Raw genomic sequence first — 96,511 nt, forward strand, 5'->3', positions numbered from 1 at the left:
ATCCGCGACGACATCCACGAAGCCCTGCTCAAACTCGGCTGCGCCCTCATCTGCTGGCGCCGCCTCCGAACCACAAAAAGTTAGGAGTTCTTAGTGGCTTGGCTCACATGCCGATTAACTGTGTGTGATGCGTTTGAACCGCTTGAGTATCAAACTCCGGCTGATCATGTGTGTGGTACTGATCGCTGGGATCTCGCTCTTGCTCGTCGCCACCGTCATCACCCGGCGTAACCTTTCTGAGGCTCGGGACTCCGGCTTCGCGTACGCCCAGGAGATCGGTGTCCGTAACGCGGCGCAGGTCCAGGCGCAGATGATGACGGCGATGGGCACCGCCCGGGATCTGGCCGCCGCGATGGCGTCCGAGTCGGCGTCCGGCGGGTCCGGTGGCCGGGCTCGGGCCAACACGCTGCTACGTACGCTCATGGATCGCCATCCCGCCTATTTCGGCGTGTGGACGGCCTGGGAACCGAACGCCTTCGACGGCCGGGACGCCCGGTTCCGTGGCAGCGACGAGCGGCACGACGCCTCGGGCCGGTTCGTGCCGTACTGGTACCGCGACGGGGGCTCGGTCAAGTCGACGGTGCTCACGTCGTACACGGAGGCCGGTGACGGCGACTACTACCTGATCACGCAGAAGTCCGGCAAGGAGAAGGTCCTGGAGCCCTACTCCTACCAGGTGGGCAGTGCCAGCGTGCTGATGACCTCGCTGGTGGCACCGATCGTGGTCGGCGGCCGTACGGTCGGGGCCACCGGCGTCGACCTGACCCTCGACGCCGTCTCCGCCGAACTGGCGCAGATCAGACCGTTCGGTACCGGTGACGCGATGCTGGTCAGCGCGACCGGTCTGCTTGTCGCCGGCGGCGACCCGGAACAGGCCGGCAAGCCGGCGGACGCCGCGGTGGCGGAACTGGCGGGGAACGCTGTCAGCAACGGGGCGCCGGCCCGCCGGGTGATCGACGGCGACGACGAGATGGTTCAGATCGCCGCACCGCTGGCGCTCGGCGAGACGGACACCTGGTCACTGATCGTGACCGTGCCGACCGCGACGATCCTCGAGTCGGCGAACGAGTCGCTGCGCATCAGTATGTGGATCACCGGCGCGGCGCTGCTGGTCGCGGCGTTGATCGCGCTGGCGGTCGCACGGTCGGTGGTCCGGCCGATCGAGCGGCTGCGGGACCGGATGGCGGAGATCGCCGACGGCGACGGGGATCTCACGCAGCGGGCCACGGTGCGCGGGAACGACGAGGTCGCGCAGCTGGCAACGGCGTTCAACCGGTTCGTGGAGAAGGTGGCGGCCACGGTACGCGGGATCGCCGGATCAGCCGCCGACGTGCAGGCCGCCGCGGACCGGCTCGCCGACGGCACGAACCGGCTCAGTGCGGACGTCGTGCACGTGTCCGACAACCTGGGTGCCGCGGCCGAGGCGACTCAGACGGTCAACAGCAGCGTGCAGTCGGTGGCGGCCGGTGCCGAAGAGATGAACGCGGCGATCGCGGAGATCGCCGGCAGCGCGGCACAGGCGGCGCGGGTCGCCGGCGACGCCCGGTCGGTGGCGGAGGGCACGAACGGGCAGGTCGCGCAACTCGGTACGGCAACCGAGGAGATCGGCGACGTGGTCCGGCTGATCACGTCGATCGCCGAGCAGACGAACCTGCTCGCGCTCAACGCCACCATCGAGGCGGCGCGGGCCGGGGAGACGGGCAAGGGTTTCGCGGTGGTGGCCGGTGAGGTGAAGGAGCTCGCCCAGCAGACCGCGCAGGCGACCGAGGAGATCACCGCGCGGATCACCGCGATCCAGACGATCAGCACCGCGGCGGCTACCGCCATCAACGAGATCGTGCAGGTCATCTCGACGATCGGGGACTACACGACGTCGATCGCGTCGGCCGTGGAGGAGCAGACCGCGACGACGAACGAGATGAGCCGCAGCGTCAACGAGGCGGCCGGCAACACGGGCCGGGTCACCGAGGCGATCTCGGACGTGGCCGATTCGGCGCGCAACGCGACGGCGAACGCCCGCAGCGGTCGGGACGCGGTCGGTGACCTCAACCGGCTGGCCGGCGAGATGACGGCGCTCGTCAACAACTTCCGGTACTGAGCCGGCCTCACCGGTCCCGGCCGGGCATTGCCGTGTCCCGGGCCGGCCGGGCCTGGCGCCGCACCGCGGTCGGGCTCATCCCCCACCAGCGGCGCGCGCAGCGGCTCAGCACGGCCTGTTCGGCGAACCCCAGCAGGCGGCTGATCTGGGTCAGGGGCATGTCGGTGGAGGTCAGATAGGCACGGGCGCGCGTACGGCGTACGTCATCAAGGATCCCGGCGAAGTTCTGATCCTCGGCGCCGAGCTGGCGCTGCAGGGTTCGCGGGTGCACGGCCAGGGCCCGGGCCACGTCGGCGAGCTCGACCGGGCCGGTGCCCAGCGACTGCGCCAGGACGGCGCGGACCCGTGCGGCCGGCCCGGTCCGCGGGTCGGGTGACTGGCGGGACAGGAACGCGAGAGCCAGACCGCGCAGGGTCGCGTCGACACCGGCGAGCGGCCGTTTCAGCAGGCTGGACGGCAACCTCAGCAGCGCCTGCGGGCGGCCGAACCGGACCGCGGCGCCGAACGCCTGCTCGTAACGGCCGGGCGGAGCGAGCGGGCGGTGCGGCAGGTCCACCGACCGCAGGCCGTACCCGTCACCGACCAGGAACCCGACGGCCCGGTGCACGAACAGCATGGTCATGTCGGTGGCCTGCGGCAGCGGCCGCACGCCGGGGCCGAACGAGTAGAGCAGAGCGGTCACGCCGGGAGCGCCGTCCGGGTCGGGCACCAGTGAGACGCTCAGGCCGCGGGCGTGCACGAACATGTAGCGCGACGTGCACTCGAGAGCGTCCGCGACCGACGGCGAGTGCTGGATGGCGACCGCGAGCGGGCCGAGCATGCTGAGTTCCTGGACCGACGCGACCCGCAGGCCGAGGTCCGGGCAGCCCAGCGCGGACGCGGCGATCTCCAGCACAGCGGCGAGGGCGGCGTCCTCCACCAGCAGGTCGTCGGCGTCGAGGGCTCCGTCGGGGAGACCGGCCTGCCGCGCGAAGGCGTCGGCGTCACCGCCCAGCGACTCGACGGTCTGCCGGAACTTCTGCAGGCCGGCCGACCGAACCAGGGACACGACACGAGAGTCACAGACGCCGGACGGCGGGGTCAAATCAGCGGCGGCGCCGGTCCCCGATCGCCCCGGCGGCGACCGTGATCACGACGAGCGCCAGGAACGCGACGAGCCCTTCGACCGGTGTCAGAGCGCCTCCAGGGTCCAGGTCTGGCCGATGACCTCATGGCCGAAGCCGGGATGCGGCTCCTCGCCGGTCAGGACGAACCCGGCGGCCTCGTAGATCTTGCGGGCCGAGGTCAGACCGTCGACGGTCCACAGTGTCACCCGTTCGTAGCCGCTCGCGCGGGCGAAGTCGAGGCACCGATCGACCAGGCGGCGACCGGCGCCGAGTCCCCGGGCGGCCTCGGTGACGACGAGGACCCGGAGTTTCGCGGTGCCGGGCCGGTCCGCGGCGACGAGCATGACGCAGCCGACCCGTTCGCCGTCGGCTTCGGCGATCCAGGCCGCTTCGCGGGCGGGATCGTGGGCGGTGGCGTAGTCGGCGACGATCCGCGCGACCAGGGCCTCGAATCCGGTGTTCCAGCCGAACTCGCGGTGGTAGACCTCGCCGTGCACCTGCACGATCCAGCCCAGGTCGCCCGGCTGGTCCGCCGGCCTGATCTCGAGATTCGCCGGCATGTGTCCCACCCTTCGACCTACTGAAACGACTGTTTCAGTGGCGGGTAGGCTACCGGGGTGCCCGAGAACCCGACAACCGTGTCCCCGCGGCGCCTCGAGCTGCTGGAGGCCGCCTACCGGTATGCGCTGGCACACGGCCTGGCCGGCCTGTCCCTGCGGCCGATGGCAGCTGCCATCGGTTCCAGCCCACGGGTGCTGATCTTCCTGTTCGGCAGCAAGGACGCCCTGGTCCGCGCCCTGCTGGAGCGGGCACGCCGCGACGAGCTGGCACTGCTGGACCGAGCGGGACAGCCCGGTGGGACCATCCCGATCGGGCTGTCGGCGGCGGTCGAGCGGCTGTGGTCGTGGCTGGCCACCGACGAGCACCGGCCGCTGTTGCGGCTCTGGGTCGAGGCGTACGCACGGTCGCTCGTCGAACCGGACGGCGCCTGGGCCGGGTTCGCGCGCGCCACGGTCGACGACTGGCTGAAGGTTCTGGCCGCCTGCCAGCCCGCCGGCGAACGGGACACCGCCGAGGGCGCGGCCCGCCGCACCCTGGCACTGACGGTGCTGCGCGGCGCCCTGCTCGATCTGCTGGCCACCGGCGACGCGGACCGGACCACCGCGGCCGTCCGCCTCGCGTCTGTCTCGTAGGTTCGAGTGCCGTCCCGGTGAACGGCCGCGACCAAAGCGCGGCCGGGCGGTGACCATGCCCGTTCCCGGTGCGAGGCAGGCGACGGTCAGCGCAGCAGCGCGCGCAGCCGGCCGAGGACGGTGTACTGGATGTCGGCGAAGGTGCGCTTCTCCCCGTCGGCGACCCAGACGGCGAACGCGTTCCGGAAGACGGTCACTGCCGACTCGGCGGCCAGGGCCGCACTGGTCGCGTCGATACCGCGGCCGGCAAGCGCCCGGGTCAGGGTGAACGCCAGCGACGACAGTTTGAGCAGCTCGCGCTCCTGCAGGGCGATGTTCGCGGCGATCACCGCCTGACGGGCCCGGGACCACGGCCGGCGCTCCTCCGGGCACAGCGTGGCAGCGCTGTCGAGAACACCGCTGATCAGTGCCATCGGGTCGTCACCGGTCTCCGGCAGGCCACCGAGGAAGATCCGCTCGAACTCGTTCTGGTCGACGAAGAGCACCTCACGCTTGCCGGCGAAGTGGCGGAAGAAGGTGCGTTCGGTGAGACCGGCGGCGGCCGCTATCTCGGCTACGGTCGTTCCGTCGTACCCCTGTGTGATGAAAAGGTCGAGGGCCGCCTCCCGCAGGCGCTCCGATGCCCCGCCCTGCCATCTCCCCATGATCCTCATCATAGTGATGTCAGGGACTGACATCGGCGGCCGCAGTCACGCCAGCCCCGAGATCAGTTCATCACGCCGACCGGCACTAGGCAGCAGCCGCGGGCTCCGTCGCCGGGCCGGGCCGCCGGGTGAGGACCTGCGGACCGCCGGCTGTGATGGCGACCGTGTGCTCGGAGTGGGCGGTACGGGAGCCGTCGGCGGAACGGATCGTCCAGCCGTCCTCGTCGAACCTGATCTTGTCGGTGCTGCGGCAGAACCAGGGCTCGATGGCGACGGTGAGCCCGGGATCGAGCCGCATGCCGCGACGGGGGCGCCCACTGTTGGCGACGTGCGGGTCCTCGTGCATGGTGCGGCCGATGCCGTGGCCGCCGAATTCGCCGTTCACGCCGTACCCGTACTCGCGGGCGACCTCGCCGATCGCCGCGGAGATGTCGCCGAGGCGGCCACCGGGCTGAGCCGCGACGATGGCGGCCTCGAGCGCGACCTCGGTGGCCTCGATCAGCTTCAGGTCCTCCGGGTCGGGCGTCCCGACGACGAAGGAGAGCGCGGAGTCGGCGACCCAGCCGTCGATGCCGACCGCCATGTCGATGCTGAGCAGGTCACCGTCGCGCAGCACGTAGTCGTGCGGCAAGCCGTGCAGCACGGCGTCGTTGACCGACAGGCACAGCACGTTACGGAACGGGCCGCGGCCGAACGACGGCGCGTAGTCCCAGTAGCACGACTCGGCGCCGCGCTCCTTGATCCGGCCACGCGCGTGGCGCTCGATGTCCATCAGGTTGACACCGACCGCGGCGACACCCTTCAGCTCGGCGAGAAGCTCGCCGACGAACTGGCCGGTCACCGCCATCCGGCCGATCTCCTCGGCGGACTTGAGCTCGATCACGACAGCCTCCCCTTCCCGGCTGGTACTTTAATACCGGTATTTTTATACCATGTCGGTTCCGGCCGCTCCGGAGGGATATCCTGCTCGCATGGTTCGCCAACCACTCACCGCCGAACAGATCGCAGCGGGCCAGCGGCTCGGAGCCGCTCTGCGGTCCGCGCGGGGCGGTCGCAGCCTCGTCGAGGTGGCCCTGGCAGCCGGTATCTCCCCCGAGACGCTGCGCAAGATCGAGACAGGCCGGCTACCGGCTCCGGCGTTCGGCATCGTCGTCTGCCTGAGCCAGGCCCTCGACGTCCCCCTCAACGACCTGGCCGATGTCTGGCTGGCGGCCGGCACCACGATCCGCCAGGCCTCCTGAAGCCCGCAGCGGCGCGCACGAACTCCGGCCGCCGGCCCGACCTCCGTCTACTCCCGCCCCAGGCCGGTCGCGCGCTCGAACGCCGCCTTGTCCGCCTCGGTGTACTCCCCGTTGAGCTCGGCGGCGGCCAGCGTCCGCGGATCCCACCCCGAAGCCAGCAACTCCTGCCACTGAGCGCCGTTCAGCGACAGCACCCGCAACGCGGGGAACGCGGCGATCGCGGTGACGTCCTCGACGACAGCTTCGGACAGATCCAGCCGGAGCAGGTGAGGATTCGCCGCCAGCCCGGCGACGCGGACCGGCTCCTCGTTACCGGAGAGGGTGAGAAAGGCCAGATGGGAGGCGTCGGCGAGCTTCTCCGGCTCGAAACGTGCCGCGTTCACGCTGACCAGCTCCACCGGTGCCCCGGCGGGCAGTTCGAGGTCGGCATGCGGTGCTTTCGAACGCACGTCGAACGCGCGGATCGCCCGTAGCGAGCTCAGCCCGGCCAGGTCACGCAGGCGCAACTCGCCCACGGCCCTCATGTGAACCGACTGCACCCGCGCCGGATCGGCCTCGGCGGCAACCAGGTCGGTCAGCAGCCGGTCCTCGAGATCCAGGATCCAGTCGGCGGCCGGTGGGACCCACGCGCCCGGATCGGTGAACCCGTCGAGGGGCCGGGGGTCCGCGAGCCGGGCCCGGATCAGATGGGTGAGCGACGGAGCGACGTACTGCGTGTCGTCCCGCCCGTACGCGAAGATCTGCCCATATCGGCCGCCCGGTGCCGGATCGAGATCGACGGCACCGAAGTTCATGGCGTAGTCACTGGCGAACGGGAGCCAGCGATCGTTGCCGGAGACGCGGCGGACCCGGCCGTACGGATGCAGCTCGTTGACGACCGGATCGTCGGTGAACAGGCCGGTCTCACCGTTGAACGTGAACTCGTCGACCTCGCCGTGCCATTCGACGATCTGCTCCAGCGAGACTGGCTTGAGGCTACCGGCGATCCCGGATTCGTAGTTGTCGTCGTGTACCTGCCGGTAGAAGGCTCGCAGATCCTCGGGCAGCCGGAGCCCGATCCGCGCCTCCGCGGCGGCGATCTCGGCCTCCGAGCAGCCGTCCCCCCACCTGGGCCTCTCGCCGTGCTCGGCCTCGTAGCGGGCGGCGAACGCCGCTACCAGGTCCTGGATCTCGGCCAGCACCCCGGGATCGGTGGGCCGTCCGTCATTGGCCACGGGCAGGGACCGGTGCGGGTCGGGCCACCGATGCCCCGGGTACCGGTACTCCGGATCGAACGTGGCCCGGACCGGGATGACGAAGTGGAGTCTCATGATCGCCGAGCATGTCATCGACAGTGGACCGGCGCTGTCCCTGCGCCCGGCCTACCGCGGTCACCAGTCGAGCGGCAGCGCATCGATGGCGTTGGTCAGCTCCCCGGCGAGCAGGGTGTGGTCGTTGAGGGACGGATGCCAGTCGCAGCCGAGCAGGTCGAGCGCGCTGCTGTAGTGCAGCGATCGGACACGGCTGTCGCCGGCGGCGGTGCGATCGGCGACGACCTGTTCGATCGAGTCGGCCATGGCCGTGGTGTTCCACAGGGTCGGGTAGGTCAGGATCAGGTGCGTGCGCGGACCGTACCGCTCCCGGAGTTTGCCGACGAAGCCCAGGTAGGCGGCCCGGTAGTCGGCGGCCAGCTCGTCGGCGGTCGCCCATTTCTCCCCGGCGTGCAGCGCGGTGGAGAAGTCGTTGATGCCCAGTCCGATCACCACGACCTGCGGTTTCCACGAGGCGGGGCGCGGCAGGGCGGTGCCGTCGACGGCCTGGAGGGTCCGGTCGTACCAGGTGCGGTAGTCGGTGCCGGGGTCCCCGCCGTCGTAGTTGCGCACCATGCCCCGGCCGGACCAGGCGTTGAGCTGGTAGTCGGCGCCGAGGCCGCGGGCGGTCAGCGCGCCGAAGGTCCGGTCGGCGTTGCTGTTGCGGTCGACGCCGCCGATCGCGCCGCAGTCCCGGCTCGTCGACATGTTGCCGTAGCCCGCGGTCCAGGAGTCGCCGATGAACTCGATCTGCCGGTTCCGGGCGGCCGGCGGGGCGAGGATCCGGCCGCCGTCGCCGGCGACGAACCCGCCGAACTGCCCGGCGGTCCAGGGGCTCTCGGTACGTTTGGCGACGCGCACGGTGTGCTCGCCCCGCCCCAGCCCGGTGATCCAGTGGGTGGCCCGCCCGGGGGTGACCAGGTTGACCGGCGGCCGGTCGTCGACGCGGAGCTCGTAGTCGTTGACCGCGTCGTCGAGGACGATTCCCACGCTGCCGCCCCGGAACCGGCCCTCGAAGTAGACGCCCGGCCAGGTGTACCGCACCGCCCCGGCCCGGTCGTCGACGCGCCCGGCGGTGTGTGCCCGCTCCAGGGGCCGGGTCTCCGGAGCGCCGGGGGCCACGGCCCGCCCGGTCGCCGCGGAGATCTTCCCGGTGCAGAGTCCGCGTTCACGCAGTTCGGCGACGACCCGCGGGACGGCCTGCACGGTGGCGGGCGGCCAGTCGTGCATGAGGATGACGTCACCGGCCCGCATGCCACGGGCTGCGGCGACGATCTCGTCCACGGTGGCGTTGTTCCAGTCCTTCGAGTCGGCGTCGGTGTTGATCTCGGTGAGCCGGTATCGCCGCTCGACGGCCCGCAGCGCGTCGTTCGTGTCGAGGTAGGGCGGCCGGAACAGGGTCGGCGTCACACCGGTGACCCGGCGGATGACGTCCTGGGTGCGGGCGATCTGGTCGGCCTGCTGGGCGGCGGTCAGCTGGGTCATGAACGGGTGGTCCCAGCTGTGGTTGCCGATCCACATCCCGGCCCTGACCTGGGCTCGGGCCAGCGCGGGGTGGGCCTCGACGTGTTGACCGGTGTTGAACATGGTGGCGCGGGCCCGGGCGGCGCGCAGCGCGCCCAGCAGGGCCTCGGTGTTGCCGGGGGTCGGCCCATCGTCGAAGGTGAGCGCCACGTATCCGGCACAGCCGCGGTCACCGGCACGGGCGGCCGTCGGCGCGGCGACGAGTCCGGTGAGGATCGAGAGAGCCACGAACCCGTGCAAATACGTACGCCGCATACCGTTCCTCCATACCGGGAGCGCTCCCAAACTCGCCCGAGCATACCGTCGTATCGCTTGTTATCAATGCTTACGAGCCGGCCGTGCCGACCAGACCCCGGCCACCGGACGACTCGACCAGATCCAGCCCGCCGACTACTGGCTGTGGGGGCTGGGTGCCGGCCTGACCGAGGACCCGGTGCGATGCCACCGGCTGATGACGGCCCTCGCCGGTGCCTCACCACGGACCGGCGCCCGACGGTGGAGCGGCTGTCTGATCATGGAGCCGCTGTCTGATCATTGAACAGTGACCGATTCTGATGCGCCGTCGTTCTCGCTGGCCACTCCCCCGCTGTTCGCCGCGCTGGCACCGGCCCGCCGGGTGCTGATCGCCGGCGCGGGCGGTGGCTTCGACGTCTACGCCGGTCTGCCGCTGGCGCTGGCGCTGTGGGACCGGGGCGTGGACGTACACCTGGCCAATCTGTCGTTCTCCGAACTGGAGCTGGTGGACCGTTCGGCGTGGGTGGACCGGCATGTGGTCGAAGTGACGCCGGAGACCGCCACCCCGGACTGGTACTTCCCGGAGGGCACGCTGGCGAAGTGGCTCGCCGCACACGATCTGCCGTCGACGGTGTACGCGTTCCCGCCGCTCGGTGTCCAGACCTTGCGCGACGCCTACCGGTACCTGATCGAGCGCCACGGCATCGACGCGATCGTGCTGGTCGACGGCGGCACCGACATCCTGATGCGCGGCGACGAGAACGGGATCGGCACCCCGGTCGAGGACCTGACCAGCGTCGGTGCGGTCGCCGGGATCGACCTGCCGATCAAACTGGTGACCTGTCTCGGGTTCGGCATCGACGCCTACCACGGTGTCAACCACGTGCAGGTGCTGGAGAACCTGGCGGCGCTCGACCGGCAGGGCGGTTACCTGGGCGCCCTGTCGATCCCCGGTGACAGCCGAGAGGCCCGGTGGTACCGCGAGGCGGTCGCCGACGCGCAGGCCGCCACGCCGCAGCGGCCCAGCATCGTGAACGGCCAGATCGCCGCCGCGATCGCCGGGGAGTTCGGTGACATTCAGTTCACCCGCCGCACCAGTGGCAGCGAACTGTTCGTCAACCCGCTGATGGCCGTCTACTTCACCGTCGACCTGGACAAGCTGGCCGCGCGCTGCCTTTACCTGGACCGGATCGAGCAGACCGTCGGCCGGCGACAGGTGATCACCCGGATCGAGAAGTTCCGCGACGAGGTCGAGACCCGGGTCCCGCGCGTCTACCCGCACTGAGAATGTCGCTGAGCGCGGGGACGATACGGTTTCGGCATGGCACGACGAGAAACCCCCGCGGCCGGGCCCGGCAGCCGCGCCCTGGTCGTGGACGTGATCCGCTCGGCCAGGTCGATCAGCCGGGTGGAGTTGGCCGAGGTGACCGGTCTGACCCAGCCGTCGATCTCCAACATCGTGCGGGTTCTCATCGACGACGGCGTGATCCACGAGACCGGTTCCGCCGACTCCGCCCGCGGCAAGCCCCGCATCCTGCTGTCGATCAACCCGTACAGCCGCTTCGGCATGGGTTTCCATCTCGGCGCCGAAACCCTGACATGCGTGGCCGTCGATCTGACCGGCGGCGTCGTGGGCCGTGAGGTGGTGCCGCTCGACAGCGGCGGTGACCTGACCGACCGGCTCACCACCCGGTTCGCCGACTTCACCGACGGACTCGACCTGCCGGTCAAACGCATCGAGGGCCTGGCCATCGTGGCACCGACCGCCCGTCCCGGACTCGAGTCGGCCGGACCCGACCTCGCCGCGGTCCGGGCCGGACTCGCCGAACGGCTGGGGATCCCGGTTTTGGTGGAGAACGACGCGGCGGCCGCCGCCCTCGGCGAGTTCTGGAGCCGCCGGGTGTCCCGGGAACAGGCGTTCGGCAGCGTGTACCTGTCCACCGGGATCGGAGCGGGCCTGGTGTTCGGGGGCGCGCTGTTCCGGGGCGCGAGCTTCGACGCCGGCGAACTGGGGCACCTGTCGATCCGCTACGACGGCCGGCCCTGCCCGTGCGGCAACCAGGGCTGCGTGGAGCGGTACGCCTCGATGGCGGCCGTGGTCGAGGACGCACGGCAGGATCCCCGGCTCGCCGGGCGGCTGGCGCTCGACGGGAGCGTGTCGTCGGCGTACGACGTCGTCGCCCGTGCCGCCGTCAACGGTGACCCGGATGCCTTCGCCCTGATCGACCGGGCTGCCACGCATCTGGCCGTAGCGGTGGCCTCGATGGTCAACCTGCTCGACCTGGGACGGCTCGTCCTCACCGGCCCGGCCGTAGCGAGCGCCGGTTCCATCTACGCCCGCCGGCTGCGCGCCCACCTGGCCCGGACCGCGCACGCCCGGAACCGCCACCCCATCGCGGTGGAGGTGTCCGCGCAGCCCAGGGATGCCGCGAGCATCGGCGCGGCGGCCCTCATGGTGCAGGCCGCCATCGCGCCGGGGCACACCACGAGCGCCCACTAACGTGATCAGGTCGGCACGATGAGTACGGAGGAATCGGTGGCAGAGGCGCAGCGGCGGGTCGGCCTGGTTCTGGCGCGGGCCTCACGGGTCCTCGGCGAGGAGCCGTTCTACCACGAATTCATCGAAGGGCTGGAGCGGGTGCTCACCCCGACCGGCGTGTCGGTGCTGGTCAAGGTGGTCACCGACCGGCAGGCCGAGAACGAGTCGTACGAACGGTGGGCCGAGCACCAGCGCGTCAGCGGCGTCATCCTGGTCGATCTGGCACCCGACGACGACCGGGTCGAACTGGTGAAACGGCTCGAACTGCCCGCCGTCGTGCTCGGCGCCCCGTCGACCGCGTTCGGGCTGCCGACGGTGTGGACCGACGACACCGACTACGCCCGGGAGGCGATCCGGTTCCTGGCCGATCGCGGGCACCGGGTGATCGGCCAGCTCAGCGGCCCGCTGTCGTTCGTCCACACGCAGCTGCGCCGCGACGGTGCGCGAACCGAGGCGGAGCAACTCGGCGTCACGCTGGTTCAGGCCGAGGGCGATTATTCGTACGAGTCGGGACGCGCCGGGGCCACCGAACTTCTCACCCGCCGGCCGACCGCGATCGTCTGCGACAACGACGTGATGGCGCTGGCCGTGCTCGACACACTGCGCGAGAACGACCTGGCCGTACCGGGCGACGTCTCGGTGGTGGCCTGGGACGACTCGGGGTTGTGCCAGCTCGCCGTCCCGGCCCTGTCGGCGATCAGCCACGACGTCGTGCGGATCGGGGAGATCGCCGCGAAGGCGATGCTCGACGCGATGGCCGGCGAACCGCCCGCTGTCTACCAGGCGCCGCCGGCCCACATCGTGGCCCGGGAGAGCACCAGCTGAAATCCGCCGGCACGCCGGTTGCCGCGTCCGCCCGCCGTGCCACCACCCACCGTGCCCGCCACCCGCCGCGCGCGCCGCCCGCCCGGCGTGTACCCGTACCAGCGGGTCTTTTTCTTAGATTATTAATCTAATGTTGACACGGTAGCAACGGCTGCCGCATGCTGGGCCGCATCGAAGAACCCCGTAGGTCCCCAACGGAGGTGAATGGTGCGAATCCCCCGTCCCGCCATCGCTCTGGCCAGCACACTCGTGCTGTTCGGCGCCGGCATCGTCTACACGGCCTCGACCGCCAACGCGTTCACGGCCACCTCGAAGTCGACGGTCATCAACTACCTGCGATCGATCACCGGCACGTCGATCGTCTCCGGGCAGCACAACAAGGAACCGGCGACCGCGCCGGGCGCGTACACCCAGCAGGTCAATGCGGTGACCGGGCAGTGGCCGGGCCTGTGGGGCGGCGAGATGATGTTCCGCTCCACCGACCAGGCCAACCGCCAGCGCGTCATCGACCAGGCCAAACAGGAGTGGGCCAACGGGTCGCTGGTGGCGCTCACCTGGCACGCCTGCTCGCCCACCGTCGGCGCCACCTGTGAGTTCGAGGGCGGCGTCAAGACCCGGATCACCGACGCCCAGTTCCAGCAGGTCGTCACCGGCGGCACCGCGCTGAACACCACGTGGCGCAGCCGGATGGCCGCGGTCGTGCCGTACCTGCGGCAGCTGCGGGACGCCGGAGTGCCGGTGCTGTGGCGGCCGTTCCACGAGATGAACGAGACGTGGAACTGGTGGGGCGGGCGGCCCGGCGCGAACGGCGGCGCCAAGATCTACCAGCAGATGAAGGACTACTTCGACAGTCAGGGCCTGACCAACCTGATCTGGGTGTGGAATGTCCAGGACAACCCGAACGCGAACTGGTCCCAGTACTACCCGGGCTCGAACTACGTCGACGTGGTGTCGCTTGACGTCTGGTACAAGAACCACCCGTCGTCCGGTGACTACTCGCAGATGCAGTCGATCGCGGCCGGCAAGCCGATCGCAATCGCCGAGATGGGCAAGGTGCCTAACGCGTCGCTGCTCACCTCGCAGCCGCGGTGGGCGTACTTCATGGTCTGGTCCGAGCAGTTGCGCGGTAACAACACCAACGCCGAGATCCAGGCGGCCTACTTCCATCCCCGGGTCCTGAACCAGGGCGAAGTCCGGTTCTGATCACGCTGACGCCCGTCCGGGGTGCCTCCCCGGGCGGGCACACCACATGCTGGGAGAACGTTCTGTCCACCGATAACCGGAAGTCCACCAACGACGGGACGTCCACCAACGACCGGGGGTCCACCGATTGGCTGTCCCGGGAGACCGGGCACCTGCTCGACTTCGGCCTCTGCTTCCCGCACCCTCTCGGCGGCGCCGCCTGGCTGACCGGCGACGGAACGCCCGATCTCGACCGCCCGATCTACACCTGGATCACCGCCCGGATGGCGCACGTCTACAGCCTCGGCGAACTGCTCGGCGTACCAGGATCCGGAGCCCTCGCCGACACGGCCCTGGCGGGGCTGACCGGAATCCTCCACGACCGGGACAACGGCGGCTGGCACCCGAGCATCGCCCCCGACGGCCGGCCCGCCGACGGGAAGTCCTGCTACGACCACGCGTTCGTGGTCCTCGCCGCCGCCTCCGCCACGCTCGCGCGACGACCCGGCGCGCAGGCCCTGCTCACCGAGGCCGCCGATACGCTCGTACACCGCTTCTGGGAACCGGACCACGGCATGTTCGCCGACGAGTGGGACACCGGCTGGCAGCGACTCGACGGGTACCGGGGACTCAACGCCAACATGCACGCGGTCGAGGCCATGCTCGCCGCGTTCGACGCCACCGGGCGGCAGGAGTACCTGCAGCGTGCGCTGGCCGTCACCGGACGTACCGCCGACCTGGCACAGCGACATGGCCGGCGACTGCCGGAACACTTCGACGAGCACTGGAACCCGCGCCTCGAACACCACCTCGACCGGCCGCACGATCCGTTCAAGCCGTACGGCGCCACGGTCGGCCACGCTCTGGAATGGTCACGGCTCATCCTCCACCTCGAGGCGGCCCTGGCCGGTTCGGCACCGGACTGGATGCTTCCCGCCGCGACAGCGCTCTTCGCGCAGGCGGTGCGGGACGGCTGGGCGGCCGACGGCAGGCCCGTTTTCGTCTACACCACCGATTGGGACGGCAAGCCGGTCGTACGCCAGCGCATGCACTGGGTCGTCGCGGAGGCCGTCGCGGCAGCGGGCGCCCTGCACACCCGTACCGGCGACGAACAGTACGCGTCCTGGCTGCGCACCTGGTGCTCGCACGTGCGCGAGCACTTCGTGGACCTCCGGCACGGATCGTGGTGGCACGAGCTGGACCCCGGTAACCGGCCAGCCGCGTCGACCTGGGCGGGCAAGCCCGACCTGTACCACGCCGTGCAGGCCACACTGATCCCCCGCGCCCCGCTGACGGCCGGTCTCGCGGCCGCGTGTGCCTTGATGGGAGCCGCACAGTGAGACCGTTCCTCATCATCGGCGAGTCCATCCTGGACGTCATCGAGGGCTCCGGGACACGCCGCGCACTGCCCGGTGGCAGTCCCGCGAACGTCGCCGCCGGCCTGGGCCGCCTGGGCCACGACGTCGGCCTGTGGACCCATCTCGGTGCCGATCCGGCCGGTGATCTGTTGCGCGACCACCTCACCGCATCCGGTGTGCGCCTGCTCGCGCCGATCACCGGCGTGACCTCGCAGGCACGTGCCGAGATCCAGCCCGACGGCTCCGCACGGTACGCCTTCGCCGTCGAGTGGCCCCGCTGGCCGGACGGTCCGGCGGCCACCGAGACCGCAATCCACCTGCACACCGGCTCGATCGCCGCGCTTCTGGAGCCGGGTGCCGGCGACGTGGGGAAGCTGCTCAGCGAACGCCGCGCCATCACGACGATCAGCTACGACCCCAACATCCGGCCGGCGCTGGCCGGCGAGCCGGACGCCTGCCGTGCCCGGGTCGAAGCCCTCGTCGCGGTCAGTGACGTCGTGAAGGCCAGCGACGAGGACCTGGAGTGGCTCTACCCGGGTATTCCGGCACTCGACGTGGCCCGGCGCTGGCAGGCGTCCGGACCGGCGCTGGTGGGCGTGACCCTCGGCGCGCACGGCGCGTTCGCCGTGACCGGCAACGCCCACGTGGTGGTCCCGCCGGTCAAAGTCACCGTCGCCGACACCGTGGGTGCCGGCGACTCGTTCATGTCCGGCCTGCTCGACGCGCTGCGGGAGCGGCACCTGCTCGGCGCCGGGGCCCGCCCGCGACTGCGTGCCGTCACCGCCGGCGACCTCGGCCGGGTCCTGTCGCACGCGGCCCTCGTCGCCGCGATCACCGTCTCCCGTGCCGGGGCGGCACCGCCCACCCGAGAGGAACTACCGGTATGAAACGGCTCATGGTCTGCGCCGTCACCGCACTGTCGGCGGCCGTACCGGCCGCACCGGCCGCTCAGGCGTCGGCCACCTGCGGTCAGCCTCCTGGCCGGCACACCGTTCCGGTCACCTTTCAGGGCCGGCAGTATCCGGTGGACGTCCACGTCCCGGCCGGGGTCCGGCCCGGCACACGCCTGCCGGCGGTCCTCAACCTGCACGGAACTCAGAGCACCGGCGCCGGCCAACTCGAATACAGCAACATGAGGCCGGCTGACCATCTGGTGCTGGCGCCCACCGGAGTGATCCCCGCCGGCAGCGGCTACGGCTGGAACGTCCCCGGTGCCGGCACCCCACCCGCCGGTGCTCGCGACGACGTGGCCTTCCTCGAGCAGGTCATCGCCACGGCTGTCACCTCGCTGTGTGCGGACCCGGCTACTCCGGCGGCGGCCGCATGATCTCGGCGTTCGCGTGTGCCCGCCCGGAGAGGATCGCGGCGATCGCCCCGGTCGCCGGACTCCGGGCCGGCCGCCCGGCCCCCCGGAACCCCGGAGAGCCGGACCCGTCATCGTGTACGCCCGGACGTCCCGTTCCGGTGCTCGCCTTCCACGGCGAGCAGGACGGGACGAACCCGTTCGCCGGTGGCGGCTCCGTCTACTGGGGATACTCGGTACCCGCGGCTCAGCGACGATGGGCGCGGATCAACGGGTGCGCGCCCGAGCCGCGTACCACCGCGGTCACCGCACAGGTCTCGAAGATCTCGTACCGCTCGTGCCGCCGTGGCGCGGAGGTGACGCTGTACCGGATCGCCGACGGTGGCCACACCTGGCCCGGCACCCCGATCGACAACGGCAACGGCACGGTCAGCCACGACATCGACGCGAACCGGGTGATGTGGCGCTTCTTCCGGCGCCATCACCTCTGACCCGCCGGGGCACGGCCCGCATTGACAGCCGATGTTTTGATCATGCGAGCCGACACACCCCGGGAGCAGACGATCTTTTTCTTCGCAGGCGAACGCGCCGGCCTCAGGAAGCCGCGATCCGCACTGGCCGGATTCCGGGCCCTGCTGGCCGGTGGCGCCCTGCTCACAGCGCTGACCGTGGTGCTCCGGCCGGCCCTGGACGTACGCGGCTGCTCGAACTACGGCGGCAACGGCAACGGCACCGCGTTCCACGACCAGATCTGGGACCTCAACTACCCGCTGCTGCTGCTCGTCTGGATGTCGTCGGTCGTCGTGGAACAGCTGCACCCGGCCACCTGGAACGGCCGCCGGGCGGGGCCGATCATCGCGCGGGCTCTGCTCGCCGTCATGATCGCAGTGATCGTCTCGTGCGGCGCGGCCTTCAAGCTGCTCCTGCTCTGCCGCTAGATTCGGTGCCGGCCCGTCACGTACGGCATGATCGGCGGATGGGCACCGGGGAGGGCATGCGGCGGTTTCTGGGCGACGGCTGGTCGATCGAGCTGCCCGCGACCTGGACGCCGGAGCGAACCACGGACGGTGTCTGCGTGTGGCGCGCGCCCGGCCGCACCGGGCGAGTCTCGCCGGGAGATCTGTGGAGGTGCGCCGACGGCGCGGGCACCGGCGATCCGGGCTGGGCCTTCGACGCCTGGCGTTCGGTGGCTCGATCCGCCGTCGGCGACCAGCCGGATCAGGGGCGTTCGTAGACGACGCGGTGGGACGAGCCGGAGGCTTCGTCCCGGACAGGAGGCTGCCGCCACCGGATCGAGCCCGCGGCGGCAGCCTGTCGATCAGCGGGTGGGCGGGTAGGCCCTCACCTCGTCGACGGTCAGGCGGCCCGCGCCACCACCGAGATAGAGCGACAACTGGGTCACCTTCTGGAGGTCGAGATCCCCGCCCGGGGCCCACGGCGGCGGGGCGAACGCGGTGAACGGCACCCGGATCACGCCCGACGGGGTCGCCGCGGGAAGGGTGTGTTCCCAGTAGACGCCGTCGGCCACGAACTGGACGGTGATCGTCGCCTGCGTGGCGGACCGGTCCAGCCGCAGTTCGATGCCGTCCTGGCCCCACAGATCGATCGGTGCGGCGAAGGTCCGGCTCACCCCGGCGTAACCGGACGATCCGGCTGTCACGTCCAGGGCCATGGCTTTCCCGCTGCCGGACGGTGACGGCACCAATGTGGAGGTGACCGGGTCGCCACCGGTGTTACGGACGTACGCGGCGGTCAGGGCGGCATCGTCGGTGTAGCCCTCGAAGTCGTCGATCGTCACCGGCGCCGTCGGGACGGCCCTGGTGGTGAAGGCGGCTACGGGAGTGCTCGTGCTGCCCGCCGCGTTGGTGGCCCGTACGTTCCAGTACCAGGTCGTCGCCGGGCCGAGTCCCCGTGGCGGCTCGTACGAGCTGTCCGGGAGACCGGTCACGCTGATCTCCGGGTCGGTCAGGTCCGCGTTGCGTGAGACGGTCAAGGTGTAGTAGCCGGCTCCCTCGGCGGGCTTCCAGGAGAAGGAGTCCGGGCCGATGACCTCGGTGGCTCCGGCGGCCGGGCCCACCACCTCGAAGGCGGCGGGCGCAGCAGTGACCGGCGCGGGGTCGGCCGGCCACAGGGTGGCCCGGGTCAGGCCGGCCCGTCCGCCGCCGGTCCAGGCGAGCCGCACGTGGTCGGCGTCCGGCAGTGTCGCGGTCACCGTGTACCGGCCGTTGCCGGCCCGGTCGACCGAGGCCTGGACGGTACGCCAGGTGTTGCCGTCCCCGGACACCTCGACCGCGAGCCCGGCGCGCCGGCCCATCGCCGTCGAACGATGGTCCGTCTCCGGCCGGTCGGATGCCAGGACGTCGAACGTGACGCGCCGGGTCGCCGCCCGGTGCCAGCTGATCCAGGCGGGGCCGGCACCGGCCGGGTGAGCGGTGGTGTCGCCGGCGCCGGGGCGCAACTCGAGTCCGGCGTGCCCGTCGGCCAGGTCGAATGTCTCGAGCGGGTCGACGAGGACCGTGTCGCGCCGCGCGGCGTACACCGGATCCGAAGCCTTTCCGGCCCTGTCGCCCTTGAAGGGGGTGACCCGGTACCAGATGTCACCCGGAGCGGTCAGGTCGGTCCACGGGGTGTCGTTGTCGGTCAGCAGGCCGCGGTGTGCGGGGCGCCACGGGCCGCGTTCCGAGCGGGACCGCTCGACCAGGTAGGCGTCGGCGGCCGCCGCGCCCCGCCACTGCACGACGTTGAGGCCGCCGCGCTTGCCGATCCCGGTGATGAGCGGGGTGCCGACGGGCTCACGGGCGGCCGGCGCGCCGAGGGCCTTCGCGTAGTCGATCTGCGCCCGGTTCGCGGCGGCCATCCGCTCGTCGTCGCCGGGAAGGTGGAAGGTGAAGCCGTCGTCGTGCTGCACGAATCCGTGACGGTCATGGTGGCCGAACAGCGACCACGACAGCATGCCGGTGACGTTCGGGTCGGCCACCAGTGGGGTGAGGAGTTCGCTGCTCGCCGCCGTGGAGGCGTACTCGCCGGCGATGTAGACCTTGCCGGCGGCCGCAACGGTGGCGGCGTCCGACCGTACCTTCGCGGCGGTCGGCGGGTAGTAGTGCACGTCGACGATGTCGATGTCCGGGGCCGACAGCGTGTCCGGGTCGATGTCGAAACGCCGGCCCGCGGCGATCAGCTGGCGCGGCGCGAGGGCGGAGAGGACAGCCGCGTTCGTGTTGATCCACTGGGGGGTCATGCCCTCGAGTTCGTTGCCGAGTTCCCAGGCCATGATGGTCGGGTCGTCGACGAGGCGTTTGCCGGTGAGCGGGTTGACGTGGTGCATGACGTGCTCGGCGTACGCCTGGTAGTCGGCGATGACCCGGGGGTCGGTGTAGAAGGCTTCGCTGGGCAGGCCGTACGGCTCGGTGAAGTCGGCGTGCCCGCCGTGGTAGTAGGCCCAGTTGTCGGTGAGCGGCAGGATGAGCCGGATCCCGGCCCTTCCGGCGTGGGCGACGGCGTAGTCGATGGTGCGGAACGCCTCGTCGTTGAATCCGGCCTCCTTCGACGGAAGCAGCGTCTTCGGGTGGCCGGTGGAGGCGAGCATGTGCGAGCGGACGACGGTCATGCCCATCGCCTTGGCCGTGTCGAGGGCGTCCCGGATACGGAAGTACGTGGGGTAGTCGACGCCGCCGACGTTCTCGTCGAGGCCGAGCCAGTAGAGGTTGGTGCCGGCGAAGCGGAACGGCTTCTTCCCGATCTTGAGCTGGGTGCCGTCCCGGGTGACGAACCGGCGGTGCGCGTGGGCGCCGGCCGGGACGGGGACGGCTGCTGAGGTGGCTATGACGGTCATGGCGATGATGGCGGTTCTACGTCTCATGAAATCCCCGAGAGGGCTGAGGCCAGGTCGGTGACGACCCAGGGGTCCTTGACGGCGGCGGGGTCGAGGTCGATCGGGGCGCGTACGTGCAGGACCGCCGACTCGCCGGGCAGCAGGGTGACGAAGCCCCGGTCGACGACGGCGTCCGGGTGGATGCGGTCGGGCTGCAGCAGGACGTCGCGGGCCAGGCCGGTGGCGTGCAGGCGGACGTCCAGCCCACCGGGGACGGCGTCGGCAGTCACCGTCAGGCCGGCGTCCGGGACGGGATCGCCGATGAAGTGGAACGCGCGTACGTCACCGAGCGTGGCCACGACGAAGGCGGCGTCCCGGTCGTCGACCGGCGTCAGGGTGACGGATCGGGCCGCGACGGTCACCGGCGTGATGGTCGTGGACAGGACGGCGCCGTCGGCGTCGCGGTGCTGGACGCGCAGCTCGCCGCTCCACGCCGACGCGTGGTCGTTGAGTACCGCGACGACCAGGCCGCCGTTGCGCGGCTGGATGGTCAGGCCGCGGTCCGCGTAGACCGTGCGCAACGCGAAGTACAGCGGCTTGAACCGGCCGGCGCCGTCGATCGCCGCCCACGAGGTGACCGGCCACAGGTCGTTGAGCTGCCACACGATCGTGCCGGCGGTGTGCGGCCAGTACGAACGCCAGTGCTCGATGCCGGTACGCACGGCACGAACCTGGTTGAGCTGGGTCAGATAGTGCCAGGCCTCGGTGGAGGCGGGTGCCGGGAAGTGCGGCTCCAGGCCGCGGGCGAGTTTGCCGTTGCCGTCCTCGGCCTTCTGGTGGTGCAGTACGCCCGGCGAGTCCGGAAGCAGCGGCTCGTCGGAGACGGCGTCGCGCAGCGTGGTCCAGGCCGGTGGCGCCTGCCAGCCGAACTCGGCGACGAACCGGGGTGCCGTGTCGCGGTAGCGCAGGTAGTCCTCGCGGTTCCACACCTCCCAGGAGTGCATGGTCTGGTGGTCCGGCGAGTTCGGCTCGTGCTCCCACGATCCCGACCAGGGACTGCCGGCCTGGTAGGGGCGGGTCGGGTCGAGTTCGGCGACGATCCCCGGCAGGACGTCGAGGTAGTAACCCTCGCCCCAGCTCAGGTCACCGCCGGGCTGTTCGTTCCAGCCCGACGCCTCGTACAACCAGAGGTTCTCGTTGTTGCCGTTCCAGGTGATCAGGCTGGGGTGCGGGGACAGGCGGGTCACGTTGTCGCGGGCCTCGGCGATCACCTCCGAGCGGATCGGCTCCTCCTCCGGGTAGCAGGCGCAGGCGAACAGGAAGTCCTGCCAGACCAGCAGGCCGAGTTCGTCGCACAGCTCGTAGAAGGCGCGGTCCTCGTAGATGCCGCCGCCCCACACCCGGATCAGGTTGACGCCGGCGTCGGCGGCCTGACGAAGCCGCAACTCGTAGCGTTCGCGGGTCATCCGGGACGGGAAGATGTCGTCGGGGATCCAGTTGACGCCCTTGACCAGGACGGGCTCACCGTTGACGTGGACGACGAACCGGGTGCCGGCCTCGTCCGGGCTGCGGTCGATGTGCACGGTGCGGAACCCGGTCAGCCGTTGCCAGCGGTCGAGTTCGGTGCCGTCGTCATCGGTCAGCACGACCGTCAGGGTGTGGAGCGCCGGCTTGCCGTAGCCGATCGGGTTCCACGGTGTCACTCCGGGCACGCCGATCTCGGCGCGGACGCCGGTCTCCCCCGCCGGAATGTCCAGGGCGGCGATCTCACGGCCGTCGAGCAGCACCGTCGCGCGCAGGGCACGATCACGCGTTCGCTCGACGCCGGCGGTCAGATCCAGCTTTCCGGCTTTTCCGTCGTACGTGCAGAGTGGACGCACCGTGGCGAGGCGGGCGGTGCTCCAGCCCTCGAGACGGACCGGGCGCCAGATTCCGGCCGTGACCAGGGTCGGCCCCCAGTCCCAGCCGAAGCTGGCGGCCATCTTGCGGATGAACTGGAACGGCTCCGGGTAGGCGTTGGGGCGCTGCCCGAGCAGGTCCCGCACCCGCTCGGCCTCCGTGTAGGCCGACGTGAGGTGCACGTCGAGGCGGCCCGACTCCCCGGTGACGTCGAAGCGGTAGGTGCGGTGCATGTTGCGGGTGGAACCGACCACCGCGCCGTCCAGTTCGACGCGAGCGACCGTGTCCAGGCCCTCGAAGACCAGGTCGACGCGGTCGCAGTCCGGCCCGTCCCAGGTGATGTCCCGCGAGTACGTCCAGTCCTGCCGGCCGACCCAGGCCACCGCGTGCTCGTTGTCGTCGAGGAACGGGTCCGGGATCCGAGATCCGGCGAGCAGGTCGGTGTGCACGCATCCGGGCACGGACGCCGGGAGGTCGACGCCGGTGCCGCGCAGGTTCCACGTACCGCCGAGGTCTTGGGTGTGGATCATTTTGTTGCTCCCGCGGTGATGCCGTTGTAGATGAAGCGCTGCAGCAACAGGAAGATCACCACGGTGGGGATGATGACGATCATGGTGCAGGCGGCGATCGTCTCCCACTGCGCCCCGTAGGGACCTTTGAACTTGAACAGGGCGGTGGAGATGACGTTGAGATCGGGTGATCGCAGGTAGAGGAACGGGATGTAGAACTCGTTGTAGACGGCGATGCCCTTGATGATCACGACGGTGGCGATGGCCGGCTTCATCAGCGGCAGGATGACCCGGCGATAGATGGTGAACCGGGACGCGCCGTCGATCATCGCGGCCTGGTCGAGACTCGGCGGGATCGACTGCATGAACTGGATGAAGATGTAGATCGAGATGATGTCGGTCCCCATGAACAGCACGATCGCCGACCACGGTGTGTTGACCAGGCCCATCGACTTGACGATCTGATAGGTCGCGACCTGGGTGGTAACCCCGGGAACCAGGGCCGCGACCAGGAACAGGCCGAGAATCAAGCGCTTGAACGGGAAGACGAAACGGCTGATCGCGTACGCCGCGAGCGTCCCGACCGCGACGGTGCCGGCCAGCGACACCACCAGGATGAGCGTGGTGTTCAGGAAACCGCGGAACATGTCGCCGGCGATCCAGGCGGTGACGAAGTTGTCGAAGTTGAACCAGTTCTCCGGCGGGGTCAGCGATCCGGTCCTGCTGTACTCCTCGCGCGTCTTGAACGAGGCGAACAGCAGCACCACCAGAGGCAGCAGGACGATGACCGAGGTCAGTACGAGCGAGGCGTACTTGGCGGCACGGGCCACACGACTCATGACAGGTTCACCTCTTCGTCGGGCAGCAGGCGGCGCTGGACCCAGGTGATGAGCAGGACGAGCAGCAGCAGGACGACCGCCATCGCCGAGGCCAGGCCGACCTGCCGGAACTGGAAGGCCGTCTCGTAGGCCTGGATGACGAAGGTGCGGGTGCCGTTCGCGCCGCTCGTCATGATGAACGGGATCTCGAAGACCGAGAGGCTGCCGGAGATCGCCAGGATGAAGGAGAGGCTGATGATCCGCCGGATGCCGGGCGCGATGATGTGCCGGAACTGGTGCCACCGGTTCGCGCCGTCGATCTCGGCGGCCTCGTAGATCTCGCCCGGGATGGACTGGATCGCGCCGAGGAACAGCACGAAGTTGAGCCCGGTGAACCGCCACACCGACGTGCCGGCGAGCGAGAGGTTGGCGATGTCCGGGTCTCCGAGCCAGAGCCTGGTGTGTTCCCCCAGCCCGACCAGCCGCAGCACCGTGTCGAGCGTGCCGTCCGGCTGGAAGAGATAGAGGAAGACGAAACCGACCGCGACCCCGTTCAGCAGGTACGGGAAGAACAGGATCCCCTTGAACAGATTGCGGAAGCGGGTCTGGAACGACAGCACGACCGCGAAGTACAGGGCGATGGCGATCTGCGCGAACGACGCCGCGAAGTAGTAGAGGCTGATCAAGAAGACCCGCCAGTACCGTTCGTCGGTGAAGACCCGCACGTAGTTGTCGAACCCGACCGGGTCCATCGTGACGTCCAGGCCGTCCCACTTGTGGAAGCTGTAGAACAGCATGTTGCCGACCGGCACGTACGTGAAGGTGATCAGCAGGAGGAGCGCGGGTGCGACGTACAGCCAGGGGGTGTAGCGGAATTTCGGCCGGTGCCGGTGCCGGCGCCGGCCCGCCGTGACGGCGGGCCGGGCCTCGACGAGTTGACTCGTCACTTCATCACCGTGGACTGGGCGGCGCTCCAGCGCTTGTTGAGCTCGGCGAAGTACGACTCCTTGTCACCCTTGGCCGCGCCGCGGGCGATGTCGACGAGCTTCTGCCGGTAGATCGGTCCGGCCAGATCGATCTCGGACTCCTTGATGATCTGGTCCTCCTTGCCGCTGTTGGCCGCCGCGGCCGGCAGTTCCAGCAGCTCGACGCCGGTGGCGGTGAAGTCCTCGAGAGCCTTGGGCAGCGGCTGGCCGACGGCGGTGGGGATCGCCTGCTGGTCGGCGGCGAACCCGGACTCGGTGACGAACCACTCCAGCCAGGCCTTGGCGGTGGCCTTGTTCGCCGAGTTCTTGCTGACCGCGCCCTTGTAGTCGCCTTCGATCCGGGCGTGGAACTTCCCACCGGTCTGGTGCGGGAACGGCCAGAACGCGATGTCGTCGGGGTTCGATCCGGCGGCGGTGGCGGCGTCGCGCATCTGCGGGACGGCCCACGAGCCGAGCAGCATGCTGGCGACCTTGCCGGTGCCGAGCATCGGCTTGGAACCCTCCCAGTTGGTGGTCAGCGGGTCCTTCTCGCTGAGCCCCTGCTTCACGATGTCGAAGAGCAGGCCGTCGGTGATGTGCTGGAGCTTGCCGGGCTGCCACGGCTGCGCGTCGGCCGGGAAGTTCTCGTTGACCTTCGGGTCGTTGAGGATCGCGCGCTGGCTGTTGAAGAAGCTCAGCGGCCAGCCGTCCTTGTAGTTGGTGTAGAACGGGGTGGCGCCGGTGGCGGCGACCGCCTTGAGCGCGGCCAGGAACTCCTCCGGCGTCTTCGGCGGCGCGGTGACGCCGGCCTGCGCGAACACCCGCTTGTTGACCACGAAGCCGTTGGCGACGCCGCCCAGCGACAATCCGTAGACCTTGCCGTCGTACGCCTTCTCGTCGATGAACCGGTACTTGCCCTTGAGCTCGTCGACCGTGCCGAGCGGCTCGAAGAACTGTCCGAGCTGGTCGACCGCGACGGTGTTGGGGATCAGCAGCACGTCGCCGTAGTCACCGCCGCTGAGCTGGGTGGTGACGTCCTGCTCGTAGTTGGTCACGCCCTCGAAGGTGACCTTCGTACCGGGGTACTTGACCTCGAACTTCTTGGCGTACTCGGGGAGTTTCGTGGTGACCAGGTCGGTCCGGTTGGTCAGAACCGTGATCTCGCCCTTGACGTCGCCGGAGAAGTCACCGGCCGCGGAGTCGTCGCCGCCCGCACCACCGGTGCAGCCGGCCAGCAGGGCCAGTGCCGTGAGCGCACCGATACCGATGAATCGCCTTCTATTGGTCATCGCTTTACCTGTCCTGGGTCAATTCGATGTCGGCGGATGCGTCACCGCCTCGTTGAGGGCCCAGCATGGTGGCGGCGTTACGAGCCTGTCAAGCTTAGATTACTAATTTATTTTCCTCCGTTGCAGGTTAAAGTGGGTGCGCCCGCTAGGCTCAGGGCCCGTCGCACCAGGCCCCTCGCTTTCCGCACGGAGTGGAGACACATCACCGTCATGGCACGTCGAGAAACACCCGCGGCAGGGCCGGGCAGCCGTGCCCTGATCGTCGATGTGGTCCGCTCCGCGGTGACCATCAGCCGCGGCGAACTGGCCGACCTGACCGGGCTCACCCAGCCGTCCATCTCCAACATCGTGCGGGACCTGATCGCCGAGGGGATCATCCACGAGATCGGCTCCACCGGCGCCGGCCAGGGCCGGCCGCGCAAGCTCATCGCGATCAACCCGGCAAACCGGTTCGGCGTCGGCTTCCACATGGGACCGGACACACTGACCTGCGTCGCCATCGACCTGACCGGCGGCGTCGTCGGACGCGAGGTGGTCCCCCGCCCGCCGGACGGGACCTGGACACCGGACCGCCTCGCCGGGCGGTTCCACGACTTCACCGAATGCCTCGACCTGCCGGCCAGCCGCATCGAGGGACTGGCCGTCGTGGCACCGGCCTCGGTACCGGTCGAAGCCGGGCTGCGCGCCGAACTGGCCGACCGCATCGGCGTGCCGGTCCTGATCGAGAACGACGCGGCCGCGGCGGCCCTCGGCGAGTTCTGGAGCCGCCGGGTGTCCCGCGAACAGGCCTTCGGCTGTGTCTACCTGTCCACCGAGGTCGGTGCCGGGTTCGTCTTCGGGGGCGCGCTGTTCCGGGGCGCCGGCTCCGGAGCCGGCGACCTCGGGCACGTGTCGATCCACTACGACGGCCGGCCCTGCCCGTGCGGCAGCCTCGGATGCGTCGAGCAGTACGCGTCCACGACGGCAAGCGTGAAAGCCGCCCGCGAAGACCCGGAACTGCGGGCCCGGCTCCCGCTGGACCTCAGCACGTCGAGTGCGTACGACGCCATCGCCCGTGCCGCCGTCAACGGTGACCCGGCCGCCTGGACCGTGCTCGACCAGGCCGCCGAATATCTCGGCATGGCCGCCACCTCGATGGCCAACCTGCTCGACCTCGGCCGGCTCGTGCTGACCGGGCCGGGCGTCGCACTCGCCGGCTCGATCTACGCCCGGAGGCTGCGCACCCACCTGGCCCGCACCGCGCACTCCCGCCAGCGCCACACCCTGACGGTCGAACTGTCCGCCCAGCCGCGCGACGCGGCCGGCATCGGCGCCGCCGTCCTCGTCGTGCAGGCCGCCGTCGCACCCGGACACGGAGGAGACCGATGACCACCGAACCCCAGCGGGTCGGCCTCGTGATGGCCCGCTCGTCCGAGGTGATCGGCGAGGAGCCGTTCTATCACGAGTTCATCGAGGGGCTGGAACGCGTCCTCACCCCGGCCGGCTTCTCGCTGCTGGTCAAGATGGTCGGCGACCGGGCCGCCGAGAACGCCGTCTACGAGACGTGGTCGGCCCGGCGGCAGGTGCGCGGCGTCATCCTCGTCGATCTGGTCCCCGACGACGACCGGGTGCCGCTGGTCCGCCGGCTCGGGTTGCCGGCCGTCGTCCTCGGCGACCCGTCGACCGCCGACGGCCTTCCGACTGTGTGGACCGACGACGCCGGGTTCGCCCGTGAAGCGGTCGGTTTCCTCGCCGGACGCGGGCACACCGTCCTCGGCCATGTGAGCGGGCCGCTCGGCTTCGCACACACCCAGCTGCGTCGCGGCGGCGTCGAGGCCGAGGTCGGCGACCGCGGCCTGACCCTGCTCACCGCCGAGGGCGACTACTCCCAGGAGTCCGGGCGCACGGCCACCGCCCGGCTGCTCGGCAGCCGTCCCGCCCGGCCCACCGCCATCGTCTACGACAACGACGTCATGGCCCTCGGCGGCCTGGAGACCATCCGGGCGTACGGGTTACGCGTACCCGCCGATCTGTCCGTCGTCGCTTGGGACGACTCCGCCCAGTGCCAGCTGGCTGTTCCGGCGCTGTCGGCGATGAGCCACGACGTCGCCCGGATGGGCGAACTCGCCGCCGAAGCGGTCCTGGACACCTTCCTGGACCCCTCGGCCCGTACCGTCTACGAGGCGCCGAAGGCCCACATCGTCGAACGCGACAGCACCCGCTGAACCCTCTCGCGGCTCCTGCCGAGCTGCCGACCGCCCGCCTGCGCGGCACCGGCCCCCACAACCGCCGGCCGTATCCCACGCACGTTCTGACCCGCGAATTCCGTATCCCCGATACGGCCGGCGGGCCACGGCGACCGCCGGCCGCACCCACGCAGGCCATCCGTGCCGCATTACCGGCCGGCCGTAAGGCCGGCGGGCTAGAGGTCAGCGGCAGCGGCGGCCCGGCAGACCGATGATCAGGGCCAGGCCGACCGTGAGGTGCATGCCCAGCAGGCCCAGGCGGCTGCCGGTGCCGATGCCGGCCAGCGGTCCCGCCAGGGACAGCAGCAGCACGATCGAGGCGACGATCCGGAAGGTACGGGCCGGGCGGCGGACCGTACGCTCCAGAATCGCGAGCAGGCCCCACGCCGCGGCACCGGCGAGGATCGCGGTGATCGCGACGGCGACCGGCCCGACCCGCGTGACGGTGCCACCCTGGTCGACGGTAAGCGCGATCCCGCCCCAGCGGTCGACCGTCCACAGGAGGAGGGATCCGGCCGCACCCGCGGCGACGGTGACGGCACGACCGGCCCGGCGGCCGGTGGTGGCGCGGTCGGCGGTGTGGTTCTGGCCGGTGCAAGCGATGTTCGTCATGCCGTCAGGGTGGCGGCCGGACAGGGCCGGCCACATCGGGCCGATGACGGGCGACCACCGACTTTGGATGGTGCCGGCCACCGCACGCCGGTCGATACCCTCGGCGGGTGAACGGCCACTCCCCCGGCTACCGCCGTCGCGGTGCCGTCATCGTCATGGTCGCGGCCGGGCTGCTGAGCACGGCGACGATCGTCGGGCGCTGGAGCAACACGCCGGCCGGTCCGCTGCTCGCCCTCGACATCATCGCCGGTGTGCTGGCCTGGCTGCTGACGCCGCTGATGCTGTGGCGGCCGGTCGCCGCCACCGCGGTTCTCACCGTGCTGGCCGCGCTGTCTCCCGCGGTGACGCCGCCGGCGACCATGGGCGCGCTGGAGGTGGCCCGGCGACGGCCCCGGGCGGTCGCGGTGTCGGTGTCGGTGGCCGGCGTGGTGGCGCATGCGGTGCAGGGCGCGTGGCGATCGAACGGCGACATGTCGTACGGCTGGTGGCTGGCCCTGGTCGTGATCGCCTACGGTGCGCTGCTCGGCTGGGGAGCATGGGCGCAGGCCCGGGAGGCGCTGGTCCGTTCGCTCGAGGAACGGGCCCGCCGGGCCGAGGCCGAACAGGGCCGCCGGGTGGCCGAGGCACGTATGTCGGAACGCCGCCGGATCGCCGGGGAGATGCACGACGTGCTCGCACACCGGCTGTCGCTGCTGGCCACGTTCGCGGGCGCGATGGAGTTCCGGCCGGACGCCCCTCCCGAGCAGCTGTCGAAGGCGGCGGGGGTCGTACGCAGCGGGGTGCACCAGGCACTGGAGGAACTGCGGGAGGTGATCTCGCTGCTGCGCGACGACGATCCGGACGGTGAGGGCATGCACCCGCAGCCCGTGCTCGCCGACGTTCCGCGACTGGTCGGCGAGTCCCGCGACGCCGGTGCGGAGGTGCTACTGCACGATGCGGTCGACGAACCGCAGCAGGCGCCTCCGGCGGTCGCGCGTACGGCGTACCGGGTGATCCAGGAAGCTCTGACGAACGCCCGCAAGCACGCCGCCGGCCAGCCGGTACGGGTGACGCTGAGCGGCGGCCCCGGAACGGGCCTCGAGATCGAGGTACGCAATCCGCTGTCCGCCCCCGGCACACTGCCGTCCGGCGGCGCCGGCCTGGCCGGGCTGACCGAGCGGGTCAGCCTGTCCGGCGGCAGACTCGACCATCAGCAGTCCGGGGGCGAGTTCCGGCTGCACGCATCGATACCATGGCCGGCGTGACCAGGCCGGTGCGGGTGCTCGTCGTGGACGACGACGCCCTCGTCCGCGCCGGACTGACCATGATGCTCGACGGTGCTCCCGGTATCGCGGTCGTCGGTGAGGCCGCCGACGGCGACCAGGTGCCGGCCGCCGCCGACGCACACTCACCGGACGTGGTGCTGATGGACGTGCGGATGCCACGCGTCGACGGGATAACCGCCACCCGGCGCCTGCGGGCCCGGCCGCGGCCACCCGAGGTGATCATGCTGACCACCTTCGACACCGACGAGAACATCCTGCACGCGCTACGGGCCGGGGCCAGCGGTTTCCTGCTCAAGGACACCCCACCGGCCAGGATCGCCGAGGCGGTGCGACTGGCCGCGGCCGGCGAGCCGATCCTGTCGCCACGCGTCGCCCGGCGGCTGATGGACCGGGTGACGGTGCAGGCCGGGGCATACGAGCGGGCCCGATCGGCGCTGGCCACGCTCAGCCCCCGCGAACGTGACGTGGCCGTGACGATCGGGCAGGGCCTGGGCAACGCCGAGATCGGCGCGGAACTCGACATGACCCTGGCGACGGTGAAGAGCCACGTGTCGCACATCCTGACCAAGCTGGCCCTCGACAACCGCACCCAGATCGCCCTGCTGGCACACGACGCCGGCCTGGCCTGATCCCCGCCACCCGATCGGTGGTCGTTTTCCGGCAGACGCTCGTGCAGTGTGGACGGCGTGGCCGCACGCATCTTCATCTCGCACACCGGCAGTGACAGCTCATGGGCCGCGTGGGCCCGGTGGCACCTCGAGAACGAGGGCCATCCGACCGAGCTCGACAGCGTCGACTGGGGCGCCGGCACCAACTTCATCGAGTCCATGGACAAGGCGCTCGACAAGGACAATCCACTGCTGGTTCTGCTCTCGCGGGCCTACCTCGACCGCACCAGGTTCACCACCGACGAGTGGACCGCCCGCTTCGCCCAGCGACGGCGGGATCCCTCGGCGAAGATGATCGCGATACGGCTGGAGGACGTCGACCTATCCGGCGGGATCTGGGCGCCGATCATCACGTACGACCTCTTCGGCATGGACCCGGATGCCGCAGCGAAGGTCCTGCTGAAGGCGGTGCTCATGGTGCTGGACCCGGACGCTGCGAGAAGGCTGTCACCCACACCGCCCGCCTTCCCCGGCGGCCCTCCGCAGGGCCGCCCCTGACAGCTGCGACCCGTTCCGCGATCAGCTTGGAACCGCACAAGATCTGCGGAGGGGCCGGTGGTCGCTTCCGACAGCGGTTCGTGCAGTGTGGACGGCGTGTCCGAGCGCATCTTCATCTCCCACACCGGTAAAGATCGTGCTTGGGCGGAGTGGGCGCGCTGGCATCTCGAGAAAGCCGGCTACCCGGCCGAACTCGACAGTGTCGACTGGGCTCCGGGAACCAACTTCATGGAGGCCATGAACAGGGCCCTGCGCCGGGACAAGCCGCTGCTGGTGCTGCTGTCGTCGGCCTACCTGGACCCGGACAAGCCCACCACCGACCAGTGGACCACCCGGCTCGCCCAACGACGCGCGGACCCGGACGCCAAGCTGATCCCCTTGCGTGTGGAGAACGTCGACCTGCACGACGGGCTGTGGGCGCCCATCGTCGTGCCGGACGTCTTCGACCTTGATCCAGATCGGGCGGCGGCACTGTTGCTCAGAGCGGTGCGGCAGGTCGTCGACCCGGCATCGGCCGGGAATCAGTCCACGGTGCCGCCTGCCTATCCGAGCCGGGTGGCCGTGGCTGCCTCGGTCGACGGCCCGCGACCGCCGGGGTCGCTGCCGCCGGTGTGGAACCTGGCCCGCCGCAACCTGGGATTCACCGGCCGGGACGGCATGCTGAACCAGCTTCACGATGCTCTGCAGGGCGGGAGCCGGGTCTCGGTGCAGGCCTTGGAAGGCATGGGCGGGGTCGGCAAGACCCAGCTGGCTCTGGAGTACGCGCACCGGTTCGCCGGTGAGTACGACCTGGTCTGGTGGATCCCGTCGGAACAGCCGGAACTGATCGGCGACCATCTCGCGGCACTCGCCCAGAAGCTGAAGCTGGCCCCGGCCGGTACCGCCACACCGGAAGCGGTCGAGGCATTGCGGGACCACCTGCGGCAGACCACCCGGTGGTTGCTGGTGTTCGACAACGCCGAGGACCGCGACGACCTGGCCCCGTGGCTGCCGGACGGTCCGGGCCACCTGCTGATCACCAGCCGTAACCCGAACTGGATCGGCATTGCGCACGCTGTCGATGTGGACGTGTTCACACGGGCCGAGTCCGTGGCGCTGTTTCGCTCCCACCTGCCGCACCTGAACGACATCGACGCGGGCCGGCTGGCCGATGCCCTCGGCGATCTTCCCCTGGCCGTCGGTCAGGCCGTGGAACTTCTCGCCGAGACCCGGACACCGATCCAGGACTACCTGGATGATCTCGCCGCTCATACGGCTGAGCTGATGAACGAAGGACGCCCACCGGCCGGATACCCGGTGTCGCTGGCCGCCACCGTCACTCTCACCGCCGACCGCCTCCGCACCGCCGACCCGGCGGCCGGGCACCTGCTCCACCTGTGTGCGCGGCTCGGACCCGAGCCGATCCCCACCGACCTGTTCACCGCCCGGCCGGACCTGCTCCCTGAGTCATTGGCGACGGTCACCCGCAAGCCGATGGCGTTCCGCCGGACCATGGCGCAACTCAGCCGGCACGGTCTGGCGCGGTTGACCGAGACCGGCCCCATCCTGCATCGCCTCGTTCAGGCAGTCCTGCGCGACAGCGACCCCGATGCGGGCACTCACCGAGACACCATCGAACGCCTGCTGGTCGCCGCCGCACCCGACGACGGCACAGATCCGCAGTGGTGGCCGCGCTGGAGCGTTCTGCTACCGCACATTCTCGCCGCCGACCCCGCCACCACCGTCAATCGCGGCCTGCGCTACACCACCGGCAACGCGGTCTGGCATCTGATAAATCGAGGCGACAATCGCACCGCCCTGCCCCTCGCACAGCACCTGTGCCACGCCTGGCGCAAGCGGCACGGTCCTGACGAAGACACCAGCCTCGCCATCGCCCACACACTCGCCGTCATCCATCGGCAACTCGGCCATCACCAACAGGCCTACGATCTCGACCGGGAGCTTCTGGACCGACGACGCCGGCGGCAGGGCGACGACCATTACAACACCTTTGCCTCGATCAACAACCTCGCTGCCGACCTTCGGGCCCTGGGGCAGCTCGAACAGGCGCGGAAGCTGGACGCGGAATGCTTGACCCACTGGCGCCGCCTGTTCGGCGACGACCATCCCCATGCCCTCGCATCGGCCAACAACCTCGCCATCGACCTGCGCCATCTGGGCAGATTCGAGGAGGCACGGCAACTGGACGAAGACACCCTCGCCCGCAAGCGGCGAGTACTCGGCGACGACCACCCCGACACGCTGATCTCGGCCAGCTGCCTCGCCATCGGCCTGCGTCACCTGGGCAGATTCGAGGAGGCACGGCAACTGGACGAAGACACCCTCGCCCGCAGGCGGCGAATACTCGGCGACGACCACCCCGAAACCCGGCGGTCGGCCCGGCATCTCGCCAGGGTTCTTGATGCCCTCAGCCGGCATGCGGAAGCTCGTGAACTCCGCACACAATTCTCGCTCGAGTGAAGAGGTGCCTACACCGCGCCGACGTGATCGGTAGCCGTCGCCTGATAGCCGGTGGGTGGCCCCTCGGAGGACCACACGACGGCCGTGATGATCCCAGCCGGGACCCGGGTGCCGGGGGCGTCGCCGCCGAACGTCTCCACCAGGACGGCGTCGAGGGTCTGGCGGGCGCCGTCGATCGAGCCGCGCAAGCTCGTCGACCGCAGCTCATGACCGAGACTGATCGCCGCGTCGCGGATGTGCCGGTCGGCGCTGGTGGATCCGGCGGTGAGGGCCGTGTCGACGCGGGCCCACAGCCGCCAGCGCTCCTGGTCGAGCAGAAGCCGGGCGGCCCGGTCCAGGCCCGAGCACGAGTAGTCGACGGCCGTCTCCTCGCCGAGCTCGGCGGCCCAGGCGAGTTCGTCGCGCGGCGGGAACAGTTGCGGGCTCTCGTGCAGCAGTACCGCGTACAGCATGGAAAGAATGGTTTCCCGGCCCTCGCCGGCGTAGAGGTTCGTGGCCCGCAGGGGTGGGAACCGCCGGACGAGGTGCGCGGCGCGGCCGAGCGGAAGATCCGCCGCCAAACGGGTGTCGCTCACCCGGGAGTGGAACGTGCGCTGTTCGCGCGCAGCGAACATCCAGGCACGGTGTTCGTCGACGAGCGGGCCGGTGGAGATCTGCCCGCGGCTCTCGAGCAGGCGCGCGGCCACGGAATACGCCACGCCGAGCTGGGCGGCGAGGGCTCTGATGGCCCGCTTGCGGGCACGGTCGGGTACGGATCGGCGGCTGCGGGTCACGGTCATCGGGCACCTCCCGGGCTCATCGTAGGCACAAACCGTTGTACGCTCGGGGGGCAGCCGCGCCTGCACGAGCGTAGCGAGGCCACCCACGCGGGCCGCGCGTCAACGCCAAGAGGCTCCGACTCAGCGCACGCGACTTCAGCCTGTCTTCTTCGGCGGAGTGCGTGGGGCTTCGCGTTGGAGACGTGAGTGTCGTGTTCGAACGATTCACCGACCGTGCCCGTCGTGTCGTCGTCCTGGCCCAGGAAGAGGCCCGGATGCTCGATCACCACCACATCGGTACGGAACATCTGCTGCTCGGCCTGATCCACGAGGGTGAGGGTGTGGCCGCGCGGGCTCTGGAGAGTCTCGGCGTCGCGCTCGACGCGGTCCGGCGGCAGATCGAGGAGATCATCGGTCCGGGGCAGCAGGCGCCGGGCGGGCACATCCCGTTCACGCCGCGGGCCAAGAAGGTGCTGGAGCTGTCGCTGCGGGAGGCGTTGCAGCTGGGGCACAACTACATCGGCACCGAGCACCTCCTGCTGGGCCTGATCCGGGAGGGCGAGGGTGTCGCCGCGCAGGTGCTGGTGAAGCTGGGTGCCGAACGTGACCGGGTGCGCCAGCAGGTGATCCAGCTGGTCGCCGGGAGCGCCGAGGCGCCGGCGCCGGCCGAGAGGACGGCCCCGGCACGGGAGACCGTTCTTGATCAGTACGGCGTCAACCTGACCCAGCAGGCGCGGGACGGCAAGCTGGATCCGGTGATCGGCCGGGACCGCGAGATCGAGCAGGTGCTGCAGGTGCTGTCGCGGCGCCGCAAGAACAATCCGGTGCTGATCGGCGAGCCCGGTGTCGGCAAGACCGCCGTGGTGGAGGGTCTGGCGCAGGCGATCGTGAAGGGTGCGGTGCCCGACTCGGTCCGCGGCAAGCAGGTGTACACGCTGGACCTGAGTTCGCTGGTGGCCGGGGCCCGCTATCGCGGGGACTTCGAGGAGCGCCTGAAGAAGGTACTCAAGGAGATCCATTCGCGGGCGGACGTGATCCTGTTCATCGACGAGATCCACACGCTGGTGGGGGCGGGTGCGGCCGAGGGTGCGATCGATGCGGCGTCGATCCTGAAGCCTCCGCTGGCCCGGGGGGAACTGCAGACGATCGGCGCGACGACGGTCGACGAGTACCGGAAGATCTTCACGAAGGACAAGCCGCTGAGCCGGCGGTTCCAGGAGATCCAGGTGGGCGAGCCGTCGCTGGCGCACACGATCGACATCCTGAAGGGACTGCGCGACTTCTACGAGGCCCATCATCGGGTCAGCATCACCGATGCGGCGCTGGTGGCGGCGGCGACGCTTGCCGACCGGTACGTGCCGGACCGGTTCCTGCCGGACAAGGCGATCGACCTGATCGACGAGGCCGGAGCACGGGTGCGGCTTCGCCGGATGACCGCGTCCCCGGAGCTGCGCGAGTTCGACGAGCGGATCGCGCAGGTGCGCCGGGACAAGGAGGCCGCGATCGACGCTCAGCACTTCGAGCGGGCGGCGCGGCTGCGGGACACCGAGAAGGAGCTTGCCGGGCAGCGGGCCCTGGTGGGTGAGCTCGACGTCGTGCTGGAGGTGGACGACGAGCAGATCGCCGAGGTGCTGGCTACCTGGACGGGTGTTCCGGTCTACAAGCTGACCGAGGAGGAGACGTCGCGGCTGCTGCGGATGGAGGAGGAGTTGCACCGGCGCGTCATCGGTCAGGACGATGCCGTTCAGGCCGTCTCGAAGGCGATCCGGCGTACCCGCGCGGGGTTGAAGGATCCGAAACGACCGGCGGGCTCGTTCATCTTCGCCGGGCCGTCCGGGGTCGGGAAGACCGAGTTGTGCCGGACGCTTGCGGAATACCTGTTCGGGTCGGAGGACGCGCTGATTCAACTCGACATGTCCGAGTTCCAGGATCGTCACACGGTGTCCCGGCTGGTGGGCGCGCCGCCCGGATACGTGGGTCATGACGAGGGCGGCCAGCTGACCGAGAAGGTGCGCCGCAAGCCGTTCAGTGTGGTGCTGTTCGACGAGATCGAAAAGGCGCATCCGGACGTGTTCAACACGTTGCTGCAGATCCTGGAGGACGGCCGGCTCACCGACGGGCAGGGCCGGGCCGTGGACTTCAAGAACACGGTCATCATTCTGACCTCCAACCTGGGCACGCGGGACGTCGCGAAGGCGGTCTCGATCGGCTTCCAGGTCTCCGAGGGCGGCGACTCGTCGTACGAGCGGATGAAGTTGAAGGTCAACGACGAGTTGAAGCAGCACTTCCGCCCGGAGTTCCTGAACCGCATCGACGACACCATCGTCTTCCATCAGCTGCGGGAGACGGAGATCCGCCAGATCGTCGACATCTTCACCGCCCGCATCGCCGATCAGCTGCGGCACAAGGACATGGGTCTCGAGCTGACCGGCGACGCGCGGGCACATCTGGCGGCCAAGGGCTTCGATCCGGTGCTGGGCGCCCGGCCGCTGCGCCGGACGATCCAGCGGGAACTGGAGGACACCCTGTCGGAGAAGATCCTGTTCAACGAGCTGCGACCCGGGCAGATCGTCGTGGTGGACTGCGCGGACGGCGGGCTGGTCTACCGGACCGCCGATCGCGAGGAGACGGTGTCCGCCGCCGGATAGGAGTCGCGGAGCGCGCGGGGCAGTGATGGTGGCCGATCGCCCCTATGCTGCCCCGGTGCGTTTCCTCTCCATACTCTCCACGATTGTCCGGGTTCTCGCGGTGCTGCTGGTGATCGCCGGACTCATCGCCTACACGCCGCTGGCCCACAAGTACGCCGACGACCACGTGTTCGTCGTGGAGAACAAGCAGACCATCACGGCCACCACCGGACCCGGTGAGGCACTGAGCCTCGGCGTGAAGATGCCCGACACGGTGAGCGGGCTGTGGGCGTCCCCGGACGGGCTCACCCTCCTGATCAACGACCAGCAGATCATTCTGATGGACCCGGTGCCGCAGACCTGGGGTGACAAGATCACCACGAATCTGCGGGACATCACCGAGGACGAGAACGCGACCGGCCGGTACTACCCGCCGGAGGTGAAGGCACGGACCGTCCTCGAGGGCCGGATCACCGGCACGGTCGTCTACCCGGTCGGTGGCCTGGTCGTCTTCCACGACGAGCGGACCGCCGTGGACGTACCGGTGAAGCTGACCGTGGTGCCCGACGCCGAACGGGGCCGCACCACCGGGGACCTGCTCGCCCTGCTGGTCCACGCCCTGTTCGGCCTCAGCGCCCTGCTGGTGCTGTTCGCACTGGGCAGCATCGTCGTGTCGCTGGCCCGGACGGGGCTGGCCGGGGCCGGCGGGGCGTTCTTCAGCGCCACCCTGATCGCGGGCGTGTTCGCCGGGATCCTGTGGGTCGCCGAGAAGGTGGCCACCCCGGACGTCAGCGACGTCGACGTGCTCGGCGGGCTGCCGGCCACCCCGCTTCAGGTCATCCTCGCGCTGGCCGCCGCGGTGTGGTTCACGCTGTTCAGCATCGCCCTCGGCCCTCAGCCGGCCGGACCGCCGCAGCCGGCCGGGCCACCTCAGCCGGCCGTCTCCTGATCGGCACCCGGCGTTCGGCGGGGCGATTCCGCCGCATGGCGCTCGATCGCCCCGCCTGTATCGTGCGGCGGTGGCTCGACTTCTGCTGATCCGGCACGGTCAGGCGTCCTTCGGCGCCGACGACTACGACGCGCTCTCCCCGCTCGGGCACGAGCAGGCCCGCACCCTGGGAAGGTCTTTCGCCGAACGCGGCATCCGGCCCGCGCTTGTGGTGCGCGGTGACATGCGCCGGCACGCGGAGACCGCCGAGGGCCTGCTCGACGGGCTCAAACTCGACGTCGGCGTGGTGACCGACGCGGGCTGGAACGAGTTCGATTTCCAGCACGTCGTGGAGATTCACCGGCCGGCCTTCCGCGACCGGTCGGCCATGGCAGCCGAGCTGGCGGCCTTCGCCCGGCCGGACCGTGCCTTCCAGGAGATCTTCGATGCGGCCACGTCGCGGTGGGCATCGGGTGACTTCGATCCGGAGTACGCCGAGTCGTTCACCGCCTTCCGCGATCGCGTCGCCGCCGCCCTCGACACGGTCCGCGAGCTGCTGCGCGAGCACCGGGACGTGGTGGTGGCGAGTTCCGGCGGTCCGATCGCGATGGCGGCGAGCCTGCTCACCACCGGGACGGCAGCGGGCTGGGCGGCGTTCAACCGGGTGTCGGTGAACACCGGCGTGACGAAGGTGATCTCCGGCAGTCGCGGGCTCTCGCTGTCGACGTTTAACGAGCACACGCATCTCGAGGGGGACGCGCGGCTTCTCACGTACCGCTGAAAGGCATTGCATCAAATTGGTTTGATGTAGTCTGCGGTCATGGGGACCGACGCACCACCCCCGTTCCTGACCGCCGCCGGGCATCCGATCCGGTGGCGGCTGCTGAGCGAGCTGGCCCGCAGCGACCTCGCGGTGCACGAGCTGACCGCGCTGCTCGGCCAGCCGCAGAACCTTGTCTCCTACCACCTCGGCAAACTCCGCAAGGCCGGGCTCGTCACGGCCCGGCGCAGCAGCGCCGACGGTCGCGACACCTACTACGCACTGCACCTCGACCGGTGCGCGGCCATGATCGCCGGCACCGGCGGCGCCCTCCACCCCGCACTCCGGTTGCGCACCCCCGCACCCCCTCCGGCAGCCCGCACACGTGTCCTCTTCCTGTGCACCGGCAACAGCGCCCGATCCCAGATGGCCGAGGCCATCCTGCGGCGCGAGGCAGGCGAGGCGGCCGAGGTCCGCAGCGCCGGCAGCAACCCCAAACCCGTTCATCCGTACGCCGTAGCGGCGCTCGCCTCCCGCGGCCTCGATCTGAGCACCGCCGAGCCGAAGCATCTCGACCGGTTCACCGGCCGGCGCTTCGACCACGTGATCACCCTCTGCGACCGGGTCAAAGAGGTGTGCCCCGAGTTCGGCGGGAACCGGCGGCCACTGCACTGGAGCATTCCCGACCCGTCCCGCGACCCGGCCGGACAGCCCGCGTTCGAGCGCCTGGCCGACGAGCTGACCGAGCGGATCGGCTTCTTCCTGCACACCCTTACCGAGGAGATGTCGTGACCGACAGCACCGTGCACGTCCGTTACCTGGTGGAGGACGTCCAAGCCTCGATCGATTTCTACACCGCCCACCTGGGCTTCGAGTCGATCACCACCTTCCTGCCCGCGTTCGCCGACGTCCGCCGCGGCAACCTGCGCCTGCTTCTGTCCGGCCCGGCCAGCTCGGCCGGCCGCGCCATGCCCGACGGCCGGGTCCCGCACGCCGGCGGCTGGAACCGTATCCACCTGCTCGTCGACGACATCGACGGCGAGGTGGGCCGGCTGCGCGCCGCCGGGATCCCGTTCCGCAGCGACATCGTGAGCGGTCCCGGCGGACGTCAGATCGTCCTCGACGACCCGTCCGGCAACCCGATCGAACTCTTCCAGCCGGCCGGTACCTGAGTGACCACCACAGTGCCACGGGCGAGCCTCGGCACGGTGCTCGCCCAGTGGGGCCGGATCGGCTGCATCGGATTCGGCGGGCCACCAGCCCACATCGCGCTGCTGCGCAAACTTTGCGTCGACGACCGGCGCTGGCTGGACGACCGGGAGTTCGAGGACGCGGTCGCCGCCTGCAATCTGCTGCCCGGCCCGTCGTCGACCCAGCTGGCCATCTACTGCGCGTGGCGCGTCCGCGGGCGGGCCGGTGCCCTGGCCGGTGGCGCCGCCTTCATCGTGCCCGGCCTGGTGGCCATCCTGGCCCTGGCCGCACTGTTCCTCGGAGACCCGCCGACCTGGGTGAGGGCTGCCGGAGCCGGCGCCGGAGCGGCCGTCGTCGCGATCGCGCTTCAGGCCGGCTGGAGCCTGATGCCACCCGGCTGGCTGCGGGCCCCGCAACAGAGCAGCCGCCTGCGATGGTCCACATATCTGCTGCTCGGCGCGGTAGCGGCCGCCACCGTGGGCCCCTGGCTGGTCCTCGTGCTGATCGCCTGCGGCGTGGCCGAGATCCTCTTCCAGCGTCCGCCCCTACCGACCCGGCGACCCACCGCCGCGTTGCCGGCCCTGGCGCTGGCCGGCGCCGGCACCGGAGTCCTGGCAGCCCTGTCGTGGACGGCGCTGAAGGTCGGCGCCCTCTCCTACGGCGGCGGCTTCGTGATCATCCCCCTGATGCAGGCCGACGCCGTCGAGCACCACCGCTGGATGACCGCCGCCGAGTTCCTCAACGCGGTCGCGCTCGGCCAGATCACGCCCGGGCCGGTCGTACACACGGTGGCCGTGGTCGGTTACGCCGCCGCCGGGCTCGCCGGCGGTCTGCTCGCTGCCGCCGTCGCGTTCAGCCCGTCGTTCGCGTTCATCCTGCTCGGCGCCGATCGTTTCGACCAGCTCCGCGGTAACCGCCGCGTCCGGGCGTTCCTCGACGGCGCCGGTCCGGCGGCCATCGGGGCGATCCTCGGCTCCGCCGTCCCGCTGACACTCGCCCTCACCGAGACCTGGCAGTACGCCGTCCTGGCCGGTGCCGCCGTTCTCACCCTGGTCCTGCGCCGGGGCCCGGTCCTGACCCTGGTCACCGCCGCGGCGGCCGGCGTCGCCCTGACCGTGGCCGGCGCCCCGCTCCCGCACTGACACCACCCGGGCACCCCGCCCAGCGGGCCGGCGCCTCCCCGGCCCGGGCGGAGCGGCGCTCGCCCGACGTCAGTGGCGGGCCAGGCGTAGCGGGAGCTGGGCGTACGAGGGAATCAGGACGTTGCGGCGGTAGCGGCGCTCCCGGATACGCCAGGCCCGGCCGGGAGCCAGCAGCATCTGCAGCAGGCCGGTGATCTCGGCCCGCGCCACCGGTGCACCCAGGCACAGGTGCCGGCCCGCACCGAACCACAGCTGCCGCTGGTCGGGCAGATAACCGCGGTCCAGGTCGAAGACACCGGCGGCGTTGTTGGCGGTCCAGGTCAGCATCAACACCCGCTCCCCCGCGAGCAGGCGCCGCCCTTCGACGGTGACGTCGGCCGCGACGGCCCGCCCGATCACCGGCGCCGGGGAGGTGACCCGCAGCCCCTCCCGGACGGCGTCGGGGAGCAGCGCCGGATCGGCGCGGAGCCGATGCTGCGCACCGGTGTCATGCAGAATCGCCACGGTACGGGCCATCGCGCTCGCCGCCGTCTCGGTCCCCGCAACCATGAGCAGGGTGGACAGCCCTTCGGCCTGACGCTTGTCGAGTCCCAGGTCCCGGCACCGGCCGAGCACCGTCTCGGGGGCCGCACTCCGCCACGCCTCCGCCACGTTGACGGTCAGCCGGGCGACGATGGCCTTGGCGCGGGCGATCGTCTCCGGCGCGAGATGGGTCGAGGCGGTGGTGCCCAGCGCCAGGGCGGCGAGCTCCTCGCCGACCGCGAAGATCTCCCGGTAGGCGTCGTCGCGGTCCGCCACCCGCAACTGCAGCAGGTCGGCCACGATCCGCCCGACCAGCACCCGTCCCAGATCGGCGATGTCGACGGCCCGCCCGGCGGTGAGCTCGGCGCCGGCCTGAGCCAGCCGGGGCCCGATCACCCGGTCGGTGAGCTGCCGGGCGTTGTCGTCGGTGAACAGGTCCCTGGTCCGGGAACGAAGCTGATGATGACCGGGCCCGTCGAAGATCTCGTTCACCCAGTCGCCGAGGACCTGCGCCCACAGGTGTCCGACACCGCCCTCGCCGAGCAGCGTGAAGTGCGCCGGATCGTTGAGGATCCGGCGCGCCACGACCGGGTCGGCGACCACCCAGCCGATCCGCGGCACCCGCCGCAGCCGCCCGGCGAGGCGGCCCGCGGTGAGCAGCACCGGCAGAGTCGGCTTGGCGGCGACGAGAACGCGGAACTCGTGACGGCGAGCGGTGTCGAGCATCCCGTAATCCTCACCTGCCCCCGGCACGCCCGAAGCGGATACCCCCGGGCTGGACGCTCGGGGCAACCATTTCTCAGTCCCGTACGCGCTCCTCGGTCTTGAAGGTGCGCAATCCCCGGCGGTGATAGTTGGGCAGGGCATGGGGATGATCCGCCGACGACGTGTGCAGCCAGATCCGTTCCACCCCCGGAGCCAGCTCCCAGGCCTTCCCGATCGTCAGCGTCAACGCGTAGCCGCCCAGACCCCGCCCGACGAACTCCGGCACCAGCCCGAAGGTCTCGATCTCCACCTGTTTGCCCGGATGGACGTCGTAGGCGACGAAGCCCGCCGGTTCACCCTCAAAGGCCAGCTGCCAGAACAGCCGATCCGGATGCCGCGATCCGAGGATCGTTTCAGCATCCCCGCCGAGATCTCCGTGCGCTCCTCTACTCGCCCAGCCCGTCCCGTCGTCGGGTGAGGTAGGCACGCTCGGCGGGGTTGCCGGCAAGATCGATGGCGCGGTCGTACGCCGAACGCGCCTCACCGCCACGGCCGAGCCGGCGCAGCAGATCGGCGCGGGCGGCGTGGAAGGCGTGGTAGCCGTCGAGGACGCCGTCGAGCCGGTCGATCTCAGTGAGCCCGGCGCCCGGGCCGTCGACCTCGGCGACCGCGACCGCCCGGTTGAGCCGCACGATCGGCGACGGGTCGAGCAGCATCAACCGGCTGTAGAGGGCGACGATCGTGGACCATTCCGTGACCCCCGAGGTGTGTACCGCATTGATCGCGGCCAGCAACTGGAAGCGCCCCGCGGACGCACCGGCCGAGACCGCGGCGATCCGTTCCCGGATCAGGGCGTGCCCCTCGGCGACGAGGTCGTGATCCCAGAGACCGCGATCCTGCTCGCCGAGGGTCACCAGCTCCCCGGTACGGGACACACGCGCGGGCCCGCGCGCCTCGATGAGCAGCATCAGGGCGAGCAGCCCGGCCACCTCCCCGTCGTCCGGGAGCAGAACGCGCAGGAGCCGGCCGAGCCGGATGGCCTGCCCGGTGAGGTCGGCACGGATCGGGTCGTCCCCGTCACCGGCGAGATAGCCCTCGTTGAAGATCAGACAGACGACCGCGAGCACCCCGGCGAGCCGCGCGCGGACGTCGTCGTCCGTGGGCGCCCGGTACGGCACGCCCGCCTCCCTGATCTTCGCCTTGGCGCGGGTGATCCGGCGCGCCATCGCGCTCTCGGGTACCAGGAAGGCACGGGCGATCTCGGCGACGGTGAGGCCACCGAGCAGACGCAGCGTGAGCGCCACCCGGGCCTCCATGCCGAGCACCGGATGGCAGCAGGTGAAGATCAGCCTCAGCCGGTCGTCCTCGACCGGCCCGGCCGGTCCGGCGGGGATGTCGTCGTTCACCAGCCGGGCCGCCCGCTGCCTGGCGTCGCGCTGCGACTCGCGCCGGAGCCGGTCGATCGCCTTGCGGGACGCGGTGGTGGCGAGCCAGCCACCGGGATTCGGCGGTACGCCCTCGCGCGGCCACCGTTCCGCAGCGGCCAGAAATGCCTCAGCCGTGGCATCCTCGGCGACGTCGAGGTCACCGAACCGGCGCGCGAGGCCGGCAACCACCGGTGCCCATTCCTTCCGGTGGGCATGGGTGATCGCCTGTTCAGCGGTGGAACCGGCCACTACCGGCCCCGGCCGGGCCCACGGAACCGGTGCACCTCGTGCGGCCATTCGAGCACGGTCGTGAGCCGGCCGGCCCAGTACCGCGCCGACGCGTCGTCGGGCACGTCCACGACGACGAAGCCGCCGAGGTGCTCCTTGGTCTCGGCGTACGGCCCGTCGGTGAAGACCGGCCCGTCCGCACCCGGCTCCACACCGCACACCGCGGTGGACCGGTCGAGCCCGCCGTTACCGAAGATCAGGACGCCTTCGGCAAGCATCTCGTCGATCAGCGGCCGCACCGCTTCCGCCTTTTGCTGGACCTGCTCCGGGCTGTGCTCGGGCACCCACTCGTCGTTGAAGGTGATCAGGTACTCGGTCATCGTCGTCCCCTCCTGTTACCAGCCGGCTGACACACACCACTTCTACGAACGGCCGCGCCCGGATCGGACAACCGCCGGCGGAAAATGTGTGCCCGGTCTGCTGGTACGCCGGCATCAACTGACCGCGCGGGCGCTCGCGCAGCAGGAAACGTTCGACAAGTGGCACGAGACCGGCGAGCAGCTCGCGGGCCGGCCGGCCGTCCCCGGCGCACGCCCAGACCGTCGACGCGAATCACGAGCTGGGCCCGGGCGGCCGTGTTGATCAGCCGGCGCAGGCCGCCTTCAGCTCGTCGATCGACTTGTTGAGGGCCGCCTCGCTGGGCTTCTTCTTCGGGTTCTTCTGCCACGCCTTGTCGAGGGCGGTCATCTCGTCGCCGACCTTGCCAGCCGCGTCCATGACCTTGGGTTCCGTCGCGTCGAGCGACTTCGCGTACAGGTCGGCGGCACCGGCCAGGTACTGAGCGCCGACGGCCACGTAGCCGACCGGACCGCCGATCTTCTCGGCCTCGGCGACCTTCTTGTCGTTGTCCTTGATGGCAGCGAACAGGGTGGTGCAGGCCTTCTTCGTCGCCGAGTCCAGACCGACGGGAGCCTGGCTCGTCGCGGCGGGAGCCGCAGCCGAGGTGGCGGCCGGAGCGGCGGGCGCGGCGGCCTCGGTGGGCTTCTTCTCAGCCGGGGTGCAGGCGCTGAGAGCAGCGACCGCGATGACCGACGAAACGACGATGGCGTAACGGTTGATATGCACTGTCAATCCTTACTTTTTGCCCCGTGGAGATCGAAATGTACCAGATCGTCGATCTCCCGTCCGACCCCCGTGGGCTCGGACACCCATAGGACGGAGCCGATACCCGCCACGGTTACACCGGGCGGTGCGCCAATACCTTGGCGAGTGCGGCGGCGATCGTACGCGACTCGTCCGCCGTGATGAGATCGGTGAAGTGCCGCTTGATCCCGTCCAGGTAGACCGGCGCCGCAGCCCGGAACCGCTCGACCCCGGCCGCGGTGAGCGTGGCGTAGGCGGACCGCCGGTCGTCGGGGTTGCTCTCCCTCGTGACGAGGCCCGCGTCGGCCAGCGCGTCGACGACCCGGCTGACCCGGGTGCGACTCACCACGGCCCGCTGGCCCAGTTCACCCATGCTCAGCCGCCGATCGGGCGCGGAGTTGAGCTCGAGCATGACGTCGTACCAGGTGAGGGGCAGGGCGCAGGCCGCCTGCAGCTCCCGGTCGAGGGCCGGCACGAGAGCCGCGTGCACGCGCAGCAGGGCCGCCCAGGCGGCCACATCGGTGTCGCTCATCACCGGAGCGTAGCGAATTCTTGTGCGTGCGCACGCACTGGAGTAGAAATGTGCGTGCGCACGCAAACTCAGTCCTGAACGAAGGGCATGCCATGAACCTCCTGCACGTCTCCGCCTCCCCGCGCGGCCCGCAGTCCGAGTCGCTGGCCGTCGCCGCGACGTTCCTCGACACCGTCCGGGAGGTGACCCCGGAGGCCGCGATCGAAGAGTGGGACCTGTGGGACGGGAGCCTGCCCGCGTTCGGGCCCGACGCGGTCACCGGAAAGATGACCGTCTTCGCCGGCGGGCAGCCCACCGGCGCCGCCGCCGTCGCCTGGGACGCCGCGACCACCACGTTCCGCCGCTTCGACGCCGCCGACACGTACCTGTTCACCGTGCCGATGTGGAACGCCGGAATCCCGTACGTCCTGAAGCAGTTCATCGACGTGATCAGCCAGCCGGGACTGATCTTCGGTTTCGACGCCGAGCGGGGCTACTCCGGCCTGCTGCGCGGCAAGCGCGCCGCGGTGATCTACACCAGTGCGGTGTACGGGCCCGGCCGCCCGCCCGCGTTCGGCGCCGACTTCCAGGCACCCTACTTCGAGGACTGGCTGCGCTGGGCCGGCATCACCGACGTCAGCACCGTGCACTTCCGGCCCAACCTGGCGACCGCGGACGCCGCCACCGCCCGGAAGACAGCCCACGACCAGGCCCGCGACCTTGCCAAGGTGCTGGCCGCGGATCCCGGCCATCGCGTCGCCGGGGTGTGAACAACACGATCGGGGAACCGCCAGGCTGATTGAGAAACCGCCGTCCGGGTAGTCTCTGCGACCTGGACGGCGCGTTCGCCGATGCGGTGCAGGCCGGTCACCCGGCCCTTAATCTGGAGATCATCCTGTTCACTGTTCGTCAGGCCGGTGACTCCGCGTGCTGGTGATCATCGGCATCGTGGCCATTGTGCTGCTGACCGCGGCGACCGGCTATTTCGTGGCCCAGGAGTTCGCCTACGTCGCCGTCGACCGGGAGCGTCTGCGGGTGCTCGCCGACGAGGGCGACGCGGCCGCGAAGCGCGCCCTCGGGATCACCCAGCGGCTGTCGTTCGTGCTGTCCGGTTCCCAGGTCGGCATCACCGTCACCGCTCTGCTCGCCGGTTACGTCGCCGAGCCGTACCTGGGCAGGGGCACGGCCCAGCTCCTCGGCGCGACCGGCCTGCCGGCGGCGGTGACCACCTCGATCTCGATGGTGTTCGCCCTGCTGTTCGCGACCGTGGTGCAGATGGTGCTGGGCGAGCTGGCACCGAAGAATCTGGCGATCGCGAAGCCGGAGGCGGTGGCAAGGGCGCTGTCCCGCTCGACGGTGATCTACCTGACCGTGATGGGCCCGGTGATCCGGGTGTTCGACGCGACGGCGACCCGGCTGCTGCGGGCGGTCGGCATCGAACCGGTCGAGGAGTTGCCGCAGGGCGCCACGTCGGAGGATCTGGACCGGATCATCGAGACCTCCAAGTCGCACGGCGTCCTGGACGCGCGGGCGGCCCGCCTGCTGGATCACGGGCTGGACTTCCGCACCCGGACGGCGGCCCAGGTGATGCGCCCGCGGGTGGATGTCACGTCGATCGGCGCGGGCGAGCCGGCGTCACGGGTGGTGGAGCTGCTGGACACCGGGCACTCCCGGTTCCCGGTGATCGGCGACGGGCTCGACGACGTGATCGGCGTCGTCTCGATCAACGACGTGGTGACCCTGGATCCGTCGAAACGGTCCGTCACCCCGGTTCGTGATCTGGCCACCGATCCGGTGGCGCTGCCGGAGTCGTGCACCCTCCCGCAGGTGCTGGACCGGCTGAAGGCAGCACACCGGCAGATGGCGGTGGTGGTCGACGAGTTCGGCAGTTTCGCCGGGGTCATCACTCTGGAGGACGTGGCCGAGGAGCTGGTCGGTGAGATCCGCGACGAGGACGACCTGCCGGAGCCGGTGATCGAGCGCGACGGTGACGGCTGGCTGGTGCCCGGCCGGGCCCGGGTCGACGAGGTGGCCGAGGCGACCGGGGTGCTGCTGCCCGAGGACGAGCTGTACGACACCCTGGCCGGCCTGATGATGGCGAGGCTGGGCCGGCTGCCGGCCGCGAAGGAGGGCATCGACCTCGAGCTTCCGCCCCTGCTGGACGACGACGGCGAGCCGCAGCCGCAGGGTGTGGCCAGGCTTACCGTGCTGACGGTCCGGCGGCGGGTGCCCGAGCGGATCGCCCTGATCGTGAAGGACGAGGCATGAGTACCGTTCCGGCTCTGCTGATCTCGCTGGCGCTGCTGGTGCTCAACGGCTTCTTCGTGGCCGCCGAGTTCGCGCTCGTCGCGGCGAAACGGCACCGCCTCGAGACGGCCGCACAGGAGGGCTCACGCGGCGCCCGGGTGGCGCTGGCCGGCACCCGGCGCCTGTCGCTGATGCTGGCCGGCGCGCAGCTCGGCATCACACTGTGCACCCTCGGGCTGGGCGCGCTGGCCAAGCCGACCGTGGCGCATCTGATGGAGCCGCTGTTCACCGCCGTGGGCGTGCCGGACGAGGTGGCGTACGGCGTCGCGTTCGTGCTCGCCGTGGCCCTGGTCGGCTTCCTGCACGTGGTGGTCGGCGAGATGGCCCCGAAGTCGTGGGCGATCAGCCATCCGGAGTCGTCGGCGCAGCTGCTGGCGATCCCGTTCGTCGGCTTCACCACGGTGCTGCGGCCGGTGCTGATGGCGCTGAACGGACTTGCCAACGCGTGCCTGCGCCTGGTGAAGGTGACCCCGCAGGACGAGCTGGCCCAGGTGCACAGCGCGGAGCAGCTGCGGATGCTGCTGAAGACCTCGAAGGAGCACGGCACCATCCCGGACGCCGAGCACGAGCTGCTGACCGCGATGCTCGCGGTGGAGTCCACGACGGTCCGCGAGGTGATGACCCCGACAGACCGGATCGTGTCGGTGCCGGTCACGGCGACGGCCCGCGAGGTGGAGCTGCGCAGCATCGAGTCGGGCCGGTCCCGGCTCGCGGTGATGTCGGACGGCCGCGGGATCGCCGGGATCGTTCATGTACGGGAGGCGGCCAAGGCGGTCGCCGCCGGGACCGCGGATCCGGCGGGATCGCTCATGTCGGCCCCGCTGCGGCTGCCGGCCGGCGCGAGCGGGCTGGATGCGATCGCGGCCATGCGGCACGCCCGCAACCAGGTGGCGCTGGTCACCGAGGACCGTCAGGTGATCGGTCTGGTCGCCCTGGAGGACCTGCTGGAGCAGGTGATCGGGCAGTTCGACGACGAGACCGACCCGGTGATCGACGCCGCCCGCCGGGCCGGCCGCAGGTCGCGGTCAGGCGCGTAACCACTCACCGTCCGGGGCGCGGACCTCGAATCCGTCGGTGAACCGGACGTCGGGGCATCCGTCGGCAACCGGGCTCCACCCGGCGGCCGGATCGTGGACGGAGTGTTGCCGGCAGTGTTTCTCGTCGACGTATCCCCAGGCCATCAGGACGGGACGGCCGCGGTACGAATAACGCCCGACGGACGCGATGCGGTCGCCGTCGGTCCGCCGGTAGAAGTCGGCCCGCAGACCGGGCACGACCGTACCCTCGAATTCCGCGTCGGGCATCGAGCGATGCGGGGCATATGTGGTCAAATCCGGAATAGACACGCTGATTGGTCGCGCTCAGGACCCGGCTGGTTCCCGGCCATCCTCTTTGAGGTGACTGCGGATCCGCGCCCGCAGCGCCCGCCGGGCCAGCGGCCCCAGGTCGTCGACCACCTCCACCAGCACGGCGAGCTGGTCGAGTGCCGCCAGCGCGCTGGCGGCACCCTCGGCGTCCACCCCTTCGTAGAGCTCCAGCCCGACGAACGCGGCCGCCACCGCGCGGGCCAGCCCCGGCAGGTCGGCGACCTCGGCCACCGGTGAGCCGCGCATGATCCGGGCCAGCGCCACCTCGATCTCGTCGATCCACAGCTGCAGTGAGGCGGCGACCGGCCCGGCGAGCCGGTCCCCGCTCTGTGCCGCGGCGAGCATCTGGGCCAGCACCGACACGTTGCCGGCGGCCAGCTCAGCGGCGTGCAACTCCCGCCCGATCTGCAGCAGCTCCCCCAGCGATCCGACCGCGGCGAACCGGCTCGCGTACAGATTCACGCGCTGGCGGGTCGCGTCCAGACAGGCGGTGCCGAGCAGCTCGTCGACCGAGCCGTAGTGGTAGAAGACGAGAGCCTGGTTCACCCCGGCGGCCGCGGCGATGGTCCGCGCCGACACCCCGGTGACACCGTGCTCCCGCAGCGCGGCGAGGGCTCCGTCGAGCAGGCGCTGCTTGGTGTCACTCATGACGCGACATTCTGCCGCAAGGCGGCATGCGGGGGTGCGATCAGGGCATCGGTCACCACCTGCGCCAGGCCGTTGAGACCCGGAAGGAGCAGGATCCATCCGAGGTACGCCCGGAGCAGTCCGGTGTGCTCCAGGCTCCGGGCTACCGCGCCCACCCCGTCGGCGCGGTAGCCGTCGGCGGCCTCGTACCGGGCCCGCCACAGCGTCCCCGGGTACTCGGCCGCGGGCCGGATCGCCAGGTCGACCGGGGATCGCGCGAGCAGATGGTCGCGTACCACCGAACAGGACCCGCAGTCGTCGTCGAGCCACAACCGCCCCGGCACCGGCCCGAGGTACGGCGTGCGGCGCGGCCACCAGTCACGTACCTCCCGCCGATGATCCCGCCAGGCGTCGCCGTACCGGCCGGCCAGGTCATGCCGCTCGTGCGGCCCCGCCACCGTGATCGAGAACGCGACCGCCGCCAGGGTCGCCGCCGCGAGCCCCGCGCTGCGGGTCGACACGGCCAGCAACAGCAGCAGGAGCACAGTGCTGACCTGCATGGGGTTCGCCAGATAGGCGTAGACGCCGGTGGTGACGAGCCGCCGGGGCGGGTCCCACGGGAACGGCGTGCCGCCACCACGGACCGCGAACTCACCGACCGCGGCAAGCGCCGGCACCGCGATCAGAAATCCGGCCTGCGCGAGCAGGAACAGCACCGGCACGGGCAGGGCCAGCAGCCGGTCCCAGCCGCCGTCGGTGAGCGTGAACGCCGCGGTCGGGACCAGCCACAGCAGCAGGCCGGTGAACAGGATCATCTGCAGCACCACCCGTAGCCGCAACCGGCGCCCACCGGCGGTCCAGCGGCCGAGCAGCTGAGCCGGCAGCGCCACCACGAGCAGGCCGAGAGCCTCGCCGTGCAGCCAGTGCGGGCCCAGCACGACCAGCGGCTCGAGTGCGGGCATGGCGACCACGTCGAGCCAGAGCAGCAGACCGAGCGCGGCTGGCAGCGGCAGGAACCGGCTCAACAGCACCGGGACCGGCCCCCACAGCGCGGCCCAGCCGAGCCACAGGTCGACCGGCATGCCCCGGTACGCGCCGTCGACCGGGGCGAACGCGTACCAGCCGGCAACCGTGGAGATCTCGTGCAGGGCGGCGATCCCGACCAGCGCCGCGGCGAAGGCCAGCCCCGCTCCGGCCCGGCCCCGGCGGGTGTGGTCGGCCCGGGCGGCCGCCAGGAGAGCGGCCACCGGGACGAGCAGGCACAGGTAACGGGCCAGGATCATCGGACGGCCAGCATGTCGAGCATGTGCCCGGCGCCGGCGTGCATGAGCCGGTCCTGCAGCGGGCCGAAGTACCAGGACGGGTCGAGGCCCCGGCGGTAGTCGATGCGCAGCGTGATCTCGGTGCCGCTGCCCGAGGGGCGCCAGCTCAAGGTGGCGTCGTTCATCCGTACCCATCGCCCGGTGATCGAAGTGTCCTCGACGACCGCGAAGGTGACCTCCTGCGGCCCGGCGGTGGTGACCTCGGTGAGGATCTGCCCGCCGGGGCCGTGCGAACTGCCGTGGTATCCGAACATCCAGCGGTCCCCCGGCTGGAGGCCGGCGCCGTGCACATGTGCCGGCACGGGGACACCGAGCAGGCGCAGCGGCAGCGAACGGGGGCCGGCGGGCTGCGGACCGGCCGTGAGCAACGCGGGCACCTCCGCGGGGTCGTTCCGCAGGATCCGGCTGACCTCGACGGACTGGTCGGGGTGCAGGCGCCACCCGGGCTGGACGCCTTCGACGCCGACGAGCAGCATCGGCAGCGGCAGGAGCACCGGGGCGATCTTCCACCTCCGCGCCAGGGTGACCAGCAGGGTGATGCCGTGCGCGACCCCGTAGACCAGCGGCGCGGCGAGGACCACGCAGATCGCGCCCTCGTGCAGTGCCACGGCCGACAGCAGCAGCCCGATGGTCGTCACCCGGAACACCCGGCCGTGGGTGCTCGCGCCGGGGGTGAGAGCCAGGGTGACCGCGAGCGCGGTGGGCAGCACGACGAACAGCAGGGCGCTGTCGGCGCGTCCGGCCCGCACCGTGAGCACGACGAAGACCACACCGAACACCGCGATCAGGCCGGCCAGCGCGGCATTGGCCTTACGGATCTTCCACATCTCGGCCTCCCCCACTATTGAGCGGTCGCTCAAACCTGACGATAGCCGAGAACGGAGCCGTTTTTGAGCATCCGCTCAAGTCAGTGGACGCGAATCCCGGGGCGACGGCAGACGCGGGCCGGAGGCCGAGTTCTAGAGTGGACGTCATGCGTGCCCGGGACGCAGCCCTCGCGGCCGCCGTGTTCGCGCTCGACGCCGCCGTGGCGACGATGAACACCGGCAGCGGAAATCGCCCGCTGATGCCGGCCGGCTGGCTCCTGCTCCTGCTCGCCTCGGCCGCGCTGCTGGTGCGGCGGCGGTTCCCGCTGACCGTCCTGGCCGTCACCGGTGCGGCCGCGGTGGCCTACTATCCGCTCGAGTTCCCGGACGCGCCGATCGTGCTGAACACGGCCATCGCCCTCTACACGGCCGGCCGGCATCGTGGCCCGGCATGGTCGGCCGGTGGCGGCACGATCCTGATCACCCTGTTCGCCGCGACCAGCCGGCAGCCCGTCCCGATCCTGCTGAGCCTGACACCGATCATGGCGCTGCCCGTGACCCTCGGCGAGTTCGCCCGGGTACGCGCCCGCCACCTGGCACACGCCGAGGAACGGGCCCGGCTGGCCGAGGAGACCCGGGAGAGCGAGGCACTGCGCCGGACCGCCGAGGAGCGGCTGCGCATCGCGCGGGAACTGCACGACGCGCTCGGCCATCAGCTGTCGCTGATCAGCGTGCAGGCCGGCGCCGCCCTGCACGCGGGCGAGCCGGAACCGGCGTTCGAGGCGCTGCGCGCCATCCGTACCGCGAGCAAGGAAGCCCTGGGAGAAATGCGGTCGGTGCTCGGCATGCTGCGCGATGCGGAACAGCCGGATCTGACCGCCCTGCCCGGACTGTTCGCACGCACCACGGCCGCCGGCCTGACGGTCCGCTCCACCGTCGACGCGCCCACGGAGCTCGCGCCTCCGGTGCAGCGGGCGGCCTACCGGATCGTGCAGGAGTCACTCACCAACGCGGTCCGGCACGCTCACGCGGCCAGCGCCGACGTGCACATCCAACAATGCGGCGACCGGCTCCGGGTGACCGTGGACAACCCGGGGCCACCGGTCCGGCCCGGATTCACCCCCGGCGGCGGGCTGCGCGGCATGACGGAACGGGCCACCGCTCTCGGCGGCACCGTCGAGGCCGGTCCGGCTCCCGGCGGCGGCTTCCGGGTGGCCGCCTGGCTACCGATCACGCCCCTCCCCCTTCGCGAGAACGGACCCCCATGATCTCCGTCGCCCTTGCCGACGATCAGACTCTGGTACGTGCGGGCTTCCGCTCGATCCTGTCCGGCGAACCGGACATGACCGTCGGTGGTGAGGCGGCCGACGGCGAGCAGGCGGTCCGCCTGGCCCGGCAGCTGCGCCCGGACGTGCTGCTCATGGACATCCGCATGCCGCTGGTCGACGGGCTCGCCGCGACCCGGGAGATCTGCTCCGACGAGACCCTCCAGGGCGTCCGGGTGATCATCCTGACCACGTTCGAGTCCGACGAGTACGTCTACGGCGCGATCCGGGCCGGTGCCAGTGGGTTCCTGCTCAAGGACATCGAACCGGACGAGCTGATTCACGCCGTACGGGTGGTGGCCCGCGGTGACGCCCTGCTCGCCCCGTCGGTGACCCGCCGTCTGATCGCCGAGATGGCCGCCCGCCTGAAGCCGCCGCCCGCTCCGGAGCTGGCCGCCCTCACCGCCCGCGAGCTGGAGATCCTCGACCTGATCGCGACCGGTCTGTCCAACGAGGAGATCGCCGGTCGCCTCACGATCAGCTACCCGACCGTCAAAACGCACGTCAGCCGGATCCTCACGAAGCTCAGCCTGCGTGACCGCGCGCAGCTGGTCGTCTGGGCGTACGAGTCGGGCCGCGCCCTGCCCGGCTGGCTCCCCTGACGGGGCACCGCCGGAGCCCGCCTGCCGCAGGACCTGCCCACGTACGGCCGGCGGGCCTGCGGTACATCCCGGGATGTACGGTCATGCGACCGGAATACATCCCGGGAACCATTTCCGGATGCGGGAAGCAACCGATTCCGGCGGCCTCCGGAAACTGTCACGATCGTATTCGTGAAACGCCGAAGTCTTCTTTCACTGACCGTTCTCGCCGTAGTCGCCGGCTGCTCGAGCAGCTCTGAGCAGCCGCGGAACCGCGACTTCACCCAGCGACTGCGCATTCCGCCGATTCTTGAGCCGACCATCGACATCGACGGCGCGAAACGATTCGCGCTGGAGCTGCGGAGCGGCCGGTCGGCATTTGTTCCGGGCCGGGAGACCGACACCTGGGGCATCAACGGCGCCTACCTGGGACCGGTGGTCCGGGCCACGCGCGGCGACCGGGTCCGGATGTCCGTCACCAACCGGCTGCCGGAGACGACGACCCTGCACTGGCACGGCATGCGGCTCCCGGCGCGGATGGACGGCGGCCCGCATCAGATGATCCCGCCGGGCACGACCTGGACCCCGGAGTGGACGATCGAGCAGCCCGCCGCCACGTCGTGGTTCCATCCGCACCTGCACGGGAGGACCGCCATGCACGTGTACCGCGGCCTGGCCGGACTGTTCCTGATCGACGACCCGGACGGCTCGGCGCTGCCCCACGAGTACGGTGTCGACGACGTGCCGCTGATCGTGCAGGACAAGGTGATCGGCGACGACGGCGAACTGACGACCGGCGGAGTGGACAACGGCACCTTCGGGCTGCTGGGCGACACGATTCTGATCAACGGCACCCGCGACCCGTTCTTCGAGGTGCGCACCGAACTGGTCCGGTTCCGGCTGCTCAACGCGTCGAATGCCCGGGTCTACCGGATCGGGTTCGCCGACGGCCGCACGTTCCGGGTGACCGGCGCGGATGCGGGGCCGCTGGACCGGCCGGTCACCGTCGACCGGGTGAAGATCAGTCCGGGTGAGCGGGTGGAGTTCGTGGCGCGTTTCTCCCCCGGCGAGACGGTCGTGCTGGACAGCCGCGGTGAGCCGGAGAAGTCCGCCAACGACATCGAGGAGGACGACTTCCCGCTGCTCAGGATCGTCGCCACGGCCGGCCTCAAACCCTCACCGGCGGTGCCGGCGTCGCTCGGCGGACCCGGCCCGGACACCGCGCCGCCCGGCGCGCGGATCCGGCGGTTCAGCCTGAGCGGATCGGAGATCAACGACAGGGACATGGACATGACCCGGATCGACGAGGTGGTTCCGGCCGGGGCGGTGGAGATCTGGGAGATCGACAACACGACGTACGCCCACAACTTCCACATCCACGAGGTGGCGTTCCGGATCCTGGAGATCAACGGCGTCGCGCCGCCGCCGTACCAGGCCGGCCCGAAGGACACCGTGTTCCTGCCGAAGAAGGCGAAGGCCCGGCTCCTGGTCCGGTTCGGCACGCACGTCGACCCGGTGACGCCGTACATGTACCACTGTCACATCCTGCGCCACGAGGACAAGGGCATGATGGGCCAGTTCGTGGTGGTCGAGCCCGGCACCGAGCACCTGGTCCCGCGCACCGTCCCGGCCGGGCACCACCACGACTAGAACCGGGGCGGTCCGTCGGCGGGCAGGCCGGCAGCGGCCAGCAGGGAGACCACGTACGGGCCGTCGTCCCAGGCGTCCGCCTCGATCAGCGCACGCACGGCGGCCATCTGAATGTCGGTGAGCAGGGGAAGCCTGGCGCCACGCTGCGGGAACGCGGCGTCGACGAGCGCGCCGATCAGCGTGGCACGGTCCTGGCCGGGCCGGGTCCGGCGCAGCCGGGTGACCAGCTGGTCGACCCGCTCGCCGGCCAGGGAGGGATCGAGCCGGGACAGCGTGAGCGCGGCCAGGGTGGCCATGTCGCCGTCCAGGTACGGCCAGTTCGGCACCGGGTCGGCGGCCTCCAGCAGACACTCGTAGAGCTGTTCGAGCACCGGGCGTGAGGGCCAGCCGGTCATCCGGGTCAACGCGATCGCCGACGCCCACCGCTCGGTCGGCACCGGACCGCCGCGCCGCAACTCCAGGGCCTGGGCCAGTCCCGTGTCGGCGGCGGTGCCACCGGCCAGGACCGCGGCCACCGCCGCGACCGCCGCCACCTCGGCGTGCTCGCCGGGCTCGTAGGCGACCACCCGGGCCAGCGCGGGCACGACCGTGTCACGTTCCTCCGGGAACCAGGCCAGCAGGTGCGCGGTGTGCAGCCGGACGGCCGGGTCGGTGGTGGCCAGTGCCGACAGGAAGGCCGGAACATAGGCGCGGACCGCGGCGTACGCCTCCGGATTCCACTGCTCGCCCGCGGTGCGGTCGGCGCCGTCGGGGTGCTCGACCAGCCAGTAGTCCTCCTCGCCGATCGCGATCATCCGCAGCAGCTGCGCGGCACCGAACCGGTCACCGGCCGCCGGGTCGACGAGCACGTCGATCAGGAACGGCACCGCCGCGACGCTTATCGGGGTGCGTTCGCCCTGGTGGGCGAGGGCGCGAGCGAGGAAGTTGTAGGCGCTGCGCCGCGGGAACTCGTCGTCCGACCAGAGGGCGTGCAGGGCGGCCGGCACGCCACTGGCGACGCGGGGGTCACGCGTCAGGGCCGTCCAGTCGACGCCGTCGACCACGTGCGTGCGCTCGGGCATACCACGAAATCTAGACGATCATCTGTCCCGGCACCGCCCGCCCCCGGTGGTCGCCGGGGTGGGCGGCAGCGTGTCCGGCCGTACCGGACAAGGTCAAAGAATCCTGGCGGCGACCGCCTCGCCCATCCGGATGGCGCCGTCGACGTGCTGGAAGCCGAGGCCGGCGATGTCGCTGCTGGCGAAGGAGAGCGGTCCGACGTCGGACCGCAGGTGAGGACCGTATCGGGTGAGCGAGCCGATGTCGAAACTGGTACCGAAGGCGCCGACGGTCCACTCGTCGGCCACCCACGGGCTCTCGTAGTAGTGCACCGGGTGCAGGGCCTGCTCGCCGTAGTAGGCGGCCAGGGACTCGAGGACTCTCTGCCGGCGGGCGCCGGCGTCGAGCGACAGCAGGCTGTCGGCCTTGACGTCGGAGACGAACCCGACGAGCGTGCCGCGGGTCTCGCCCTCGACGTCCTCGTTGGTGTTGTCGTAGGCCTCGTGGACCAGCGAGTACGGGCTGAACGCGGTCCCGGACAGGCCGAGGTCACGCCAGAACGGCGTCTCGTAGGTGATGTGCAGCTTGATCACGAGCCCGAACGAAATGTGCTGACGCATCTGGGCCTGCACCGGCGGCAGCGCGGGGATGTACTGCACCCGGCTGACAAGCGTCGGCGGCACGGCCATCACCACGTTGCGGCCGCGGTAGGAGCCCTGCCCGGTGAAGACGGTCGCCCCGTCCTCCGACCATTCGACCTTGGTGACCGCCTCGTCCAGGTGAACGGTGCCCTCCGGCAGCCTGGCCGCGAGCGCCAGCGGCACCCGCTGCAGACCGCCGACGACCCGCCGGTCCAGGATGAAGTCGGCGTCGACGAGGTGACTGAAACCGCCCGCGCTGGCCGCCATCAGCACCGCTGACAGCGCCGAGAACGAGTGCGCCGGCTTGGTCAGCATGGCCGGGCCGACGTACAGGCCGACGTTGTCGCGGGCTTCCGGGTCGTCGGTCTGCTCGGCCAGCCACGCGGCGAACGAGATCCGGTCCAGTTCGTCGGCGTCCGGATGGTTCCACGGTTCGAGCGGGTCCATCTGGGCGGCGAGCCGGTCCAGCTCCTTGGTGAGCCGCTCCACCTCGGCGGCGGTCCGGTCGGAGACCGGGAACTTCTCGCCCTCGAACGTACGGCGTACGCCGTCACGGCCGATGTAGATGGAGTCACCGGCCCGGTACCGGGAGTACATCTCCAGCTTCAGTTCGTCGATCAGCGCGAGCAGCGCGGTCTGGTCCGGGGAGACCCACTGGCCGCCGACCTCGAGGCGGACGCCCTCGATGTCCTCGGTGAGCAGCCGGCCGCCGACGCGGTCACGGGCCTCCAGGACGACGACCCTGCGGCCGGCGGCGTGCAAACGGTTCGCGACGGTCAGCCCGGTGACACCGGCACCGACCACCACGACGTCGAAGTCGGTCACGAACGTCCTCCAGGTATCGCTGGTTCCTGCTGGGTGATGCAGTGGATGCCACCACCGAGAGCGAAGATCGCCCGGGCGTCGACGCCGATCACCCGGCGGCCGGGATAGGCGGCGGCCAGGATGTCCAGCGCCGCGGCGTCCCGGGGATCGTCGAACGTGCAGGCGACGACACCGGCGTTGCACACTAGGTGATTCACGTACGAGTGATCAACTGGACCGTTCCGGTCCTCGATGCCCTCCGGAGCAGGCAGGTCGATGATGGTCCATTCCCCGGGCAGGGCTTCACGTAACACCGCGCCGAGGGCGTGGTCCGGATGCCTCGGATCGGGCTGGACGTGCAACAACACCGTTCCGGGGGCGGTCATGGTGGCCACGATGTCAACGTGTCCGCGGGTGCCGTACTCCTGGTAGTCACGGGCCAGGCCGCGCGGCAGCCACACCACCTCGCGGACGCCCAGGGTGCGGCGCAGCTCACCCTCGACCCGCTGTTTCGTCCAGCCCGGGTTGCGGCCGGGGTCGAGCTGCACCGTTTCGGTGACCAGCACCGTCCCGTGCCCGTCGACGTGGATGCCGCCGCCCTCGTTAACCATCTCCGAGCCGATGATCGTGGCGCCGGCCCATGCGGCGACCTGCCGGGCAACGCGCGCGTCCTTCTCCCATCGCGCCCAGCTCTGCCCGCCCCAGCCGTTGAACACCCAGTCGACGGCGCCGAGACCGTCCGGACCGACGACGAAGGTCGGGCCGATGTCGCGCATCCAGGCGTCGTCGAGCGGCGCCGGGAAGTACTCGACGGCACCGCCGAGCCACCTGCGCGCGTCCTTGATCGCCGCTGGGTCGACGACCATCCGCACCGGCTCGAACTCGGCGACGGCCAGCGCGACGGAGGCCCACGCCTCCCGGGCATCGTCACCGTCGGCGTAACCCGAGGACGGCCAGGCCATCCAGGTGCAGGTGTGCGGCTCGGTCTCGGCCGGCATCCGCCATGTCACGTCCGCGTTCACACCAGGCCGCCGTAGGTGTCGGGCCGGCGGGTGCGCAGGAAGGGGAACAGGGTCAGCCAGTCCTTGCGCTGGTCGAGGTCCAGGTCGGCGACGAGCACGGCCTCGGCGTCGCGAGGCGCTTCGACCAGGATCCGGCCGTACGGGTCGGCGATGAACGACGAGCCGTAGAAGGTGATCCGTCCCTCGTCGCCGGTGCGGTTGGGGACCACCATGAACAGGCCGTTGGCGATCGCGTGGCCGACGATGACCTGCCGCCACAGCGGCTGGGTGTCGAAGTGCGGGTGGTCGGGCTCGGAGCCGATCGCGGTGGGGTAGGCGAGGATGTCGGCGCCCTTGAGCGCGTAGGAGCGGGCCACCTCGGGGAACCACTCGTCCCAGCACGTCGGCAGCCCGACGCCGGCGTTCGGTGCGCCCAGCCGGTACACCGGGTAAGCGTCGTCCGCCGGGCCGGGCCGGAAGTACCTGTCCTCGACATAGCCTTCGGTGACCGGAATGTGGGTCTTGCGGGTGCGGCCGACGATGCCGGCCGGGGAGACGAGCACGGCCGTGTTGTAGCCGAGGCCGTCGCCGAGATCGACCTTCTCGTAGAGCGAGGCGTGCACGTGGATGCCGTGCCGGCGGGCGGCCTCCGCGGCGAGTGCCACGGTCGGCCCGGTCTCCAGGTCCTCGGCCGACTCGACCGGCTTGCCGGCCGGTTCCTCGAACGCCGGGTACCTCGACAGCGTCAGCTCGGGCAGGAACACCACCTCGGCACCAGCGCCGGCCGCCTGTGCGATGCCGTCGAGCAGCACCGCGCGCAGCTCGGCCGGGTCGGCGCGCCAGTGGTGCTGAACCAGGCCGACCGGCAGCGGCGGACGGGTCGGCTCGTCGACGCGAGCGGGCGAGTCGAACACCGCGGACCGGATCAGTTCCATGACCTACCTCAACTTAACGAATTACATTCGTTTTACTATGGTGGTCCTCCTCACCCGAGCGCAAGGGGTACGCCGATGGGTCGTCCGGTCACGCCCAAGCTGTCGGTCGACAAGATCGCAGCCGCCGCCCTGGCGCTGGTCGACCAGAAGGGGGAATTCACGCTGGCCGAGGTCGCGGCGGCACTGTCGGTACGCCCGTCGTCGATCTACAACCACCTCAGCGGCAAGACCGAGATCATCGAGGCGATGCGCGCCCTGATCTTCACCGGGGAACCGATGCCGCCTATGCCCGGCGACTGGACCGACGCCCTGCGGGTCCTGCTCCGGCGCTACCGGGACGCGTTCGCCCGCCACCCGCGGCTCATCCCGATGCTCACCGCGTACACCGTCTCCTCCCCCGACGTGGTGCACATGTACGACGACATCGCCACCGTCCTGCACGCGGCCGGCATCCCGACCGCGCGGCTGCTCGACGTGATCACGGTGCTGGACAGCTTCGTCATCGGCTCCGCCCTCGACATCGCCGCACCCGACCAGGTCTGGGACCCCACCCACGCCCGCACACCGATCCTGGTCGCCGCGATCGCCGCGGCCGGGCAGGGCCGTGCCCGCGCCGACCGGGCGTTCGAACTGGGGCTCGGCCTCATTCTCGGCGCCCTGCCCGGCCTGGCGACGTCCGATCAGGGGCGCGGATAGAGCAGGTACGGCTTGCGGCGCCGCTGGAAGCCGGCCAGCTCACCCCGCCAGACGCCGACCACCTCGTCCACAATCGCGCCGGCGTCGATCATGGTGCGCAACCGGGCCGAACCGGCGAGCTTGTCCACGAAGAAGGGCACCCGGCCGCCGTCGTCGCGCCAGGCGAAACCCGGATACCGCTTCGCCTCGATCAGCATGGCGACGGCCGTACGGATCGGATCGAAGACCTTGGGGTCGGTGACGCGGATCTCGGCGCCCACGCAGAGCTCGTCGACGAACTTCCCGATCCGCGGCTCGAAATAGGCCTCCCGCAGCTCGGTGCCGGGCAGGTCGTGCGCCGCCACCCGGTCCCGCCAGTGGTGATCCAGGCCCGGGGCGCCGGCCAGCTCGAACGGCCGGGTGGTGCCGCGACCCTCGGACAGCGACGCCACCCCTTCGAACAGGCAGGTGCCCGGGTACACGAGCGCGGTGTCGGGGGTGGGCATGTTCGGACTCGGCATCACCCACGGCACATCGGTGTCGGCCGCGAAGAGGCCGCCGTGCCAGCCCTGACAGGTGATCACCTCGAGACGTACGCCGGGAAGCCATTCACCTTGGTAGAAACGGGCCAGCTCACCGACGGTCATGCCGTGGCGCAGCACGATCCCGCGCTTGCCGACGCCCGAGGCGAAGGCGGGATCCAGCATCGGCCCGGCAGCGGCGCCGCCGATCGGATTCGGACGGTCCAGCACGACATAGCGCAGTCCGAGGGCAGCGGCCGCGGCCATCGAGTCGTAGAGCGTCCAGATGTACGTGTAGAACCGCGCTCCCACGTCCTGGATGTCGAACACCACGGTCCGCACCCCGGCCTCGGTGAACATCTTCGCCCAGCCGTCGACGGTCGCCAGGTAGCCGTCGTACACGCGCAGGCCGGTGCGCCGGTCCGTACCCATGCCCTCACTGCCACCGGCCGGCGCCGAGCCGCGGAAACCGTGCTCGGGCCCGAAGATGCCGGCGATCGGTACGCCGGAGGCGTGCATCCGGTCCACGAGATGCCGGTACCGGCGGTCGACGGCGGTCAGGTTCGACACCACCCCGACCGGCTCCGCACGGATCGCCGCCCACTCCTCGGCGGCCAGCCGGTCCATGCCGGTCCGGACCGCTGTGACCGCTCCGGCCGCTCGCCGCTCCATGCCGGTCCGGACCGCTGTGACCGCTCCGGCCGACGCCCGTCGCGCCGAACCCGTGGCACCGCCCGCGAGCGCCCCACCAGCCACCATCAGTACATCTCGCCGCCGCATTGCACAAATAGTACAAGTCGCCCATCAGCAAAAGGCGGACACGCCGATCTTGTGAGTCTCCGGCGGCGAGAGGTCACGACATCCAGCGGGTCTAGGTCGCTTCCAGGTAGACCTCGACGTCGTACAGCAGGCGGACCGGCTCGCCGTTGGTGACGCCGACGAAGACCGGCTCACCGGCTGGGGTACGACCGTGCCGCCACACCGCCTCCCGCGCCGCGTCGGCAGAGTCACGGTCGCCACGCCCGGCGAGGTGCAGGTTCATGACTCGGCGGGCGGTCCGCCGATCACTGTCCAACTGGATGCGCATCACCGGCACGACGGCCTCCTTGAACGTCGGTAACCTGACTTACCAACGTTAACCTAAGATAGTCGCGTGACCTCGATCTGGCTACGCCCCGAACCCGATCGCCCCCGCCGATCTCCCCAGCTGACCCGTGGGCGCATCGTGGTGGCGGCCGTCGAACTGCTCGACGCCGACGGCATCGACGCGCTGACCATGCGCCGCCTCGCCCAGCGCCTCGACGTGACGTCGACCGCCCTCTACTGGCACGTCGACACCAAGGACGACGTTCTCGACCTGGCCGTCGACGAGATCTTCGGCGGGGTGCCGCTGCCGGTCGCCGGCTCCGACTGGGCCGCTGACGTGCGCACGCTGATCCACGGGTGGCGAAACGCGATGCTCGCCCACCCGTGGGCGCCGACCCTGATCGGCCGCCCGTGGATCGGGCCGAACGTGCTGACCCGCACCGAGTTCCTGCAGGGCGCCCTGGTCCGCGGCGGCCTGGACGGCGAGCGGCTGGCGGTGATCACCCGCCTGCTGGCGAACTTCGTGATCGGCTCGGCGGCCACCGAGACGGCCTGGCGCCGGACCGCCCCGGACCAGGGCACGGCCCGGCCGCCGATCGCCGCCGACACCTACCCCACCCTCGCGGGGTCAGGCCATCTCGACGAGTCCCGATGGCCTGACGACCTGCTGTTCGGCCGGGGCCTCGACGCGATCCTGGCGCTCGTCCCCGCTCATCGAGTCTGACCACCGATTGCGGGAAGTGGCCCGTCCGGCCGGCTCCCGGCGTCATCGCGTCGCCCGGGTGGCAGTGCGCCGTCGCCCGATCCGGCCACGGCGCGCTCCCGGCGTATCACCGCCGCTACCCAGTTGAGCAACGCGGCGTTGGCGAGCGCACCCGCCACGACGCATCCCAGAAAGACTCCTGTGTTGCCGTTCCACCGCCCGGCGGCCGCCAACAGCGGCCAGGAACCGGGCCCGGTGATCAGCAGGGCGCCGAAGATATGGACGTCGGCTGCCGGCTGGCCATGCCGGGCGAAGGTCACCATGGCCCACACGATCATCACTGTCACGGCGATCAGGTAGATCCGTGCGAGCCGGCTACCTACGAACCAGCCGACTATCCTCACACCCGCATCCTGACCGTATCCGCAGGCCAAGGCAAATGAGCGCGCACGTCACCCGGCACCGGCGCGAAGCTGGAAGCCGCGCCGGGTGGAGCTTGTGGTCAACCTGCGGCGGGGCAGTTCTGGCTCTTGCGGCGCACGGAGTACTCGCGGTCGTCACGGGTGATGCCGGACGGCTGGCCCGCGAAATAGGCCTCCATCTTCTCGCCGCCGGCGCGCTGCTCGAAGTGCAGGTGCGGGGCGCCCGACTTGCCGGTACTGCCGATCTTCCCGATCTGCTCGCCCTGCTCGACCCGGTCGCCCTCCTTCACCGACGGCGGTTCGAGCATGTGCAGGTACTGGGTCTCCCAGCGCCCGCCGTGGTCGATCTTCACCCAGTAGCCGGCGCCGGTGCCGTGCGGCCCCTTCGGGTTGTCGGGGGTGCGGGAGCCAAGGGTGCCGTTGACGCCGGCCTCCGTGACGGTGCCGGGGTACGCGGCGAGCACGGGGCGGCCCCACGCGGAGCCGGACGTCGGGAAGAAGTCGATGTCGAAGTCGTCATGACCGGGATAGGTCCCCATGATCCACATCTCGCCGCAGCTGACGGGCATCTGGAAGGCGGGTCGCGGGCCGGGCGGCTGCAGCCGCGGCCAGTTCACCGCGGTGATCACGGCGATGGCGATCAGGACGACGACGACCGCGGCGATCCCGGGCACGTTCCGGGTGGGGCGGGCTGTCACGCGGTTGATCCTGACAGAGCACGGCAACAGGCACCGGCGGCCGGCTCTGGCGGGGACCGGTCACCATGGGCCCATGCCCGAGACTTCCGCACCACCGAGCCTCCGGCCGCCGCGGCACCGGCTGGACCGCCGGTTCGTTCTCTGGCGTACGTTGCAGGCGATCCTCTGGGCAGCCGGCGTGCTCGGGACGCTCACCGCCATCTATGGCCGGGCCGAGGTCACGCGCCCGTGGCTGGGTCCGGTGCTCCTGATCCTCGGCGTGATCTACGCGGTCAACATCACGGTCATGCCGACCTGGCGCTACCGGGTGCACCGGTGGGAGGCCACCGACGACGCCGTCTACGCGCTCAGTGGCTGGCTCACCCGGGAGTGGCGGATCGTCCCCATCTCCCGTATCCAGAGCATCGACACCGAGGTCGGGCCGCTGCAGCGCCGGCTCGGCCTGGCCACCATCAGCGTCACCACGGCCTCCTCGGAGGGGAAGATCACGATTGAGGGGGTGGCCGTCGCCGTCGCCGAGGCGACCGTCGACCGGCTCCGGGAAATCGCGGCGGCGACCGCCGGGGACGCCACATGAGCACCGCCGACGAGACCGTCTGGCAGCGTCTCGACATCCGGGTCGTCTATCAGGGCCTGGCCCGGGTCGCGCTGTCGCTGCCGGCCGGTGTTCTCGGCGTCACCGTCGGCGACGACCCGATCTGGCCGCTGGTCGCCGGGTCGGTGTTCGGTGTCCTGGGCGCCCTGGGCACGCTCAGCACCTGGCGGACCACCCGGTTCCGGGTCACCGGCCGGCAGGTGGAGATGCACACCGGCTGGCTGGCCCGCAAGCATCGCATCGTGGCACGCGACCGGATCCGGACCGTCGACGTGTCGGCTCGCCTGCTGCAGCGGGTGCTCGGGTTGCGTACCGTGCACGTCGGCTCCGGCGAGGCGGACGCGTCCTTCGACCTCAACGGCCTGGCCCAGCAGCAGGCCGAACGCCTGCGCCGGGAACTGATGCCCGGCACGCGCGCCGAACCGGACGGCTCGCCGGCCCCGGAAGCGGTCCCCGGCGACCAGGCAGATGCCCGCCCGGCCGCGGTCGACCGGCCCGACCCGGAGACGGTCATCGCCCGCCTGCGCCGGCAATGGGTGCCGCTCAACGTGGTCAGCGTGTGGTCGGTGTTCGCGGTGCTGGGGCCGCTGTTCCTGCTGCACTGGTTACTGCGTCCGTTCGGAGTGGACCTGGTCGGCATCGCCCGCGATCTGCTCGACGGCCGATCCCTGATCTGGCTGGTCGTGCTGGGGCTGCTGATCGCCTACCCCGTCGGCATCGCCCTGCAGACCGGCAGGTTCATCACGGAGAACTGGAACTTCACCCTCCTGCGCACCGGCACCGCGCCCGACACGGCCCTGGTCACCCGGCGTGGCCTGCTCACCACCCGGACCGTGCAGCGCGCCGACCGCCGGATCCGGGGCATCGCCTTCGACGAGCCACTGTTGTGGCGGTGGCTGCACCTGGCCCGGACCCGGGTTCTGTCCACCGGCCTGCGTGACGTGGGCGAGGCCGCCGTCAGTGACGTCCTGCCCCGTCTGCGCCTCGACGAGGCCCGCGACCTGGCGGCACGCATTCTACCGGACGGCGCCCGGCCGCTCGAGACGGAGCTACGCCGCCATCCCCGCGGAGCGCTGGTACGCCGGATCGGCTCCGCGCTGTACGGCCCCGCGCTGACGTCCGGCTTCCTGCTGCTCTTCACGCTGAGCGGTGCAATCCCCGGGCGGTGGTGGCTGCTGCCGCTGCTGCTCGTGCCGCTGACGGTCCCGCTCGCGGTGGTGGCGTACCGGTCGCTGGGCCACAACGTCTCCGGCGACTACCTGGTGATCCGCACCGGCATCTTCCACCGCCGGTCGGTCGCCCTCCAGCAGCGGGCCGTGATCGGCTGGACCATCACGCAGTCGATCTTCCAGCTCTGGGTTGGCCGGATGACGGTCGGCATCCCGACGGCGGCCGGCGCCCGCCACTACGCGTCCCCCGACATGAGCGTCGACCAGGCCTTCAGGTTCGTCACCGAGGCCGCACCACACCTGTCCGGCACCGCCTTCGACGGAATCACCGCCGCTACGGCTTCTCAGCCCGTGCCGGCGCACCCGGCGCGGTCCGGCCCGGCGGAAGGGTGAACCAGAAGCGGCTGCCTCCGCCGACGTTTGGAGTCCACCTTGCTCGAACGCCTCCAGCAAGGCCATCACCCGCGTGCCGCTCGGATCGTGGTGCTGGCCGTCGTGCGCCGCGGCCACTTTTCGCCAACGCCGCCCACCCCGATATGGACGGTCCGCGGACGGCCGGGAGGGTGCACCCGGCCGTCCGCGGTTCTGGAATGATCGACGACCATGACAACGGGGAATGTTCGACGGCCGGGCCGGTATTGGGTCTTCACCGCGGTTGTCATACCGCTCAACCCGGTGGCCTGGTATCTCATCCATCGCTGGCAGGCTTGCGTGACTGCGCATCCCGGCGCGGAGCAGCAGGGGTACGACGGCCCGTGCAGCGCGGAATACGGCCTGTTCGGCCTGGCTGTCCTTGCCGTGTGGACGATGATGGCCACCATCGTGGTCGCACTGTTCATCGGCATCACCGAGGGCCGCCGGCGGTACCGGTTCGCCGCCGGACGCCGGGTCTGCGCCGTAGTCGTGGGCGTGTGCTCACCGCCGACGCTGCTGGTGTACGGGCTGGGCTACGGGATCGGGCGCGCCCTGCCCGTACCGCAGATCATGAGGGTGCACCAGGTCGGCTGGGAGACAGCGGTCAACGTGTACACGGCGCTGAGCCGTGGGCTGCCGCCGCAGCAGGTCGTCGCCGGCGGATTCATCAGCCCGGAGCCGGTCTACCTGGACACCGTGATGGGTTATGCCCGCTACTACGGCATGGACGTGACGTTCCAGCCTGGCTTCAGCGTCGCGTTCGGCTCCCCTGCCTTTGTCGCCGGCGCGGCCATCGGCAACCTCGTCGGCAACAGTATCGGGCGATCCCGGGCCGCGGCGATGGCGCGCACGCAGTGGCGCGAGCACCGCACCATCCGGGTGATCGTCACCGCCTCCACCACCTGGTGCTGCGTCGACGGCCGGTGGCTGCGTTTCGACCACACGGTCGTGATGGAGTACTACCTCGAGGACGCCAGCTGCGTGATGACCTTTCCGGACACCGAACCGCTGATGCTGACCGGCCCACCGGCGGCGGTCCACGCCGTCCTGTTCGCCTACCTGCGGGGCGGCCCGTCCTGGCAGCACCAGCCGTTCCTGCACCGCATCGCCGCCGCAGCCGCCACCTCACCCACAGCTGTCTGACCAGCTCTGCGCGCCGCGGGACCCGGCTGTCAGGGGCGGACCGCCCCGCCGATGCATCGGGTCACCAGGCGCAGGACCTCGTGGCGGGAGACGCCGTGCTCGGCCAGGTAGCTCCAGCCGGCGTAGAGCTGGGACCAGAGCAGGCTCTGGATCCACAGTGCGGGCAGCTCCGGGTCGATGCTGCCATCGGTGTGGCCGCGCCGGACCATCGCCTCGAAGTCCTCGTCGCAAACGCTGCCCTGATCGTCGAGGCTCACCTGCTCGTGGAAGAGCAGCGACAGCACGTCGCCGAGGTCGAAATACTCCCGGCAGAGCCGTTGCAGCGCGGTGGCCCCGGGGCCCTCGGCCAGCCGGGCACGGGCGTTGGCCAGGGCGAGCCGCTCGTTCGCGAACGCGTGCAGGGCCATGATCAGATCGCTGCGTTCCGGGAAGTAGCGGTGCAGCGTGGTGCGTCCCACGTCGGCGGCGACGGCGACGTCCCCGAGGGAGGCCGACGGGTTACGGGCCAGCACTTCGACGGCGGCGTCGAGGATCGCCTGCCGGGTACGGGCCCGGCTGCCGGTGGGGACGGTCGTCACGTCGCGCAGAATAACACTTGCCCAATTTGGAACATCGGTGTTCCATTGCGGGTATGCCGGATTCCACACGTCTGAGAACCCTGCTCACCGTGTTCCGCCCGCACCGCCGCACGATGCTGCTCGGCCTGGCCCTCGGCCTCGCCGCCAACGCCGCGGGGCTCGCCACCCCCCTGGTCACCAAGTGGGTGCTCGACAGCTTCGCCGACGGCGTCGACCTGGTGGCGCCGGTCAGTGTCCTGGCGGTGCTCGTCGTCATCGGCGCGGCCATCGGGCTGTGGCAGTGGATCGTGATGGGCACCCTCGCCGAACAGATCGTCCTCGACGCCCGCACCTCGATCATCCGTCGCTACTTCCGGGCCCGTGTCCTCGACCTGCAGCGCCGCCCCACCGGCGAGCTCGTCACCCGGGTCACCTCCGACACCGGGCTGCTGCACGCCGCGTCCGGCAGCCTCGTCGGCCTGATCAACGCCGGCATCGGGTTGGTCGGCACACTCGTACTGATGGGGGTCCTCGATCTGACCCTGCTCGCGTGCACCCTCGGTTCGGTCGTCGTGGTCGGGGCGCTGATGGCCTGGCTGCTGCCGCGGATCGGCGTCGCGCAGACGGCGGCACAGGAGTCGGTCGGGCAGCTCGGGGCCAGCCTCGAGGGATCGTTACGCGCCATCCGTACCGTCAAGGCAAGCCGTGCCGAGCACCGGCAGAGCGAGAAGATCATCGGGAACGCCCGGGACGCCGCCGCGCACAGCGTGCGTGCCGCCCGGGTGTCCGCGACCGTGTGGACCATCTCGTGGTCCGGCGTTCAGCTGTCGGTGATGCTCATCCTCGCGGTCGGCGCCTGGCGTGCCGGCGCCGGGCTGCTGGAGGTGTCGACGCTGGTGGCGTTCCTGCTCTACGTCTTCCAGCTGATGGGCCCGATCCAGGAGCTCACCCAGAATCTGACGGCCCTGCAGTCCGGCATCGCCGCGGCCGGCCGCATCAACGAACTCGACACCATCGGCCTGGAGCCGTCGTCGGCCGTCGCCCAGCCGGGCCCCACGAACGACGACGGGCCGGTGCTGGTGCTGCGGGACGTCACCGCTCGCTACGGCCCCGACCTCGCACCCGCGGTGAACGGGATCGACCTGGAGATCGCGCGACGCGGCCACACCGCCATCGTCGGACCGTCCGGGGCCGGCAAGACCACCCTGTTCTCGCTGCTGCTGCGCTTCCTCGAACCCACCGGCGGGCGGATCCTGCTCGACGGCCGGCCCTACCCGGAGTGGACGCACGACGAGGTCCGGGGGCGGCTCGCCTATGTGGAGCAGGAAACCCCGGTACTGCCCGGCACCATTGCGGACAACCTGCGGTTCACCCATCCCGACGCGACCTCCGACGAGGTGCGCGACGCGCTGGCCGCCGTACGCCTGGAGGCCCTCGACACCGCCCTCAGCGCCACCGACGTGTCCGGCGGTCAGCGGCAGCGGATCGCGCTGGCCCGCGCGCTGCTGCGTACCCCCGACGTGCTGCTGCTGGACGAGGCGACCGCCCAGGTCGACGGTCTGACCGAGGCGGCCGTGCAGGACTGCATCCGTGCGCACGCGGCGAACGGTGCCGTGGTGACGATCGCCCACCGCCTGTCCACGGTCCTCGACGCCGACCGCATCATCGTCCTGGAGGACGGGCGGGTCCGGGCCCAGGGCACCCACACCGAGCTGTACGCCACCGACGACCTGTACCGCCGCCTGGTCGAGGCACTGCGCATCGCCGCCGACCCGGCCCTGGCCTGACACCGCCGGTACATCCGGTCCGGGGCGCTCGCGCGAGCGCCCCGGACCGGCGGCTCAGTAGATCGCGCCGCCCGGCGTCTTGGCGCGGCAGGTGTCCCGTACCGACCAGAAGTTGCTCAGGTAGTCGGTGTGGGTGGGCCGTCCCGTGATCCGGAGCAGCGCCTCATCGGCCTGCCGCAGTGCGGACCAGGACAGGTTGTGGCTGCCGGTGTAGGTCCGCGGAGTGATGTCCCCGGAGTATGCGCCGTCGATCAGCATGTACTTGTGGTGCACCCGGATGTCCAGGCCCTCAGCGAGTTTCCAGTTGCACCGGGTGGTCTGGACCTTCGTGGTGTCGTCGGCCAGAGCACCGATCACCCCATCGCTGAGGTTGGTGGCGACGACGTCGATCCAGCAGCCCGCCTTGCGCAGCTTGAGCAACTGCTCGGCGATCGGTGTGCGGTTGAAGTCCAGCATCATGACCCGCACATCGGTCTGGCGCGTCACCCCCGCCTCGTCCTTGTACGAGCAGGTGACGCCCTTCAGGGTGTTGACGATCGGATCCGTCGTCCCACCGGTGAACGCCTCTCCGCCGGCCTCGCGGCGCGGGAAGAAGAACGCCCGGTGGACGCTGGTGTCACCGCTGTCGGTGTAGTAGTTGGGGTTGCCGGTCGCGCTGTGCCGGGCGCCGACCAGGTCCTTGTGGTACTTGAGGTACACCCCGTACAGCGCCGGGTCGGCAAGCGTCAGCGCGTTGTTGTAGCCCTCGTTGGCGTCCCACAGCGTCATGTTCGCCGACGCCTGGTACACCACGCCGGGGACGACTGTCCCGTTGTTCAGCGTCAGCTTGGAGATCGCGATGAACTTGTTGTGGTTGTAGGCCGGGACGGTGCCGCCGCCGTTCGGCCAGGTGTAGCTGCGTGTGCCGATGCAGCCGCGGGGCACCTTGTAGTAGTCGTCGCACGAGACGATGAACGACTCCTGGGTGTCGTCGGTACCGAGCGCATCCCGCAGGTTCGTGACTGCGGTGAACCCGTTCGACGCCTGGTCGACGACGATCTTCACGGCGACGCCGCGGTCCTTCGCCCGCTTCAGCCGGTCGACGATGTCCGGGTCCTCGGCGGTGTCCGCGGTGTCCGGCGGGGCGAAGTGGAACATCGACATCCGCAGCTCGCCGTCGGCCGGAATGCGGTCGATCAGCCGGGCGACCTGCTGGTAGATCGCGTTCTGCTGGGATTTCGTGCCGGCCGGATCGTTGAACACCGCCTTGTTGAGGACGGGGTCGGGCTCGGCCGCGTGGGCGGCGGCCGGAACGGCGAGTGTCGCGGCGGTGATGAATGCCGTGACGGCGAGCCGCCTGAGGGTGGTGAACCGCAAATCTGCTCCTTCGACGTGCATGGAGCGGTCATCGTAGATGAAAACGGTCATCGATTCTGCCCCGCACCTTGCTCCGGCGACGGTGCGACGACTACTGTGCCGTTTCCCGCAATGAAATGACGAGCGGGATCGTGACGCCGCATCAGAACAATGCTTTCCGGCGGCGTCATCGTCGTCTGTCCACAGTCGATGATGATCATTTCTGGCGCGCCCATGATTGAATTCCGGAATGGAGAAGCTCGACACGCCGGGTGCGGTACGCGATCTCGACGAACGGCGGCTGGCCGGGTGGTCGGCGCTGGTGTCGGCCTGGTTCGACCGGATGATCGAGCGAACCGCGGGGCAGGTGGGCGGTGCCGGTGACGTGCGTTTCGCCAACCCGCTGCGCGTCGCCGGGCCACTGACCGAGCGCCGCATCAGCTGGGACGCCTTCCCCCGCCCGGTCAAGGTCCGGCACCCCGGCGATCCGGCCGCTGCGCGCCGGGCGGCCGACGAGTTCCGCAGCCTCGGCGACTACTACGGGGTGACGTTCTACGCGGTCCGGGACGGTGCGGCCGAAGAGATCGTGCTGCTGTACCGGCCTCAGGACGAATACTGCGAATGGTTCGTCGAACGCGATCCGGCGACCGGGCGGATGGCGCGGATCGTGTTCACCTCCGAGGGGCACGAGTACTGGCGGTTCCTCGCCGACGGCACCGCGGCGTTCGATGTCGCCGAGGTGCCGGAGGAGTTCCGGGTCGACGGGGATCGGGTGCTGCTGCTCCGCCTCTACCGCGAACTCGTCGGACCTCAGGTGCGCAAGAAAGATCTTTTCTTCGGTACGGACATCGCGTACCGTCGCGAACCCGGCGACCCGTTGCAGCCGTTCCGGAAAAAGGGGGCGTACAACCCGTACAACAAATGGAACACCGTGGCCGGGCTCGCACATCTGACCCATCCGGAGAACAGCCTGCACGGGGAGATCTCGCTGGCCGCCGCGGCCAGTGTGCCGCGTGCCGGCGCGGACGGCTCGCCGGTGACCGACGCCGGGCGGCTGGTCTGCTGCGCCGGTCTTGGTGATCCGAACCGGTCAAGTGACCCCACCATCGTCACCGACGTGAACGACCTGGTCCGGACAGGGCTGTCGGTGACGCTGCGTGATCCGATCGGGCTGTACATCGCGTCGTTCGACGACGCGGCCGTGTCCGGGCCGGACGGTGAGGACGTGTCTTCCTGGTGGCGGCCGGTCCGCGGCACCGGCGGCCGGACCGTGCGGGCCGAGTTCGCCCCGCCGCCGGGCGCCGCCTTCGGCCTGGACGACGTCCTGGTCAACGGCCTGCCCCTGGAACACGGCGGGCAGCTGGCCGAGGTGATGACCATGTCGCTGTTCGGCGCGGCCGCCGATCTCGGGCTGGGGGCGCCGCCGCCGATCCCGTGCGATCAGCGGTGCTGCGCCGCCGATGACAACCCGGACGTGCTCCGGCTGGTCCCGATCGGTTTCGAGTGCCCGGACGGCTGGCACAGCGCCTTCGGACAGGCAGCCGTGGTTCCCCCCGCCGGTGTCGCGAATCGTGCGGTGCGCCGGGCGGGATTGACGGCGTGACCGAACCGCTGCTCGATCTCGACGACATCCAGGCGCACGTGCTGCCCGGATTCGGTCACGAACATCAGTGGCTGCTGGGCTGGCGGCTGCCCGGCGACGAGCCTGCGGGCGCGGCCCGGGCACTGCTGGCCGAACTGGCGGGACGGATCACTCCGGCCCGGCGCGGGCTGGCCGACCGCGCGGCCCGCCGGGCGGTGCGCCGGGGCCGTACCGCCCGATCCCGGCTGAGCGGGCGGCCCGCGACGGCGGTGGCCCTGTCGGCGCGGACGCTGCGGATGCTCGGGCACGACGAGCTGGCCACGATCGACGAGGCGTTCACGGCCGGCATGGCCCGGCGCGGCTACCTGCGTGATCCGCCGCCGGGCGACTGGACGGTGGGCGGGCCCGGCCGGGAGATCGACATCCTGGTGATGACGGCCGGGGAGGACCTCGAGCGGCTGGCCGCAGCCGTCGAGGAGATCCGCGCGGCGGCGGTTCGGGCCCGTTGCGAACCGGTCCACGACCAGCAGGGCCGGCGGCTGCCGGGCGACGTCGAGCACTTCGGGTTCCGGGACGGGATCTCCCAGCCGGTGCTGCGCGGGGTTGTCGACGCCGACGGCACGCCGCTGGTGGAACGCCTTCCGATGCCGTCGATGCCCGATCACCGGGCCTATGCCGGGCCGGGGGACGTGCTCGTCTGGCCGGGACAGTTCCTGTTCGGACTGCCCCGGCAGAGCGAGACCGATCCGGTGCGGTCCGCCCCGGCACGGCGGGCGCCCGGCCTGGCACGTAACGGGTCGCTGCTCGTGTACCGCAAACTCGAGCAGGACGTGCCCGGGTTCCGGGCCGACACCGGGCGGATGGCCGCCGGGCTCGGCGTCGACCCGGACCGGCTGCGGGCCGAGATGGTCGGGCGGTGGCCGGACGGGCGCCCGCTGGTTCGCACCGATGATGCGACCGGTGCGGAGCTCAACCATTTCGGGTACGACACGGCCGTACCGGCGATTCCCGGCGGGCCGCGTGGCGCCGACGCCGACCCGGACGGGGCACGGTGCCCGCTCTCCGCCCACATCCGCAAGGTCAACCCCCGTGACCAGGAGACCGACAAGGGGCCGCCGTCAGCGACTCTCACGTTCGCGATCCTGCGGCGGGGCATCACCTACGGCGTAGCCGGGGACGGGGATTGTGGCCTGCTGTTCCTCTGCTATCAGACCGACCTGGTCAGCCAGTTCGAGCTGCTCGCCCAGCGGTGGGCCGGCAGCCCGGACCGGCCCCGGCAAGGCCTCGACAACGGTGTCGACCTGCTGATCGGGCGGGTGCGGGCGGGCACCGCACGACGTGCCCGCCTGCTGCCCGGCGAGGTGTCGACGTTCGCCGACTACGTCATTCCGCGCGGTGGCGCGTACCTGTTCACCCCGTCGCTGTCAGCGCTGCGAGTGCTTGCCGCCTGACGAGCCCCGGCGAGGCGGACGCCGGCCGGGGGCACCGGCGGGTTGTGGCGGAACAACTCGCCGAACGTCCAGGCGAACGGCAGTCCGCCGTCGATCTCGACGACCCGCTCGACGTCGAAATCGATCAGTCGCTGGGCTCCCGGCACGGTGGCGGCCCGCACCGGGTCGTCGTCGATCCGGGCTCGACCCGTCAGGTGCAGCGTGCGGCCGGCCTCCCAGTCGAGGAAGAGCAGCCCGCACCGCGGGTCGAGAAGCAGGTTGCCCAGGGTCATGTACATCGCGTTGCCGACGTACTCCGGCCACGTGAGCCGGCCGCCGTCGACCGTGACGAATCCCGGGCGGCCGCCACGGTGTGACGCGTCGGCTCCCAGGCCGGGCGCTGCCGTACCGATGAAGAAGGTGTCGGCGGTGGAGATCCGGCGCCGCTGCGCGCCGGACAGCCGGTCGGTCGCGGTGGCCGCGCCCCTCACCCGGGCTGATTCCTCTTCGGCGGTACGGGTGGAGATGTACTTGGGACAGTTGGCGTAGACCTGCTCGGTCCGGATGACGAGCCGGGTCCCGTCCTGACGGGCGCGGCCGTTGACCCGCATGCGGCGGCGCTCGGCCGGCTCGATCGCGATCATGCCGATGTCACGCTCGGTGCCGAACAGCCCGTGGAGCGGGTCGCCGTCCTCGGGCAGCCGGTCGATGACGACGGTGTGCTCGTCACGAGCGGTGGCGTAGCCGGGCGGACCGCTGAGCGGCGTGACCCACATGGCGCCGGTGTCGTCAGTCGCCGCGATCACCACGAGCCGTTGCCGCGCGAGGAAGGCCCCGGCGACCGCTGGGATGTCCGGGCCGGTCCCGGCCGAGCCCCAGCCGTCGCGGGTGACCCCGGCGCGGCGCTGCAGGGTGAGTTCCCCCGGATGCGCCATCTCTAGAAGAACCCGCAGGTCGGAGCGCCGGGGACGGGCGCCGGGGCGGTCGCTGCGACGGCCGGTGCGTAGATCTCCAGCCGGATGCCGTCCGGGTCGGTGAAGAACAGGCCACCGGACGAGGCGTCCTCGCCGTGCGGGACGATGCCGTCGTGCGTGAGGTCGGCCCCGAGCGACCGCAGGATCGTCTCGGCGCGCTTGACGGCCTCCGCGTCGGGCACGAGGAAGGCCAGGTGGTGCAGGCCCGGCCGGTCGACCGGGAACCGGCCGTCGCTCTGCTGCCAGAGCGTGACGACCAGGGTGCCGTCGAGCCCGAGGAACGCGTACCGCCGGTCACCGTCGGCCTGTTCCCCGAGCACTTCGAAGCCGAACACCTGTCGGTAGAAACCGATGGAACGGCCGAGATCGGTCACGTTCAGTCCCACGTGTCCGGTTCGCAGTGCGGATGCGGTCATGGTCGCCAACTTTCTAACGGTTGCGGTTCGTCGTTACCGTTAGAACATGCTCCTCATTTCTCACGCTGTCAAGCCAGCTGTACCGTTAGAACATGGCCGAGCCTCTGCCGATCGCGTTCGCGAACACCCTCCACGCGGTTCGCGGCCGCCTCCGCGACGGCCTGTCCACCCGCTCCGCGCTGGCCGCCTGGCTCGACAGCGTCACCGACCAGCTCCCGGAACCGCCGCCCTCCGCGCCCGATCGGCTCCCACCGTCCTCGTCCGGCCTCCCCGGTTCCGGCCCGCCCGACTCCGGCCTCCGCGGCTCCCCGGGAATGACAGACTCCCCGGGCATCACCGACGACGACTTGCGACGCGCCCGCGAGCTGCGGGACGCGATCCGCGCGATCGCCTCCGCGGTGGTGAGCGGCGATCCGCCCGCCCCGGCCGACCTGGGGATCCTCAACGCGGCGGCGCGGGACGCACCGAAATGGCGTGAGCTGCGGTGGACCCCGCAGCCGCACGCCACCGAACACAGCCGCGGCACCCGGGCGACCGCCGCCCTCTCCGCCATCGCCGCCGAGGCGGTCGCGCTGTTCGCCGGCGACCTGCGCTCCGAGCTGCGGGCCTGCCGCGGGCCCGGCTGCGTGCTGCACTTCATCCGCGACAGCCCGCGCCGCGAGTTCTGCTCCCCCGGCTGCGGCAACCGCGCCCGCGCCGCCCGCCACTACGCCAAGACCAAACCGGGCAGCCCGGGCCACCCGGACTAGGCGACCGGGACCGGCTCGACGACCCGCTCGGGCCGCATCTGCACCACGACGACCGAGGCGAGCAGCAGCAGGCCGCCGGCCAGCTGGGCGGGGGCCAGGAACTCACCGAGGGTCAACGCGGCAAGCGCGGCGGTGACGAACGGCTCCACGGTGGACAGGATCGCCGCCGTCGACGGGCCGGTGCGGCGCAGCCCGGCGAAGAACAGCAGGGTCGCCAGCACGGTGGAGACGATCGCGATACCTGCCACCCAGAACCAGCCGGCCGGCCGGAAGGTGAGCTCGACACCCCCGGTGAGCAGCGCCTTCGCGGTCAGGGCCGCCGCGGCACCGGTCATCACCAGCGTCGCCAGCCGCAGCGGCGGCATATCGTGCACGATCCGGTCGGAGACCAGGATGTAGATCGTGTACGTCAGCGCCGATCCGAATCCGAGCGCCACGCCGAGCGGATTCAGCGCCCCACCGCCCGCCCCGGCCAGTACCAGCACGGTTCCCGCCGAGGCGACGGCCAGGGCGATCGCCCGGCCGCGGGTCATCCGGTCGCGGCGCAGCAGGACCGCGCCGGCGGTCACCATCAGCGGGTACGTGTAGAGGATCAACGACAGCAGCGACGCGTCCATGACGCTGAGTGCTTCGAAGTACAGCGTCGCCTGTGTGGCGAAGCCCACCGCCCCGAGCCCGAGCGCGACGGCCACCGCGCGGCCCGGGGGACGCCGTTCCGGCCGCGACGGCCACAGCCGCAACAGGGCGGCCAGTACGACGGCGGCGAGCACGAACCGCACCAGGAGCAGGGCGGACGGTGAGACTCCAGCGTCGTACGCGAACTTGCCGAAGATGCTCATCGCACCGAAGCAGACGGCGGAGAGCAGACAGAGAAGTGGACCCATGACTGCAGCATCAGCAATTTGTTTCATCAGGTCCAGTGATGATTTATCGAGTTGGATGGTTAGTCTTTGTGCATGGTCGTGCTTGATCTGCGTCGCCTGCGGTTTCTCCGGGAGTTCGAGGAACGAGGCACCCTCGGCGCCGTCGCCTCCGCACTCGGCTACAGCCCGTCCGCCGTCTCGCAGCAGCTGACCGTCCTCGAGAAGGAGGTCGGCGCGCCGCTGCTGGAGAAGGCCGGGCGCGGCGTGCGGCTCACGGACGCGGGACGCCTGCTGGCACAGCATGCCCGGGTGCTGCTCACCGCGGCCGAGGCGGCGACCGCCGACCTGGCGGCCCTCAGCGGCGAGGTCCGCGGCACGGTCCGCGCCGGCGGGGTCCAGTCCGCCACCCGCCACCTGCTGGTCCCGTCACTGAGCCGGATGGCCGCCGAACACCCGCTGGTCCGGATGGAGGTGTCCGAACTCGAACTGGAACAGGCGCTGCCCGGCCTCCGCCTCGGCTCGGTCGACCTGGTGATCAGCGACGAGTACGACGGCCATCCCCGCCCGCGCCCGGCCGGCATGCGGTTCGCACCGCTGCTGTCCGAGAAGTTGCTCGTCGTGCTGCCGGCCGCCCATCGCCGGGCGGCCTCCGGAGCGCCGGTCTCCCTGGCCGACCTCCGCGACGAGGTGTGGGTCTCCTCCGATCCGACGACCGGTCACCACGCCATGATCGTCGGGACCTGCCGGTCGATCGGCGGCTACGAGCCCGACGTGCGCCACCATTCCAACGACGCCGATGTCCAGCTGGCCCTGGTCCGCCACGCGGCGGCCGTGGCCCTCCTGCCGCTGTTGAACCTGCCCGCACCCGATCCGGCCCTCGCCTACCGCCGGGTGGCCGAGGCCGACCTGGGCCGCCGCCTGTTCACCGTGACCCGCGACGCCCCGCTCTCCCCCGCGCTGGCCGCCTTCCTGACCGTGGTCACCGACCAGGCCGCCAGCCGTACGTCAGACCGGTAACCACGGCTGACGGGCGTGGGTTGGTCAGGCGATCGCCGGTACGGCCAGTTCGCGGCGGGCCGGCAGCAGTGGCAGGCGCACCGACGGGGTCGGGATGCGGCCCTGTTCGTACAGCGCCGCCTTGATGACCGTCGGGTTCGGGGCGGCGAACAGGGCGCGGGACACCGCCGCCAGCCTGCCCCCGAGGTGGCGGCCCCGTTCGACGTCACCGGCTCGCCAGGCCTCGGCCAGCGCGGCGAAGGATCGCGTCTCCAGGTGGGCCGAGGCGAGGATCCCGCCGTGCGCACCGAGAGCCAGCAGCGGCCAGATCACCGGGTCGTCGCCGCCGAGCAGCGCGAACCCGTCAGGCAGGTCGGCGAGCAGCTCGACGGTCCCGGCATCGACGGCACCGGTGGAGTACTTCATGCCCACCACCCCGGCCAGCCCGGCCAGCCGCCTGATCGCCGCCACCGACAGGTCCTGACCGGTCCGGTACGGCACGTGATAGACGACCACCGGCGTACGCCCGGCGAGCTCCGCGATGTGCGCGACCACCCCGTCCTCACCGGGCCGTACGAACGGTGGCACCAGAGCCAGCGCCGCGGTCACGTCCGGCCCGGCCGCCAGGTCCATCCGTGTGCCGACCAGCAACGGGGTTCCCCGTTCCTGGCTGACACGCGCGATCACGCCGACGACGGTCTCCTGTTCGGCGGCGGTCAGCGACGACGGCTCCCCGGTGGTGCCCAGCGCCACCAGGCCGGCGGCGCCGTCGGAGAGCACGTCGTTCGCCAGTCGTTCCAGCACATCGGCAGCGACGCCACCATCGGCGCCGAAGGGAGTGATCAGTGGTACGAAGATCCCGTCCAGACTCATGCCGACCAGCCTCGTCGCTGCCCAGCATCAGGTCCAGTTCACCATTCTGAAGCCCTACGTAAGCTCTGCTTATGCTCGACGTGCGCCGCCTGCGCCTGCTGTGCGACCTTTCCCGCCTCGGTACGATCGCCGCCGTCGCGACCGCCCACACCTATACCCCGTCGGCCGTCTCGCAGCAGCTGTCCGCCCTGGAACGGGAGGCAGGTGTGCCGCTCCTGGAACGTACCGGCCGCCGGGTCGTTCTCACCGCCGCCGGCCGGCTCCTGGTCCAGCACGGCGAAACGGTCCTGGCCGCACTCGGACGCGCGGACGCCGCACTGGCCGCCGCCCGCGCCGGAGTCTCCGGCGAGCTTCGTATCGGCGCCTTCCCGAGTGCCATCCGTACCCTGCTCGCCCCCGCTCTCGTGACGCTGGGCGAACGACATACCTCCCTGGACCTGCTCCTGACCGAGCTGGATCCGGCCGACGTCCCCGCGGCGCTGCTCGACCGGCGCCTCGACGTCGGCCTCACACAGGACTACGACGTGGTACCCGCCGACATCGATCCCGGCCTGGACAGCGTCCCGCTGCTCGACGAGCCGGTCCATCTGGCTGTTCCGGCACACGTTGCCGCCACCTCGCCATCGGCCGGGTCATCGGCGTCCGAGCTCCGGACCCTGCGGGACTTCAGCGACGCCGGCTGGATCCTGGCCTCTCCCGGGACGCTGTGTCACACCGCTGCCGTACGGCTCTGCGGATCAGCCGGTTTCACTCCGCGGGCCCGGCACCGGGTGGACGACTTCGGCACCGTCCTGGCCCTGGTCGCGGCTGGTCAGGGCGTCGCGCTGGTGCCCCGGCTCGCCGCCGACAACCTCCCGCCGGGTGTTCACCTGCTCCCACTGCCCACCCGGCGCCGCACCAGGGTCGCCTTCCGGCAGGGCTCCGCGGCGCATCCGGCCGTCGCCGCCTTCATCGCCGCGCTTCCGCAGCCCGCCGGCCGCACCGCCGGGGTCCGGTAGACGCAGCGAAACGATGTCGCGGGCTGAATGGCGCCGATCAGGAGGCGGAACTCTCTGATCACACTCGGGCAGCCAGTGTGCGGCCCGCTTCGGCGGCGGCCTCGTGGGCGTTCTTGCGCATGATCGCGGCGGTCTCGGTGAAGGCGTCGAGGGCGGGGTTCACGCCGACCAGGGTGAACTCCCGCTCGATCAGGGTGAGGTCGGCGCCCCAGATGTCGCCCACGACGCGGCGCAGGTAGTCGGTGTTGTGGTCCCAGCCCGCACGGGGCGTGCCGGGGCCGTAGGCGCCACCGCGGGTGGTGAGCACCACAGCGGGCTTGCCGTCGAGGAACTTCTCGCCGTGCTCACCGCCGGCCATGACCAGGTCGATCCAGGCCTTGGCATGCTGCGAGACGCCGTAGTTGTAGAACGGCAGCGGCGAGGATCACCGCGTCCGCGGCGCGTAGTTCGCCGGCGAGTTCCCCGGCCAGCGCGACGGCGCGGTGGTGGGAGTCGCTGCGCTGGTCAGCAGGCAGGTACGCGGCCTGGATCGCGTGGGCCCAGACGTCCGCGGGCAGTGGGTCGGCGGCGAGGTGACGACGGACGATCGGGGCGCCGGAGATTTCCTTCTCCACCAGATCCGCCAGCTCGGTGCTGGCCGAGTTCGGTCCCTGGATGCTGGCGTCGATACGCAGTACGGCCATCGAGATCTCCCCATCAAAGGAAATAATAGAAATGTCGTTCAAGTACGCATGGTGGTGACTTGAACGTTCAAGAAGAAGCATGACACCGCAAGTGTTGAACGTTCAAGGGGATGGTCGCGTATTCTTTCCCGTCGTGAGCGACCCCACAGACGTCCCCTGGCTCTCCGACGACGAACAGCGCGCCTGGATGGCGCTCACGGCGGTGCTGATGAGCCTCCCGGCGGCGATCGACGCCCAGCTCAAGCGGGATGCCGGGATCAACTTCTTCGAGTACGCGATCCTGTCCTCGCTGTCGCAGGCGCCGGGCCGTGCCGTACGGATGGGAAATCTCGCCCACCTCGCGGCGGGATCGCCGTCGCGCCTCTCGCATGCCGTCTCCCGCCTGGAGAAGCACGGCTGGGTGTCGCGCCGCACCACCGTCGACGCCACCGAGACACGCAGCGTCGAGGCAGTCCTGACCGATGCCGGCATGGCAGTGGTCGTCGCCGCCGCGCCCGATCACGTACGCGAGGCCCGCCGCCTCGTCTTCGACGCGATCACCCCCGAGCAGGTCCCGCAGCTCGCCGCGATCGGCCGCCAGGTGCTGGCCGCCACCGCCCCGCACCTGTCCGCGTGCCTCGGCGAGCCCGGGATGCAGAACGCCTGCTGACCCGCCCCTGCCGTCGCACCGCACAGCACCACGCGGACCGGGGAACGGGCCGGGTCAGTGCTGGGTGACCAGATCCTGGAGGGTCCGCACGACCGTCCGGACGGCGGCTCTGTGCAGCGTCTCCGGGCGGGCCAGGATGTCGATGTGCCGGGTGGCCGGCAGGTCGGCGAGCGGCCGCAGCACCAGCCGCGGGTCCGGTACCGAGGTGAGACCGGGCAGCAGTGCCAGCGCCTCGCCCGCGGCGACGACCGACGCCGCGACCGTGAAATCGTTGATCCGGTGCCGGATGTCCAGCGGGTGCCCGGCCGACGCGGCGATGACGGCCAGCACCCCTTCCAGCGGAAACCCTTCGTGGACGCTGATCCACGGCCACGCACCCGCATCGGCGGCCGTCAGCCGTTCGCGGGCCGCGAGTGGGTGGCCGGCCGACATGGCCACGTACAGCGGCTCGGCGATCAGCCCGATGACGGTCAGCCGGTCGGCGGGCCAGAGTGGACTCTGCGCCAGGCGGTGCGCCAGCACCAGGTCGTAGTCGCCGACGAGAGCCGGGAAGTCGGCGTGGGCCACGTCCTCGTCGGCGCAGCGCACGGGCGGGCCGCCGGTCTCGGCGAGCCAGCGGATCAGCGGGGCGAACCAGGTGAGCCCGGCACTGTGGAAGGCGGCCACGCTCACCGGGGCGTCCGGCGCGTCGAGATGATCGCCGACGGCGCGGGCGGCCCGGTCGAGCGCCGCCATCACCTCGACCGCGGCGGCGGCGAGCGCCCGCCCGGCAGGGGTGAGCACGAGCCGCCGGCCGTGACGTTCCGTCAGCGGCACCCGCGCCGAGCGTTGCAGCGTGTTGAGCTGCTGCGAGACCGCTGACGGCGTGATGTGCACCGCACGGGCGACGGCCGCGACGCTTCCGCGCTCGCCGAGTTCGCGCAACAGCCTGAGGTGATGCGGATCCACAAGGCTCCACTACATCGTCGGTTCACCAGTTGGCCTCTTGTCTACCGTATCCGCGGGCCGCAGGCTTCCCGATGTGACCGGAGACCTCCTTCTGCTGGCCGTGGCGATCATCTGGGGCAGCAGCTATCTGGCCGCCAAGACACTGGTCGTCGCGGGTGGCGTGCTGTCCGTACTCGCGCTCCGGTATCTGGTGTCGATGTTCGCGATGCTGCCGCTGATGCTGCGCCGGCGCGTGCAGCGGCGCGAGCTCGGCGTCGGCGTGCTGCTCGGTGTGACGCAGGCGTCGATCCTGGTGCTCGAGACGTACGGGGTGTCGCTCACCAGCGCCACCAACGCGGGCGTGCTGATCAGCCTCACCATCCTGCTCACACCCCTGATGCAGGGCGGCCTGCCACCACGGTTCTTCCTTGCGGCGGCGACGGCCACCGGCGGCGTCGTCCTGCTGGTCGCGGGGCCCGGCCTGCGTACGCCGTCGGCCGGTGACGCCCTGATGCTCGCCGCCGCCGTGGTGCGTGCCGCGCACGTCAACCTGTCGGCGCGGCTCAGCCGGCCGTCGTACGACACGGTCACCCTGACGACCTTGCAGACCGTGGTGGGCGCGGTCGTCTTCACCGTGGCCGCGTGGCCGCTGACAACCGGCGGTTTCGGGACCGGCGAGTGGCTGGGCATCCTCTATCTGGCGCTGGGCTGCAGCGTCTTCGCGTTCGTGGTGCAGTTGTGGGCCGTGCGCAGGACGTCACCGGCCCGGGCGAGCCTGCTGCTCGGCACCGAACCGGTGTGGGCCGTACTGATCGGAGTCGGTTTCGGCGGGGAACACCTGACCGCTATCGCGCTGGCCGGCATCGCCCTGGTCCTGACCGGCGTCTACTGGGGCCAGCGGGTGGAACGCTCCGCCCGGGAACCCGGCACGGCCGGCACGGCGGCACCCGCCGCGGTCAGCGGATAGAACGTTGCGTCCGGGATTCCAGCGCACGCACCACAGCGGCCATGTCCTCGGCACCGTAGCCCGCCGCGTCGGTCTCGGCGAAGAGGGCGCGGCACACGTCCAGCAGCGGCGACACGATACCCGCCTGCCGGGCCGCGTCCACCACGAGCTCACTGTTGTAGAACACGTCGCGGATGGCCGCCTGCACCTCGAAGTCCCGTTCCCGCAGCTTGCGCCCCTTTATCCGGGAGACCGCGCTGGCCATCGGACCGGCGTCGAGGGCAGCGCTCAGCGTCGCGAGATCGAGTCCGTGCCCGCGGGCGAAGTGGAACGACTCGGCCAGCCCGGTGACCATGCTGATCAGGAACGTGTTCACGGCCAGCTTCATCAGCAGTGCCCCCGGCACGTCGCCGCAGCGCACGATCTCCCGGCACATCGGCCGCAATACGTCCTCGACCTCCGGGTTCCCACCGGCGATCATCACCACCAGGTCGGCGGTCTCGGCCGGGCCGCGGGAGCCGGAGACCGGAGCCTCCACGTACGCGCCACCGGCGCCGGCCACGTCAGCGGCGAGACCGGCCGAGTACGCCGGCGCGGTGGTGCCCATATGCACGATCGTCCGCCCGGCGACCAGCTTCGCGAACTCGCCGGTCCCCCGCCGCAGCACGTCGTCGATGACCCGGTCGTCGGCAAGCATGAGGATCACGGTCCGGGCGGCGGCGAAGACACCGGCTGGGTCGGCGGCCACCGACGCCCCGGCCGCCCGTAACGGCTCGGCCCGTTCCGGGCTACGGTTCCACACGATCAGTTCGGTTCCGGCCCGGGCCAGGTTGAGGGCCATCGGCTGACCCATGACGCCGAGCCCCACGAATCCAACGGTCACATCGCCGACGCTACGACCTCGGGGACGCGCCTCCACCGGCCAATTCCGAACCGCTGGACTGCAACGATCCCGCGGCGTCACGCCGGCCGTCGCCCGCCGATCCGCGACGACATCCACGAGGCCCTGCGGCAACGCATACGGTGTCCGGGAACAGGGTCCGGCGCCACGGTAGGTTCGCCGCATGAACGCGGAGCGAGACGAACGGATCATGACGGCGTACGCGGCGGGTGAAGAGACCCCGGGTATAGCGGCCCGGTTCGGCGTCACGACGGATGAGGTTCTTCGGATCGTGGCCACCGGCACCATGCCGCCGACCGCGCCGGCAGCCGGCAGGCCCCTGCCGGCGAAGGCGTCATCGGGGATGGCCGTGGCCGGCTGGGTTCTGCTTGTCCTGGGACTTCTGGGCCCGTGCCTGATCGGCGTCGCCTGGCTGGCGGTGTATTACCTGTCAGCCGCGGCCTGGCCGGTCGAGGCGTGGGGTGTCGGAAACGTCGCCGCCGGCTTGATCATCATCTTGCTGGGGCTTTTCGTCGTGTCGGCGGCAATCACGTTGATCATGCTCTCGCGCCGGAAGCGACGGCAGGCCGGCTCGCGATGATCGATCCGGCGGCGGACCTCACCCTGCCACGGGCGGGACGACTCAGGGAACGGCCCGCTGTTGAGCATCCGGTTGCGCCGGGGTGGTGCGCCGCCTGACGAACCGGACCACCAGCACCACGATCAGGATCGTCATGAGCGGCGCCCCGGGGAACTTCACGAATCTGGGCAGTCCTCCCCCGTCCGGCAGGACCGAGAACGCCGCGACGATGCTGACCAGCATGAACGCGTTTGTCCGCAGGGTCGTCGCGGCGAGCAGGGTGAGCGGCCAGAACACATACCAGGGGTGGAACACCGGCGAGAGCAGAACCACGGCGGCCATGGTGAGGGCGGCTCCCCGCAGTGCGGTCCGCTCCCGGTCCTCGGCGCTCAAGGTTCTGACCAACAGCACGATGAGTACGATGCAGAGCGTTACGAGGGCCAGCGCCCGCACCGCGGGCACGGCGTCGAAGCCGGGATGCACCAGCTGTCCGGCATAGGTGAGTGTCATGCCGACCGCCGTCGGCGGTGACGTGAACTGGATGACCGACGCGCTGCCCCGCATCGCCGGGATCCACCCGAAGCCGAGACCGCCGGCGACCGTGACACCGGCCAGCGCCGCCAGCGACGCCCCGCCGACGAGAAGTGCCGGCCGGGGCAGTGCGCGCAGGCAGGCGGCCAGCCTGGAAGCGGCGCGGGCCGCGGGACGGGCGGCGATCAGCACGGCGAACGGGACGACCACGACGGCGGTCGCCTTCACGGCCACCGCGAGACCGAGCAGGAGGCCGCCGGCGAGCAACGGGAGCGGGCGCGCGTCCGCCCGTACGATCAGGAAGAGGCCGGCCACCAGCAAGCCGATCATGACCGCATCGTTGTGCGGCGCGGCCAGCAGATGCGCCCCGACGAGCGGCCCGGCGAGCGCCACCCAGATCGCCCGTCCCGGCTCGATGCCGCAGCGGCGCGCCAGCGCCGGCAGGCAGGCGGCGACGGCGAGGATCGACGCGAACGTGACCAGCCGGAACACCACGATGATCCCGGTCAGCGAACCGCCCAGCTTCACCGCGGCGCCGGCGATGATCAGGAACAGCGGGCCGTACGGGGTCACGCTGTCCCGCCAGATCTCCGAGACCATCTGCACCCAGGTGCAGGGCAGAGCGTTGATCCCGTGCAGGTACGGGTCGACGCCGTGCACGAACATCTCGCCCTGGCAGGCGTAGGAGTACACGTCGCGGCTGCCCATCGGCGGCACGAACAGGAACGGCAGCAGCCAGAGCAACGCGGTCCCCGCCGCCCACCGCAGTGTCGGCACCCGATCACGGCCGGACCACCAGGCCCAGGCCTGAGCCGCGGTGCCGAGCAGCCAGAACCCGAGGACGACCGGCCCGAAGTCGCTCCGGGCGACCTTGACCGGATCGGTGGCCAGGTCGGCGCCGGGCAGTGCCCCGCCGAGCCAGCCGGCGACGGCGAGCATCAGCGAACCGGCGAACCCGAGCCAGCGGAGGAACGTCAGCGACACCGGGGCCATGCTGGGGTCACCTGATGAACGCCGGCGAACCGATCGGCTGACACTTCGCCAACGCCGCCAGTGCGGTTCTGTCGCCCCCGTACCCGGATCCATAGCCGTCGAGCTTCGCGTATCGAGGCAAGCCGGTGCCTGCCGGGGTGGTACGTGTCACCGCACGACGCGGTATTCGAGGTGCGTGACCAGCGACGCGGAGCGGGATCCGATCTGTTCCAGGTCGAGCGGCGGCACACCGTCGAACAGGCTGCTCGGCCGGGCCGTCACCGAGCGGCTTGCCGGCGCTGAGGTCGTCGCCGGTGACGAAGCCGTCGACCGAGACGGAGAGGGATGCGAAGACGAAAGCCATGGCTCTGCCCTTCCTCGAACCGCTTGCAGATTGCAACCGACGCTAAACTACAATCGGTTCAGGAGGAACGGGGAGACGATGCCGAACACCGAAGAGCACCGGTCCGGGTGCCCGATCAACCTCTCTCTGGAGGTGCTGGGCGACAGATGGTCGCTCCTGGTCATCCGGGACATGATGTTCGGCAACCGGCGGCACTTCCGCGCCCTGCTCACCGGCTCGGACGAGGGCATCGCCACCAACATCCTGGCCGACCGCCTGCACCGGCTCACCGAGGTCGGCATGATCACCTCGGTTCCCGACCCCCGGCACAAGCAGCGCATCCTGCTCAGCCTGACCGAACCGGCGATTCAGCTCGTGCCGGTGCTGGCACATCTCGGCGCCTGGGGCCGCCGGCACCTGCCGGTCACACGGGAGCTGGCCATCCGTGCCGAACTGCTCGAACGCGGCGGACCGGAGCTGTGGGAACGGTTCATGGACGAGTTGCGGGTGCTGCACCTCGGCGCCCCGGGCACTCCGGGGGCGCCCTCGGTCCTCGCCGAGCTGACCGCCGCGTACGAGGCCGAGATGGCGCGGTCGCAGGCCCCGGCGACGTGACACCCTGACGTGGACCGCCGCCATACCGGTAGCTTGCTGGCATGCATCCCCAGGTACAAGCAGCGGTTCCGGTCGTCTACGTGCGCGATCTGGAACTCAGCCGCGCCTTCTACGCACGGTTCGGATACGGCGAACAGCGAGCGGGCGGCGAGAGCGACGCCCGCTGGTGCTATCTGCAGTGCGGCGAACACACGCTACTGCTGGCCTGCGTTCAGCCCTTGCTGATCCAGGTCGAACTCCCCCTGCTGATCTACCTGTACGTCACGGATCTCACCGTCGTGCGCCTGAACTTCGAGCAGGACGGCTACGACTTCGAACTCGTGGGCTACCCGGATCACGCGCCCGGGGGTGAGATGCGTACCCGTGACCCGGACGGCAACGTCGTACTGATCGGCCAGCGCACTGCCGTGCCGGCGAGCTCCAGGCTCGCACCCACCGTCTCACAGGCACGCTCCTCCCTGATCAAGCAGGCGGCCGAGGCCATCCATCGCCGCGGCGGAGCACCGTCCTCCTGCCAGGTTCCCGGCACCGACGGCAGCCACTGCACCCATCCGGCGGAGGTCAAGCTCGCCGATTCGTGGGGCTCGACGGTCTGGAGCTGCCTGTCCCACGCGGACGAGGCGTTGATCAACGCCTCGGGCGCGTTCATCGCCACCGAGGACGCCGGAGGACTCGGCCCCTGGCTGAGCAGGCGCCGCCCTCAGTCGGGCGGCTGACTCCCGCCGATCGCCGCCGCGGCGGACCGGGTCCGGTGTGCATGTCGACCACCGGACCCTGTCCCGGGCTATCGGACGAAACGGATCTCCGGGAATCCGGGATGCGGAGCCCTGAGCAGCCAGCCGTCCCGGCCCCGCAGGTGCCGATCGAAGAAGGCCCGGAGGTACGTGCGCTGGACCGTGACGCAGCGGCGCGGGTCGAGGGTGCCGATCTGCTCGGCCACCTGCTCCGGAGTGAGGCCGAGCACCGGCGCGGCCTGCGGATAGAACACCTCGCCGTCGTTGAACGAACCGTGGGTCGTGCCACTCAGGCTCAGCTCCCGTCGCCACCCCCGCTGATTCGCCCAGAACGCGTCCCAGGTGGGATCCTCCGGCCCGCTGCCGTGGTCACTGCTCAGCAGCAGGAACGGCCGCCCGGAGCCCGCGACGGCCGCAGCGCCGACGAACGTGCCGTCCATGTTGACGCCGGCCCGGACCCGCGGGTCGCTGTGCATGGTGGCCGCGGCGGTGCTCCCGCCGAGGGAGTGACCGAACATGCCGACCCGGGTCAGGTCGAGGGCGCCGCACAGACCGTCCGGGAGCGCGCGGTTCGCGGCGTCGGGGTTGCGGCCGGCGTCGATCGCGGCCAGCTGGTCCAGGACGAACCGGGCGTCTGCCTCGCGGACCGCGGCGGCCTGCGTGATGACCGACTCGTCGATGTCCGGCGGGATCATCGCGACCTCGATCCGTCCGTCGGGGAACTCGACCTCGGACGCGTCATGGGTGTGGTCGATGGTGACCACGATGTAGCCGTGCGAGACCAGCTCCTCGACCAGCACGGTTCCGGTGCCACGGCCGCCACCGAGACCGGGCGAGTAGAGCACCACCGGCCGGCCGCCCCGCAGGCGGTCCACCGGCGCCCCGGCCCGGGCGTGCGTGTCCGTCGCCCGCACCATGTCGGCGGGGAAACCGAACACCTCGGCGAAGTGCGGCACCGCGCCGGGTGACAGCCACGGCGCCACGGGGTGGCTGCGGGTGTCCCGCGCCGGGTACCAGATCTGCACCATGATCTCGCGTACCGGGCGGGACGGCACCCAGGGGTCCGTACGCGTGCGGTCGATCAGATGAAGTGAGACGGTGCCGAGGCGTGCCGGTCCGGTCGGCGGGGGCAGGACGATCCCTCCGGCTCCCGTCCGGCGGAGAGACCGGCCGTAGGCGGCGCCCGGCGCGGCGACCAGGCCGAGCCCGGAGGCAAGCACGGCGGCTGTCAGCAGCTGGCGACGGCGTAGTGGCTGATCGGTGGGCTTCTTCAACATGGCGATCACGCTGCCCGCCACCGATCGCGCTGTCGCCGGGGCCGCCCGCCGGTCCGTGGTGGGGTTATCCTCACCCCGCGCCGGAGCGACCCTCATGGCCGCCGCGCCGCACGATGTCTACCTTGATCACGTGACCTCGACAGATGCGGCCCGTAGCGGCGCGATATTCACCGCCCTGGGCACCCTGTGGCCGGCGGGTGGCGCGCGCGCCACCGCCCACACCATCGCGGGGCTGCCGGCCGGTGCGGTGTCCTTCCTGTTCGCCTGCGGCCTGCCGGCCGGTCTCGTCTACAGCGCGGTGTGGAGCCTGCTGTACGCACCGGCCGCCGACCGGGTCCGGACGATCGTGCTCGTCGTCCTCGCCGTGGTCGTCCCGCCGTTGGTGCTGCTGACCGTGCCGTGGCTCACCGCACTGCAGCGCCGGCGGTTCCGCGGGCTGCTCGGCATCGAGATCCCCGCGGCGCGCCGGGACGGGCGGCGGCTCCGTGACATGGGCGCGGCCGGCACGTGGCGGCAGCTCGCCTACCACGTGCTGTCGCTGTTCACCGGCGTGTTCGGGGCCGCCGTGGTGATCGCCCTCTGGTTGTCCGGTGCCGGAACGGCGGTGGCCCTTCTACTTGGCCTGGCCGGCGCCCGGGACAACGGATGGCCGCCCGGCACCGGCGCGGCGCTGCTCGCCGCCGTACCGGCCGTGCTGGTCGCCGCCCCCTGGGTGGCGCGGTACGTGGCCCGCGCCGACACCTCCCTGGCCCGGGCGCTGCTGGGCCCCAGCCGCAACGAGCGACTGTCCGGCCGGGTGGAGTCGCTGTCGCGCAGCCGGGCCGACATCGTCGCCGCGACCGACGCCGAGCGCCGCCGGATCGAACGCGACCTGCACGACGGCGCCCAGCAGCGGCTGGTCTCCCTGGCGATGAACCTCGGCATGGCCCGCGCCGGTCTCACCGATCTGCCCGGACCGGCCCGGCAGGCCATCGAGGCCGCCCACGACGAAGCCACCCAGGCCCTCACCGAACTGCGCGAGTTCGTCCGCGGCCTGCATCCGGCCGTGCTCGACGACCGGGGCCTCGACGCTGCCCTGTCCGGCATCGCCGCCCGGGCCCCGCTGCCGGTGCGGGTGACCGTGACGATGAGCGAGCGGTGCTCGCCGGTCGTCGAGGCGATCGCCTACTTCGTCGTCTCCGAGGCTCTCACCAACGTCGCCCGGCACGCCGGAGCCACCCGGGCGGAGGTCACCGTCGACCGCACCGGCGACCGGCTCCGCGTCGCCGTCACCGACGACGGCCGTGGCGGTGCCACTCTCGGCGCCGGCGGCACCGGGCTGCGCGGGCTGGCCCAGCGTGCCGCCTCGGTCGACGGGACCCTCACCGTTCTCAGTCCGGCCGGCGGGCCGACGACGATCACCGTGGAGTTGCCATGCGAGTCGTGATCGCGGAGGACTCGGTCCTGCTGCGGGCGGGTCTCACCAAACTGCTCACCGACGGCGGGTTCGATGTCGTCGACGCCGTGCCGGACGCGGCACAACTGCTCGAAGCGGTCGCACGGCACCGCCCCGACCTGGCTCTCGTCGACGTGCGGATGCCACCCACCCACACCGATGAGGGCATCCGGGCCGCCCTGGTCATCCGGCACGAGTATCCCGAGATCGCCGTCCTGGTCCTGTCGCAGTACGTCGAGGAGCGTTACGCCACCGACCTGCTGTCCGTCCGCACCAGCGGGGTCGGGTACCTCCTCAAGGACCGGGTCGCCCACGTGCCGGACTTCCTCGACGCGCTGCGCCGGGTGGCGGCCGGAGGCACCGCGCTCGACCCCGAGGTGGTCGCCCAACTGCTCGTACGGCACCGGACCGACCCGATCGACCGGCTCACCCCGCGCGAGACGGAGGTTCTGCGACTGATGGCCGAGGGCCGCTCCAACAACGGCATCGCCGACGCGCTGAAGGTCAGTCCCAGTGCCGTCGAGAAGTACGTGAGCAGCATTCTCGCCAAACTGGATCTGCCTCCCACCGACGCCGACCACCGCCGGGTCCTCGCCGTCCTGAAGTACCTGCGCGCCTGACCCCTTCATGCCACCGAACCGGCTCGATCGGCGCCGATCACGTCGGCCGGTGGACGACAGTCGAAAGACGGTCAGCAGGAGTGGTCAGAAAGTGGCGGTGATCTGCTCCGGGGACAACCGGGAGTCGGCGATCAGGACGGTGATGTCCCTGGTCAGCGGCGTGCCGGGTTTGATCTTCAGAGGATCCTCGTAGGCCAGGGCAGCGCAGACCCCGTTGTAGTCGCCGGTCCGGGCGAACCAGCGGTCGGCTCCGGACAGGCCGGTGAAGACGAGGGTGTACGCGTCGTCGACGGTCAGTGCCAGCCACGGATCGGTGGAGCCGTGGGGTTCGGCGCCGGACGGGGTGAACGCCACGGCCCGGCCGGAGGTGGCCCGCCAGAAGAAGCCGCCGTAACCCGCTCCCCCGGTCCGGCCGTTGGTGGCGGGGCTGCCGATCGTCACCTCGGCCTCGCCCGGCGTGCTCAGGGCGTACGAGAAGGAGAGCCGCCAGCCGTGCGGTGCGGGACCGGCGGTGACCGACCGCTGTTCGCGCAACAGGAGGCGGCCGTCGGCGTCGCACCACCGCAGGTTCTCGGTGAAGCCGCCGGGGACCGGCGTGCGGCCGTCGGACAGCACCCGCCCGTGGTCGTCGCGCCAGACGTAACCCTCGTCGCGCACGTAGGTGCGGCCGCCCCAGACGTTGACGCCGTCGACGTCCTGCATGGTCACCGAGACGCCGAGGTGCCAGGGGTGATCCTGCGGGAATTCCTCGGTGACGACGGCGCCGCCCAGTGTGCGGACCGGGTGCAGGTAGGGCCGCGGCGCGAGGCGGATGTCGACCTCGGGAGTGGCCGCATAGGTGGCCACCGGCGTGCTGTCCACGTGCAGCTCGGTCATCCGGTCCCCTCATTACAGGAAAGCGCTTTCCAGCAGCCTAGTGGCAGGGGTTTCACGGGTGCAAGTGGGAGGCGCCAGGAGCGGCCGGGTACGGATTTAAGGAAAACCAAAGAAAGCGGTTGCGGAACCGCGGCTACCTTGGTTCCGGAACAGCGAAAGGTTTCCACCGATGGGCAACTCAGAAACGGCGACGGCAATCGACGTCCGTCGTGGCGACCACTACGCCGGCCGGTCCCGTGAGCAGCGTGAAGCCGACCGGCGGGACCGGATCGTCGCCGCGGCCGTGCACCTGTTCGCGACCCGGGACTACGACGGCGTCACGATCGCGGACGTCTGCGCGCACGCGAAGGTGTCGAAGCGCTACTTCTACGATCACTTCGCCGATCGGGAGGACCTGCTGCTGGCCGTCCACCGGGAGCAGAACGACTGGCTGCTCGACGCACTGTTCGCGATGAGCCCGCCGCGTCCGGCAACCGTCGAGGACCTGCTGCAGCCGGTGATGCGGGCGCTCGTCGGGCTGCTGGCCGAGCATCCCGAGCAGGCCCGGGTGATCTATGTGAACGCGCCTCGGATGGAGCTGCGGCGGCGCGGCCTGCTGCGGGCCGAGGCGGCCCTGTTCGGACGGTTGCTGCGGCCGTTGCTGCCCTCGGCGGGTGACGGGACCCGCTTCGACCGGATCATGCTGGCGCTGGTCGCGGGCATCTCCGAGGTCATCATCGAGTGGGTGGGCGACGGGATGTCCGCGCCGGCCGACGAGTTGGCCGACCACCTCAGCGGGCTCGCGGTGGCGATGCTGGAGAGCGCCGCGGCGCCGGGCGGCCGGTGACGACCGCCCGGCACCGAACCGTCGCTGACGGCGCGGCGCCACGCGACGGCGCGGGCCCGCCGGGAGCGGACCTTCTCAATGGATGCGGCGGAGACGGTTGAGGGCGGTCTGAGCCACCACCACGACGGCGAGGAAAGCACCACTGATCACTTGCTGCCAGTTGCTGTTCAGGTTGCCGACCTGGTTGATCATGTTCTGGATGACACCGAGCAGAAGCACCCCGGCGACGGTTCCGCCGATGCTGCCCGCGCCCCCGGTGAGCAGCGTGCCGCCGATGACGACGGCGGCGATCGCGTCCAGCTCCATGCCGGCGCCCAGGACCGTGACGCCCGAGCCGAGCTTTGCCGCGTTGATGGCTCCGGCAAGGCCGGCCAACAGCCCGGACAGGACATAGACCCCGAGTTTGGTACGCCGGACCGCGACACCCATGAGTCCGGCGGCGTCCTCGCTGCCCCCGACGGCGAACACCGACTGCCCGAACCCGGTACGGGACAGCGCCACCATACCGATCAGTACCAGGAACGCGGCCAGCCACACCTGATGGCCGACGCCGAGCAGCGATCCGGTGCCGAGCGAGCCGAACGCGTCGTTCCCGACGACGTAGGTGGTGGAGCCCTCGTCACTGATCGCCCGCATCAGTCCGCGGGCGCCGAGGAGCGCGGCGAGGGTGACGATGAAGGGCGCCATCCGGGTGTACGCGATGAGCAGCCCGTTGAACAGCCCGATGCCCCCGCACACGGCAAGCGGCACGAGCACCGCCTGGACCACGCCGTAGGAGGAGGCCCAGGCCGCGAGCACCCCGCCGAGCACGTAGAGCGACCCGACCGACAGGTCGATGCCGCCGGTCAGGATCACGAACGTCATGCCGAGCGCGATCAGCATCGGCGGCGCGGCCGCGACCAGGATCGTGCCGGCGTTGTCGAGGCTGCGGAAGTCGGGGAACACGGCCAGCGCCACGAGCGTGACCGTGACCAGTACGGCGAGCGCGCCCTGACGCTGGACGAGCCCGACGATCCGGTCGGTGCGATCGGCCCGGCCGGCACCGCGTGGCCCGGTGGAGGCGGTGGCCGGGACCCCGGCGTTCAGGGTCTTCATCGGGTCTTCCTCTCACGGGCCACGTAGACGGCGACCAGGATGATGACGGCCTGCGCCATCTCGGCCGTCGACGGGCCCAGATCGTGCTTGATCATGGTGGCGATCACAAGCTGCATCAGAATCGCGCCGGCGACGGTGCCGACGACCTTGACCTTGCCGCCGGTGAGCGGGGTGCCGCCGACGACCACCGCGGTGATCGCGGACAGTTCGATGAGCAGTCCGACCGCGGACGCGTCGCTCGACTGGATGCGGGCCACCGACAGCAGGCCGGCGATCGAGGCGAGTACGGCGCACGCCACGTAGACCGTGATGAGCACCCGCTTGACCGGGAGGCCGGCAAGTTCGGCGGCCGGCCGGTTACCGCCGACGGCGAGCAGGCGGCGGCCGAACACGGTGCGGCGGACCACGAACGCGACGACCAGCACCAGCGCCGCGGCGATCCACACGAGAACCGGCAGCCCGAACAGGTCACCGGCACCCAGGTGAAGCATGTCCGGGTTGCGGATGTCCTTCAGTTTCCCGTCGGAGATCACCACGGCGAGGCCACGGCCGCCGACGAACAGGGCGAGGGTGGCGACGATCGGCTGCAACCCGACGCGGGCCACCAGCAGTCCGTTGATCAGGCCGACGGCCAGGCCGGCGACCAGCGAGGCGAGGATCGCCGCGACCACGCCGTAGCCGAGATAGAGCGGGATGAGAGCGGCGGCCAGCGCCATCACCGAACCGACCGACAGGTCGATGCCCTCGGTGCCGATGACCAGGGCCATGCCGAGAGCGACGATGACGATCGGCACGACCTGGATCAGCTGGATCCGCAGGTTGCTCATGGTCAGGAAGTAGGGGGTGAACACTACGTTGTACGCGATCAGCAGGGCGATCGCGAGGTATACGCCGTAGTCGGGCAGCCATCTCCGTACCCGCGAGAGGTTTGCGGGTTTGCTCGTGATGGTCGAAGTGGTCATGCGGGACTCTCCGGTGCGGCCGCGGCGATGCTCGCCATGAGGTCTTCGGTGGTGACCCGGTCGCCGGTGAGATGGCCGACGACCGCTCCGTCGCGCAGCACGACCACCCGGTCGGAGCCCTCGACGAGTTCCTCGGCGTCGGAGGAGACCAGGACGACGCCGAGTCCTTCGGCGGCCAGTTCCTCGATCAGGCTCTGCACCTCGGCCTTGGCGCCGACGTCGATACCGCGGGTCGGCTCGTCCAGGAGCAGGACCTTCGGCCCGGTGGCGAGCAGCCGGGCGAGCAGGACCTTCTGCTGGTTGCCGCCGGACAGGTCACCGACGCGCTGGTCCGGGCCGGACGCCTTGATCCGCAGCCGGGTCATGTACCGCTCGACGATCTCGTCGATCCTCGCGTCCGAGACGATGCCGAACCGGCTGGTCCTCGAGAGGACGGCGAGAGCGATGTTGTCGCGTACGGAGAGACCGGGGACGATGCCCTCGGCCTTGCGGTCCTCGGGCTGGACCGCGATCCCGGCCTTGACCGCGCGTTCGGTGGTGGGCCGCTTCAGCGTGACGCCGCCGACCTCCACGGTCCCGCTGTCCAGCGGGTAGGCACCGCCGATCGCCTTGATCGTCTCGCTGCGGCCGGCGCCGAGCAGGCCGCCGAGTCCGACCACCTCACCGGGCCGCACGTCGAAGGTGACGTCGTGGAGCTTGGTGCGGCTGGTCAGCCCCCGGGCACGCAGGACCGGCCCGGCGCCTTCCGGGGTGTCGTGGTCGCCGCCGAACTCGGTGAAGCCCTGCCGGCGTACCTCGGACATCTCCCGGCCGAGCATGAGCGACACCAGTTCGATGCGTTCCAGGTCGGCCAGCCGGCCGGTGTGCACCAGTTTGCCGTCACGCAGGATGGTGACCGCTTCACAGATCTCGTAGAGCTCGTCCATCCGGTGCGAGACGTAGACGATGCCGATGCCCTGGCCGTGCAGGCGGCGGATGACCGAGAAGAGGGTCTGCACCTCACGCGGCTCGAGCGACGAGGTGGGTTCGTCCATGATGACCACGCGCGCGTCGATCATGACGGCGCGGGCCAGAGCGACCATCTGCTGGACACCGAGCGGCAGGGTGCCGAGGCGGCGGCGGACGTCGGCGGTGACACCGTACTCGGTGAGGATGTCGCGGGCCTGGCGTTCCATCCGGCCGCGGTCGATCATGCCGAGGGCGTTGCGGGGCTCGCGGCCGAGGAACAGGTTCTGGGCCACACTCATCAGCGGGATGAGGTTGACCTCCTGGTAGATGGTGGAGATCCCGGCGCGCTGGGCGTCCGTCGGAGCGGCGAACGAGCGGGGTTGTCCCTGGTAGCGGATCTCTCCGCGGTCCGGCCGGTAAACGCCCGTCAGGACCTTGATCAGCGTCGACTTGCCCGCCCCGTTCTCCCCGACGAGGGCGTGCACCTCCCCCGGCTGCAGGGTGAACGAGACCCCGTCCAGCGCCTTGACGCCGGGGAATGTCTTGGAGACGTCGACGACCTCGAGCAGCGCCATCCGGCGACCGCCTTCCTTGCTGCGGGCCCGGGGGGCGGGCCCCCCCCCCCCCCCCCCCGGGGGGGGGGGGGAGGCCGCGCGCAGGGGGGGGGTGGGGTTGCGGGGGGCTGTTGCCCCGAGGGGGTTTATTTATTGAAGGGCCCCCCCCGC

At 70.9% G+C, this 96,511-nt stretch carries 97 protein-coding genes and 1 pseudogene; 50 read left to right on the forward strand and 48 right to left on the reverse strand.

The window, feature by feature from the left end; genetic code table 11:
- Positions 1–142: 142 nt before the first annotated feature.
- Entirely contained in the window at positions 143–2,098 is a 1,956-nt protein-coding gene (locus AB0G04_RS37765) for a methyl-accepting chemotaxis protein (RefSeq protein WP_360993334.1), read from the forward strand.
- Between the two features lie 7 nt (positions 2,099–2,105).
- Here the strand turns inward: AB0G04_RS37765 and AB0G04_RS37770 are convergent, their stop codons facing one another.
- Together AB0G04_RS37770 and AB0G04_RS37775 are read right to left on the reverse strand one after the other, a co-directional pair.
- Positions 2,106–3,146, reverse strand: a complete 1,041-nt coding sequence (locus AB0G04_RS37770; RefSeq protein WP_360993337.1) for an AraC family transcriptional regulator — start codon at positions 3,144–3,146, stop codon at positions 2,106–2,108.
- A gap of 123 nt (positions 3,147–3,269) precedes the next feature.
- Positions 3,270–3,764 (reverse strand): GNAT family N-acetyltransferase, encoded by a 495-nt coding sequence (locus AB0G04_RS37775; protein WP_360993340.1) that lies wholly within the window; start codon positions 3,762–3,764, stop codon positions 3,270–3,272.
- Between the two features lie 57 nt (positions 3,765–3,821).
- On the opposite strand from AB0G04_RS37775, the gene AB0G04_RS37780 reads away from it, so the two are divergent.
- The gene (locus AB0G04_RS37780; RefSeq protein ID WP_360993343.1) at positions 3,822–4,397 is read left to right on the forward strand and encodes a TetR/AcrR family transcriptional regulator; all 576 of its coding nucleotides are present in this window, start codon (positions 3,822–3,824) and stop codon (positions 4,395–4,397) included.
- 86 nt (positions 4,398–4,483) lie between these two features.
- Here the strand turns inward: AB0G04_RS37780 and AB0G04_RS37785 are convergent, their stop codons facing one another.
- Positions 4,484–5,041 carry a helix-turn-helix domain-containing protein gene (locus AB0G04_RS37785; protein ID WP_360993345.1) on the reverse strand — a complete coding sequence of 186 codons (558 nt, stop codon included), beginning with the start codon at positions 5,039–5,041 and terminating at the stop codon, positions 4,484–4,486.
- 85 nt (positions 5,042–5,126) lie between these two features.
- Entirely contained in the window at positions 5,127–5,924 is a 798-nt protein-coding gene (map, locus tag AB0G04_RS37790) for a type I methionyl aminopeptidase (protein ID WP_360993348.1), read from the reverse strand.
- Between the two features lie 88 nt (positions 5,925–6,012).
- Here map and AB0G04_RS37795 point away from each other — a divergent pair, with 88 nt between their 5' ends.
- Entirely contained in the window at positions 6,013–6,282 is a 270-nt protein-coding gene (locus AB0G04_RS37795; protein WP_360993351.1) for a helix-turn-helix transcriptional regulator, read from the forward strand.
- Between the two features lie 47 nt (positions 6,283–6,329).
- Here the strand turns inward: AB0G04_RS37795 and AB0G04_RS37800 are convergent, their stop codons facing one another.
- Both AB0G04_RS37800 and AB0G04_RS37805 read right to left on the reverse strand, forming a co-directional pair.
- The gene (locus AB0G04_RS37800; protein ID WP_360993354.1) at positions 6,330–7,592 is read right to left on the reverse strand and encodes an SMI1/KNR4 family protein; all 1,263 of its coding nucleotides are present in this window, start codon (positions 7,590–7,592) and stop codon (positions 6,330–6,332) included.
- A gap of 60 nt (positions 7,593–7,652) precedes the next feature.
- Complete coding sequence (locus tag AB0G04_RS37805) at positions 7,653–9,350, reverse strand: polysaccharide deacetylase family protein (RefSeq protein ID WP_360993356.1); 1,698 nt, start codon at positions 9,348–9,350, stop codon at positions 7,653–7,655.
- Positions 9,351–9,636: 286 nt separating this feature from the next.
- Here AB0G04_RS37805 and AB0G04_RS37810 point away from each other — a divergent pair, with 286 nt between their 5' ends.
- The 10 genes from AB0G04_RS37810 (at position 9,637) to AB0G04_RS37855 (ending at position 17,770) form a co-directional block, all read left to right on the forward strand.
- Complete coding sequence (locus tag AB0G04_RS37810; RefSeq protein ID WP_360993359.1) at positions 9,637–10,614, forward strand: DUF1152 domain-containing protein; 978 nt, start codon at positions 9,637–9,639, stop codon at positions 10,612–10,614.
- A gap of 36 nt (positions 10,615–10,650) precedes the next feature.
- A complete protein-coding gene (locus AB0G04_RS37815) occupies positions 10,651–11,829 on the forward strand; it encodes an ROK family transcriptional regulator (protein WP_360993360.1) in 1,179 nt (392 codons plus the stop codon).
- 18 nt (positions 11,830–11,847) lie between these two features.
- Positions 11,848–12,693, forward strand: a complete 846-nt coding sequence (locus tag AB0G04_RS37820; RefSeq protein WP_360993363.1) for a substrate-binding domain-containing protein — start codon at positions 11,848–11,850, stop codon at positions 12,691–12,693.
- Positions 12,694–12,897: 204 nt separating this feature from the next.
- Positions 12,898–13,896, forward strand: a complete 999-nt coding sequence (locus tag AB0G04_RS37825; RefSeq protein WP_360993365.1) for a glycosyl hydrolase — start codon at positions 12,898–12,900, stop codon at positions 13,894–13,896.
- Between the two features lie 152 nt (positions 13,897–14,048).
- Positions 14,049–15,215, forward strand: coding sequence for an AGE family epimerase/isomerase (locus AB0G04_RS37830; protein WP_360993590.1), 1,167 nt, complete (start codon positions 14,049–14,051; stop codon positions 15,213–15,215).
- Positions 15,212–16,120, forward strand: coding sequence for a PfkB family carbohydrate kinase (locus AB0G04_RS37835; protein WP_360993368.1), 909 nt, complete (start codon positions 15,212–15,214; stop codon positions 16,118–16,120). Before AB0G04_RS37830 ends, AB0G04_RS37835 begins: the two co-directional genes overlap by 4 nt.
- Positions 16,117–16,560 (forward strand): hypothetical protein, encoded by a 444-nt coding sequence (locus tag AB0G04_RS37840; RefSeq protein ID WP_360993371.1) that lies wholly within the window; start codon positions 16,117–16,119, stop codon positions 16,558–16,560. Before AB0G04_RS37835 ends, AB0G04_RS37840 begins: the two co-directional genes overlap by 4 nt.
- Positions 16,557–17,027: a hypothetical protein gene (locus AB0G04_RS37845; RefSeq protein WP_360993374.1), complete on the forward strand. Its 471-nt coding sequence runs from the start codon at positions 16,557–16,559 to the stop codon at positions 17,025–17,027. Before AB0G04_RS37840 ends, AB0G04_RS37845 begins: the two co-directional genes overlap by 4 nt.
- A 42-nt stretch (positions 17,028–17,069) precedes the next feature.
- Complete coding sequence (locus AB0G04_RS37850; protein WP_360993377.1) at positions 17,070–17,474, forward strand: hypothetical protein; 405 nt, start codon at positions 17,070–17,072, stop codon at positions 17,472–17,474.
- A 38-nt stretch (positions 17,475–17,512) separates the two neighbouring features.
- Positions 17,513–17,770: a hypothetical protein gene (locus tag AB0G04_RS37855; RefSeq protein WP_360993380.1), complete on the forward strand. Its 258-nt coding sequence runs from the start codon at positions 17,513–17,515 to the stop codon at positions 17,768–17,770.
- A gap of 84 nt (positions 17,771–17,854) precedes the next feature.
- Here AB0G04_RS37855 and AB0G04_RS37860 read toward each other — a convergent pair whose 3' ends face one another.
- Genes AB0G04_RS37860 through AB0G04_RS37880 form a run of 5 tightly spaced genes read right to left on the reverse strand, consistent with a single transcriptional unit; the run spans position 17,855 to position 25,827 of the window.
- A complete protein-coding gene (locus AB0G04_RS37860) occupies positions 17,855–20,395 on the reverse strand; it encodes a carbohydrate binding domain-containing protein (RefSeq protein WP_360993383.1) in 2,541 nt (846 codons plus the stop codon).
- Complete coding sequence (locus AB0G04_RS37865; RefSeq protein WP_360993386.1) at positions 20,392–22,776, reverse strand: glycoside hydrolase family 2 protein; 2,385 nt, start codon at positions 22,774–22,776, stop codon at positions 20,392–20,394. Before AB0G04_RS37865 ends, AB0G04_RS37860 begins: the two co-directional genes overlap by 4 nt.
- Entirely contained in the window at positions 22,773–23,594 is an 822-nt protein-coding gene (locus tag AB0G04_RS37870) for a carbohydrate ABC transporter permease (protein WP_360993389.1), read from the reverse strand. Before AB0G04_RS37870 ends, AB0G04_RS37865 begins: the two co-directional genes overlap by 4 nt.
- On the reverse strand, positions 23,591–24,520 hold the full coding sequence (locus AB0G04_RS37875) for a sugar ABC transporter permease (protein ID WP_360993392.1): 930 nt from the start codon (positions 24,518–24,520) through the stop codon (positions 23,591–23,593). Before AB0G04_RS37875 ends, AB0G04_RS37870 begins: the two co-directional genes overlap by 4 nt.
- Entirely contained in the window at positions 24,517–25,827 is a 1,311-nt protein-coding gene (locus AB0G04_RS37880) for an extracellular solute-binding protein (protein WP_360993394.1), read from the reverse strand. Before AB0G04_RS37880 ends, AB0G04_RS37875 begins: the two co-directional genes overlap by 4 nt.
- A gap of 210 nt (positions 25,828–26,037) precedes the next feature.
- Here AB0G04_RS37880 and AB0G04_RS37885 point away from each other — a divergent pair, with 210 nt between their 5' ends.
- The gene (locus tag AB0G04_RS37885; protein WP_360993397.1) at positions 26,038–27,195 is read left to right on the forward strand and encodes an ROK family transcriptional regulator; all 1,158 of its coding nucleotides are present in this window, start codon (positions 26,038–26,040) and stop codon (positions 27,193–27,195) included.
- Positions 27,192–28,031, forward strand: coding sequence for a substrate-binding domain-containing protein (locus AB0G04_RS37890; RefSeq protein ID WP_360993400.1), 840 nt, complete (start codon positions 27,192–27,194; stop codon positions 28,029–28,031). Before AB0G04_RS37885 ends, AB0G04_RS37890 begins: the two co-directional genes overlap by 4 nt.
- 204 nt (positions 28,032–28,235) lie before the next feature.
- On the opposite strand, the gene AB0G04_RS37895 is transcribed toward AB0G04_RS37890, so the two are convergent.
- Positions 28,236–28,664, reverse strand: coding sequence for a DUF6069 family protein (locus AB0G04_RS37895; protein WP_360993403.1), 429 nt, complete (start codon positions 28,662–28,664; stop codon positions 28,236–28,238).
- 107 nt (positions 28,665–28,771) lie between these two features.
- Here AB0G04_RS37895 and AB0G04_RS37900 point away from each other — a divergent pair, with 107 nt between their 5' ends.
- From AB0G04_RS37900 to fxsT, 4 genes are all read left to right on the forward strand, one after another.
- Positions 28,772–29,908 carry a histidine kinase gene (locus AB0G04_RS37900; RefSeq protein ID WP_360993405.1) on the forward strand — a complete coding sequence of 379 codons (1,137 nt, stop codon included), beginning with the start codon at positions 28,772–28,774 and terminating at the stop codon, positions 29,906–29,908.
- Entirely contained in the window at positions 29,896–30,558 is a 663-nt protein-coding gene (locus AB0G04_RS37905; protein WP_360993408.1) for a response regulator transcription factor, read from the forward strand. The genes AB0G04_RS37900 and AB0G04_RS37905 overlap by 13 nt, the downstream gene beginning before the upstream one ends.
- A 57-nt stretch (positions 30,559–30,615) precedes the next feature.
- Entirely contained in the window at positions 30,616–31,095 is a 480-nt protein-coding gene (locus AB0G04_RS37910; RefSeq protein ID WP_360993411.1) for a toll/interleukin-1 receptor domain-containing protein, read from the forward strand.
- Between the two features lie 96 nt (positions 31,096–31,191).
- Complete coding sequence (gene fxsT / locus AB0G04_RS37915; RefSeq protein WP_360993414.1) at positions 31,192–33,555, forward strand: FxSxx-COOH system tetratricopeptide repeat protein; 2,364 nt, start codon at positions 31,192–31,194, stop codon at positions 33,553–33,555.
- A gap of 8 nt (positions 33,556–33,563) precedes the next feature.
- Here the strand turns inward: fxsT and AB0G04_RS37920 are convergent, their stop codons facing one another.
- Positions 33,564–34,334, reverse strand: coding sequence for a hypothetical protein (locus tag AB0G04_RS37920; RefSeq protein ID WP_360993417.1), 771 nt, complete (start codon positions 34,332–34,334; stop codon positions 33,564–33,566).
- A 191-nt stretch (positions 34,335–34,525) separates the two neighbouring features.
- On the opposite strand from AB0G04_RS37920, the gene AB0G04_RS37925 reads away from it, so the two are divergent.
- The 6 genes from AB0G04_RS37925 to chrA all read left to right on the forward strand — a co-directional run bounded on the left by AB0G04_RS37925 (position 34,526) and on the right by chrA (position 40,961).
- Entirely contained in the window at positions 34,526–36,961 is a 2,436-nt protein-coding gene (locus AB0G04_RS37925) for an ATP-dependent Clp protease ATP-binding subunit (protein ID WP_360993593.1), read from the forward strand.
- A gap of 55 nt (positions 36,962–37,016) precedes the next feature.
- Positions 37,017–37,889 carry a hypothetical protein gene (locus tag AB0G04_RS37930; protein ID WP_360993419.1) on the forward strand — a complete coding sequence of 291 codons (873 nt, stop codon included), beginning with the start codon at positions 37,017–37,019 and terminating at the stop codon, positions 37,887–37,889.
- Positions 37,890–37,959: 70 nt separating this feature from the next.
- Positions 37,960–38,649 carry a histidine phosphatase family protein gene (locus AB0G04_RS37935; RefSeq protein WP_360993421.1) on the forward strand — a complete coding sequence of 230 codons (690 nt, stop codon included), beginning with the start codon at positions 37,960–37,962 and terminating at the stop codon, positions 38,647–38,649.
- Between the two features lie 39 nt (positions 38,650–38,688).
- Positions 38,689–39,420 (forward strand): metalloregulator ArsR/SmtB family transcription factor, encoded by a 732-nt coding sequence (locus AB0G04_RS37940; protein ID WP_360993424.1) that lies wholly within the window; start codon positions 38,689–38,691, stop codon positions 39,418–39,420.
- On the forward strand, positions 39,417–39,800 hold the full coding sequence (locus tag AB0G04_RS37945) for a VOC family protein (RefSeq protein ID WP_360993426.1): 384 nt from the start codon (positions 39,417–39,419) through the stop codon (positions 39,798–39,800). The genes AB0G04_RS37940 and AB0G04_RS37945 overlap by 4 nt, the downstream gene beginning before the upstream one ends.
- Positions 39,801–40,961: a chromate efflux transporter gene (gene chrA / locus AB0G04_RS37950; protein WP_360993429.1), complete on the forward strand. Its 1,161-nt coding sequence runs from the start codon at positions 39,801–39,803 to the stop codon at positions 40,959–40,961.
- A 69-nt stretch (positions 40,962–41,030) separates the two neighbouring features.
- Here chrA and AB0G04_RS37955 read toward each other — a convergent pair whose 3' ends face one another.
- The 6 genes from AB0G04_RS37955 to AB0G04_RS37980 form a co-directional block, all read right to left on the reverse strand.
- Positions 41,031–42,209 carry a cytochrome P450 gene (locus AB0G04_RS37955; protein WP_360993432.1) on the reverse strand — a complete coding sequence of 393 codons (1,179 nt, stop codon included), beginning with the start codon at positions 42,207–42,209 and terminating at the stop codon, positions 41,031–41,033.
- 73 nt (positions 42,210–42,282) lie between these two features.
- Positions 42,283–42,675 carry a GNAT family N-acetyltransferase gene (locus AB0G04_RS37960; protein WP_360993435.1) on the reverse strand — a complete coding sequence of 131 codons (393 nt, stop codon included), beginning with the start codon at positions 42,673–42,675 and terminating at the stop codon, positions 42,283–42,285.
- On the reverse strand, positions 42,635–43,804 hold the full coding sequence (locus AB0G04_RS37965) for a sigma-70 family RNA polymerase sigma factor (protein WP_360993437.1): 1,170 nt from the start codon (positions 43,802–43,804) through the stop codon (positions 42,635–42,637). The genes AB0G04_RS37960 and AB0G04_RS37965 overlap by 41 nt, the downstream gene beginning before the upstream one ends.
- 59 nt (positions 43,805–43,863) lie before the next feature.
- A complete protein-coding gene (locus tag AB0G04_RS37970; protein ID WP_360993440.1) occupies positions 43,864–44,223 on the reverse strand; it encodes a YciI family protein in 360 nt (119 codons plus the stop codon).
- A gap of 262 nt (positions 44,224–44,485) precedes the next feature.
- Positions 44,486–44,968, reverse strand: coding sequence for a hypothetical protein (locus AB0G04_RS37975; protein WP_360993443.1), 483 nt, complete (start codon positions 44,966–44,968; stop codon positions 44,486–44,488).
- A 112-nt stretch (positions 44,969–45,080) separates the two neighbouring features.
- Entirely contained in the window at positions 45,081–45,518 is a 438-nt protein-coding gene (locus AB0G04_RS37980) for a MarR family transcriptional regulator (RefSeq protein ID WP_360993445.1), read from the reverse strand.
- A gap of 92 nt (positions 45,519–45,610) precedes the next feature.
- On the opposite strand from AB0G04_RS37980, the gene AB0G04_RS37985 reads away from it, so the two are divergent.
- The 3 genes from AB0G04_RS37985 (at position 45,611) to AB0G04_RS37995 (ending at position 48,841) form a co-directional block, all read left to right on the forward strand.
- Complete coding sequence (locus AB0G04_RS37985) at positions 45,611–46,267, forward strand: NAD(P)H-dependent oxidoreductase (RefSeq protein WP_360993448.1); 657 nt, start codon at positions 45,611–45,613, stop codon at positions 46,265–46,267.
- Positions 46,268–46,424: 157 nt separating this feature from the next.
- Positions 46,425–47,765 (forward strand): hemolysin family protein, encoded by a 1,341-nt coding sequence (locus AB0G04_RS37990; protein ID WP_360993451.1) that lies wholly within the window; start codon positions 46,425–46,427, stop codon positions 47,763–47,765.
- Complete coding sequence (locus tag AB0G04_RS37995; RefSeq protein WP_360993454.1) at positions 47,762–48,841, forward strand: hemolysin family protein; 1,080 nt, start codon at positions 47,762–47,764, stop codon at positions 48,839–48,841. The genes AB0G04_RS37990 and AB0G04_RS37995 overlap by 4 nt, the downstream gene beginning before the upstream one ends.
- Here AB0G04_RS37995 and AB0G04_RS38000 read toward each other — a convergent pair.
- From AB0G04_RS38000 to AB0G04_RS38015, 4 genes and pseudogenes are all read right to left on the reverse strand, one after another.
- Positions 48,830–49,108, reverse strand: coding sequence for a hypothetical protein (locus AB0G04_RS38000; protein WP_360993456.1), 279 nt, complete (start codon positions 49,106–49,108; stop codon positions 48,830–48,832). The genes AB0G04_RS37995 and AB0G04_RS38000 overlap by 12 nt on opposite strands.
- 57 nt (positions 49,109–49,165) lie before the next feature.
- On the reverse strand, positions 49,166–49,798 hold the full coding sequence (locus AB0G04_RS38005; RefSeq protein WP_360993596.1) for a TetR/AcrR family transcriptional regulator: 633 nt from the start codon (positions 49,796–49,798) through the stop codon (positions 49,166–49,168).
- A pseudogene (locus tag AB0G04_RS38010) lies at positions 49,714–51,081 on the reverse strand (methyltransferase). Before AB0G04_RS38010 ends, AB0G04_RS38005 begins: the two are co-directional and overlap by 85 nt.
- Positions 51,078–51,947, reverse strand: a complete 870-nt coding sequence (locus tag AB0G04_RS38015; RefSeq protein WP_360993459.1) for a hypothetical protein — start codon at positions 51,945–51,947, stop codon at positions 51,078–51,080. The pseudogene AB0G04_RS38010 and the gene AB0G04_RS38015 overlap by 4 nt, the downstream one beginning before the upstream one ends.
- A gap of 146 nt (positions 51,948–52,093) precedes the next feature.
- Between AB0G04_RS38015 and AB0G04_RS38020 the strand changes: the two genes are divergently transcribed.
- From AB0G04_RS38020 to AB0G04_RS38030, 3 genes are all read left to right on the forward strand, one after another.
- Positions 52,094–53,194 (forward strand): sensor histidine kinase, encoded by a 1,101-nt coding sequence (locus AB0G04_RS38020; protein WP_360993462.1) that lies wholly within the window; start codon positions 52,094–52,096, stop codon positions 53,192–53,194.
- On the forward strand, positions 53,191–53,853 hold the full coding sequence (locus AB0G04_RS38025) for a response regulator transcription factor (RefSeq protein ID WP_360993465.1): 663 nt from the start codon (positions 53,191–53,193) through the stop codon (positions 53,851–53,853). The genes AB0G04_RS38020 and AB0G04_RS38025 overlap by 4 nt, the downstream gene beginning before the upstream one ends.
- A gap of 171 nt (positions 53,854–54,024) precedes the next feature.
- Positions 54,025–55,482, forward strand: a complete 1,458-nt coding sequence (locus AB0G04_RS38030; protein ID WP_360993468.1) for a multicopper oxidase domain-containing protein — start codon at positions 54,025–54,027, stop codon at positions 55,480–55,482.
- On the opposite strand, the gene AB0G04_RS38035 is transcribed toward AB0G04_RS38030, so the two are convergent.
- The 4 genes from AB0G04_RS38035 to AB0G04_RS38050 all read right to left on the reverse strand — a co-directional run bounded on the left by AB0G04_RS38035 (position 55,479) and on the right by AB0G04_RS38050 (position 59,901).
- Positions 55,479–56,543, reverse strand: a complete 1,065-nt coding sequence (locus AB0G04_RS38035) for a hypothetical protein (protein ID WP_360993471.1) — start codon at positions 56,541–56,543, stop codon at positions 55,479–55,481. The genes AB0G04_RS38030 and AB0G04_RS38035 overlap by 4 nt on opposite strands.
- A 93-nt stretch (positions 56,544–56,636) precedes the next feature.
- Positions 56,637–57,986 carry an NAD(P)/FAD-dependent oxidoreductase gene (locus AB0G04_RS38040; RefSeq protein WP_360993474.1) on the reverse strand — a complete coding sequence of 450 codons (1,350 nt, stop codon included), beginning with the start codon at positions 57,984–57,986 and terminating at the stop codon, positions 56,637–56,639.
- Positions 57,983–58,987 (reverse strand): agmatine deiminase family protein, encoded by a 1,005-nt coding sequence (locus AB0G04_RS38045; protein WP_360993476.1) that lies wholly within the window; start codon positions 58,985–58,987, stop codon positions 57,983–57,985. Before AB0G04_RS38045 ends, AB0G04_RS38040 begins: the two co-directional genes overlap by 4 nt.
- Positions 58,984–59,901 carry a nitrilase-related carbon-nitrogen hydrolase gene (locus AB0G04_RS38050; protein WP_360993479.1) on the reverse strand — a complete coding sequence of 306 codons (918 nt, stop codon included), beginning with the start codon at positions 59,899–59,901 and terminating at the stop codon, positions 58,984–58,986. The genes AB0G04_RS38045 and AB0G04_RS38050 overlap by 4 nt, the downstream gene beginning before the upstream one ends.
- Positions 59,902–59,976: 75 nt before the next feature.
- Here AB0G04_RS38050 and AB0G04_RS38055 point away from each other — a divergent pair, with 75 nt between their 5' ends.
- On the forward strand, positions 59,977–60,597 hold the full coding sequence (locus AB0G04_RS38055) for a TetR/AcrR family transcriptional regulator C-terminal domain-containing protein (protein ID WP_360993482.1): 621 nt from the start codon (positions 59,977–59,979) through the stop codon (positions 60,595–60,597).
- Here the strand turns inward: AB0G04_RS38055 and AB0G04_RS38060 are convergent.
- Together AB0G04_RS38060 and AB0G04_RS38065 are read right to left on the reverse strand one after the other, a co-directional pair.
- Entirely contained in the window at positions 60,582–61,877 is a 1,296-nt protein-coding gene (locus AB0G04_RS38060) for a DUF1343 domain-containing protein (RefSeq protein ID WP_360993484.1), read from the reverse strand. The genes AB0G04_RS38055 and AB0G04_RS38060 overlap by 16 nt on opposite strands.
- 91 nt (positions 61,878–61,968) lie before the next feature.
- Positions 61,969–62,184 carry a hypothetical protein gene (locus AB0G04_RS38065; RefSeq protein ID WP_360993599.1) on the reverse strand — a complete coding sequence of 72 codons (216 nt, stop codon included), beginning with the start codon at positions 62,182–62,184 and terminating at the stop codon, positions 61,969–61,971.
- Between the two features lie 66 nt (positions 62,185–62,250).
- Between AB0G04_RS38065 and AB0G04_RS38070 the strand changes: the two genes are divergently transcribed.
- Positions 62,251–62,907 (forward strand): TetR/AcrR family transcriptional regulator C-terminal domain-containing protein, encoded by a 657-nt coding sequence (locus tag AB0G04_RS38070; protein ID WP_360993487.1) that lies wholly within the window; start codon positions 62,251–62,253, stop codon positions 62,905–62,907.
- Here AB0G04_RS38070 and AB0G04_RS38075 read toward each other — a convergent pair.
- Together AB0G04_RS38075 and AB0G04_RS38080 are read right to left on the reverse strand one after the other, a co-directional pair.
- Complete coding sequence (locus AB0G04_RS38075) at positions 62,895–63,290, reverse strand: hypothetical protein (protein ID WP_360993490.1); 396 nt, start codon at positions 63,288–63,290, stop codon at positions 62,895–62,897. The two genes, AB0G04_RS38070 and AB0G04_RS38075, sit on opposite strands and share 13 nt — an antisense overlap.
- Before the next feature lie 98 nt (positions 63,291–63,388).
- Positions 63,389–64,006 (reverse strand): M23 family metallopeptidase, encoded by a 618-nt coding sequence (locus AB0G04_RS38080; RefSeq protein ID WP_360993492.1) that lies wholly within the window; start codon positions 64,004–64,006, stop codon positions 63,389–63,391.
- 73 nt (positions 64,007–64,079) lie between these two features.
- Between AB0G04_RS38080 and AB0G04_RS38085 the strand changes: the two genes are divergently transcribed.
- The 3 genes from AB0G04_RS38085 (at position 64,080) to AB0G04_RS38095 (ending at position 67,327) form a co-directional block, all read left to right on the forward strand.
- Positions 64,080–64,583: a PH domain-containing protein gene (locus AB0G04_RS38085; protein ID WP_360993494.1), complete on the forward strand. Its 504-nt coding sequence runs from the start codon at positions 64,080–64,082 to the stop codon at positions 64,581–64,583.
- Complete coding sequence (locus AB0G04_RS38090; protein ID WP_360993497.1) at positions 64,580–66,163, forward strand: PH domain-containing protein; 1,584 nt, start codon at positions 64,580–64,582, stop codon at positions 66,161–66,163. The genes AB0G04_RS38085 and AB0G04_RS38090 overlap by 4 nt, the downstream gene beginning before the upstream one ends.
- A gap of 318 nt (positions 66,164–66,481) precedes the next feature.
- Positions 66,482–67,327, forward strand: coding sequence for a hypothetical protein (locus AB0G04_RS38095; protein WP_360993500.1), 846 nt, complete (start codon positions 66,482–66,484; stop codon positions 67,325–67,327).
- A gap of 29 nt (positions 67,328–67,356) precedes the next feature.
- On the opposite strand, the gene AB0G04_RS38100 is transcribed toward AB0G04_RS38095, so the two are convergent.
- Positions 67,357–67,905, reverse strand: a complete 549-nt coding sequence (locus AB0G04_RS38100; RefSeq protein WP_360993503.1) for a helix-turn-helix domain-containing protein — start codon at positions 67,903–67,905, stop codon at positions 67,357–67,359.
- Positions 67,906–67,958: 53 nt separating this feature from the next.
- Between AB0G04_RS38100 and AB0G04_RS38105 the strand changes: the two genes are divergently transcribed.
- Positions 67,959–69,671, forward strand: coding sequence for an ABC transporter ATP-binding protein (locus AB0G04_RS38105; RefSeq protein WP_360993506.1), 1,713 nt, complete (start codon positions 67,959–67,961; stop codon positions 69,669–69,671).
- A 54-nt stretch (positions 69,672–69,725) separates the two neighbouring features.
- On the opposite strand, the gene AB0G04_RS38110 is transcribed toward AB0G04_RS38105, so the two are convergent.
- Positions 69,726–71,078 carry a phospholipase D-like domain-containing protein gene (locus tag AB0G04_RS38110; RefSeq protein WP_360993509.1) on the reverse strand — a complete coding sequence of 451 codons (1,353 nt, stop codon included), beginning with the start codon at positions 71,076–71,078 and terminating at the stop codon, positions 69,726–69,728.
- Entirely contained in the window at positions 71,075–71,227 is a 153-nt protein-coding gene (locus AB0G04_RS38115; protein ID WP_360993512.1) for a hypothetical protein, read from the reverse strand. The genes AB0G04_RS38110 and AB0G04_RS38115 overlap by 4 nt, the downstream gene beginning before the upstream one ends.
- A 29-nt stretch (positions 71,228–71,256) precedes the next feature.
- On the opposite strand from AB0G04_RS38115, the gene AB0G04_RS38120 reads away from it, so the two are divergent.
- Together AB0G04_RS38120 and AB0G04_RS38125 are read left to right on the forward strand one after the other, a co-directional pair.
- On the forward strand, positions 71,257–72,609 hold the full coding sequence (locus tag AB0G04_RS38120; protein ID WP_360993515.1) for a hypothetical protein: 1,353 nt from the start codon (positions 71,257–71,259) through the stop codon (positions 72,607–72,609).
- Positions 72,606–74,039, forward strand: coding sequence for a Dyp-type peroxidase (locus AB0G04_RS38125; protein WP_360993518.1), 1,434 nt, complete (start codon positions 72,606–72,608; stop codon positions 74,037–74,039). Before AB0G04_RS38120 ends, AB0G04_RS38125 begins: the two co-directional genes overlap by 4 nt.
- Here the strand turns inward: AB0G04_RS38125 and AB0G04_RS38130 are convergent.
- Together AB0G04_RS38130 and AB0G04_RS38135 are read right to left on the reverse strand one after the other, a co-directional pair.
- Positions 73,967–74,953, reverse strand: a complete 987-nt coding sequence (locus AB0G04_RS38130) for a pyridoxamine 5'-phosphate oxidase family protein (RefSeq protein WP_360993521.1) — start codon at positions 74,951–74,953, stop codon at positions 73,967–73,969. The genes AB0G04_RS38125 and AB0G04_RS38130 overlap by 73 nt on opposite strands.
- Before the next feature lie 2 nt (positions 74,954–74,955).
- Positions 74,956–75,408, reverse strand: a complete 453-nt coding sequence (locus AB0G04_RS38135) for a VOC family protein (protein ID WP_360993524.1) — start codon at positions 75,406–75,408, stop codon at positions 74,956–74,958.
- A 92-nt stretch (positions 75,409–75,500) separates the two neighbouring features.
- On the opposite strand from AB0G04_RS38135, the gene AB0G04_RS38140 reads away from it, so the two are divergent.
- Positions 75,501–76,157 (forward strand): CGNR zinc finger domain-containing protein, encoded by a 657-nt coding sequence (locus AB0G04_RS38140; protein WP_360993527.1) that lies wholly within the window; start codon positions 75,501–75,503, stop codon positions 76,155–76,157.
- Here the strand turns inward: AB0G04_RS38140 and AB0G04_RS38145 are convergent.
- Positions 76,154–77,041 (reverse strand): DMT family transporter, encoded by an 888-nt coding sequence (locus tag AB0G04_RS38145; RefSeq protein WP_360993529.1) that lies wholly within the window; start codon positions 77,039–77,041, stop codon positions 76,154–76,156. The genes AB0G04_RS38140 and AB0G04_RS38145 overlap by 4 nt on opposite strands.
- 72 nt (positions 77,042–77,113) lie before the next feature.
- Between AB0G04_RS38145 and AB0G04_RS38150 the strand changes: the two genes are divergently transcribed.
- Complete coding sequence (locus AB0G04_RS38150) at positions 77,114–78,037, forward strand: LysR family transcriptional regulator (RefSeq protein ID WP_360993532.1); 924 nt, start codon at positions 77,114–77,116, stop codon at positions 78,035–78,037.
- Positions 78,038–78,061: 24 nt separating this feature from the next.
- Here AB0G04_RS38150 and AB0G04_RS38155 read toward each other — a convergent pair whose 3' ends face one another.
- On the reverse strand, positions 78,062–78,889 hold the full coding sequence (locus tag AB0G04_RS38155; protein ID WP_360993534.1) for a dihydrodipicolinate synthase family protein: 828 nt from the start codon (positions 78,887–78,889) through the stop codon (positions 78,062–78,064).
- A 71-nt stretch (positions 78,890–78,960) separates the two neighbouring features.
- On the opposite strand from AB0G04_RS38155, the gene AB0G04_RS38160 reads away from it, so the two are divergent.
- Positions 78,961–79,887 (forward strand): LysR family transcriptional regulator, encoded by a 927-nt coding sequence (locus AB0G04_RS38160; protein ID WP_360993537.1) that lies wholly within the window; start codon positions 78,961–78,963, stop codon positions 79,885–79,887.
- 58 nt (positions 79,888–79,945) lie between these two features.
- On the opposite strand, the gene AB0G04_RS38165 is transcribed toward AB0G04_RS38160, so the two are convergent.
- Both AB0G04_RS38165 and AB0G04_RS38170 read right to left on the reverse strand, forming a co-directional pair.
- On the reverse strand, positions 79,946–80,245 hold the full coding sequence (locus AB0G04_RS38165) for a hypothetical protein (RefSeq protein ID WP_360993540.1): 300 nt from the start codon (positions 80,243–80,245) through the stop codon (positions 79,946–79,948).
- Entirely contained in the window at positions 80,232–80,570 is a 339-nt protein-coding gene (locus AB0G04_RS38170; protein ID WP_360993543.1) for a hypothetical protein, read from the reverse strand. Before AB0G04_RS38170 ends, AB0G04_RS38165 begins: the two co-directional genes overlap by 14 nt.
- Before the next feature lie 133 nt (positions 80,571–80,703).
- Between AB0G04_RS38170 and AB0G04_RS38175 the strand changes: the two genes are divergently transcribed.
- Positions 80,704–81,219 carry a MarR family transcriptional regulator gene (locus AB0G04_RS38175; protein WP_360993546.1) on the forward strand — a complete coding sequence of 172 codons (516 nt, stop codon included), beginning with the start codon at positions 80,704–80,706 and terminating at the stop codon, positions 81,217–81,219.
- Between the two features lie 54 nt (positions 81,220–81,273).
- Here the strand turns inward: AB0G04_RS38175 and AB0G04_RS38180 are convergent, their stop codons facing one another.
- Positions 81,274–82,167 (reverse strand): LysR family transcriptional regulator, encoded by an 894-nt coding sequence (locus AB0G04_RS38180; RefSeq protein ID WP_360993548.1) that lies wholly within the window; start codon positions 82,165–82,167, stop codon positions 81,274–81,276.
- A gap of 73 nt (positions 82,168–82,240) precedes the next feature.
- On the opposite strand from AB0G04_RS38180, the gene AB0G04_RS38185 reads away from it, so the two are divergent.
- A complete protein-coding gene (locus AB0G04_RS38185) occupies positions 82,241–83,113 on the forward strand; it encodes an EamA family transporter (protein WP_360993550.1) in 873 nt (290 codons plus the stop codon).
- Here the strand turns inward: AB0G04_RS38185 and AB0G04_RS38190 are convergent.
- Positions 83,103–84,281, reverse strand: coding sequence for an NAD(P)-dependent oxidoreductase (locus tag AB0G04_RS38190; protein ID WP_360993553.1), 1,179 nt, complete (start codon positions 84,279–84,281; stop codon positions 83,103–83,105). The two genes, AB0G04_RS38185 and AB0G04_RS38190, sit on opposite strands and share 11 nt — an antisense overlap.
- On the opposite strand from AB0G04_RS38190, the gene AB0G04_RS38195 reads away from it, so the two are divergent.
- Positions 84,184–84,573, forward strand: a complete 390-nt coding sequence (locus AB0G04_RS38195) for a cell division protein CrgA (protein WP_360993556.1) — start codon at positions 84,184–84,186, stop codon at positions 84,571–84,573. The two genes, AB0G04_RS38190 and AB0G04_RS38195, sit on opposite strands and share 98 nt — an antisense overlap.
- Before the next feature lie 42 nt (positions 84,574–84,615).
- Here the strand turns inward: AB0G04_RS38195 and mptB are convergent, their stop codons facing one another.
- On the reverse strand, positions 84,616–86,067 hold the full coding sequence (gene mptB / locus AB0G04_RS38200) for a polyprenol phosphomannose-dependent alpha 1,6 mannosyltransferase MptB (protein ID WP_360993558.1): 1,452 nt from the start codon (positions 86,065–86,067) through the stop codon (positions 84,616–84,618).
- 430 nt (positions 86,068–86,497) lie between these two features.
- Between mptB and AB0G04_RS38205 the strand changes: the two genes are divergently transcribed.
- Both AB0G04_RS38205 and AB0G04_RS38210 read left to right on the forward strand, forming a co-directional pair.
- Positions 86,498–87,013 (forward strand): helix-turn-helix domain-containing protein, encoded by a 516-nt coding sequence (locus AB0G04_RS38205; protein ID WP_360993561.1) that lies wholly within the window; start codon positions 86,498–86,500, stop codon positions 87,011–87,013.
- 41 nt (positions 87,014–87,054) lie between these two features.
- The gene (locus AB0G04_RS38210) at positions 87,055–87,729 is read left to right on the forward strand and encodes a VOC family protein (RefSeq protein WP_360993564.1); all 675 of its coding nucleotides are present in this window, start codon (positions 87,055–87,057) and stop codon (positions 87,727–87,729) included.
- Between the two features lie 68 nt (positions 87,730–87,797).
- On the opposite strand, the gene AB0G04_RS38215 is transcribed toward AB0G04_RS38210, so the two are convergent.
- A complete protein-coding gene (locus AB0G04_RS38215) occupies positions 87,798–89,024 on the reverse strand; it encodes a hydrolase (protein ID WP_360993567.1) in 1,227 nt (408 codons plus the stop codon).
- A gap of 130 nt (positions 89,025–89,154) precedes the next feature.
- On the opposite strand from AB0G04_RS38215, the gene AB0G04_RS38220 reads away from it, so the two are divergent.
- Both AB0G04_RS38220 and AB0G04_RS38225 read left to right on the forward strand, forming a co-directional pair.
- The gene (locus tag AB0G04_RS38220; protein WP_360993570.1) at positions 89,155–90,450 is read left to right on the forward strand and encodes a histidine kinase; all 1,296 of its coding nucleotides are present in this window, start codon (positions 89,155–89,157) and stop codon (positions 90,448–90,450) included.
- On the forward strand, positions 90,438–91,079 hold the full coding sequence (locus AB0G04_RS38225) for a response regulator transcription factor (protein WP_360993573.1): 642 nt from the start codon (positions 90,438–90,440) through the stop codon (positions 91,077–91,079). The genes AB0G04_RS38220 and AB0G04_RS38225 overlap by 13 nt, the downstream gene beginning before the upstream one ends.
- An 84-nt stretch (positions 91,080–91,163) precedes the next feature.
- Here AB0G04_RS38225 and AB0G04_RS38230 read toward each other — a convergent pair whose 3' ends face one another.
- On the reverse strand, positions 91,164–91,955 hold the full coding sequence (locus AB0G04_RS38230; RefSeq protein WP_360993576.1) for a PmoA family protein: 792 nt from the start codon (positions 91,953–91,955) through the stop codon (positions 91,164–91,166).
- Between the two features lie 169 nt (positions 91,956–92,124).
- On the opposite strand from AB0G04_RS38230, the gene AB0G04_RS38235 reads away from it, so the two are divergent.
- Positions 92,125–92,781, forward strand: coding sequence for a TetR/AcrR family transcriptional regulator (locus AB0G04_RS38235; RefSeq protein WP_360993578.1), 657 nt, complete (start codon positions 92,125–92,127; stop codon positions 92,779–92,781).
- A 75-nt stretch (positions 92,782–92,856) separates the two neighbouring features.
- Here AB0G04_RS38235 and AB0G04_RS38240 read toward each other — a convergent pair whose 3' ends face one another.
- Genes AB0G04_RS38240 through AB0G04_RS38250 form a run of 3 tightly spaced genes read right to left on the reverse strand, consistent with a single transcriptional unit; the run spans position 92,857 to position 96,361 of the window.
- On the reverse strand, positions 92,857–93,876 hold the full coding sequence (locus AB0G04_RS38240; RefSeq protein ID WP_360993581.1) for an ABC transporter permease: 1,020 nt from the start codon (positions 93,874–93,876) through the stop codon (positions 92,857–92,859).
- On the reverse strand, positions 93,873–94,838 hold the full coding sequence (locus AB0G04_RS38245) for an ABC transporter permease (protein ID WP_360993584.1): 966 nt from the start codon (positions 94,836–94,838) through the stop codon (positions 93,873–93,875). Before AB0G04_RS38245 ends, AB0G04_RS38240 begins: the two co-directional genes overlap by 4 nt.
- Positions 94,835–96,361, reverse strand: a complete 1,527-nt coding sequence (locus AB0G04_RS38250; protein WP_360993587.1) for a sugar ABC transporter ATP-binding protein — start codon at positions 96,359–96,361, stop codon at positions 94,835–94,837. The genes AB0G04_RS38245 and AB0G04_RS38250 overlap by 4 nt, the downstream gene beginning before the upstream one ends.
- Between the last annotated feature and the right edge of the window lie 150 nt (positions 96,362–96,511).

This window comes from Actinoplanes sp. NPDC023801, assembly GCF_040639655.1.
Lineage (GTDB): Bacteria > Actinomycetota > Actinomycetes > Mycobacteriales > Micromonosporaceae > Actinoplanes.

Coding starts and splice junctions, on each gene's coding strand:
- AB0G04_RS38250 (WP_360993587.1), bottom strand. CDS start 96,361: ATGGCGCTGCTCGAGGTCGTCGACGTCTCCAAGACATTCCCCGGCGTC.
- AB0G04_RS38230 (WP_360993576.1), bottom strand. CDS start 91,955: ATGACCGAGCTGCACGTGGACAGCACGCCGGTGGCCACCTATGCGGCC.
- AB0G04_RS37920 (WP_360993417.1), bottom strand. CDS start 34,334: ATGACCGTGACCCGCAGCCGCCGATCCGTACCCGACCGTGCCCGCAAG.
- AB0G04_RS38135 (WP_360993524.1), bottom strand. CDS start 75,408: ATGACCGCATCCGCACTGCGAACCGGACACGTGGGACTGAACGTGACC.
- AB0G04_RS37860 (WP_360993383.1), bottom strand. CDS start 20,395: ATGAGACGTAGAACCGCCATCATCGCCATGACCGTCATAGCCACCTCA.
- AB0G04_RS37905 (WP_360993408.1), top strand. CDS start 29,896: ATGGCCGGCGTGACCAGGCCGGTGCGGGTGCTCGTCGTGGACGACGAC.
- AB0G04_RS37980 (WP_360993445.1), bottom strand. CDS start 45,518: ATGAGCGACACCGATGTGGCCGCCTGGGCGGCCCTGCTGCGCGTGCAC.
- AB0G04_RS37775 (WP_360993340.1), bottom strand. CDS start 3,764: ATGCCGGCGAATCTCGAGATCAGGCCGGCGGACCAGCCGGGCGACCTG.
- AB0G04_RS38225 (WP_360993573.1), top strand. CDS start 90,438: ATGCGAGTCGTGATCGCGGAGGACTCGGTCCTGCTGCGGGCGGGTCTC.
- AB0G04_RS38235 (WP_360993578.1), top strand. CDS start 92,125: ATGGGCAACTCAGAAACGGCGACGGCAATCGACGTCCGTCGTGGCGAC.
- AB0G04_RS37855 (WP_360993380.1), top strand. CDS start 17,513: ATGGGCACCGGGGAGGGCATGCGGCGGTTTCTGGGCGACGGCTGGTCG.
- AB0G04_RS37940 (WP_360993424.1), top strand. CDS start 38,689: ATGGGGACCGACGCACCACCCCCGTTCCTGACCGCCGCCGGGCATCCG.
- AB0G04_RS37880 (WP_360993394.1), bottom strand. CDS start 25,827: ATGACCAATAGAAGGCGATTCATCGGTATCGGTGCGCTCACGGCACTG.
- AB0G04_RS37815 (WP_360993360.1), top strand. CDS start 10,651: ATGGCACGACGAGAAACCCCCGCGGCCGGGCCCGGCAGCCGCGCCCTG.
- AB0G04_RS38120 (WP_360993515.1), top strand. CDS start 71,257: ATGGAGAAGCTCGACACGCCGGGTGCGGTACGCGATCTCGACGAACGG.
- AB0G04_RS38245 (WP_360993584.1), bottom strand. CDS start 94,838: ATGACCACTTCGACCATCACGAGCAAACCCGCAAACCTCTCGCGGGTA.
- AB0G04_RS38090 (WP_360993497.1), top strand. CDS start 64,580: ATGAGCACCGCCGACGAGACCGTCTGGCAGCGTCTCGACATCCGGGTC.
- AB0G04_RS38050 (WP_360993479.1), bottom strand. CDS start 59,901: ATGGAACTGATCCGGTCCGCGGTGTTCGACTCGCCCGCTCGCGTCGAC.
- AB0G04_RS38215 (WP_360993567.1), bottom strand. CDS start 89,024: ATGTTGAAGAAGCCCACCGATCAGCCACTACGCCGTCGCCAGCTGCTG.
- AB0G04_RS37985 (WP_360993448.1), top strand. CDS start 45,611: ATGAACCTCCTGCACGTCTCCGCCTCCCCGCGCGGCCCGCAGTCCGAG.
- AB0G04_RS37870 (WP_360993389.1), bottom strand. CDS start 23,594: ATGAGTCGTGTGGCCCGTGCCGCCAAGTACGCCTCGCTCGTACTGACC.
- AB0G04_RS37825 (WP_360993365.1), top strand. CDS start 12,898: ATGGTGCGAATCCCCCGTCCCGCCATCGCTCTGGCCAGCACACTCGTG.
- AB0G04_RS38105 (WP_360993506.1), top strand. CDS start 67,959: ATGCCGGATTCCACACGTCTGAGAACCCTGCTCACCGTGTTCCGCCCG.
- AB0G04_RS38130 (WP_360993521.1), bottom strand. CDS start 74,953: ATGGCGCATCCGGGGGAACTCACCCTGCAGCGCCGCGCCGGGGTCACC.
- AB0G04_RS38165 (WP_360993540.1), bottom strand. CDS start 80,245: ATGGCCGGCGGTGAGCACGGCGAGAAGTTCCTCGACGGCAAGCCCGCT.
- AB0G04_RS38015 (WP_360993459.1), bottom strand. CDS start 51,947: ATGTGGAAGATCCGTAAGGCCAATGCCGCGCTGGCCGGCCTGATCGCG.
- AB0G04_RS37800 (WP_360993354.1), bottom strand. CDS start 7,592: ATGAGACTCCACTTCGTCATCCCGGTCCGGGCCACGTTCGATCCGGAG.
- AB0G04_RS38240 (WP_360993581.1), bottom strand. CDS start 93,876: ATGAAGACCCTGAACGCCGGGGTCCCGGCCACCGCCTCCACCGGGCCA.
- AB0G04_RS38115 (WP_360993512.1), bottom strand. CDS start 71,227: ATGATCATCATCGACTGTGGACAGACGACGATGACGCCGCCGGAAAGC.
- AB0G04_RS37865 (WP_360993386.1), bottom strand. CDS start 22,776: ATGATCCACACCCAAGACCTCGGCGGTACGTGGAACCTGCGCGGCACC.
- AB0G04_RS38000 (WP_360993456.1), bottom strand. CDS start 49,108: ATGCCCGACGCGGAATTCGAGGGTACGGTCGTGCCCGGTCTGCGGGCC.
- AB0G04_RS38145 (WP_360993529.1), bottom strand. CDS start 77,041: ATGGGTCCACTTCTCTGTCTGCTCTCCGCCGTCTGCTTCGGTGCGATG.
- AB0G04_RS37820 (WP_360993363.1), top strand. CDS start 11,848: ATGAGTACGGAGGAATCGGTGGCAGAGGCGCAGCGGCGGGTCGGCCTG.
- AB0G04_RS37795 (WP_360993351.1), top strand. CDS start 6,013: ATGGTTCGCCAACCACTCACCGCCGAACAGATCGCAGCGGGCCAGCGG.
- AB0G04_RS38110 (WP_360993509.1), bottom strand. CDS start 71,078: ATGACCGTTTTCATCTACGATGACCGCTCCATGCACGTCGAAGGAGCA.
- AB0G04_RS38190 (WP_360993553.1), bottom strand. CDS start 84,281: ATGGTGCCGGTGGCCACGATCCGAAGAACCTCATCCGTCGTGACGCCG.
- AB0G04_RS37805 (WP_360993356.1), bottom strand. CDS start 9,350: ATGCGGCGTACGTATTTGCACGGGTTCGTGGCTCTCTCGATCCTCACC.
- AB0G04_RS38065 (WP_360993599.1), bottom strand. CDS start 62,184: ATGCGCATCCAGTTGGACAGTGATCGGCGGACCGCCCGCCGAGTCATG.
- AB0G04_RS38205 (WP_360993561.1), top strand. CDS start 86,498: ATGCCGAACACCGAAGAGCACCGGTCCGGGTGCCCGATCAACCTCTCT.
- AB0G04_RS38155 (WP_360993534.1), bottom strand. CDS start 78,889: ATGAGTCTGGACGGGATCTTCGTACCACTGATCACTCCCTTCGGCGCC.
- AB0G04_RS38035 (WP_360993471.1), bottom strand. CDS start 56,543: ATGCCCGAGCGCACGCACGTGGTCGACGGCGTCGACTGGACGGCCCTG.
- AB0G04_RS37850 (WP_360993377.1), top strand. CDS start 17,070: ATGCGAGCCGACACACCCCGGGAGCAGACGATCTTTTTCTTCGCAGGC.
- AB0G04_RS38160 (WP_360993537.1), top strand. CDS start 78,961: ATGCTCGACGTGCGCCGCCTGCGCCTGCTGTGCGACCTTTCCCGCCTC.
- AB0G04_RS37845 (WP_360993374.1), top strand. CDS start 16,557: ATGATCTCGGCGTTCGCGTGTGCCCGCCCGGAGAGGATCGCGGCGATC.
- AB0G04_RS37895 (WP_360993403.1), bottom strand. CDS start 28,664: ATGACGAACATCGCTTGCACCGGCCAGAACCACACCGCCGACCGCGCC.
- AB0G04_RS38195 (WP_360993556.1), top strand. CDS start 84,184: ATGACGGCGTACGCGGCGGGTGAAGAGACCCCGGGTATAGCGGCCCGG.
- AB0G04_RS38085 (WP_360993494.1), top strand. CDS start 64,080: ATGCCCGAGACTTCCGCACCACCGAGCCTCCGGCCGCCGCGGCACCGG.
- AB0G04_RS38150 (WP_360993532.1), top strand. CDS start 77,114: ATGGTCGTGCTTGATCTGCGTCGCCTGCGGTTTCTCCGGGAGTTCGAG.
- AB0G04_RS38140 (WP_360993527.1), top strand. CDS start 75,501: ATGGCCGAGCCTCTGCCGATCGCGTTCGCGAACACCCTCCACGCGGTT.
- AB0G04_RS37885 (WP_360993397.1), top strand. CDS start 26,038: ATGGCACGTCGAGAAACACCCGCGGCAGGGCCGGGCAGCCGTGCCCTG.
- AB0G04_RS37785 (WP_360993345.1), bottom strand. CDS start 5,041: ATGGGGAGATGGCAGGGCGGGGCATCGGAGCGCCTGCGGGAGGCGGCC.
- AB0G04_RS38210 (WP_360993564.1), top strand. CDS start 87,055: ATGCATCCCCAGGTACAAGCAGCGGTTCCGGTCGTCTACGTGCGCGAT.
- AB0G04_RS37955 (WP_360993432.1), bottom strand. CDS start 42,209: ATGCTCGACACCGCTCGCCGTCACGAGTTCCGCGTTCTCGTCGCCGCC.
- AB0G04_RS37890 (WP_360993400.1), top strand. CDS start 27,192: ATGACCACCGAACCCCAGCGGGTCGGCCTCGTGATGGCCCGCTCGTCC.
- AB0G04_RS38170 (WP_360993543.1), bottom strand. CDS start 80,570: ATGGCCGTACTGCGTATCGACGCCAGCATCCAGGGACCGAACTCGGCC.
- AB0G04_RS37970 (WP_360993440.1), bottom strand. CDS start 44,223: ATGACCGAGTACCTGATCACCTTCAACGACGAGTGGGTGCCCGAGCAC.
- AB0G04_RS38020 (WP_360993462.1), top strand. CDS start 52,094: ATGCGTGCCCGGGACGCAGCCCTCGCGGCCGCCGTGTTCGCGCTCGAC.
- AB0G04_RS38055 (WP_360993482.1), top strand. CDS start 59,977: ATGGGTCGTCCGGTCACGCCCAAGCTGTCGGTCGACAAGATCGCAGCC.
- AB0G04_RS38025 (WP_360993465.1), top strand. CDS start 53,191: ATGATCTCCGTCGCCCTTGCCGACGATCAGACTCTGGTACGTGCGGGC.
- AB0G04_RS38060 (WP_360993484.1), bottom strand. CDS start 61,877: ATGCGGCGGCGAGATGTACTGATGGTGGCTGGTGGGGCGCTCGCGGGC.
- AB0G04_RS37995 (WP_360993454.1), top strand. CDS start 47,762: ATGAGTACCGTTCCGGCTCTGCTGATCTCGCTGGCGCTGCTGGTGCTC.
- AB0G04_RS37840 (WP_360993371.1), top strand. CDS start 16,117: ATGAAACGGCTCATGGTCTGCGCCGTCACCGCACTGTCGGCGGCCGTA.